General features: G+C 56.8%; 104 protein-coding genes and 1 riboswitch (1 of these 105 running past the window's edge). Of the genes, 76 read left to right on the forward strand and 28 right to left on the reverse strand.

The features are described from left to right. On the forward strand, nt 1-302 hold a 302-nt coding region (locus tag AAC01S_RS19515), incomplete at its 5' end, for a hypothetical protein (protein WP_169793991.1). Nucleotides 303-348: 46 nt separating this feature from the next. Here AAC01S_RS19515 and AAC01S_RS01845 read toward each other — a convergent pair. After that, the gene (locus AAC01S_RS01845) at nt 349-840 is read right to left on the reverse strand and encodes a hypothetical protein (protein ID WP_067617905.1); all 492 of its coding nucleotides are present in this window, start codon (nt 838-840) and stop codon (nt 349-351) included. 167 nt (nt 841-1,007) lie between these two features. Between AAC01S_RS01845 and AAC01S_RS01850 the strand changes: the two genes are divergently transcribed. The 5 genes from AAC01S_RS01850 (at nt 1,008) to AAC01S_RS01865 (ending at nt 6,990) form a co-directional block, all read left to right on the forward strand. After that, complete coding sequence (locus AAC01S_RS01850; RefSeq protein WP_245630036.1) at nt 1,008-1,868, forward strand: PIG-L deacetylase family protein; 861 nt, start codon at nt 1,008-1,010, stop codon at nt 1,866-1,868. Between the two features lie 33 nt (nt 1,869-1,901). Then, nucleotides 1,902-3,230: an MFS transporter gene (locus AAC01S_RS01855; protein WP_245630021.1), complete on the forward strand. Its 1,329-nt coding sequence runs from the start codon at nt 1,902-1,904 to the stop codon at nt 3,228-3,230. Nucleotides 3,231-3,250: 20 nt separating this feature from the next. Then, on the forward strand, nt 3,251-3,397 hold the full coding sequence (locus AAC01S_RS19140) for a hypothetical protein (protein WP_157071004.1): 147 nt from the start codon (nt 3,251-3,253) through the stop codon (nt 3,395-3,397). A 527-nt stretch (nt 3,398-3,924) separates the two neighbouring features. Next, nucleotides 3,925-5,214 carry a M20/M25/M40 family metallo-hydrolase gene (locus tag AAC01S_RS01860; protein WP_083511428.1) on the forward strand — a complete coding sequence of 430 codons (1,290 nt, stop codon included), beginning with the start codon at nt 3,925-3,927 and terminating at the stop codon, nt 5,212-5,214. A 48-nt stretch (nt 5,215-5,262) separates the two neighbouring features. Further along, nucleotides 5,263-6,990, forward strand: coding sequence for a M3 family oligoendopeptidase (locus AAC01S_RS01865; RefSeq protein ID WP_083511429.1), 1,728 nt, complete (start codon nt 5,263-5,265; stop codon nt 6,988-6,990). Nucleotides 6,991-7,079: 89 nt separating this feature from the next. Here AAC01S_RS01865 and AAC01S_RS01870 read toward each other — a convergent pair whose 3' ends face one another. From AAC01S_RS01870 to AAC01S_RS01895, 7 genes are all read right to left on the reverse strand, one after another. Beyond that, complete coding sequence (locus tag AAC01S_RS01870) at nt 7,080-7,598, reverse strand: transcription repressor NadR (RefSeq protein ID WP_067617912.1); 519 nt, start codon at nt 7,596-7,598, stop codon at nt 7,080-7,082. A 5-nt stretch (nt 7,599-7,603) separates the two neighbouring features. Next, the gene (locus AAC01S_RS01875; RefSeq protein WP_067617915.1) at nt 7,604-8,233 is read right to left on the reverse strand and encodes a cyclodeaminase/cyclohydrolase family protein; all 630 of its coding nucleotides are present in this window, start codon (nt 8,231-8,233) and stop codon (nt 7,604-7,606) included. Nucleotides 8,234-8,267: 34 nt separating this feature from the next. Beyond that, the gene (locus AAC01S_RS20025) at nt 8,268-8,807 is read right to left on the reverse strand and encodes an aminoglycoside phosphotransferase family protein (RefSeq protein ID WP_083511430.1); all 540 of its coding nucleotides are present in this window, start codon (nt 8,805-8,807) and stop codon (nt 8,268-8,270) included. After that, complete coding sequence (locus tag AAC01S_RS20030) at nt 8,704-9,192, reverse strand: aminoglycoside phosphotransferase family protein (RefSeq protein WP_067617921.1); 489 nt, start codon at nt 9,190-9,192, stop codon at nt 8,704-8,706. The genes AAC01S_RS20025 and AAC01S_RS20030 overlap by 104 nt, the downstream gene beginning before the upstream one ends. 501 nt (nt 9,193-9,693) lie before the next feature. Then, nucleotides 9,694-9,846, reverse strand: a complete 153-nt coding sequence (locus AAC01S_RS19145; RefSeq protein ID WP_157071005.1) for a hypothetical protein — start codon at nt 9,844-9,846, stop codon at nt 9,694-9,696. Between the two features lie 47 nt (nt 9,847-9,893). After that, nucleotides 9,894-9,983, reverse strand: a riboswitch (cyclic di-GMP riboswitch). Between the two features lie 86 nt (nt 9,984-10,069). Next, entirely contained in the window at nt 10,070-11,380 is a 1,311-nt protein-coding gene (locus AAC01S_RS01890; protein WP_067617924.1) for an ABC transporter substrate-binding protein, read from the reverse strand. A gap of 20 nt (nt 11,381-11,400) precedes the next feature. After that, a complete protein-coding gene (locus AAC01S_RS01895; RefSeq protein ID WP_067617927.1) occupies nt 11,401-12,534 on the reverse strand; it encodes a HAMP domain-containing protein in 1,134 nt (377 codons plus the stop codon). Nucleotides 12,535-12,724: 190 nt separating this feature from the next. Here AAC01S_RS01895 and AAC01S_RS01900 point away from each other — a divergent pair, with 190 nt between their 5' ends. Both AAC01S_RS01900 and AAC01S_RS01905 read left to right on the forward strand, forming a co-directional pair. Then, nucleotides 12,725-13,942: an ROK family protein gene (locus AAC01S_RS01900; protein WP_067617928.1), complete on the forward strand. Its 1,218-nt coding sequence runs from the start codon at nt 12,725-12,727 to the stop codon at nt 13,940-13,942. Between the two features lie 74 nt (nt 13,943-14,016). Further along, entirely contained in the window at nt 14,017-14,517 is a 501-nt protein-coding gene (locus tag AAC01S_RS01905; RefSeq protein WP_067617931.1) for a LabA-like NYN domain-containing protein, read from the forward strand. Here the strand turns inward: AAC01S_RS01905 and AAC01S_RS01910 are convergent. Together AAC01S_RS01910 and AAC01S_RS01915 are read right to left on the reverse strand one after the other, a co-directional pair. After that, on the reverse strand, nt 14,474-15,664 hold the full coding sequence (locus AAC01S_RS01910) for an MFS transporter (RefSeq protein ID WP_245630022.1): 1,191 nt from the start codon (nt 15,662-15,664) through the stop codon (nt 14,474-14,476). The genes AAC01S_RS01905 and AAC01S_RS01910 overlap by 44 nt on opposite strands. Before the next feature lie 75 nt (nt 15,665-15,739). Then, nucleotides 15,740-17,137 (reverse strand): sugar transferase, encoded by a 1,398-nt coding sequence (locus tag AAC01S_RS01915; protein ID WP_067617937.1) that lies wholly within the window; start codon nt 17,135-17,137, stop codon nt 15,740-15,742. Between the two features lie 1,075 nt (nt 17,138-18,212). On the opposite strand from AAC01S_RS01915, the gene AAC01S_RS01920 reads away from it, so the two are divergent. The 3 genes from AAC01S_RS01920 (at nt 18,213) to AAC01S_RS01930 (ending at nt 22,933) form a co-directional block, all read left to right on the forward strand. Further along, nucleotides 18,213-20,447 carry a stalk domain-containing protein gene (locus tag AAC01S_RS01920; RefSeq protein ID WP_067617940.1) on the forward strand — a complete coding sequence of 745 codons (2,235 nt, stop codon included), beginning with the start codon at nt 18,213-18,215 and terminating at the stop codon, nt 20,445-20,447. 166 nt (nt 20,448-20,613) lie between these two features. Beyond that, complete coding sequence (locus tag AAC01S_RS01925; RefSeq protein WP_067617943.1) at nt 20,614-22,206, forward strand: hypothetical protein; 1,593 nt, start codon at nt 20,614-20,616, stop codon at nt 22,204-22,206. A gap of 61 nt (nt 22,207-22,267) precedes the next feature. After that, nucleotides 22,268-22,933 (forward strand): hypothetical protein, encoded by a 666-nt coding sequence (locus AAC01S_RS01930; protein ID WP_067617946.1) that lies wholly within the window; start codon nt 22,268-22,270, stop codon nt 22,931-22,933. A 122-nt stretch (nt 22,934-23,055) separates the two neighbouring features. Here AAC01S_RS01930 and AAC01S_RS01935 read toward each other — a convergent pair whose 3' ends face one another. From AAC01S_RS01935 to AAC01S_RS01950, 4 genes are all read right to left on the reverse strand, one after another. Continuing rightward, nucleotides 23,056-23,859, reverse strand: coding sequence for a tyrosine-protein phosphatase (locus AAC01S_RS01935; protein ID WP_067617949.1), 804 nt, complete (start codon nt 23,857-23,859; stop codon nt 23,056-23,058). Nucleotides 23,860-24,034: 175 nt separating this feature from the next. After that, the gene (locus AAC01S_RS01940; RefSeq protein WP_067617952.1) at nt 24,035-24,718 is read right to left on the reverse strand and encodes a YveK family protein; all 684 of its coding nucleotides are present in this window, start codon (nt 24,716-24,718) and stop codon (nt 24,035-24,037) included. 67 nt (nt 24,719-24,785) lie between these two features. Then, nucleotides 24,786-25,478 (reverse strand): CpsD/CapB family tyrosine-protein kinase, encoded by a 693-nt coding sequence (locus AAC01S_RS01945; protein ID WP_067618232.1) that lies wholly within the window; start codon nt 25,476-25,478, stop codon nt 24,786-24,788. Between the two features lie 628 nt (nt 25,479-26,106). Next, nucleotides 26,107-26,988 carry a ThuA domain-containing protein gene (locus AAC01S_RS01950; RefSeq protein WP_169793992.1) on the reverse strand — a complete coding sequence of 294 codons (882 nt, stop codon included), beginning with the start codon at nt 26,986-26,988 and terminating at the stop codon, nt 26,107-26,109. A 189-nt stretch (nt 26,989-27,177) separates the two neighbouring features. Between AAC01S_RS01950 and AAC01S_RS01955 the strand changes: the two genes are divergently transcribed. The 14 genes from AAC01S_RS01955 to AAC01S_RS02020 all read left to right on the forward strand — a co-directional run bounded on the left by AAC01S_RS01955 (nt 27,178) and on the right by AAC01S_RS02020 (nt 41,509). Beyond that, nucleotides 27,178-28,359: a glycerate kinase gene (locus AAC01S_RS01955; protein WP_245630023.1), complete on the forward strand. Its 1,182-nt coding sequence runs from the start codon at nt 27,178-27,180 to the stop codon at nt 28,357-28,359. Nucleotides 28,360-28,502: 143 nt separating this feature from the next. After that, nucleotides 28,503-29,276, forward strand: coding sequence for a glucose 1-dehydrogenase (locus AAC01S_RS01960; RefSeq protein ID WP_083511433.1), 774 nt, complete (start codon nt 28,503-28,505; stop codon nt 29,274-29,276). 24 nt (nt 29,277-29,300) lie between these two features. Then, the gene (locus AAC01S_RS01965) at nt 29,301-30,530 is read left to right on the forward strand and encodes a hypothetical protein (RefSeq protein ID WP_067617965.1); all 1,230 of its coding nucleotides are present in this window, start codon (nt 29,301-29,303) and stop codon (nt 30,528-30,530) included. Nucleotides 30,531-30,583: 53 nt separating this feature from the next. After that, nucleotides 30,584-31,564, forward strand: coding sequence for a sugar kinase (locus AAC01S_RS01970; RefSeq protein WP_067617968.1), 981 nt, complete (start codon nt 30,584-30,586; stop codon nt 31,562-31,564). Further along, entirely contained in the window at nt 31,561-32,205 is a 645-nt protein-coding gene (locus tag AAC01S_RS01975) for a bifunctional 4-hydroxy-2-oxoglutarate aldolase/2-dehydro-3-deoxy-phosphogluconate aldolase (protein WP_067617975.1), read from the forward strand. Before AAC01S_RS01970 ends, AAC01S_RS01975 begins: the two co-directional genes overlap by 4 nt. Nucleotides 32,206-32,234: 29 nt before the next feature. After that, nucleotides 32,235-33,335 (forward strand): mannonate dehydratase, encoded by a 1,101-nt coding sequence (locus tag AAC01S_RS01980; protein WP_067617978.1) that lies wholly within the window; start codon nt 32,235-32,237, stop codon nt 33,333-33,335. 40 nt (nt 33,336-33,375) lie between these two features. Further along, nucleotides 33,376-34,440, forward strand: coding sequence for an NAD(P)-dependent alcohol dehydrogenase (locus AAC01S_RS01985; RefSeq protein ID WP_157071006.1), 1,065 nt, complete (start codon nt 33,376-33,378; stop codon nt 34,438-34,440). A 1-nt stretch (nt 34,441) separates the two neighbouring features. Continuing rightward, nucleotides 34,442-35,143, forward strand: a complete 702-nt coding sequence (locus AAC01S_RS18580) for a phosphotransferase (protein WP_245630024.1) — start codon at nt 34,442-34,444, stop codon at nt 35,141-35,143. 107 nt (nt 35,144-35,250) lie between these two features. Then, complete coding sequence (locus AAC01S_RS01995; protein WP_067617985.1) at nt 35,251-35,757, forward strand: hypothetical protein; 507 nt, start codon at nt 35,251-35,253, stop codon at nt 35,755-35,757. Between the two features lie 86 nt (nt 35,758-35,843). Then, nucleotides 35,844-37,427 carry a spore germination protein gene (locus AAC01S_RS02000; RefSeq protein ID WP_245630025.1) on the forward strand — a complete coding sequence of 528 codons (1,584 nt, stop codon included), beginning with the start codon at nt 35,844-35,846 and terminating at the stop codon, nt 37,425-37,427. Next, entirely contained in the window at nt 37,424-38,641 is a 1,218-nt protein-coding gene (locus AAC01S_RS02005; RefSeq protein ID WP_067617988.1) for a Ger(x)C family spore germination protein, read from the forward strand. The genes AAC01S_RS02000 and AAC01S_RS02005 overlap by 4 nt, the downstream gene beginning before the upstream one ends. After that, nucleotides 38,638-38,862 carry a hypothetical protein gene (locus AAC01S_RS02010; RefSeq protein WP_067617992.1) on the forward strand — a complete coding sequence of 75 codons (225 nt, stop codon included), beginning with the start codon at nt 38,638-38,640 and terminating at the stop codon, nt 38,860-38,862. The genes AAC01S_RS02005 and AAC01S_RS02010 overlap by 4 nt, the downstream gene beginning before the upstream one ends. Before the next feature lie 14 nt (nt 38,863-38,876). Beyond that, nucleotides 38,877-39,989, forward strand: coding sequence for a GerAB/ArcD/ProY family transporter (locus AAC01S_RS02015; RefSeq protein WP_067617995.1), 1,113 nt, complete (start codon nt 38,877-38,879; stop codon nt 39,987-39,989). Between the two features lie 80 nt (nt 39,990-40,069). Next, nucleotides 40,070-41,509 carry an FMN-binding glutamate synthase family protein gene (locus AAC01S_RS02020; protein WP_245630026.1) on the forward strand — a complete coding sequence of 480 codons (1,440 nt, stop codon included), beginning with the start codon at nt 40,070-40,072 and terminating at the stop codon, nt 41,507-41,509. A 70-nt stretch (nt 41,510-41,579) separates the two neighbouring features. Here the strand turns inward: AAC01S_RS02020 and AAC01S_RS02025 are convergent, their stop codons facing one another. Next, the gene (locus AAC01S_RS02025) at nt 41,580-42,767 is read right to left on the reverse strand and encodes an MFS transporter (RefSeq protein ID WP_067617998.1); all 1,188 of its coding nucleotides are present in this window, start codon (nt 42,765-42,767) and stop codon (nt 41,580-41,582) included. A 161-nt stretch (nt 42,768-42,928) separates the two neighbouring features. Here AAC01S_RS02025 and AAC01S_RS02030 point away from each other — a divergent pair, with 161 nt between their 5' ends. From AAC01S_RS02030 to AAC01S_RS02040, 3 genes are all read left to right on the forward strand, one after another. Then, the gene (locus tag AAC01S_RS02030; RefSeq protein ID WP_067618001.1) at nt 42,929-43,285 is read left to right on the forward strand and encodes a hypothetical protein; all 357 of its coding nucleotides are present in this window, start codon (nt 42,929-42,931) and stop codon (nt 43,283-43,285) included. Between the two features lie 148 nt (nt 43,286-43,433). After that, on the forward strand, nt 43,434-44,234 hold the full coding sequence (locus tag AAC01S_RS02035) for a 3'(2'),5'-bisphosphate nucleotidase CysQ (protein ID WP_245630027.1): 801 nt from the start codon (nt 43,434-43,436) through the stop codon (nt 44,232-44,234). Then, nucleotides 44,192-45,406, forward strand: a complete 1,215-nt coding sequence (locus AAC01S_RS02040) for an MFS transporter (protein ID WP_157071007.1) — start codon at nt 44,192-44,194, stop codon at nt 45,404-45,406. Before AAC01S_RS02035 ends, AAC01S_RS02040 begins: the two co-directional genes overlap by 43 nt. Here the strand turns inward: AAC01S_RS02040 and AAC01S_RS02045 are convergent. The 3 genes from AAC01S_RS02045 to msrB are packed head-to-tail and all read right to left on the reverse strand — an operon-like array spanning nt 45,356 to nt 47,621. Next, a complete protein-coding gene (locus AAC01S_RS02045) occupies nt 45,356-46,366 on the reverse strand; it encodes an LLM class flavin-dependent oxidoreductase (RefSeq protein WP_067618008.1) in 1,011 nt (336 codons plus the stop codon). The two genes, AAC01S_RS02040 and AAC01S_RS02045, sit on opposite strands and share 51 nt — an antisense overlap. An 8-nt stretch (nt 46,367-46,374) precedes the next feature. Next, nucleotides 46,375-47,160 carry a YdcF family protein gene (locus tag AAC01S_RS02050; RefSeq protein ID WP_067618010.1) on the reverse strand — a complete coding sequence of 262 codons (786 nt, stop codon included), beginning with the start codon at nt 47,158-47,160 and terminating at the stop codon, nt 46,375-46,377. A gap of 26 nt (nt 47,161-47,186) precedes the next feature. Continuing rightward, nucleotides 47,187-47,621: a peptide-methionine (R)-S-oxide reductase MsrB gene (gene msrB / locus AAC01S_RS02055; protein WP_067618012.1), complete on the reverse strand. Its 435-nt coding sequence runs from the start codon at nt 47,619-47,621 to the stop codon at nt 47,187-47,189. Nucleotides 47,622-47,993: 372 nt separating this feature from the next. On the opposite strand from msrB, the gene AAC01S_RS02060 reads away from it, so the two are divergent. Then, on the forward strand, nt 47,994-49,157 hold the full coding sequence (locus tag AAC01S_RS02060) for an ATP-binding protein (protein WP_067618015.1): 1,164 nt from the start codon (nt 47,994-47,996) through the stop codon (nt 49,155-49,157). Between the two features lie 23 nt (nt 49,158-49,180). Here AAC01S_RS02060 and AAC01S_RS02065 read toward each other — a convergent pair whose 3' ends face one another. From AAC01S_RS02065 to AAC01S_RS02075, 3 genes are all read right to left on the reverse strand, one after another. Continuing rightward, on the reverse strand, nt 49,181-49,363 hold the full coding sequence (locus AAC01S_RS02065) for a small, acid-soluble spore protein, H family (protein WP_245630037.1): 183 nt from the start codon (nt 49,361-49,363) through the stop codon (nt 49,181-49,183). 153 nt (nt 49,364-49,516) lie between these two features. Then, the gene (locus AAC01S_RS02070) at nt 49,517-50,602 is read right to left on the reverse strand and encodes a 5'-3' exonuclease (RefSeq protein ID WP_083511434.1); all 1,086 of its coding nucleotides are present in this window, start codon (nt 50,600-50,602) and stop codon (nt 49,517-49,519) included. An 83-nt stretch (nt 50,603-50,685) separates the two neighbouring features. After that, complete coding sequence (locus AAC01S_RS02075; RefSeq protein ID WP_067618019.1) at nt 50,686-51,177, reverse strand: DUF1641 domain-containing protein; 492 nt, start codon at nt 51,175-51,177, stop codon at nt 50,686-50,688. A 266-nt stretch (nt 51,178-51,443) separates the two neighbouring features. Between AAC01S_RS02075 and AAC01S_RS02080 the strand changes: the two genes are divergently transcribed. From AAC01S_RS02080 to gap, 6 genes are all read left to right on the forward strand, one after another. Beyond that, nucleotides 51,444-52,265: a helix-turn-helix transcriptional regulator gene (locus AAC01S_RS02080; protein ID WP_245630028.1), complete on the forward strand. Its 822-nt coding sequence runs from the start codon at nt 51,444-51,446 to the stop codon at nt 52,263-52,265. Nucleotides 52,266-53,134: 869 nt separating this feature from the next. Next, nucleotides 53,135-54,910, forward strand: coding sequence for an ABC transporter ATP-binding protein (locus AAC01S_RS02085; protein WP_067618022.1), 1,776 nt, complete (start codon nt 53,135-53,137; stop codon nt 54,908-54,910). Beyond that, nucleotides 54,910-56,733, forward strand: a complete 1,824-nt coding sequence (locus tag AAC01S_RS02090) for an ABC transporter ATP-binding protein (RefSeq protein ID WP_067618025.1) — start codon at nt 54,910-54,912, stop codon at nt 56,731-56,733. The genes AAC01S_RS02085 and AAC01S_RS02090 overlap by 1 nt, the downstream gene beginning before the upstream one ends. Before the next feature lie 207 nt (nt 56,734-56,940). Beyond that, nucleotides 56,941-57,918: a type I pantothenate kinase gene (gene coaA / locus AAC01S_RS02095; RefSeq protein WP_157071008.1), complete on the forward strand. Its 978-nt coding sequence runs from the start codon at nt 56,941-56,943 to the stop codon at nt 57,916-57,918. A gap of 804 nt (nt 57,919-58,722) precedes the next feature. Beyond that, on the forward strand, nt 58,723-59,757 hold the full coding sequence (locus AAC01S_RS02100; protein ID WP_067618029.1) for a sugar-binding transcriptional regulator: 1,035 nt from the start codon (nt 58,723-58,725) through the stop codon (nt 59,755-59,757). Between the two features lie 13 nt (nt 59,758-59,770). After that, the gene (gene gap, locus AAC01S_RS02105) at nt 59,771-60,772 is read left to right on the forward strand and encodes a type I glyceraldehyde-3-phosphate dehydrogenase (RefSeq protein WP_067618032.1); all 1,002 of its coding nucleotides are present in this window, start codon (nt 59,771-59,773) and stop codon (nt 60,770-60,772) included. Between the two features lie 136 nt (nt 60,773-60,908). Here the strand turns inward: gap and AAC01S_RS02110 are convergent, their stop codons facing one another. Further along, complete coding sequence (locus AAC01S_RS02110; protein ID WP_067618037.1) at nt 60,909-62,378, reverse strand: gluzincin family metallopeptidase; 1,470 nt, start codon at nt 62,376-62,378, stop codon at nt 60,909-60,911. A 111-nt stretch (nt 62,379-62,489) separates the two neighbouring features. Next, on the reverse strand, nt 62,490-63,767 hold the full coding sequence (locus AAC01S_RS02115; protein WP_067618039.1) for an adenylosuccinate synthase: 1,278 nt from the start codon (nt 63,765-63,767) through the stop codon (nt 62,490-62,492). 176 nt (nt 63,768-63,943) lie between these two features. Between AAC01S_RS02115 and AAC01S_RS02120 the strand changes: the two genes are divergently transcribed. Together AAC01S_RS02120 and AAC01S_RS02125 are read left to right on the forward strand one after the other, a co-directional pair. Continuing rightward, nucleotides 63,944-64,864: a LysR substrate-binding domain-containing protein gene (locus AAC01S_RS02120; protein WP_245630029.1), complete on the forward strand. Its 921-nt coding sequence runs from the start codon at nt 63,944-63,946 to the stop codon at nt 64,862-64,864. 105 nt (nt 64,865-64,969) lie between these two features. Next, nucleotides 64,970-65,833, forward strand: a complete 864-nt coding sequence (locus tag AAC01S_RS02125) for a lipoate--protein ligase family protein (protein WP_245630030.1) — start codon at nt 64,970-64,972, stop codon at nt 65,831-65,833. Here the strand turns inward: AAC01S_RS02125 and AAC01S_RS02130 are convergent. Then, the gene (locus AAC01S_RS02130; RefSeq protein ID WP_083511435.1) at nt 65,766-67,172 is read right to left on the reverse strand and encodes a sensor histidine kinase; all 1,407 of its coding nucleotides are present in this window, start codon (nt 67,170-67,172) and stop codon (nt 65,766-65,768) included. The two genes, AAC01S_RS02125 and AAC01S_RS02130, sit on opposite strands and share 68 nt — an antisense overlap. 26 nt (nt 67,173-67,198) lie before the next feature. Continuing rightward, nucleotides 67,199-67,894: a response regulator transcription factor gene (locus tag AAC01S_RS02135; protein WP_067618044.1), complete on the reverse strand. Its 696-nt coding sequence runs from the start codon at nt 67,892-67,894 to the stop codon at nt 67,199-67,201. Nucleotides 67,895-68,414: 520 nt separating this feature from the next. Between AAC01S_RS02135 and AAC01S_RS02140 the strand changes: the two genes are divergently transcribed. The 5 genes from AAC01S_RS02140 (at nt 68,415) to opp4C (ending at nt 74,099) form a co-directional block, all read left to right on the forward strand. Continuing rightward, nucleotides 68,415-69,395 carry an ABC transporter ATP-binding protein gene (locus AAC01S_RS02140; protein ID WP_067618046.1) on the forward strand — a complete coding sequence of 327 codons (981 nt, stop codon included), beginning with the start codon at nt 68,415-68,417 and terminating at the stop codon, nt 69,393-69,395. A 2-nt stretch (nt 69,396-69,397) separates the two neighbouring features. Beyond that, nucleotides 69,398-70,366: an ABC transporter ATP-binding protein gene (locus AAC01S_RS02145; protein ID WP_067618048.1), complete on the forward strand. Its 969-nt coding sequence runs from the start codon at nt 69,398-69,400 to the stop codon at nt 70,364-70,366. A gap of 60 nt (nt 70,367-70,426) precedes the next feature. Then, a complete protein-coding gene (locus AAC01S_RS02150) occupies nt 70,427-72,148 on the forward strand; it encodes an ABC transporter substrate-binding protein (protein WP_067618051.1) in 1,722 nt (573 codons plus the stop codon). Nucleotides 72,149-72,216: 68 nt separating this feature from the next. Continuing rightward, nucleotides 72,217-73,176 carry an ABC transporter permease gene (locus AAC01S_RS02155; RefSeq protein ID WP_067618053.1) on the forward strand — a complete coding sequence of 320 codons (960 nt, stop codon included), beginning with the start codon at nt 72,217-72,219 and terminating at the stop codon, nt 73,174-73,176. A gap of 17 nt (nt 73,177-73,193) precedes the next feature. Then, nucleotides 73,194-74,099 carry an oligopeptide ABC transporter permease gene (gene opp4C / locus AAC01S_RS02160; RefSeq protein WP_067618056.1) on the forward strand — a complete coding sequence of 302 codons (906 nt, stop codon included), beginning with the start codon at nt 73,194-73,196 and terminating at the stop codon, nt 74,097-74,099. Between the two features lie 51 nt (nt 74,100-74,150). On the opposite strand, the gene AAC01S_RS02165 is transcribed toward opp4C, so the two are convergent. Further along, entirely contained in the window at nt 74,151-74,660 is a 510-nt protein-coding gene (locus AAC01S_RS02165) for a DUF8453 domain-containing protein (protein ID WP_067618058.1), read from the reverse strand. 127 nt (nt 74,661-74,787) lie between these two features. Between AAC01S_RS02165 and AAC01S_RS02170 the strand changes: the two genes are divergently transcribed. The 6 genes from AAC01S_RS02170 to AAC01S_RS02195 all read left to right on the forward strand — a co-directional run bounded on the left by AAC01S_RS02170 (nt 74,788) and on the right by AAC01S_RS02195 (nt 83,441). Further along, complete coding sequence (locus AAC01S_RS02170; RefSeq protein ID WP_067618060.1) at nt 74,788-76,368, forward strand: Na+/H+ antiporter NhaC family protein; 1,581 nt, start codon at nt 74,788-74,790, stop codon at nt 76,366-76,368. A 100-nt stretch (nt 76,369-76,468) separates the two neighbouring features. Continuing rightward, a complete protein-coding gene (locus AAC01S_RS02175) occupies nt 76,469-78,214 on the forward strand; it encodes an ABC transporter ATP-binding protein (protein ID WP_067618069.1) in 1,746 nt (581 codons plus the stop codon). Further along, on the forward strand, nt 78,211-79,998 hold the full coding sequence (locus tag AAC01S_RS02180) for an ABC transporter ATP-binding protein (RefSeq protein WP_067618074.1): 1,788 nt from the start codon (nt 78,211-78,213) through the stop codon (nt 79,996-79,998). The genes AAC01S_RS02175 and AAC01S_RS02180 overlap by 4 nt, the downstream gene beginning before the upstream one ends. Nucleotides 79,999-80,105: 107 nt before the next feature. Beyond that, nucleotides 80,106-80,975 (forward strand): hypothetical protein, encoded by an 870-nt coding sequence (locus AAC01S_RS02185; protein WP_067618076.1) that lies wholly within the window; start codon nt 80,106-80,108, stop codon nt 80,973-80,975. A 13-nt stretch (nt 80,976-80,988) separates the two neighbouring features. Then, the gene (locus tag AAC01S_RS02190) at nt 80,989-82,461 is read left to right on the forward strand and encodes a hypothetical protein (RefSeq protein WP_067618078.1); all 1,473 of its coding nucleotides are present in this window, start codon (nt 80,989-80,991) and stop codon (nt 82,459-82,461) included. 83 nt (nt 82,462-82,544) lie between these two features. Then, a complete protein-coding gene (locus AAC01S_RS02195) occupies nt 82,545-83,441 on the forward strand; it encodes a LysM peptidoglycan-binding domain-containing protein (protein WP_067618084.1) in 897 nt (298 codons plus the stop codon). Between the two features lie 30 nt (nt 83,442-83,471). On the opposite strand, the gene AAC01S_RS02200 is transcribed toward AAC01S_RS02195, so the two are convergent. Beyond that, nucleotides 83,472-84,104 carry an undecaprenyl-diphosphatase gene (locus AAC01S_RS02200; protein WP_067618086.1) on the reverse strand — a complete coding sequence of 211 codons (633 nt, stop codon included), beginning with the start codon at nt 84,102-84,104 and terminating at the stop codon, nt 83,472-83,474. 213 nt (nt 84,105-84,317) lie between these two features. On the opposite strand from AAC01S_RS02200, the gene AAC01S_RS02205 reads away from it, so the two are divergent. From AAC01S_RS02205 to AAC01S_RS02220, 4 genes are all read left to right on the forward strand, one after another. Then, nucleotides 84,318-84,917 (forward strand): DedA family protein, encoded by a 600-nt coding sequence (locus tag AAC01S_RS02205; protein ID WP_157071009.1) that lies wholly within the window; start codon nt 84,318-84,320, stop codon nt 84,915-84,917. Nucleotides 84,918-84,989: 72 nt separating this feature from the next. Continuing rightward, nucleotides 84,990-85,526, forward strand: a complete 537-nt coding sequence (locus AAC01S_RS02210; protein WP_067618088.1) for an RNA polymerase sigma factor — start codon at nt 84,990-84,992, stop codon at nt 85,524-85,526. Then, on the forward strand, nt 85,523-86,026 hold the full coding sequence (locus AAC01S_RS02215; protein ID WP_067618090.1) for an anti-sigma factor family protein: 504 nt from the start codon (nt 85,523-85,525) through the stop codon (nt 86,024-86,026). The genes AAC01S_RS02210 and AAC01S_RS02215 overlap by 4 nt, the downstream gene beginning before the upstream one ends. Next, nucleotides 86,023-86,883, forward strand: coding sequence for a hypothetical protein (locus AAC01S_RS02220; RefSeq protein ID WP_067618093.1), 861 nt, complete (start codon nt 86,023-86,025; stop codon nt 86,881-86,883). Before AAC01S_RS02215 ends, AAC01S_RS02220 begins: the two co-directional genes overlap by 4 nt. 288 nt (nt 86,884-87,171) lie before the next feature. Here AAC01S_RS02220 and AAC01S_RS02225 read toward each other — a convergent pair whose 3' ends face one another. Beyond that, nucleotides 87,172-87,726, reverse strand: a complete 555-nt coding sequence (locus AAC01S_RS02225) for a hypothetical protein (RefSeq protein WP_067618096.1) — start codon at nt 87,724-87,726, stop codon at nt 87,172-87,174. Nucleotides 87,727-87,801: 75 nt separating this feature from the next. Here AAC01S_RS02225 and AAC01S_RS02230 point away from each other — a divergent pair, with 75 nt between their 5' ends. From AAC01S_RS02230 to ilvC, 24 genes are all read left to right on the forward strand, one after another. Next, nucleotides 87,802-88,008: a heavy-metal-associated domain-containing protein gene (locus AAC01S_RS02230; protein WP_067618100.1), complete on the forward strand. Its 207-nt coding sequence runs from the start codon at nt 87,802-87,804 to the stop codon at nt 88,006-88,008. Nucleotides 88,009-88,320: 312 nt separating this feature from the next. Then, the gene (locus AAC01S_RS02235; protein WP_067618102.1) at nt 88,321-88,611 is read left to right on the forward strand and encodes a metal-sensitive transcriptional regulator; all 291 of its coding nucleotides are present in this window, start codon (nt 88,321-88,323) and stop codon (nt 88,609-88,611) included. A 13-nt stretch (nt 88,612-88,624) separates the two neighbouring features. After that, the gene (locus AAC01S_RS02240; protein WP_083511437.1) at nt 88,625-90,805 is read left to right on the forward strand and encodes a heavy metal translocating P-type ATPase; all 2,181 of its coding nucleotides are present in this window, start codon (nt 88,625-88,627) and stop codon (nt 90,803-90,805) included. A 211-nt stretch (nt 90,806-91,016) separates the two neighbouring features. Then, nucleotides 91,017-92,303, forward strand: coding sequence for a recombinase family protein (locus tag AAC01S_RS02245; protein ID WP_067618104.1), 1,287 nt, complete (start codon nt 91,017-91,019; stop codon nt 92,301-92,303). Nucleotides 92,304-92,446: 143 nt separating this feature from the next. Then, on the forward strand, nt 92,447-93,670 hold the full coding sequence (locus AAC01S_RS02250) for a recombinase family protein (RefSeq protein WP_083511438.1): 1,224 nt from the start codon (nt 92,447-92,449) through the stop codon (nt 93,668-93,670). A gap of 403 nt (nt 93,671-94,073) precedes the next feature. Next, entirely contained in the window at nt 94,074-95,528 is a 1,455-nt protein-coding gene (locus AAC01S_RS02255; RefSeq protein WP_067618108.1) for an MFS transporter, read from the forward strand. A gap of 104 nt (nt 95,529-95,632) precedes the next feature. Continuing rightward, the gene (locus tag AAC01S_RS02260; protein ID WP_245630031.1) at nt 95,633-96,583 is read left to right on the forward strand and encodes a cation diffusion facilitator family transporter; all 951 of its coding nucleotides are present in this window, start codon (nt 95,633-95,635) and stop codon (nt 96,581-96,583) included. 395 nt (nt 96,584-96,978) lie between these two features. Continuing rightward, the gene (locus AAC01S_RS02265) at nt 96,979-97,389 is read left to right on the forward strand and encodes a glycosyl hydrolase family 18 protein (protein ID WP_245630032.1); all 411 of its coding nucleotides are present in this window, start codon (nt 96,979-96,981) and stop codon (nt 97,387-97,389) included. A gap of 133 nt (nt 97,390-97,522) precedes the next feature. Continuing rightward, on the forward strand, nt 97,523-97,978 hold the full coding sequence (locus AAC01S_RS02270) for an Rrf2 family transcriptional regulator (RefSeq protein WP_067618112.1): 456 nt from the start codon (nt 97,523-97,525) through the stop codon (nt 97,976-97,978). A gap of 613 nt (nt 97,979-98,591) precedes the next feature. Next, nucleotides 98,592-99,698 (forward strand): XRE family transcriptional regulator, encoded by a 1,107-nt coding sequence (locus AAC01S_RS02275; RefSeq protein ID WP_067618115.1) that lies wholly within the window; start codon nt 98,592-98,594, stop codon nt 99,696-99,698. A 42-nt stretch (nt 99,699-99,740) separates the two neighbouring features. Next, entirely contained in the window at nt 99,741-100,781 is a 1,041-nt protein-coding gene (locus AAC01S_RS02280; RefSeq protein ID WP_067618125.1) for an extracellular solute-binding protein, read from the forward strand. Between the two features lie 3 nt (nt 100,782-100,784). After that, nucleotides 100,785-101,567 (forward strand): ABC transporter permease, encoded by a 783-nt coding sequence (locus AAC01S_RS02285; protein WP_067618128.1) that lies wholly within the window; start codon nt 100,785-100,787, stop codon nt 101,565-101,567. After that, nucleotides 101,548-102,573, forward strand: a complete 1,026-nt coding sequence (locus tag AAC01S_RS02290; RefSeq protein WP_067618140.1) for an ATP-binding cassette domain-containing protein — start codon at nt 101,548-101,550, stop codon at nt 102,571-102,573. Before AAC01S_RS02285 ends, AAC01S_RS02290 begins: the two co-directional genes overlap by 20 nt. Nucleotides 102,574-102,691: 118 nt before the next feature. Next, on the forward strand, nt 102,692-103,714 hold the full coding sequence (locus AAC01S_RS02295; RefSeq protein WP_067618143.1) for a LacI family DNA-binding transcriptional regulator: 1,023 nt from the start codon (nt 102,692-102,694) through the stop codon (nt 103,712-103,714). A 21-nt stretch (nt 103,715-103,735) separates the two neighbouring features. After that, on the forward strand, nt 103,736-105,097 hold the full coding sequence (locus AAC01S_RS02300) for an ABC transporter substrate-binding protein (protein WP_067618147.1): 1,362 nt from the start codon (nt 103,736-103,738) through the stop codon (nt 105,095-105,097). 132 nt (nt 105,098-105,229) lie between these two features. After that, complete coding sequence (locus AAC01S_RS02305) at nt 105,230-106,180, forward strand: carbohydrate ABC transporter permease (RefSeq protein ID WP_067618150.1); 951 nt, start codon at nt 105,230-105,232, stop codon at nt 106,178-106,180. Continuing rightward, a complete protein-coding gene (locus AAC01S_RS02310) occupies nt 106,177-107,007 on the forward strand; it encodes a carbohydrate ABC transporter permease (protein ID WP_067618152.1) in 831 nt (276 codons plus the stop codon). Before AAC01S_RS02305 ends, AAC01S_RS02310 begins: the two co-directional genes overlap by 4 nt. Before the next feature lie 46 nt (nt 107,008-107,053). Then, nucleotides 107,054-108,019: a carbohydrate kinase family protein gene (locus tag AAC01S_RS02315; RefSeq protein ID WP_067618154.1), complete on the forward strand. Its 966-nt coding sequence runs from the start codon at nt 107,054-107,056 to the stop codon at nt 108,017-108,019. A 434-nt stretch (nt 108,020-108,453) separates the two neighbouring features. After that, nucleotides 108,454-109,746 carry a homoserine dehydrogenase gene (locus AAC01S_RS02320; RefSeq protein WP_067618157.1) on the forward strand — a complete coding sequence of 431 codons (1,293 nt, stop codon included), beginning with the start codon at nt 108,454-108,456 and terminating at the stop codon, nt 109,744-109,746. Between the two features lie 418 nt (nt 109,747-110,164). After that, on the forward strand, nt 110,165-111,058 hold the full coding sequence (gene ilvE / locus AAC01S_RS02325) for a branched-chain-amino-acid transaminase (RefSeq protein WP_067618160.1): 894 nt from the start codon (nt 110,165-110,167) through the stop codon (nt 111,056-111,058). A 107-nt stretch (nt 111,059-111,165) separates the two neighbouring features. Then, nucleotides 111,166-112,833: a dihydroxy-acid dehydratase gene (gene ilvD, locus AAC01S_RS02330; protein WP_067618163.1), complete on the forward strand. Its 1,668-nt coding sequence runs from the start codon at nt 111,166-111,168 to the stop codon at nt 112,831-112,833. Nucleotides 112,834-112,917: 84 nt separating this feature from the next. Further along, the gene (ilvB, locus tag AAC01S_RS02335; protein ID WP_067618252.1) at nt 112,918-114,633 is read left to right on the forward strand and encodes a biosynthetic-type acetolactate synthase large subunit; all 1,716 of its coding nucleotides are present in this window, start codon (nt 112,918-112,920) and stop codon (nt 114,631-114,633) included. Then, complete coding sequence (gene ilvN / locus AAC01S_RS02340; protein ID WP_067618166.1) at nt 114,630-115,160, forward strand: acetolactate synthase small subunit; 531 nt, start codon at nt 114,630-114,632, stop codon at nt 115,158-115,160. The genes ilvB and ilvN overlap by 4 nt, the downstream gene beginning before the upstream one ends. A 133-nt stretch (nt 115,161-115,293) precedes the next feature. Then, on the forward strand, nt 115,294-115,343 hold the beginning of the coding sequence (ilvC, locus tag AAC01S_RS02345; protein WP_067618168.1) for a ketol-acid reductoisomerase. It continues 952 nt past the right edge of the window; the window shows 50 of its 1,002 coding nt (coding positions 1-50); it begins with the start codon at nt 115,294-115,296; its stop codon lies beyond the right edge, outside the window.

The following is a 115,343-nucleotide window of genomic DNA, read 5'->3' on the forward strand; positions in this document are numbered from 1 at the left end:
TGCCGACGACCGGCCGACTCGGGTGTCGTAAGGGACAAAAGTACCGCTATGGGGACGAAGTGGCGTCGTCGGTCGGCCGGCTCGGGTGTCGTAAGGGACAAAAGTACCGCTATGGGAACGAAGTGGTGACGACGACCGGCCGACTCGGGTGCCGTAAGGGACAAAAGTACTGCTATGGGGACGGTGTGGCGTCGTCGATCGGCCGGTTTGGGTGTTGTAAGGGACAAAAGTACCGCTATGGGGACGGTGTGGCGTCGTCGGTCGGCCGGCTCGGGTGCCGTAAGGGACAAAAGTACCGCTAAGGCGCCAAGCTCGCACCCAGCGCACCCGGTACCCAGCGCAGCTGGGTTATTCTCGTGGCAACAGTCGAACTCGCACCACAATGGTCACAATTCGCACCAGGACCATGACGGCCGTCAAGAAGATGAATGCTGGACCGATGATGTTCGGTATGCTGATCTGGTGCTTTATCGCAAAATGCATTGTCTGCAACTCATGGTGAGTCATCCATTCAATTGGAATGATGCGGATGAGGAACGCGATCGCGAATACAATCACACTTCCTATCCCCGTTTTCAGGTACACCGCACCGTCGTCTTTGGATATTTTTGTGAGTGCTGACAAAATGCCTCCTAAGACGGCCCCGATCACGATGAAGAGAACTAACACGACGATATTGTTTCCGTTGGTCGGAATGTCTTTGATATATTCGTGTGCGAAATACGCCAGGACGACGATTGGGATGATAAAGCGAGATATACCAAACTTTCTCTTGCCGTATGACATCCCTGCGAGCACGACAAAAAGAACAATCATCTCAATCCAGGTTGCTGTGGTCAAAACTGACGCCTCCTTTAGTGTGGAACAACTACACGTCTCATCATAAAGGTGTGCGGTGGATTGAGAATCTCCCTTTGGATGCATGTTCGCGGCGGAGCCTCTCTATCTTTCGATATACGCCGAATCGGCGATTCGCTTCGTGTTATCATAGGCGGTAGAAGGAGTTGGTGCAGTCGATGGACATCGCGGCGATACTTGGGGTTCAGGATGTGCGGGATGTCAAGTCGGTCGTCTGTGTACAGCCGCATCCGGACGACAATGAAGTGGGCGCGGGCGGCACGTTGGCTCTGCTTGCTGCGGCGGGCTGCAGGATCGTGTTCGTGACGGTGACGGATGGTCGATACGGATCGGCAAATCCGGCGGTGAATCCGCTCGAGTTGGCGGCGATTCGCAGGCGTGAGCGAGACGAGGCGGGGCGGCTTCTGAGCGTGTCGAAGCAGATCGATCTCGGCTTTGCAGACGGCGGCGATTATTCTGAATTCGATGTCATGAAAGCGCTTGTAAAGGTGCTGCGAAGCGAGCAGCCAGAACTCGTGATGACCGTGGATCCGTGGATGCCGTACGAGGCGCATCCGGATCACGTGAAGACGGGGCGGGCTGTCGCTGCGGCTGTTCTCAACGCGGGCAATATCTCGTTTCCGGAAGCGGGATCGCCATGTCGCATTCCGCAAGTCGCGTTTTATGCGTCGAGCTACCCGAACGTGTTCATCGATGTGACTTCACATTGGCAGACGAAGATGGCGGCGATTCTCGCGCACAAGAGTCAGTTCGACAACGAGGAGTGGCCGCTGCTGCAGCAGTTTTTCGCCTACCAGGCGGCACAGGCGTACGCGGCGGGCGGGATCGGCCAATCCAACGCGGACGGGGCCGCGGCTGGAACCGGTGTCGAGATCGAAGCGGCGAAGCCTGATTCCGCGCAACCCGAGCCGACGCATTCCGATCCGGCGCCGCCTCAGAGGTTCGCCGAAGCGTTCAAGGTTCTGGCGGCGCGGCAACTGCATTTCTTTCCAATGGCACTCTATAGTTGATGCGAATAGTTGATACGAATGGAGGATGGGCGGATGGAATCGGGCGGCGGGATGTCGGAGGCATCGACTGGCGAGGGCATGCGCGTTCCGACGGGGAAGCGCATGGCGTATGCGGCGAATCAAATTGGCGTCAATCTGCTGTGGCAGGCGTTCAATACGGTGGCGGTCTACTTTTACGTGACCGAGTTGAAGGTGCCAGGGGTGGCGATTTCGGCGGGAATGATTGTGTATGGCATCGTGAACGCGTTCTTCAACTTGCTTGCGGGACATGTCAGCGATCGCACCCGGACCCGCTGGGGCCGCCGCATCCCATACATTGCTGTGTGTTCGCTGCCGTTCGGCCTCTCGTTCTACTTCCTGTTTGCGCCGCCCGCGATCGGCCACACCGGCCTGCTTGTCTACTTTTTCGTCCTGACTTTTCTCTTCGATCTCTTCTTTACCTTCACAGCCCTCAATACGGGCGCGCTGTTTCCGGAGATGTACCCGCGGGATCGCGATCGGGCGTACGTATCCGCCCTGCAGCAGGTCGGGGGCATCGTCGGCATGATTATCGGTGTCGCGCTGGCCAAGTCGCTCGGTCAGACCTTGGGCTGGCACGCGATGGGACTGATTTTTGGGCTCATCGCGGTTGTCAGCCTGTACGTCTCCCTTTACGGCAGTTTCGAGAACCCGTCGCATGGCGAACCGCCGTTTCGCCTCCGCGAGGCTGTGAAGGCCACGTTCACAAACCGCGCTTTCCTGCTCTACGTCGCAGGCAGTTTCCTCGTCCAGTTCACCACGACCCTGTCCACCAGTGTTGCAGCCTACTACACGCAGTATGTCGTACCCGTCGGCGCGATGGAAAATTCCCTCTTTCTCGGCGGCATCTTCATTGTCGCCATGCCGCTGTCGTTCGTGTGGGCGCGACTCGCCATCTGCTTCACGCCCTCCCGCATGATTCTCGTGGCCATCGTACTCTACGTGATTGTCACACTGGCTTTTCTTTTCGATCACTCCGCCCTTCCGCTCCTCATCACCGGCTTCGCGCTCGGCGTGCCAGTTGCTGGTTTCATGGTGCTGCTGAATGTCTTGCTGGCCGAAGTGATCGACAGGGACGCAACTCGCACGCGCCGCCGGCGCGAAGGGATGTACCTTGGCATGAACGGTTTCATCGTCCGCCTCGGCCTGTCGCTGCAATACGCCCTGATGGCGATTTTCTTTCAGCTGAGCGGCTACGACGCCAAGCGTGCCATCCAACCAGACACAGCCATCGTTGGCTTCCGGCTGCTGATGGGCGGTGTGCCGGTTGTCTTCCTGGCTATCGCGTTTGTGTTGTTCGCGGGCTACTTGAGAAAAACTCGCGCTGGCGCGGCACGAGTGTAGGGTGGCAGGGAGTCGGACGGATGGTGGATGGTGGATGGTGGATGGGCGAAATAAGGGGCCGAGGGCGGCTTAAATCTGTCGATCCGGCGGATTGGAAGCAAATAAGCAGCCGGGAACTGTTTATGGTGCTCCGTTCGCATCCGATTGGGCCGATTTTGAACGAATAAGCCGCCGAGGGCGGCTTATTTCGCTTGATTTAGAAAATTCGACATGAATAAGCGGCTATGGGCCGCTTATTCGGTCCGCCTCGCCCTTCGCCTCGCCCCTTCGCTCGGCATCACCGTGTTCCGTGCGTTGCTTCGCTATGCTTAACGTGAACCGGGCGAAATAGGCGGCCGAGGGCGGCTTAAATCTGTCGATCCGGCGGATTGGAAGCAAATAAGCAGCCGGGAACCGCTTATGGTGCTCCGTTCGCATCCGATTGGGCCGATTTTGAACGAATAAGCCGCCGAGGGCGGCTTATTTCGCTTGATTTAGAAAATTCGACACGAATAAGCGTCTGAGGGCGGCTTATTCGGCGGTCCGGTCCAGCCCGGTCCGGCCCGGCCCGGGCGAGACCACTGCCACCCCGCTGCTCGCCCGCCCCGCGGCGCCCATCCTCCCATTGTCGTTTCTCGCAGGCTTCCGTATCATTGTGCCAGAGACTCACCGTAGATTCGGTCTGCGAGAGATGTACATGTAGGAGGAAAAGTTGATGTCGAAAGGTTTACATAATCAAGGCTCCTATCCGTCCCATCCGTCCTACCATCCCGCATCCACCGCATTCACCGCATTCACCGCCGCGGCGTTCGAGAAGATGCTGCGGGACGAGCGGGTGAGGCGGGCGATGGCGGTGATCGAAGCGGACGACGAACGTACCTTGCGGGAGCAGATTGAGCTGACGCAGATTCCGGCGCCTCCGTTTCAGGAGAAGGTGCGTGGGGAGGCCTATCGGGATCGGCTGCTGGCGCTGGGGCTGAAGGATGTGCACGTGGATGCGGAGGGCAACGTCCATGGCGTTCGGAAGGGAGTGGGCGGCGGTCCGACTGTGTTCGTGTGCGCGCACTTGGACACGGTGTTTCCGGAGGGGACCGATACGGTTGTGCGCGATCGCGACGGCAAGTACTTCGCGCCGGGCATCGCCGACGATGGGCGCGGCTTGGCCGCGGTGCTGGCGATCCTGCGCGGATTCGAGGCTGCTGGGATTGCGACGCGCGGCGATGTGATGTTCGGCGCGACGGTTGGCGAAGAGGGGCTGGGCGATCTCCGCGGCGTCAAAGCGCTCTTTCGCAATGGTCCGAAAATCGACGCGTTCATCTCGATTGAGCCTGGCGATGCCGGCGCCATCACGTATTTGGCGACGGGCAGCCGACGCTATCGGGTCACGTTTCGGGGACCGGGCGGGCACAGCTATGGCGACTTTGGCAAGCCGAGCGCCATCCATGCGATGGGCCGGGCAATCGCGGCGATCGGCGACATCGAGGTGCCCGACGAGCCGAAGACGACGTTCACCGTCGGTGAAGTGCGCGGCGGGACGTCGGTGAATACGATTGCGGCCGAGGCGGAGATGATGGTGGATATGAGATCGACTTCCGAAGCGGCGCTCGACGCCTTGGAAGCGAAGGTGCTGAAGTTGATCGACGAAGCCGTGGAACGTGAAAATCGACGCTGGGGCAGCGACGCCATTCGGGTCGAGAAGGTGTTGATGGGCAATCGGCCGTCGGGATCGCAGCCGGAGGACGCTGCGATTGTCCGGGTTGCTGCGGCTGCGGCGATCGCGATGGGGAAAGAGCCGGTGCTGCTCGGGCCGAGTTCCACCGACGCCAATGTGCCGATTCACCTGGGCGTTCCAGCTCTGACGCTGCATGGCGGCGGCGACTTTGGCGGGATTCATACGCTGGACGAGTACTTCGAGCCGAAGAACGCGTTTGCAGGCGTGCAGCACGTTTTTCTTACCGTTCTGGGCCTCGTCGGGGTCGAGGGCGTGATCGAGCCGGCACTGTGAGGCTCACGCGGTGAGGATGGGGCATGAACGGCAAACGGACATGGTATCATGAAAATAAGCCAACAGGTTGAGGAAAGGGATGGGACTGTGTTCAATGCGCTCGAAAGCAATGTCGGGATCGACTTAAAAGATACAGCGGGCCTTGAGGCGGAACTGCGGGCCTTGCGGGATCGGGAGATTTCGTCGGTAGGGGAACTCGAGACGTGGCTTGACGACGAGCAAACGCTTGCCGAGGATATCATGGAGGTGACGAGCCGTCACGCCATCGCATTTCACCAGGACACGCGCAACGAAGAGGCGCGAGAGCTGTACATGCACGATCAAACGGTGGTCCAACCCATCCTTCTACAATATCAGGGCGAATTGGACAAGAAGTTTTGCGATTGTCCGTTCACGCCGCGGTTGGATGATGGGAAATACGGCCTGATGCGCCGAGTGCGTCAAACGAAAGTGAAGTTGTTTCGCCAGGAGAACATTCCGCTCATCGTGCGCGAGCAGGAGATTGTCGCTCGGTATCAGGAGCTGATGGGCGGATTGACGGTGGCGTGGAACGGCGAGAAAAAGCCGCATCCGTACGTTCAGGCGCAGTTGGACAGCCCGGATCGGGCGACGCGGGAAAAAGCGTGGCAGGCACTGGCGGCTGTAAGGCGTGAGATCAAGCCGCAGGTTGACGAGATGATGAACGAACTCGTGCGCGTTCGCCACCAAATCGCGACCAACGCTGGATTCGAGAATTACCGCGATTACGTGTTCGCCGCGAAGAACCGCGAGTTCACGTTGGAGCAAATTCTCGCTTACCACGACGCAATTGAAAAGCATGCGGTGCCGGCGGCGGATCGACTGGCGCAGGTCTTCCAAGCGAAACTTGGTGTCGCGACGTATCGTCCGTGGGACGCGACCAACTGCTTGCTGCCCGGCGCGCCGTTCGAAAACGTGACGGAGTTGATGGACGGCGTCGCCAAGATGCTCGGCGAAACCGATCCGGCATTTCGGGCGACGTTCGATCATATGCGCAGCAACGGCCTGCTCGATCTCGACGTCCGCGAAGGCAAAGCGCCGGGTGGTTTTTGCATGCCCTTGCCGCGATCGAAAGAGGTCTTCGTGTTCGCGAATTTCAGTCCGTCGTTCTTCGCCGTGATTGCGCTGATTCACGAGATGGGGCACGCGGTCAACTTCTACCACCAGTTTGAGAGCGGGCAGCGATTCAGCGAATACACGATGCGCATGGAAGTCGCCGAGTTGTACTCGCACGGCATGGAACTGCTCAACCTCGACAAGCTGCGGACGTTCTACACGTCCGACGAAGCGTTTGACAACGCGAAGGCGGCGGAGTTGAACCGGGCGTTCCGCATGCTCATTGGCCCAATGAGCGGCGATGTGTTCCAGCACTGGCTGTACACGCACCCGAATCACACGGTCGAGGAGCGCGACGCCAAGTTCCTCGAGATGTGCCGTCGCTTCACGCACCATGCAACCGATATCACAGGCCTCGAAGCCGATCTCGCCAACTCCTGGATCGAGTCGCACCACATCGTGGGCCTGCCGTTCTACAATATCGAGTATTCGCTGTCCGAGCTGGGCGCCATCCAACTGCTTGAGCTGTACCGGGACGATCCGGCGAACGCCACGCGTCTTTTCCGCCAGGGTGCCGCGAGTGACTCGAACATGTCGATTGCGGACATCTACCGCGCCACCGGCGTCGACTTCGACTTCACCGAACCAGCCATCCGGAAGCACGCGGCGTTCGTCGAGCAATTGGTAAGCGAACTGGCGTAACGCGCCAAACGGGTGAACGCGGGGACTCGCCTGCAGGGGACTCGCCACGATCCCACCTGCAAAGGCCGCGAATCAGCGGCCGGGCGGACTCACAACACCTGAATCCCGGCCCCCTGAAGTTTGGCGATGGCTTCCTGGAGCATGTCGTCGGCGGCGTATTCCACTTGGTGGTAATGAAGGCCGCCGGTCAAGGTCGACAGCAAAGGGGCGCCTTCTCCTTCGATTTTCCGCATGAAGTGAGCTACGTCCCGCCTTGAGCTCAGGTACAGATTCCCAATCAATTCGCCGTACACGCTGTGTTCAACACGGACGTCGAGCACGCGCACGCCGCAGTCGACGAAGGTATTCAGTTCCGTTTCGGTATCTTCTGGCCGATGGCAGACGGCCAGCAATGTGCGCTTCAGGTGAGTTGCCGAGTTGCCGAGCAGCAGATAGCCTTTTGGCGTCGACAGGATCTCGATGCCGGCGGCGCGCAGAACGGCGATATCGTGTACGATGACTTGCCGCGTCACGCCGAGCTTCTCGGCGAGTGCTTGGCCGGATACGGGCGTCGTACGCTTCTTAAGCGTGTCGATGACGGCCTGCTGCCGCTGGGTCAGTTCCGCCATGGCCGTCACAACTCCATTCTTGCCCGTAGGGCGTTCATCATCTCGGCCTTCGTTGAAGCGAGCGATTGCGCCAAGCTGTCGATTCGCTCCCGAACTTGGACGCGGATCGACTCGTCCGTCAGCGATGCGAGATTGCCGGCGGCGGTGAGTAGCGCGCTCTGACCGGCGGTCTCGAGGAGGAGGACGGCGAGGCCGAGATCGGACAGGATAAACGGCGTCGCCAAGGGCAACGAGCCGCGGCTGGCCTTCAATGCGTCGAGGCAGGCCTGGGCCAGTTCGATCGGGACTTCTGTCGCGGATGCCATGGCTGCCTGCAAGGCGGCGGTGCGGGCAGCCTTTTCCGCCGCAGTTTGCTTGGGCAGCCGCAAGGCGTTCATGTATGTGTCGAACGCGACCGAGTCAGCGTTCAGGATGCGCTCGAACGACGTGATCGCCTCGTTCATGCGGGCGACGAGATCGTCCAAAGTCTGGACCGTGTCATCCGGCGCCCGCCGCTTTGACACGTTCGCCACCATGGCACTCATTGCCGCACCCAGGGCCGCCGCCAGCGCCGCGACGCTGCCGCCGCCTGGCGTTGGCGCGCTCGAAGCCGCGTCGGCGAGAAATTGGCGAATCGATTGATCAAACACGCTCATCTCGGAACCCACCTTGCCTGTCGATGAATTTCACTCACCGCAATCTGCTGTCGCGCAGCATGCGGGCGAACCGTTCACTGATGGCGATCCCGTCCCCAGCACCCCCATCCCCGCCGCCGCCGTTCAGCGCCCAGCACGCTTCGAGCGCGCCGCGAACGACGCCCCACCACCCAATCCTGGCAGGGTCAAGATGGAGGCGCTTCGCCATTTCGCCAACGCGCCTCGCCAAAACGACATCCGCGTCTCCATCGCGCTCGGTGTCGTTGAGGAGGAACTGGATGGTGTCGAAATGCGGATCGCCGAGGATGCCTTTCGGATCGATCACGACCCAATCGTCCAACCCTTGCCTCAATATGTTCTCATGGTGCAAGTCGCCGTGCAACAGGGTTTGACAGGTGGTCGTACGGAGGAGATGGGCCAGTTTCGCTTCGGCCATCTCGATCCAATCCGACCGCAGCGGACCTTGGACGTCAGCGCCACCATATCGCTCCGCGCCATGGTGAATCCTGGGGCGACGTGACGCGTCCCCGATGCAATCGCGAAAAGACCTGGCAAAACGCCGTGATCGCTGCATCGTCCGACTGCTCGTCGAGCAGCGATGTTCCTGGATCCGCGCGTTGGAGGAGAAGCGCACCTTCTTCCGGCGCAACGTCGATGACGCAAACCGCGCCCCGATCCGCCCACGTCCGCAGCACACGCGCTTCTCGCGCAAGCTCGTCCCCGCGCGGGCCGACTTTGACGATGGCCGGGAGTCCGCCGCCCGTGATGGCTTCCAACAGCAGATTCCACGATAGGTTCGGCAGCGGTCTCAGCAACCGGACATCCAATCGCTTCGCGATGGTCTCCAGCCTATCTGGCAGATGTGTCAACCATTCGGCACCAAGTGGCCCATACAATTGTGGCACCCGGTCCTGAAAGATCGGTGGGATGAGCGAGGCGAAAGGTCTCTTGTCGGCCATGGCGGGACTCCTCCTGCGATTGACTCGCGCATGTATAAGGATGCGTGACGGTTGGCGCGGGCCCGCCGGGCAGGGTGGCGGGTGGGCCCGCGGCGCCGGAAAGTGTGCGGCGAAGGCGTGCGAAGGCGTGCGAAGGCGTGCGAAGGCGATAAGGAAAATAAGCGTCCCTCAGACGCTTATTTCCGAGAAAGGGCCAGATGGAAAGTAAATAAGCGTCTCGGAGACGCTTATTTGCCTCCGTTGCCTCCAAAACGGCGTGGACTCGGCCACTTAAGCGTCTGTGAGCCGCTTATTCGCGCCAAATCATACGATTCGACACACTTAAGCGTCCCTCGACCGCTTATTCTCGCCCAGCCCTCCGCCTCCCAGCCCGCCGCCTCCCGGCCCGCCGCCTCCCCAGACCCCTCCGCACATATATAAAAGACATCGCCCGAAGTGAAGGCGATGCCTGTTAACAGATCATGTCTCATATTTCGTCGTATCTCTCGTCACGCGAAACCTTTAATGCGAAACTTCACCCGGAACTTCATCCGTGACGGATGCTGCGTCGCGGTGGTACATAACCGCTCGATCGCCGTTGCCTGCCGCGACCATGAGCGCCGTTCCGAACATACCGAATAAAAATCCACACAACACACCAACAGATATCCACATACCTATCACACACCCTCGATCTTTGTCACAAAATCGCGTGAGGGCACTACGGCAACTGGCAAGCATATCAGATCGTGTCTGACTTAGCCCCGATAGTTTTGCGTCATCGCCTTTCGACGACTTTGCCTTTTTCGCAACTTTGTGTGACTCGTAGTAGATTATAGCGGACATACGACAGATTTCAATGTTTTTCTACCGACAGAAGTCGACGGAAAACGTCGTGTTACGACAGTGGGTTTTCGTCTTCTGCCGATTTCAGCGCGTGAACGAACTGGTTGACGTCCTTCGTGTTGATGAGCATGGTCACGGCTTGCGTAACGGCCATTTCGAAGGCAGGGTTGACTGCCTCGCCATTGGCGACGCTTGGCACGAGCACGTCGTGCCGGAAATCGGACATCGCTTGTTTGCTGTAGCTGTCGAATAGGTTCATGTTGGCATCGGTGCGGGCAGGGATGGAACCTTTCCAAAGATTAAATTCATCCTGTCCTTGCTTCGATGCCACCAACTTGAGAAAATCCTTCGCGCCAGTCGGATTTTTTGCGCCTTTTGGCAGGCCAAACGAGTCGATCACGTACTCGAAATCACCCTGTGTCCCTGGGAAGACGGTCCAGCCAAATTGCTTTCCTTCCACGAGTCCCCTCGAAAGGAAGTAGGCCTTCGCCCAATCCCCCATCAAGTTGAACGCGGCTTGTCCGTTGGCGACCATTTGATCGGCCTGATCCCAAGACAGACTGGAATGGTTTGCGTTGGTGTAGTTCAGGATTTGCAGGAACGTGTTGGCAGCCGCCTTCACTTGTGGGCTGGAAAACGGGATCTGGCCCTTCCACAGTTGAGTGTATTTGTGCGGCCCCAGTACGGACAGCATGACATTCTCCCAGAGCATGACGGAACCAAGCTGATCTTTGTCGCCGTACGCGATGGGCGTGACGCCGTTCGACTTGAGGACGGCGAGTTCGGCCAAAAACTGCATCATCGTCTTTGGCGGCGACAGATGATTCTTGGCCAGCACCGCAGGGTTGTACCACAACACGTTGCCGCGACCGACGTCGGCTGGGACGGCATAGACATGCCCGTCCTTCGACAGTCCCGAGATGATCTGCTTCGGGATCACAGAGTACAGGTTCAACTGCTTATACAAGGCGTCGAGCGGCTGCATTTTGCCAGCGTTGACCCAGAACATCAGCTCCTGGCCAGCGTGAACCTGAAATGTCTCAGGCGGGTTGCCAGCCTGCATTCGGCTGGCGAGCACCGCCTTTGCGTTCGATCCGCCGCCGCCCTTGACTGCTTCATTGTCGATTTTCTCGGACGGATACAGCTTGCGGAACGTCTTGATGAGCGCGTTCAGACCACTCGCTTCGCCGCCGGCCGTCCACCAACTGAAGATCTGCACTTCGTTGTTCGCGGCCTTCGCGGTCGTCTTGGCGCGATGCGTCGCGGCCCAGGTGATGCCTGCCTCTGGCCCGTTGGCGACGACAATCGTCGCAAGCCCGACGATCACGACGGATCCGCCAGCCCAAAACCACCGTTTCTTCATCTCGGGATCCTCCCCTCCGTTTACGTCGTTTCGAATGTGGCAATCTGCTCGCGAAGTTCGCTTGCCATTTGACTGAGTCGCGCCGCTGTCCTGTTCACTTCCTGGATCGCGCCGAGTTGGCCGTTGGCCGTCGATGTGATCGCCTGCAGGTGATCCGCCATCTCACGCGTGCGTTCGATCACGGCGTCGACGGTCGTCAGCCATGTGCCTACGTCTTCCATCAAGGCCACTTGCGAACGTCGCGTACTGCGAACGACCTTGTCGCCGCCCGTCGTCCAATCGATTTGCGACTTGAGGCTGAGCAGCTGCGCTTCTTGTTCAGTGATCGATTTTGCCACGTGATTGATGACGTCTGAGACGTGCAGCGCGCCGGTGGCGGTGTAATCTCCGTGTTTGACGAGTTGCTCGAAATCCTTGCTCAATTCGTGCGCCGTTTCGGCCATTCGCCGCATCAACTGTCGCAAGGTCGTCGCCATTAAATCAAAGCTTCGCGACAGATGGCCAATTTCGTCGCGTCGACGTTTGAATTGCGAAAGGTCCACATGAAGATTGCCGGTCGCGACATCGTTTACCGCTGCAACAATCGCGAGAACGGGCTTGGATAAAAACTCTCTGGTAAACAGCCATGCCGACAGGATCGCGAGAATGATTGCCGAAATTCCGATAAGCAGCACTTGTATCAGCAAATTGCGGTTCGATCGCAGATCGTCCGCGATCGAAAACTTCACGTTCGCGTCGTAGATTCCACCGGCATACCCGGTAATGGGCACAGTAATCTGCATCACGTTGCCCTGGAGGTTCGTGATGGGTCGCTTGCTGCCGAGCGCGACAACGCTGGACGGGCTTGCCTGCGTGCCGATCCGCTGCGGATTGGTCGACGCGATATCGTACAGCGAATCATTCAACTTATAGATGTCGAACGAGATGATGTTCGGATCCTGCTTTTTCAAATGGAGCAGCACGTTTTCAAATTGATAGTCTGGTACATTACTGAGAAGTGCAGAGTCAATGGTTTGAATAATTGAAACCGCTTTCTCTCCGGACAGGGCGATGATGGTGCGTCGGCTTTCGGAATACACGATGGCGAGTGTGGTCGACAGTACGACAAGCATGACCACGCCAAACAGGATCACGAGTTTTCGAAAAAGTGACAACCGGGCTCCTCCTTGTGAGGCACTTCAGTACTTTTGAGTCACTTTAGTTACGGGAACGGACAGCGTATACTAAGAACACATAACCTGATTCGGTAACAATCGACTATGATCTTCCTATTATGCATGCTATGGCATTCGAGTCCTGTTTGCAATAGATTCGATAGGCGGCTTTAAGGAGTGACCGGCGTCCATGCAATCGAATATCGACGCATCGGCTATGCGCCGGATGAATCGGGCTACGGTGCTGAAACTCGTACGCGATATGAGAACCACGTCGAGAATTGACATCTCGCAAATGACGGGGCTGAACAAAGCGACCGTGTCCAACATTGTCGACGAGTTGATTGCAGAGCAATTGGTTGTCGAGATTGGCTATGGTTCTTCCAGCGGCGGTCGCAAGCCCATTTTGTTGCGATTTAACGGCAATGCGGCGTACGCCATTGGGCTCGACGTCCAGCTGTCGCACGTGACCACGGTGGTGTGCAATATCCGCGGCGAGTCGGTGTATCGGCGAGTCAGTCAGATTCCACGGGGCGAGACTGCCGACGATGCCCGAGGCCACATTGTGGAGGTGATCGTCGACGAGATCCGGCAGGCCATGGATGCCGCGCCCGACAGTCCTTACGGGATTGTCGGCGCGTGTGTGGCATTCCCAGGCATGGTCAATTTTCAGTCGGGGATCGTCTACTATCTGCCGAATACATTTCTTGGAGAATGGGACATTCGCTCGGAACTGGCTGGACAAATTCCCATTCCCCTGTATTTTGAGAACGACGCCAATTGCGGCGTGTGGAACGAGTTCGTGGGTCAGGGCACCAGATTGAAGAACATCGTGTATATCAATGCCGGCATTGGCGTCGGGGCCGGCATGGTCATCGACGGCAAGTTGTATCGCGGCCGCGATGGCATCGCGGGGGAATTTGGACATATGACCATCCATCCCATGGGCGCCAGTTGTATGTGCGGCGGCTATGGATGCTGGGAGGAATACGCATCGGAGCGGAGTCTGCTGCGGTATCTGCGCGAGTCAGGCGAAGCGGATCCGAAGCTGTCGCCAGACACCTCGGTCATGGAACAGGCGTTGACGCAAGCGCAGCGGGACAACCGCGCCTATATTCGCGCCTTGCACGCGTTGGGGCAGAATCTGGGATTTGGCATTGCGAACATTCTGAACGCGTTGAATCCGGACGAGATCGTGCTCGGCGGCAGCATCGTCGGGGCGGCGACATTTCTCTTGCCCGAGATCGATCGCGTGCTGAAACACCGCGCGTTACTGATGAACAAACGGGTTCCGGTGCGGATGGGGAGCGTGAACGCAGTAGCCGTTGGCGCGTCTTCGCTCGTCGTCCACGAGGTGTTGTTTGCGTCTGCCGGAGAATCATTTTCAATTCCTGCGTCTGATCTCTAGCGTTCAAGCACGCGCACGGTTATGATGATTTCAAGTCCAATGACAGCATCGAAGAGAGGAACGAATAGACAACCATGAGAGTCACCTTATTTGTCGACGGCGCAAACTACTATTACATGCAAAGGGACAAACTGAAATGGAATATTGACGCACAGAAGTTGCGAGATTGGGCGGCGTCCAAAGGGGAATTGGTCGACGCCTTTTATTACATTGGTAAAAGTGCGCCGTCCGATCTCCGTGAGCAGAAGTACTTGGACATGTTGACCTACAGCGGTTACTCACTGGTGACGAAAGAAATCAAAGAAATTTTGCAAGACGATGGTTCCATTACCCGTAAGGCAAACCTCGATATTGAGATCGTCCTCGATATGTTTAACACCATCGACAATTACGACATGGCTATCCTGGTCAGCGGCGACGGCGACTTTGAACGCCCACTGCAGTTGCTGCGGGCGCGCGGAAAGAAATTCCTCGTCCTTTCGACGGCAGGCTTCGTCGCGTCGGAAATACGCGCCGTGGCCGGCATGCACTTCATCGACGTGTCGACGCTTCGCGACGAACTGGAGCGACTGTAGAGCGCTTTGGCGCCAGCCAGAATGTCGCGACGAAGGCCGCGAAGCTGACGCAGGCAATGACATAAAATCCTGTGCTAAGGTGAAACGCGTTGCCGAGCCAGCCGACAATGGCTGGCCCGCCAAACATGCCGAGCGAGTAGATGGCCTGGTAAAAGCCCATGGCCGTCGCGCGGCGGGCGGGATCGATATGTTTGATGGCGAGCCCCATGAGCACAGGCATACACAGACCTTGCCCGAGCCCGTTCGCGGCTTGGGTGAGGTACAGCCAGCCGAGCGAAGGCAGCAGCGGAATCGCGAGCGTGAACACGGCCGCGATGGCAAATCCGAGAGCCACGACGTTTCGTTCGCCGAGGCGGCGCGAGAGAATGCCGCCGCTGTACAGGGACGCGAAGGCGTTTGGCAGCGTCGACGCCAAGGTCAGCAGGCTCAAATCGGCCTTGTTGGCGCCGAGCGCAGTGGCTGCCTGAGGCGTGAATCCGAACATCGTGGAAAAGGTGATGACCTGTGCGAGAACCGCAAGCGCGGACACGCCGATCACGATGCGATCCCGGCCCACCGCCACCAGTTCGCGCGGTTGGATTTTTGCGCTGCCCGGATCCGGCGCGCGATCGCGGATGCCAAACGAGCAGATGAGACTGACACAGCCGCCTCCGACGGCCAGCCAGAACGCCGAGTGCCACCCGAACCGCTGCGCCACCAACCCGCCGAGCGTGGTAGCGAGCAACTGGCCGATGGATGTGAAGAAGCTGATGACGCCCATCGCTTTCGGGGCGTGATCGGCATCGTGATAGCTCGCGTAGAGGACGGTGAACACCACCCAGCTTCCTGCCGCGACGCCCGCCAGCAGACGGAACACGAGCGCTGCCCAGACGGAACTGGTGAGGGCGAAACCGAGCGAGCTCACAATTCCAACCACGATCCCGGCGATGATGAACGGCTTGCGCGTGCCCAACCGATCCGACCATACGCCTAGCGGTATCCGTACGAGCATTTGAGAGAATCCGTAGGAGCCGATAATCACGCCCGACATGGTCAGAGACCCGCCGAGCGCGAGTACATAGGGGGACAACAGAGGGACGTACGTGTACGTGGAAAACCAGTAGAACATTGTCACGATATAGAAGAGGCCAATTCGATTCGCTGTCAACGAGTCCACATCCTAACTCTTCCGACTCACTCTTCCGAAGGAATCCGCGGAGCAGTCGGCGCCAACGCCGAGCTGTCAGCTCGCGCCGCGCCTGCGCAGGACCGCCGGAATGGTCTTCGCGATAATCTTCAGATCACCTATATAACTCCAGTTGTCGATGTATGCGAGATCGAGATCGACCCACTCCTGGAAATTGATTTCGTTGCGCCCGCTGATCTGCCAAAGACACGTCAGCCCAGGTTTGACGCTCAAGCGGCGCCGATGTTGGGGATCATATTGATTGACCTCGGACGGGAGCGGCGGGCGCGGCCCGACCAGGCTCATCTCGCCCCGCAGCACGTTGAAAAACTGCGGGAGCTCGTCCAGGCTCGTCTTGCGCAAAAACCTGCCTATGCGGGTGATCCGCGGATCATTTTTGATCTTGAACACAGGCCCGTCCATTTCGTTCAGATGGAGCAGCTTGTGGCGAATCGCTTCGGCGTCCGTGCGCATCGAGCGGAACTTGTACATCGTGAACGTCTTGCCGTTCAGACCGGAACGGGCTTGTTTGAAAAAGACAGGTCCGCGATCATCCAGCTTGATGAGCACGGCGATCACGAGCATGACTGGCGACAGGATCACAAGCGCGATCCATGACACAAGAAGGTCCGTGGCCCGCTTGAGGAGCAGTTGCTCAGACGTGTGCGGTGTCTGCGCGATCACCAGAAACGGTACACCGCCAGCCCCGTCCACCAGCGTACTGTTGGCGATACGCGACGAAATGCTGTCCAGCATCAACTCCACCTGCACACCCTGGAGCTCGCACTCCCTGATGACCAACTCAAACGCAGGGTGCGAGACGACCAGTCCCAAAACCACCGCGTCGACTCGATGTTCTTTCAGGACGTTGCGCAATTCCTCAATTCTACCCAAGTAATCGGCATCCAGACCGTTTGGTTGATCATCCAAGTAGCCGATCACGCGAAGTCCCAACTCAGGATGCCCAATGGTTCTGTTCAAGTAGTCATGCGTCGACGGCGTGCTGCCGATGATCAATCGCGTGCGCGTGTTTCTTCCGTTTGCCCTCGCCAGTTCCAAGGCGACCCGCAACAGAAGGCGAACACACAACATCAGAACCGTGATGTCGATGATGCTGATTGCCAGGAACATTCGACTCAATTCGAGCCGCAGCGCGTACGACACAAACGCGAACCCAAGCGCCCCGACAAGATTGATTCGAATCACGGCTGAAACCTCGCGTACAAACGGGTTCAACCGCCTGACTGGATACTCGCCGACGAATACGATGGAGAGGACCCAGCAGATCATCATCGCGAGGAACGTCTCGTAATAGGTTCGGCCGTGACTTCTGAAGATAGCGTGATGAAGCAGTGGAGAGATGATGAAGTACGTGCATTGGAAAGAAAGTAATATGACACAAAAGTCCAGTACTCGTCCGAGCAAGCGACTCGATGCACTTACCCGTTGGCCCATATCGAGTCCTCCCGTCTTAACCCCTGACACAGCTTCGCATCTCTATGCTTTCTAGTTCTGGTTGCTGGTTGGCGGTGCGCAGTTTATCTCTACAGACAAATTATATAGATTCGACAGGATTTTTCCAGACCGACAAATTTCTCATGTGCAACGAATTTTTCTACTAGCGAAATAGATGAGAGACGACCTGGTCAACTGCGGGTGCGGCGAGCTGGGTGCGGAACGGAGGGGGAACGGAGGGGGAACGGAGGGGGAACGGAGGGGGAACGGAGGGGGAACGGAGGGGGAACGGAGGGGGAACGGCAGAAGGTTCTGAAAGTATTCGTGGTATGTGTGAACCGCGAAACGCGACCGTAGCAGAGACGACCGGGGCGGGGGTGAGCGGGGTGAGCGGGGTGAGCGGGGTGAGCGGGGTGAGCGGGGTGCGAATAAGCGGCTGAAGGACGCTTAAATGTGTCGAATCAGCGGATTTGCGCCAAATAGGCGGCCGTCAGGCGCTTAAGTGAAGGAACCTGCTTCGTGTTGGGGGTAGTGGAGGCAAATAAGCGTCCTGGCGACGCTTATTTGCTTTCCATCCGGTCATTTCTCCGAAATAAGCGTCTGAGAGACGCTTATTTGACCGTTCACCTTTGTTCTCCCTCCGCAGACTGCCGTCCACCTTCGCCGGCAGCAGTCCGCCCACGGCGTCGGGCGACCGTAACGGAACTTTTGTCCCTTACGTCGCACTCGTCTGCCGCATTCCGCCGCGATCGCGCCACTGTAACGGATCTTATTCCCTTATGCCGCGCAAGCCCGCCGCCCGCCGCCCCTATCGCCCAGCAACGCTCTATCAATCTGCAAAACGCTCGATCCTTAGACCGTCACCCGCGAAATCCTGTCGAATCACGCGAAAGAGTGCAAAATCTTGTTACAATATACTTCCTATGGATGCAATATTCGCGTAGAATAGGTAGCAGTTGTATATTAGGGTTCACGTGGCTATATCCGCGTGTCGAAACAGGACTTTTCATCACTACGACCCACGGAGATACATAGGAGTATCGAAGTAGGATTCGTATGGAGCGGAGGGAATTGAGTGAATAGAAAGTTGATAGGAACCATCGCCGCCCTTGTTAGTTTGAGCACGGTGGCCCCCGTAGCCTTTGCTGCGACATCGACGAGCAACAGCCAGTTTTTGTCGAGCATATCGCTTGATGGAAAAGTCATTGTGAAGCCATACGGGATCGTACAAAAGGAAGGGTCCGTCAATACGACGTACATGCCCATCTACTATTTGGATGAAGCTTTGAAGCAAGTTGGCTTCACGGCGACATGGGATGGCGGCTCGAAAACATGGGCATTGACCAGCAGCCAGAAAAACTACGATTTTTCGACGCTGTCGGTCGGCACAGGCAACACGACGATCTTGGTCAACGGGACGGTCATCAAGAAGATCAACACCATCGTGCAGAAGGATCCCGCAGGTGGTCCCAAAGCGAAGCCGACGACATATGTTCCAGTCTATTACTTGCAACAGGTTCTCGACACGCTCGGTGTCCAGGTCTCATGGAACGGCAATACGCATGTGCTCGCTGCGACGTCGCCTAAGGTTGTGACGACAGGTTCGCTTGGGCCTGCGTCAGGTTCGGCACAAACGCTCAAGCAGGACGTCTGGGTCAAGGGTAACGGCGTGACCCTGCAGAACCTCAATGTGAGCGGAGATGTGTTCCTTGATCCCGGCGCCAACGGCACTGTCACTTTGTCGAACGTCACCGTCAGCGGGCGAATCGTCGTTTTGTCCGGTGCTGATCACTCCGTTCACTTGACCAACACGACCGCGTCGTCAGTGGACGTGCATACGAGCACACCGGTGGACGTCGACATTGTGGACAGTTCAATTGGTTCCATCCAGTTGACGAGCACAAACGATGCCAACACCGTTACGCTGAACGTCACAGGTGGGACGGTCGGCCCGGTCAATGACGATTCGACTGCGCCGGTGGTACTCGCAGGCGATGGTTACACCGTGGTGAACGTCGACGGTACGAATACGGTGGAAGTGACGGGCACCGTGAAATCGATCACGGTGAACTCGAAGACCAAGGTCAACATCGTTGTCGATCAAGGTGCTTCGGTCGGCACGTTGACGATTTCAGCGAATGCTGCAGCGGATGCGATTTCCATCACGAACAACGGCACCATTTCCACCTTGGCAAACCAAGCGGCGGTGGCGGTGCAAGTGGCGGGATCGGGTAGCGTGACAACGATCACTGGCGAAGCGACTGGCACTGGCCTCAGCGGCAGTGGCGGTGGTGCAGCTGGCGGTGGAGCAGTTGGCGGCGGTGGGAGCACTGGTGGTAGTACCGGCGGTGGTGGCAGCACTGGCGGCAACTCCGGCAGCAATCCTGGCGGCGGTAGCAACCCTGGTGGTGGCAGCAGTTCCGTCACGCTTTCTTCCGACGAAGTTGCCACGCTGGAACATCTGAATGCTGAGCTCGCATCTATCCACTCCCAGCTTGAGGACAACGAGACGATCCCGAACGGTTTACAGGCTGTGGAGAGTTTTGAAGCGACGTTACATGGGCTGAGCAAGGATCAAATTGCGCAAATTCTGTACGGTTCAACCTATGCCGGGGTGTCTTCGAATGAACAAAAATTGATCGATGCCGGAGCCGACATCCTACCGCTTCTCACGTTTACGAACATTTCATCGAGTGCAAGCGCGGATGCAAGCAGCGGCAGTCTGTCGGGTTCCACGGATCCGTTGTATGAAATCTATGAACAGCTCAACGGTCTCGATAGCAACATTACGGTGGACAATCTTTATGCGTTCTACAATGAGTTCAAGTCTGCTCTTCCGCAGGCCGCACTCGACGCGCTCGATTCTGGAACTCCTGTCTCAGGCTCCGCCATCCTGGAAGATGCGCTCACCACGGCCGCAACGAATGACACCACGTTCCAAGGCTTACTCGGTGAGTATGGTCTGAGCGTCTCGGACATTTCGGGAATCTATCAGAGACTGAGCGCACTCAGTGGGTTCAAGGCCGCAGAAGACGCATTGGTGAATGCGGTAGGAAACACGATGTTCGACCCGATCACGTCCATCTCGACGGGTGGTACACTCCAACTGCAACTGTCGAGCAGCGCCCCTGGTCTTCTGAGCGGATTGACGATTCCAGCGTCCCATGTGACGTGGACGTTCAACGAGACCCCGGTCTCCGTTGATTCATCGGGCACGGTCACCACGCAACTCACGACTGGACAAACGGGCATTCTCACTGCGACGGTACACGGGCTTGTTGTGTACAGCGCACATGTTACTGTTTCCTAATCATGGATTCCTCGTGTTACCAGAGACCTCCGACAGTTGAGCGGGGGTCTCTCTTTCTGTGGGTTTCGGTGAATCCAGCAATTGGGCAGGGGTTGACGATGGAGTGTCGAATCCTAAAGAGGGCTCAGCATGGATTGATGACGTGTGGACGCCCTGGGAGGTTAACATGAACATATCCAAATATGTCAGATCAGTTCCGATAGCGATTCTCACGTTGTCCACCGTTGGCGGCATCGCGTTTTCCTCGCAGGTTGCCATGGCAGGAACTACTTCGATATCCGATTTGGAGCAAACCATCACGACAGATCAACAACTGATTCAAAGTTCAACAGGACAATCGTTGGCCTCAGGCGTTCTGTCGATTATCCAATCTCCAACATTCAACTGGAATGAAGTTTTGTTCGGGACGGATGCGCCAAGCGCTTGGCAGCAGCAGGTGGCAGTTGCCTTGAAACCTGACCTTGAATCTTTGGTCAGCTTTTCTTCTGTCAATGCTTCGGATTTGGTTACCTCGATTGTGACAACCATGACGACACTTAACCCCAGCGTTCAGGAGTCGGACGTGGTTGGCTTCCTGTCTTCGATCGTGAACAATGCGGTGACCATTTTCGGCCAACTGCAGGGTGAAACAGCGATTCAGGCCGCTGAGACGCTGCATGCCGATTTTGTCGCGTATATGGCGCCTTACGCGAATATCCAAGCCATCTTCTCCGCCTCAGGACCGTCTGCTTCCTCCGGATCGGCAGGTGTCGGCGGTGCTGTTGGGGGCGCAAGTGGAGGAGGAGATTCCGGGGCCGCTACGACACCAACTGTTCCCGTTGGGTCGGGCAACGCATTCTCGACTCTCCTGCAAACGCTGAACGTTACTTCCGCGGCGCAGACGTTTCAAGTGCCGGTGTCCGGTGCCAACGTCACCATTAACGTGCCAGCAGGCGCGTTTTCGCAGCCGGAGACGATCAGCGTCGTATCCGGGACCGCCTCGGACCTGTCAAGTCTCCTCGCGGCGAACGCCAGCTACGCGACACTCGCGCCGCTTGCGACGTTCGGCGTTTCGTTCTCTGGCGCCGCACCGACCGTGCCCATCACCATCACCGTGACCAGCAGCCATATTCCAGCAGGCGCGCAGGTGTTGAAAGTCAATGCCGATGGTTCGCTCACGCCAGTGCAAGCGACGGTCGCTGCGGGACAGGTGACGTTGTCCATCACGTCCGATCCCGATTTCGTGATCGCAGCCCCGAACACGACGGACTCAGGAAGTGGAACAACATCGTCTGCGGGCACAAGCTCGGGGGCGGGATCGAATAGTATGACAGGCATTCCGAAAGGGCCAACGCCTTCGTGGAAAGGTTACTTGACCGTGGAAATCGACGTCAATGGCGTGCCAAAGTACGAAGTTCCTGGCCTGGTCCACGGCGGCACCACATACGTTCCCATTTGGTACGCGATGAAGGCGCTCAACGCCATCGGCTTCACGAACACGTGGAGCGGGAGCGGTTGGGGCATTCAAGCTCCGGCACAGGTGAACCCGGATTACAGCAACCTGAAGATCGGGACGGGCGTGCCGATCTCGCTTGATGGCAAAGTCGTCGAAAAAGTGCCAACGATGACTGCAATCGACCCAACGTCTAAGAAAAAGACGACGTATATGCCGATTTGGTATGTGATGCAGGCACTCGATAGGGCGAAGGTCACGAGCAATTGGAAAAGTCCAGTCTGGACGTTGAATTTCGTGGCAGGCATGACCAACCAACCGCAGTAATGGACACGGCACGCGGCGGATGGATCGCGGAGCAAGCAAGGACGCGTGAAGGGAGATCGCTATGAAGAAATGGATGTGGGTTGTCTCTGCCGTCGTGATCGTCGCGGCGGCAGGAGGCTGGTATGGACAGCATCGTCTCAAAGAGATTGCCGCCGATCAAGTCGTCTCGCTGTTGAGCCAACCACAGACCAAGCAAGAGATCAACGACGCGATTTCACACATGCTCAAGCAGGGCAAATCTGGATCCGGTTCGACCTTTGGCTCGGCTGGATCGGGTTCGCAAGCGAACGCCGTCAGCGCCGCACTGGCCACAGTCGGTCAATCGATCGCGAACGCAAATACCACATCTGCCACACGAGGTGCATCATCAAGCGGCGCAAGCGGGGCGAATTCTGGTTCAGCGCAGAGCGAATTGCAGGGAACTCAAGGCGGGGGAGATTCGTCGAAACCGGGAGCCTCCACGGGATCGGCTGCGGGTAACCCCGGAGCGAACGGAGAATCGGGCTCGGGTGCGAATGATTCCGATGTGCCGAAGTTCACGAGTGAACAGCAGGTTATCCAATATGCGATGAGTCACTTCACGACACAGCAGCTGCTTTACTTTGCGCAAGCGTACGCGAACCGCGGCAAGTTGACCACAGCTCAAAAGGACGCCATCAAGCAGCAAATCTTGTCGCAATTTACACCGCAGGAGATTCAGGCGATGGAACGGGCCTTGGGAGGCTGACGTGCCGCGATCGGATCCCAATCAGATCGCCGTCATCCATCCGGCGGTCGGCCGGCCACCATCTTGCGAGGGCCTGCCAGCGACCGTTCGGCACACCACGCCTCCTGTCCCGTTACTTCCGCTTACGATCTCGCGAACAAGCCGCGAAGCCCCGACCGGCCTGTTCGCGTTTTGACTTCGACGGGTTGACACTCGCCATTGTCCCATATCGCATTGGCGTTGGCGATGAGAGTTTCCGTCACGTCGTCGCCGAATTTGGCTGCGATGCGATCATACGCGTCCATCAGACCAGGCGGGCGCGTGGTCGTGTTGTGGGCGTCGGAGGCAATCACGTCCAGTTTTCCCTGTTCGAGCAGGTTCCAGGCGAGTTTGAACGATCGGTGGTTGGATACACCTTCCTCGGAAACAAAGCACTGCGCTGTCCCCTGCATGAGGACGCCGGAATCCCGCAATGTGTCAATCAAGCTCGGATCGCGTTGTATGGCGATGTTGCGTTCCGGGTGCGCCACGATGGGAATCAGGTGGCGAATGGACAATTCATATAAGAACGACAGTGCCAAGTCCGTGATCTCGGCTGTGGCAAATTCGACGAGAACGTATCTCGTGTTACCAAGCGTGGGAATATGCCCGTCGCGGATATCGTCTGCGAGCGAGGGAGCAAGTCGAACTTCGGCTCCGCGTTCGAGTGTGACGGATGTGTTCTGGTGAGATGGATGCTGCGATCGATGGGTTGAAAGGTGATCGAACGCTTGGTCCATGTCCGCGATTTCTACCGCAAAGTGCGGACTGCGGAAGTGGGATGTACAGAACACCCTATCCGTGTGTGTCTGCTGCATGCTGTTGAGGAGGGCGACGGAGGAATCCATATCCTTTGGGCCGTCGTCAAGGCCGGGTAACACGTGAGCGTGTATGTCCGTTATCAACATCGTGCTCTATCTCCTAGGCTCGAGAGGTCATCCGGCCATTCTATCTATTTTGCCCGGTCGGAAGCCTCTGCATGTAATCTCCATACGCTATTTTAGCATAGGCCAATGAGAACGGGCCTGCCGAATTTCACCATGGACAGGCCCGTATATTTGCATATGAGATGGTGGCAGCAGCTTACTTCATCGACTCGTAATCCGGAACAACGCCAAGTACCGGAACATTCAAGTAACGTGCCACGTCGTCTTCCGTGCGAAGACGATTGTCGAGATATTCCCGCATGAACGCAATGCCGACACTGACGAGAATCCCGAGGATCAAGGCAATGGCAAGATTCAGCTTCTTGTTTGGCTTCACTGGCTTCGCAACGGACGGCTGGACCGCTTTGTCGACGATTTGCACGTTCTGCACATTCATCAACGTCTCAGCTCGTTTTTGAAAATCCGATGCCAATTGATTGGCCACGGCAACCGCCTGAGACTCACTCGGTGCAATGACTTTGACATCAATCACCTGACTCTGCGTTGGTGAAGATACAGAGACCATGCCATCGAGCACACTCTGTGAATACGGCAAATGCAACTGTTGAATGACTTCGTCTTCGAGCGAAGCGCTTTTGATGATGGCGCTGTACGTGTTGACCAGGGCCTGGTTCGCCTGAATGTCGCTCAGCAGATTGAGTTGCGTGTCGCCCGTGATCTGCTGATTGACCAAGAGCGTCGTGTCCGCCTCATACTGCGGTTTTATCACCATGAACGACAAAATGCCGCTGACGATGACCGCGATAATCGGGATAGAGATCACAAGAATCCAATTGCGACGGATGATCTGCCAATATTGCCTCAGTTCGATTTCTTCCATGGTTTGTTACACCTTTCCGGAGGTTGCCCGATCTTCTCCGACACCGGACGTCTTTGATGCGATCGCTTTATACAGATACACTCGTATCAGACGAGTAATAGTAGTAGTACGACTCGTTCTTCTTTCGCTTTGCGCGATTCAGAACAACGCCGAGAACCCGAGCGTCAACCTGCTGCAACGATTGGATCGCACGTCGGACAAGATTCCGATTGGTGCGTTGCGAATCCACGACGAACAAGACGCCATCGACTACCCTAGTCAGGTTCAACGTGTCAGAAACCGACAAGGTCGGCGGTGTGTCAAGTACAATGAAGTCATACACTTTACGCAGTGATTCAATCAGTTCAGCCATCGCCTTACTTGAAAGCATTTCGGCTGGATTCGGTGGAATGGGGCCACTCGTAAGCAAGAATAAATTCTCTGTTTCTGTTTGCACGATGCACGATTCAATCGCACGTTCTCGAATCAAAACCGTGCTCAACCCAAACAGGTTGCTGACCTGAAAGCGTTGATGCACTTGCGGTTTTCGCATATCGGCGTCGATCAACAACACTTTTTTCCCGGCAGCCGCTGACACGACTGCAAGATTGGATGCCGTCGACGTCTTGCCCTCGCCTGGGGCCGTACTCGTCACCAGAATCACGCTTGTTTCATCTACGACACTGGCAAACTGAATGTTAGTACGAATTGTGCGATACGACTCGGTAATGGGCGACCGAGGATTCGTTTGCGAAATCGGCTTCTGCATCCGCTCGCGCATTGCCAACGTCAGGCACTTCCCTTCAATTATGACAACTGTCATTTAATGACTTGACCGATTTCGACATCAAACGGCAATTTCCTTCATGTTCACGGATGTGTAACAAATTTCTAAATATGTTTTGCAGAGTGATAGAGCATTGCTGGGCAAAAGTCTTAGAAGCATGAAAGAGGGGAGTTATTCCAACGTTGCGGCGGGCGAGTGCGACGGTGTGCGGGCGGGATCGCGTCGTCGGGCGGCGGGCGAGTGCGACGTAAGGGACAAAAGTTCCGTTATGGCGACCTGATCTCGCCGGAGGGTGGCAGGCCCGCGCAGCCGGTGAAGGTGTGCGTTCAAATAAGCGTCGCTCAGACGCTTATTTCGATGACATGGCTGGGTGGAAGGCAAATAGGCGGCTCCAGGCCGCTTATTTGCCTCTATGGCCCTCGGAATGGCGCGGTTTGCACCACTTAAGCCTCTGTGGGACGCTTATTCGGGGGCAAATCGGACGATTCGACACATTTAAGCGTCTGTGAGACGCTTATTCGCCCCGGGTCTGCCGGGGTCTGCCGGGGTCTGCCGGGGTCTGCCGGGGTCTGCCGGGGTCTGCCGGGGTCTGCCGGGGTCTGCCCCAGTCGCCCCATGCAAATCACAGTTCCTTCATACACCACTGCAAAGCCCTGAGAAGAAGGGCCTGAACGCCGGGATGAGTCATGCCTTCGAGTGTGTGTGCAGGTGTGATGCAGGCGACGCGGCCTTCTCCATATGCGTGAGCCCAGCCAGCGTAGGATTCACCGTCGCCGGACTGCGATGTCACCAGGATTTCTGTTTCGCCGGTCTGGACGACGACGAAGTAGTGTTCGTCGACGAATTCAAATGGTTCAAGACCAGCAACAATCGGGTGGCTGCCTGTCGGCGTGTACGTGACCGGGGACATGGCTGGGTGGTGATCGAAATAGCCTCTCAGCATCTCGGTATACGCGCCGGGCACTGGGTACAGAGACATGCCGGCGTGCCATGCCAGCCAGGCGCCGCCTTGACGAACATACGTCGTGATGGCTTCCTCTTCGGTGGGCCCCATCCAAAGATGTTTGTCTTCTTCGTTCGGTGTCACGCGGTTCTCCTTGAACAGAATAGCACCGACGGGATTTTCCGAGAGATGTTGAACCAACTCTTTCGGCTCGACGATGCGAAGCTCATAACCCTTTTCGGCGAGCGGTGCAAACCAAATCTGCAGAGCCTGCTCAATGGGTTCCGTCGGGTGGTAGTAGTCGCCAATTGAAGCGTAGACTGTCTTGGATTGTGTCATTCGAATTCCTCCTCGGTGATGATGGAACATGGCGATCGCGTTCGCGCCGCTCGCATTCCAGGTGTCCGCCTTCAACGTGACCGCTTTCATGTCGCCCGCCTTCACGCAGGCGGCCGCTTCGTCGACTGACACGGCCGTAGTTTCCGGGTTGTCTGGGAAGTATCCGGTCCATGTCGGTGCGATTTTTGATAGATTGTACCCATATAACTCTGTGGTCCCCACCGCGGCGCACCCGCGCGCACCCGTGGCGCACCGCATGGCGCACCCGTGGCCGCGCCTGTGGTCCACAGATGACGATGCTGCCAGCTTCCGACCACATGTTGAAAATGAATTTCTTTCGCCCGCGAGATGAGGGTCTGTTCAAAAGATAGCACGAATCGGGCAATTGTACGAGTGATGTTGAAATGGGGGATGGCGGTGAACGTTCTCGTCGCACCAGATTCATTTAAGGGCTCATTGACGGCTCGATCGGCGGCGGAGGCGATGGCGTCCGGCATTCGGCGGGCGGATCCGGACTGCACGGTTCGGGTGGTGCCCATCGCCGATGGCGGTGAAGGAACGGCGGAGGCGATGATCGCGGCGCAAGGCGGCCGCCGGGTCGAAGTCGAGGTGCGCGATCCGCTGGGACGGATCGTCACGGCGGCATACGGCGTTCTGCCGGATGGCACGGTCGTGATGGATGTCGCCTCGACGTCGGGACTTGGGCTGGTCGCCTCGACGGAATTGGACGTGTGGAACGCCAGCACGCACGGAGTCGGCGACATGCTGCGCCACGCGCTCGACGCGGGGTTTCGGCAGTTTGTCGTGGGGCTGGGTGGGAGCGCGACAAACGATTGCGGCATGGGCATGCTGCAGGCACTTGGCGCCAGATTGTGGGACGCCGCGGGACAGGAAATCACACGGGCGACGCCGGACACTTGCCGGGCGGTGCGGAGACTGGATCTGTCTTTGCTGCATCCGGCCATTCGGGAAGCTTCCATCCGCGTGGCCTGCGACGTGGCCAATCCGCTGTGCGGGCCAGAGGGCGCGACCGCGGTCTATGGACCGCAAAAAGGGGTTCGGCCGGAGTGGATTCCGGAGTTGGATGCGGTACTGTTCAAGCTTGGCAGCGCACTGACGGACGCCAGTGGCGTGGACGTTCTCGGGCAGCTGCCTGGCGCTGGTGCCGCAGGGGGCCTTGGCGCGGCGTTCGTCGCGGGCCTTGGCGCGAAACTCGTCGGCGGAATTGAGCTGGTGTTGTCCATGCTCGATTTCGATAGCCGTCTTCGATCCGCCGATCTCGTGTTCACCGGCGAGGGCCGCACGGATGCCCAGACCGCGTTCGGCAAGGCGGTGCTTGGCGTTGCGACTGCGGCGGCGAGGGCTGGCGTGCCGGTCATCTGCCTGTCTGGGGCTGTGACCGACGACGCTCGGGTGCTCTATCAGCGCGGGGTCACGGCGCTCTTTTCCGTGGCGCAACAGCCTGCATCCTTGGCCGAGGCGCAGGCGAATGCTGCCGACTGGGCGGCGAGATCTGCGGAATCCGCGATGCGGCTCTTCTTGGCGGGGCGCCAGTCGGCGCTGAAGTCGAGGGAACCGCAGCAATTGCGGTAATGCCAGGAATCGCGGAAATCGTCGAAAAACAATTTGTGCGGGCCGGCAAATTGATAGACCTACATGAGACGACTTTGACTATACTAGATATGGTAGCCCGATACAGGGTAACGGGGCGTGAAATCGCTTTCCGAGTTAAGGGGATGTCTCAGGTGGACTTGTTTGATTTGCATGGTCGTACGGCGCTGATCATCGGCGGAACCGGGGTCCTCGGGCAATCCATCGCGCAAGGACTTGCCGCGCATGGCGCCGCTGTTGCCATCGCTGGACGCAGTGAGGAGAAGGGGAGCGAGATCGTCCGCGAGTTGGACGCAGCGGGAGCGGGGAAGGCGGCGGCGTTTGCGGTCGACATCGTCGATCGCGCCTCCATTGAGCGGCTCGTCGCGGATGTCTGCGGGTGGAGCGGGCGGATCGACATCTTGGTCAATTGCGCCGGTATCAACAGCAAAACCCCGTTCTTCGAGATCTCTGAGGACGAGTGGGATCACGTGCTGTCCACCAACGCCAAGGGCGTATTCCTAGCGTCGCAATGCGTGGGCAGGCACATGCTGGAGGCAGGCGGCGGCAGTATCATCAACATCTCATCCGTCTCGTCTGGGCCGCCCTTGTCCGGCGTCTTCGCGTACTCCGCGTCAAAGGCGGCGGTGAACAGCATGACCCAGTATCTCGCGCGCGAACTGGCGCCGACCGTCCGCGTCAACGCCATCATTCCGGGCTTTTTCCCAGCAGAGCAAAACCGCAAAATCCTGACGCCCGAGCGCATTGCCAACATCGAGCGGCATACGCCCATGCGACGTTTGGGCGAACCGCACGAACTCCAGGGTGTCGCCGTGTGGCTGGCGTCGGACAGAGCTTCCGGGTTTGTGACAGGCGCCTTGATCCCAGTCGACGGCGGCTTTACCGCCATGACCATTTGATCAATTCGAATTGAGGTGGTTAGGATGACAGACGTTCGGCGTCTCGTTCACGAAGCAGTTCAATCGGTTCGGATCACCGACATGCATACGCACCTGTTTCCACCTTCGTTTTCAGCACTGCAGAAAAGCGGTGCGGACAATGTGATGACCTACCACTATTTGATCGCCGAGGCCCTGCGCGTCGGAGATCTCTCCTATGAGCAATTTTGGGCCATGGATACGGCTGCGCAGGCGGACTGGATTTGGACACAGTTGTTCGAGAAAGTGACGCCAGTCAGCGAAGCGGCGCTTGGCGTCGTTCAGATTGCCCGGGCTTTCGATCTCGATCCTCGAACGGACAAACTCGCGGCGCTCCGCGAAGCGCTGGACGCGGCGCCGACGGAAACCTATGTCAATCGGATTTTGGACATGGCCGGGGTCGAGTCGGTGGTCATGACGAACGATCCGTTCGACGAGATCGAACGCCGGTATTGGGAGAAGCAGTTGCCGCGTGGTCCGCGTTTCCACGCCGCTCTTCGCCTGGACGTCTTGCTCAACGATTGGGCCGGGGTTGTGCCGCGCCTGAAAAGCCAGGGCTATGACGTCGGCGAAGAGATGACGGAGGTTCATCTCGCGGAAGTTCGGCGATTCCTGAAGGACTGGGTCGGTATCATGGAGCCGCTCTACTTCGCCTTCTCTGCCCCCGACACGTTCGCCTTCCCAGAACAGACGCCGCGCGGGAAGCTGATTGCTGAGGCGATTTTGCCCGTATGCCGGGAACTGAAGCTGCCGCTGGCGCTGATGATTGGCGTGCGCAGACAGGTCAACCCGGCATTGCAATCCGCCGGAGATTCGACAGGCAAGGCGTCCATCGTTCCCATTGAGAATCTGGCCCGCCAATTCCCCGACAACAAATTCTTCGTCACCTTCCTGTCCCGCGAAGATCAGCACGAGCTTGCCGTGACGGCCCGCAAGTTTGGCAACGTGATGCCGTTTGGCTGCTGGTGGTTCCTCAATACCGAGACGCTCGTCGCGGAAATTACCCGAATGCGCCTGGAACTGATTGGACCCACATTTGTCGCGCAGCACTCCGATGCGCGCGTGCTCGAGCACGTGATTTACAAATGGCAGAGGGCGCGGCACGTGATCGGGAATGTCTTGGCTGACAAATATCAATCGCTGGCCGATACGGGATGGACGGTCCGGGAAGACGACATCGCCCGCGACGTCGACGCGTTGTTCAATCGAAACTTCTGGACGTTCGTGCATCGGTAACTCGCCGGTGGATGGCGGGCGTGAAACAAGATCATCAAACGAGGTGAGCGGCATTGACTGAAGCGCTTGGGCGCGTATTGACGTTTGGCGAACCATTGATTGTCTGCGTGCCCGACCAGGAGGGCAAGCTTTCGACGGTTCGATCCTTTCACACCGACTGCGCCGGTGCTGAGTTCAACACGGCTGTCGGATTGGCGCGGCTGCAGACACCGGTCGCGTACGCGGCGTTGGTGGGGGCGGATCCATTTGGCGATTTGATCCGCCGTGAACTCCGCGCGGAAGGTGTGGACGATTCCCTGCTCGCATCGACCGCTGCCGCGCCGACAGGGATGTATTTCAAACAATGGTCCGGTTTGGGCCGGGACACGCACGTGTTTTACTACCGCGCGACCTCGGCCATCGCGACGCAACCGTGGGACATCGAGCCGATCCTTGCGCGGATGCGGGACGGTTCGCTGACTTGGGTTCACGCGACCGGGATCACGTGGATGATCGGCGAATCCGCTCGATCCCGCTGCCTCGACATCTTCAAGGCGGCGCAGGAAAACGGACTTTCGATCTCGTTTGACGCCAACCTTCGCCTGAAGTTGGGCGGGATCGACGCGTGGAAGCAGGTGATGGACGAGACCTTGCCGTTCGTCACCTGGTTCCTCCTGGGCGACACGGAGGCGCAGCAACTGTACGGCACGGACGAACCGAAGGAAGTCGAGGCCATGGTCCGCAAGGCCGGGTTTCGCGGGCGTGGCGTTCTCATCAAACGCGGCGCGGACGGCGCGACCCTGGCGATGGACGGAGGATCGACACACATCCCTGCGTGGCCGGTGCCACGCGTCGTCGATACGGTTGGGGCGGGCGACGGTTTCAACGCAGGCTGGATTGCCGGCATGGTGCGCAGCTGGGAGATGAAGAAGTGCATGGCGCTCGGTTCGCTCGTCGGCGCCTACGCCGTCACGAACCCGGGCGATTACAACGGTTATCCGACTTGGGATGAGGCCGTGCAGTCGCTTGAAGGACAGGAGGGAATCACGCGATGAAGATGGGACAAGTCGCACAGTTTTTGGAGGACGCACGCGTCGTGGTCGTCGTTCGCAGACTGCCGGAGGAGGTGTTTGCGGACGTCATTCGGGCGTTGATCGACGGCGGCATCCAGGCTTTGGAAATCACGATGGACGCCAAAGGCGCAGCCGGTTTGATTCGACAGGTGCGCGACGCGTATGGGGATCGGGCGACCATCGGCGCCGGCACCGTGCTGACCGAAGGGCAACTGAAGGAAGCCGTGGAAGCTGGTGCGGAGTTTTTGGTTGGACCGCATTTCGATCCCGCCCTGCTCTCGCTCGCCAACGAACGCGGTCTGCCGCTGATTCCCGGCGTGTTGACGCCGTCCGAGATTCAAAGCGCGCGTCTCGCGGGCGCGGAGGCTTTGAAGATATTCCCGGCAGGCACGATGGGCCCGGGTTACATCAAGGATTTGCTGGGGCCGTTCCACGATCTCCAAGCCATGGTGACCGGAGGCATCACGGAGGACAACGCGCCGGAATTCATCCGCGCGGGGGCGAAGGCCGTCGGCATGGGGAGCAGCCTGTTCCCCAAGGACGAGATCGCGAACCGGGATTATGCGGCCATATCGCGCCGCGTGGATCGCGTGCTGGCGTCCCTCGCGTCCTTGGGTGATTGACCTCGACAATGCAGTGAGGAGGAATGGCCATGCAGCTATCGTTCCGCTGGTATGGTCCGGCCGATCCGGTGACATTGCGCCACATCCGCCAGATCCCTGGCATGGAGGGCATCGTGACGTCGCTGTACGAGACGCCGGTCGGACAGGCGTGGGACAAGGACGAGATCGATGGACTTCGGGCACAGGTGGAAGACGCGGGTATGAACATTGCCGTGATCGAAAGCGTGCCGGTCCACGAGGACATCAAAATGGGGCTTCCTGCGCGGGACGCCTATATCGAGAATTACATCACCACGCTGCGGCGGTTGGCGCAGGCGGGGATCCGAACGGTCTGCTACAATTTCATGCCCTTGTTCGATTGGTTGCGGACGTCGCTGGCCTACGAACTGCCGGACGGCTCCAACACGTTGGCGTACGTGGACGAGGAAGTCGACGAAGACGCTTTGCTCTCCGGCAAGCTTCGATTGCCGGCGTGGGATATGGAAGCGGATGGAGAGCGCATGACACGTCTGCTCGCGGCGTATCGCGAGATGGGCGCTGAGGATTTGTGGCAGCATCTCGCATATTTCGTGCGAGCCGTCATGCCGATGGCGGAGGAACTGGGCATCCGCATGGCGATTCATCCGGACGATCCGCCTTGGCCAGTCCTCGGCATCCCTCGCATTATCGTCGACGGCGCCGCTTTGCGCCGCCTGGTCCAGTTGTACGACAGTCCCTCCAACGGCGTGTGTTTTTGCGCCGGATCGCTCGGCTCCTCGGCGACCAACGATTTGCCGGCGATCCTGCACGAGTTGTTGGAGGCGGACAGGGTCAACTTCGTACATCTGCGTAACGTCAAGCGCATCGGGCCGAAATCGTTTTACGAGTCGGGCCACCTGAGCAAGGATGGCTCTGTGAATATGTACGAGTTGATGCGCTTGCTCGCAGACTTTGAATACGATGGCCCGATTCGGCCGGATCACGGCCGGATGATTTGGGACGAGACGGGCAACGCGGGGTACGGTTTATTCGATCGCGCCCTTGGCGCCGCGTACCTGAACGGCCTCTGGGAAGCCGCGAGCCAATCAGGCCAGTCGCGCCAGTCGCCTCAGGCGAACGCCGCATCTCGGGTAGAGACCGCATCCAAGTGACTCTGGACCTGCAGAAAACGTAGAGAAAGGGATGGAACCTATGCCAAACTTCGAAATCCCATCCACCATGAAAGCCGCCTACCTCGTTCGCCCGATGGACGTGGAGATTCGCGAGATTCCGGTTCCGGAGATCGCGGACGACGAGGTGCTCATTCGCATGGAAGCCGTCGGCGTTTGCGGCTCTGACGTCCACTACTACGAACACGGCAAAATTGGGCGTTATGTCGTCGAACAGCCGTTGATTCTCGGTCACGAATGCGCCGGCACGATTGTCCGCGCAGGCAAAGCTGTGACGAATGTCAGCGTCGGGGATCGAGTCGCCGTGGAACCCGGCGTGACTTGCGGCCGTTGTCCCGCGTGCAAGGCCGGGCGCTACAACCTATGCCCGGACGTTCAGTTTCTCGCCACGCCGCCCGTCCACGGCGCATTCGCCGAATATATCGCGCACCGCAGCGATTTCGTCTATCGCATCCCTGACGACATGTCGTTCGAGAAGGCGTCGCTGGTCGAGCCTTTCTCCGTCGGCGTTCACGCACTTCGCCGCGCCCGCTTCCAGGCCGGGGAAAGCGTTGTGATCATGGGCATGGGGCCGGTCGGGCTTACCGCCGTGATCGCCGCGAAGCAAGCCGGCGCCTCCGCGATTGTCGTCGGCGACGTCGAACAAAACCGGCTGGACGTCGCCATGGCGCTGGGAGCCACCAAGGCTGTGAACGTCCGGACGGAAAGCCTGCCGGACGCCATCGCCAGTGTCGCCGACGGTGTCGGTCTCGACGTCGGCATCGAAACGGCGGGCAACCCGGCAGCGCTGAAGAGCCTCTTCACCGCAGTCCGACGCGGCGGGCGCATCGCGATTGTCGGCCTGCCGCCGATTGAAACGAACGATCTCAACATCCCCATGATCGTCGACAACGAGATCGAGATGATTGGCGTCTTCCGCTACGCGAACACCTATCCGGCCGGCATCGCGCTGTTGAATTCCGTCGACGTCGATGTGCTGCTCACCGACACATACGGCTTGGAGGATGCTGGAGCGGCCCTAGAGCGCGCCCGCACGAACAAGGCCGGCAGCATCAAAGTGATGGTCTACCCACAGCGCGGCAAGTGAGATGAACGGCCGTACGCGACGCAGCGGCTGGGCTGGGCAGGCGCGGACTGGCAGCGGATCGACATGGCCGCTGCCGATCACGCGGCTTGCCCGTGGCTCGACCGGCGGGTCAGTTACATGCAATGATCTCGGCGGTGAGCAAAACCGTGATCGACGTACGCTCGCTCGTGCAAAGCGTGCAGGGCTCGTCGACGAATTGGATATCGACGAGGAACTTGTGCGTCGTCTGATTACCGATCAGTTTCCCCATTGGGCGGAACTACCCCTGCGGCGAGTCGAGCCAGCAGGCACGGTCAACGCCATTTATCGACTTGGCGACGAATATTCAGTTCGGCTCGCACGGCGGGAAGGACCCACGACACCAGGAAGTCGCGAGTTCACATGGTTGCCAAAACTTGCACCGCTGGTTCCACTTGAAGTCCCAGTGCCCATCGCTCAGGGGCATCCGAACCACGAATATCCCTGGTTTTGGGAGATACATACGTGGCTTGACGGCAAGACAGTGCCAATTGAGGAGATCGACGTGATTCAGGCAGCGCTCGATCGCATGGAAGTTGCACTCACCATTGGCTCGCGATGCGTTCCGCGAGGCTCTTCCAACGGACGACGAAACGTGGGCAAGGGCCCGAGGATGGGTCGTACTCCAAGCGGTCGCAATTCTCGCTTATTATACGCAGCAAACCAATCCGATTCTGTACAATGAGGCAAAATCATGGCTCGATTTGGTGCTGAGCGAAGAATTATTTTGAAGTACGAACACAACCGGGGCCCATATGGAAGACGGCGGTTCAAAGAGAAGGGAAAGATGCTATGTCTGCGAAGCAAAAACACTCCTTAGCCATGAAGCGTGCCATTGGTTTGTGCATTCAAGGCGACGTGACAGGGGCTTACGAATATCTTCTGCGCCAAGCCGACATCGGCAGTGAGGAAAGGGAATTCGCTCGACAACTGAGGATACGATTTCTGGAAAATAACCCTGATTTTCAAATCAACTCAGCGGATACCTGGGTTCAAAATGTGGTTGCGATCTACTATCGATATTTCACGTGTGTCCTCACCAAGCGAATGTCATTAGATCAAGGTGAAGATATGTTGTTGGCGGAATTGAGCAATGTGGTTGCCGCTCAAAACATCGAGGAAGCCGAAGAAAAACTGAAACAGGAGTTCCACGCACGAGGATACTATTTCCTGGGCGGAAAGACGCTTCCTTTTTGGGGGCCTTACATTTGGAAGGCACAGGATTCACGGATGGCGATGTCAAACCACTCGCGAGATTCGGGAAGAAACAACCCCCGTAGACGTCCAACAAGACAGTAACATCGTCTCCTTCGGCCGCCTTGGTATTGTATATGGAAAAATGAGCATCGTAAAGAAGGAGACAGCGCGACGAAGGGGAGGATTTCGTGTTTGCACGTTTTCGACGATCCGACCAGGCAAGTTCTCCTTCTGGAAGGAAACCGCGGACAGCATCCGATCTGAACATCTCAGAAAGTGACGAACCCATCCCGGATCGTCCGGAGTCGATGCATCGGTGGTTAGACACCGAGTGGGCTCGTTGCATCGATTTTCAAATGAGGGACATCGAGGTGTGCGGTACGCGTATCACGCTGTTTTGGCTGCGCGGAATCGTCGACTTGTTGCGCTTGGAGACGGGGATAATGCAGCCTTTGGAGAGTGTGTCGAAGCGGCGTCTCCAACTGCGTGACCTGGCGTCCGTGTTGCACACGGTGATCGTTCGTGAGATTTCGACGCTAGGCGAGTTCAACGCTGCTGTCACGGATGGGCAGGTTGTCCTCCGTATGTGGGGAACCTCGCACGCTCTTGTACTCGAAGTGAGTGATCCACCAGGACGTCCCATAGACAAACCGGAGAATGAACCGACTCTCGAAGGTCCACAAGAGGCGTTCGTCGAGCACATACAATTGAATCTTGCGCTCATCCGTAAACGGATCCGCAGTCCGCGGCTAAAGGTGGAGTCGATGCGAGTTGGAACGTACTCCCATTCCACCGTTTGTGTGGTATATGTTGAGGGCGTTGCAAAGCCTACACTGGTAGCGGAAGCGAAGCGGCGGATTCAGAAGATCTCCATCGACAGCTTAAACGATATTAATAAATTGCGAGAATTGATTGGTGACGCGCCATTTACATTATTTCCGGTAACGGACGAAACGGAGCGTCCGGATCGCGTGACCAGCAATTTGTTGCAAGGCCGGATCGCGATCATGGTTGATGGAGCACCGAATTGTTTGCTGGTTCCGGCCCAGTTCATCCATTTTTTAGTCGCCGCTGACGATTACTATGTTCACTATACTTTGACGATCTTTCTCCGTATGTTGAGACATCTGGCCTACTGGTCGTCACTGTTTCTGCCTGCGCTCTACGTGGCACTGTCGTCCTACAATCAGGACTTACTTCCGACCCCCTTGCTGATCACCGTGGCGGCTCAACATCGAGGTATTCCATTTCCATCGATTCTCGAAGCTTTGGTGATGTTGACCATCTTCGAGGTTCTGCGCGAGGCGGGAACCCGTTTGCCGAGGGCTGTGGGTCAGTCGGTCAGTATCGTGGGTACGCTGGTGGTCGGGGATTCGGCTGTGCGGGCCGGGTTGGTATCGCCCGGGATGGTGATTGTAATCGCCAGCACCGGTGTTGCTTCGTTTGCCTTACCCGCCTATGGATTCGTGAATTCGAGCCGCCTCATCCAGTTTGCGTTTGTGCTCGCGGCGGGGCTCGGAGGGTTGGTTGGCGTTTTGCTCCTGGCCCTCATCCTGATCACACACCTCGTGTCGCTGAGATCGTTCGGCGTTCCTTACATGGCGCCGGGAGCTCCGTTTGAGTGGGCCGATATGAAGGACATGTTCATTCGAGCCCCGTGGTTTGCGATGAGACGTCGTCCCAAACACCTGGAACCGATTGACAGTGTGAACAATCGAACGCCTGTTCCGGGTAAATCGAAAGCGTCCAGTTGGGATTTGAGCGAATCATGAAAGCGTTTCGAATTCGTTGGTGGCAACGAACGCGAGCATTGATGGTTGTCGGCGTGGGATCGGTTCTCTTGACAGGATGTTACGACATTCAGGAAGTCGACAATATGAATCTTGTGTTGGCCATCGGCGTTGACGAAGACAGAGCGCGTGGAGTGAACGTTACGGCGGAAATTGTAAACCCTGCCAGCGTACCTTCCTCAGGGGGTGGTGAATCGAGCACGAGCGGCGAGAGGCGTGCCACGCTCATTCGGCAGGCAACCGGTGTGTCCATTGAGGATGCTATTGGCAACTTGGAGCGCGAAGTACCACATTCGGTCTATCTTGCCCAAAATATGTTAGTGGTGTTTGGTCAATCCTATGCGAAACACGGCGTCGAACGAGCGTTTGACTATTTAGAACGTGATCGTGCGTTTCGAAGAAATCAGTTGTTTCTCGCGACACCCGAACGCGCCAGCGACGTTCTGTCGGCGTCGGCGGAGCCGGAGGCACTGAACGCGTTGGGCATCCGCGAACTGGTCGAGCAAACCTCGAGACAATTGCCTATTGTCCAATCCGAGCAGCAACAGGTGATGAAGGAATATTTGTCGCCTTCGCAAGCACCGGTCATGGCCTCCATTGCGCTGAATGATTCCCAGCATCCTGTGGTACAAGGCATAGCCGTCTTTCGAGCCGGTCACCTGGTGGACACGTTGTCCATTCGAGAGATGCAAGGGCTAGGATGGATGCTTGGCCGTACGCGCCAAGTGGCCATTCGTCTTCCCTGCCGCGACAAAGAGAACGGAACAGGGACCACCATTCGTCTTCTTGATTCCGACACGCGGTTCGATTCGGAACCCGTTCCGGGCGGTTTGCGCGTGCGTCTCACCGTCCATGCGCGAGCGGAAATCGGACAACTCTGTCCATATGAACAACTGGACGAACAGAAACTCGCACAGTTGAATCAGATGGCTTCCGCGTACATTGGGCAAAGCATGCAATTGGTGCTGAACAAGCTCCAGCGGGACGATGTGGATGCGTGCCAATTCGGAAGACGCGTGTTTATGCAACACCCCGCGTATTGGCGGCGTATCAGCGCGTCGTGGCCGACCATCTTTCCTAAGGTACAGATGGACTGTCAAGTGAAGGTCCAGACAATCCGTACCAACCTCGCATTCAGCGCACCCGAATCGACTGTATCCAGAAGCAGCGCGGTTCCCTCGGGGGTGGGGCGTTGACTTGGTTGGCACTTGTGGCTTCCGCTTCGGTCGTCGCCATCGATTGGCGGTCGTTGCGAAGCGCGAAACGTCGAGAGATTGTACTTTATATAGTCTTAATCTGCATGACGCTGACGATGGCAGTGTGCCTGGACATACACCTGTTTCATCGCATTGATTTACTGTCGCCGGTGAACGCGTTGTTTCGCCCGCTAACCGAGTGGCTGTATCGAGTTCTGTAGAGAGTGGGTGTCACATGTCGAAAGCTCAAATATCTCGTTCCCAGTTTGTCATGACGCTCACGTGGAGCATTCTTGGCACCGGTATCGTTTCTATTCCGACCGCTGTGGCCCAATTCACGGTGCGGGACGCCTGGCTCAGCACATCGTGTTTTCTCGTGGGAGGATTCATTGCGGTCGTCGTCACTTTGTTCTTCATCCGACGGTTTCCGAAACGAACGCTGACCGCCGCGCTTGTCGATACGTGGGGGGCGTGGATAGGGCGTATCTTCGGGATCTGGATTCTTCTATGTTTGTACGTGATCAACTGCACGGTGCTTCGGGAAACGGAAGTATTTGTCGGTATCACAATTCTTCCGAAAACATCGGAGTCAACGATTGGCGCGGCGGTCATGATTGCCGTCGCGTACGCGGTATATGCTGGCGTGGAGGTGATTATGCGCGATGGAGAGTTCATCATGCCGCTCGTGATGTTGATAGCGCCCATCCTGTTCTTTCTATCGCTTCAGCATACGGATGTCCACGAACTGATGCCGGTACTGGCGGACGGCTGGACGCCGGTTTTGCGCGGCGGGGTTGTTGCGGCGCTGGCCTACGCACTGGAATTGTTGATAGGACTTCAGTTCGTGTTATTTTTGCGAAATGGGCGCAAGGCGGCGCAGGATGTAGGAACGGCGGCGGGGCTCGTTACGGTCGTGTTGACGCTCGTGACCGTCGTCACGGTTGGCGTGGTTGGGCCCTCAACCCATTACATCACTTACCCTGTTTTGGAGGCAGTTCGGAGTATTCGAGTCGGACGCTTTATCGAACGACTCGACACTTTGTACGTCATCGTGGTTATCTCGATGGTGTTCATTAAATTGGCAGTGTTTCACTACGCATGGTGCGTTGGTATGAAAGACGTGTTTCGGTTGTCTTCCCATCGCGTCACTGCGCTCACTGGCGCGCTTCTCGTGTGGGGTGGGGGTACCGCGATGTTTTCGAGTTCGGACGAGGTGCAACGCTTCGTCTCCCACACTGTGCCGCTGTACTTCGTGGTCACGTTTGTAGGTATTCCTTTGCTGACGGTGGCCGTGATGGCGGTGAAAGTCGGCGTGCAGCAAAGACGCGTTGCGTCGGCCAGGCGGTAAGGAGAGGATGCGACAGATCTATCGTCATTGTGCTGGGCACAGTACCGTCCGTCATCTTCCCAAAGGGAGTTGAATCACGCATGAACGGGTGGATTATGTCATTTCGCTCTACGGCATGGTCGTCTTCAGCTGACGCGTGGATCTGGATGTTCATGCTGTCCTTCGTGGCGTGGGCGCTTGTGGTACTTCTGACGGTGCTAACCTCTCCGTTTTGGCTGAGGTTGATCATCAAGAAAGCAACAGGTCGCGCGACTGCGCTATTGTTCACCGAGCCATACACGAAAAATGTGCTGGAAGGGGTCACCGCTCTGCGCAAGGTAGGATTGCAGTGGACGGTCGAAAACGAACTGCGGGCGCATACGGGCACACCACTTGAGAAGCCCATCGGAACATCAAGGACATTTCCGCACTTTGACGGTCTGCTGTTCTCGTCCGCCCAATTGCATCGCCGACCTCTGGATCACTCGGTATCCATCGAGATGGAGACTGTCATTGGTCGCAGGGCGAAACGTCCATTGGTGATTTCAATGCCAGTGATGGTGACAGGCATGGGATATGGAGTGGCCCTGAGTAAATCATTTGAGCGTGCCATCGCAAAAGGGACAAGCATGGTCGGAACTGCGTTCAATACCGGACAGGGACCCGTATTGCAGGAATTTAGGGATTTGGCACGGCACCTTGTGGTTCAATATCACGGTGCGCCTTGGAAACCTTCCGCGCCTGTGTTGCGTCAGGCCGATATGGTCGAAATTCGATTTGGGCAAGGAGCCAACGCGGGGGCGGGAACGGTGGTTTCCGCCAATGGATTGAATGAGCGCGTGAAACGCGATCTGAAGATGTCCTCGTCAGATTCATACACATATATTCCTGCTGGGCAGCCGGAGGTCCGACGCATGCACGATTTGCAGAACCTAATACACAGACTGCGCTTGGACTCGGATGGAGCTCCGATTGCCGTCAAACTGGCGGCAGGTCACGATATTGAACAGGATATCAAAATTGCTGTCCAAGCGGGTGCTGATGTGCTCGTGATCGACGGGGCGCAGGGTGGAACACATTCGTCGCCGGCGATTCTCGTGGACGATTTTGGTCTACCAACGCTTGCGGCGCTATGCCGTGCTGTTCGCTTTCTCGAACACAGTGGTTATCGAAGTAAGGTGGACTTGATTATTTCAGGGGGAATACGGACACCCGGCGACATGCTCAAAGCATTGGCCTTGGGAGCGAATGCGGTATATATTGGAACCGCCGCCCTGTTTGCCGTTGTTCATACGCAAATCGTAAAAGTGATACCAATGGAACCGCCGACACAGCTTGCATGGGCTAACGCCGAGTTGTTGAGCAAGTTTGAAGAGGACGAGGGCGCGCAAAGTTTAGCTCGCTTTCTCAATGGCTGTATGGAAGAAATGAAGAACGGAGTTCGCGCGCTGGGGAAACAATCAGTCCATGATGTAAACCGCGAAGATCTGGTGTCCTATGACGTCGATGTGGCTCGCATCACTCAATTGCCATTGGTGTAATCAGGAACCCGCAGCCTGTCTGGACGGCCGGCAAGGGACTTGTCGTCTTGGGTGTCCAGTGCGATCCCGCTCACGAATTTGATTCGGGAACCGCACCGGCCTCTACCGGATGACTGGAGTCGAGCTGAGGGGATCGGTGCCTTGCGAAAATGATGTACCCTAACAAGGCAATACCGCCAATCCCGGCATTCACGAAATACATCGCTTTTGGGCCGTACCCTTCCAGCAACCAGCCGCCGACTACCGATCCAACGATGCTGCTTAAACTGCTTGCCACAGCTCCATACAGCGTCTGAGCGGTTGCGCTGCGGCCTTTTGGACTGAGGTTGGCGACAATTTGCACGCCGGCGCTCCAATAAAACGCATATCCGACTCCATCCAACACTTGAATGGCGATGACGAGTGCTGGCGGCGGCGCGAACCCCATCAAGACATATTTCGCGACGTAAAACGCGCTGGCGATCACGATGACCACGCGCGCCCCGAACTTTTTGATGATCGGACCGGAAACATAAAATAAAGGTACTTCGACCAACGCCGCGACGGTGAAGTTTAGACCCACCCAGCCAAGTGGGTAGTGTAACGCTTTGAAGTAGAGCGGCAGATATGTAAAGTTGACGGTGATTGCCGTTGCGAGTACGAAGCAAAGTCCAATAAACACCATCAGCCGCGTGTTTTTTGCGACGTTCCAAACGCCTCGAACCAGCATTTCGGTCGAATGCGTCGAGGCTGGTGTTCGAGGAAGAAATCGAGCGACGAAGACAAGAATCAGTGAAAGTCCAGCGTAAAAGACAAACGAATAGCTAATTCCGATCACGTGGTACACGTAACCTGCGACCATCGTTGTGATGGCAAAGCTGAGTGCCCCCCATAGTCGGACTTGACCATAGGAAAATCCGTACTCGTTACCTGATTGAATCGCCATCGCGTCGGCGATCGGGCCGGTTGACTGCACCACGGCGTAGAAGAAGGCGACGACGAGAAGCAAAGCGTAAGGATGGAAAAGAGCATACAAAGCGTATATCGCGGGCGAGATGATCGCCGACAGGATGAGCAGACGCCGGGTATCCGTCGCTCGATCGTTGACGTATCCCAAGAGCGGCTGTGCGAACATGCCAGCGACAGCTCCAACCGCCATCAACACGCCTATTTGTTCGCTGGAGAGACCCCTCCCGCTTAGGTACAGGCTTAAAAACGGCTGGGTTGAGGCCATCGCCACGAAGAACAAGAAGTAGTAACCGCTGAATACGCTCTTCATTCCAGATCTCTCCCTATTAAGGACATGATATAGTTTACGTCAAGTGAGTTCGCTGAGGCAGCAATATGAAACAACGGCGCTGAAGAAATCTTTGAGAGTGCAATCCGGACGGAACAGTATCATGTTGAAATGAGGATAGGTAGACGAAGGGACTGTATGTCATGGCGGAGCTGATTCGCGAAGAAAACACTATTGTCTTGCGAATGTCCACATTAGAGAAACTAGAGGGAGTTCACGGCGATATACGAGTAGCTGTTTCCACCGTTCAGTCTGTGACAGTGCTTGACGATGTCATTCATGCCGTTCACGGCGTAAAGATGCCCGGCAGCCGTATTCCTGGCGTATTCGCCATGGGAACGTTTGTATCTAATAACGAGGGAACCAGTTTTGCGATGGTTCACCATCAGCATAAACGAGGCTTGAAGATCACTTTGAAGGGGGCACCATACGACGCGCTTATCGTAGGTGTGGATGACCCTGAGAAGGTTGTCAGGAGTTTAGGACTCACGGTTGAATGAGCTTGAATGCCTCCATGTATCTAACCAACTTCGGGCGATGTATGGGACGTTGGCACTGCGTCAGCTTCATGTATAATCGGGATATGTGCCTTGGCGGGAGAGTGTCCGCATTGCTTGGCTTGATCACGGAGAGAGAGGTCTGCAGACATTGACATCCATTAATCGCGAGTTTTTGCAGTCGGTAGCCGAATTGGTGAAAGGGGCCGGCGAGATCGTTCAAGATATCGCGCGTGAAGGGTTTGACACGAAGTTCAAGGAAGGCACGGATCCGGTGACGACGGCCGATCTCGCCGCAGACAAGTTTCTGCGCGAGAAGTTGCTGGCTTTGCTGCCTGGATCGGGTTGGTTGTCGGAGGAGACGCGCGACAATCCGGCACGGCTGAATCAGGAATACGTGTGGATTGTCGATCCCATCGACGGAACGCGCGAATTTGTCGAGCAGGTGCCTCAGTACGCGGTGTCCGTCGCTTTGGCGAGATCGGGTGAGGTTGTTCTCGGCGTGGTTTGCAATCCTGCCAAGGGCGAGCTGTTCACCGGGTTGGTTGGCGAAGGCGCGTGGCTCAACGACGAGCCGATTCAAGCGGTGCATCCTGCCGGTGAAAAATTGATTGTGCTTGGCAGCCGATCCGAAATCAAGCGCGGTGAATTCGAGCCGTTTGTCGACAAGATGATCGTGGAAGCCGTCGGCTCCATCGCCTACAAGTTGGCTTTGATCGCCGCTGGCCGCGCGAATACGACGTTCAGCCTCGGACCCAAAAACGAGTGGGACATTGCGGCCGGCGTGGCGTTGATTGAGGCTGCAGGCGGAAAAGTGACGGAGAAAACGGGGGAACGGTTCGTGTTTAACCAGCCGGACACGTTGGTGAGCGGCATCATCGCGGCGACCGCGGCGGATTATCCGACGGTTTGGTCGTTGATTCAAGAAGCCAACGGCCAATCTGCACCATGAGCGTCCTGTACGACCTTCGGCGATTTTTCCTGATTCCGGGCGCCTGGAAGCTGCTTGCCGCGATGCTGGTGTACGGCTGCGGCACCGGAATCCTTGTGCCCATGAACGCCATCTACTTAAAAAATGGCGTGCATTTGAGCAAATTGGAGATCTCGCTGGTTGTATCGACAGCCATCATCGTCAATCTGTCGATCACGCTCGCCAGCGGTCTCTTGAGCGATCGCCTGCGCCGTCGCAAGCCGTTCCCGGTCGTCGCGTCGGCGCTCTGCGTGATTGGCCTGTTCGGGTACGATCACGCTAGCACATTCGCGACCGCGCTGGTTTTCTATATTCTCGCAACCACGCCTTCCGGCGCGATCGTCGGGCAATTATACGCGATGGCGCGCAGCCATTTCGTCGAGGAAGCGCCTGACATCGTCGACATGGCTTTGGTGTGGCTGCGCACCTTGATGAGTTTCGGCTTTTTCGTCGGTTTGCTGCTCGGGAGCGCATTGTACACGGCGATCTCGTTTCACGGCGTCATCCTTGGCAACCTGTTTTCCTATGCCGTTCTCTTTCTACTCTTCCTCAGCTATCGCGAACGCCAAGGCACGCCGCCTACGAAGCGGCAGGCTGGCACCAGCGTCAACTGGTTCGTGCTGATGGCCGTACTCATTATCCTTTGCAGCGACAACATTCGCAGTCTCTATTTTCCGTTGATGGTCGACAACCTGTACAAGAATCCCGTCCTCGTCTCGCATCTGTGGACTGTGCAAGTCGTGTTCGAGTTTGTCTGGATGACGCTCGGCGGCATTGCCGCGCAGCGGTTCGGCGATACGCGCGTCGTGATCGTCGCCATCGTATGCTCCATTTGCGTCTACCTGACGTACGCCTTGCACCCGATTCTGCCGTTGCTGTTCGGCGCGCAGCCCATCTACTCGTTCTTTGTCTCGGTTGAAAACACGGTCGCCATGGGCATGATTCAGCGGATGTTCCTGCATCGCAGCGGTTTCGGCAGTTCGCTGTACTTCGTGCTGAGCCAGGCCGCGTCGTTTATTGGCTACATGATACCCAATGTCATCCCCGGCCTGTCCCCGCACATCTTTTTCATTCCGAGCGTGCTGAGCTGCGGCGCGTTGCTGCTATTGGCCTTTCAAGCCCATCGCGTCCGCCAGCAGCTCGAACGTGCGTAACCGGTCTTCGAAATCCGGCGTCCGGGTCGACACAATGACCTCGTCGACGCCGTATCGCCTCGCGAACGCCTCCAACTGTTGGCGGACGGAGACGGGATCGCCGACAATCATTCGCTCCCGGTTCTCGCGAACGACCATCCGCTCCCTGGCGGTATACGGATAATCGCGAGCCATTTCGTACGTCGGCGTGCCTTCCATGCGTTGTCCGTTCGCCAGCATCAGGAGCGAGAGGTCCATCGTCATGGCCAGCCGTTCCGCGGCTTCCGCCGTGTCCGCGCAAAAGACAAAGACCGCGACGGACGCTTCCGGTTCAGCGTACAGGCGGGAAGGCTGAAACCTGTCGCGATACATTTGTACGGCCTCGACGCCGCCTTCCGCGTTGATGAAGTGCGCAAACGTGAACGCGGTGCCGTGCTCCGCCGCGATGGCCGCCGATCCATAGCTCGACCCGAGCAGCCACAATTCCGGCACACCTTCGGGGATTGGGCGGGCTCTCAGGCCGTAGAGCGGGTGATTGTCCGGCAGCGAGTCGGTGATGTACGCAATCAGGTCGGCCACCTGTTGGCTGTAGTCCGCCTTCGGCACTCGGCCGCCTTGCAGCGCGATGGTCGATCTCGGCATGCCGCCAGGCGCCCGCCCAACGCCGAGATCGATCCGGCCTGGGTACAACGCCTCCAGCATCCGAAAGTTTTCGGCGACTTTGTAGCTGCTGTAGTGCGGCAGCATGACGCCACCGGAGCCGAGCCGAATCCGCTTGGTTTTGGCGCCGATGTGGGCGAGCAGGACCTCGGGTGTGGATCCGGCGAGGCCGGGCGCGTCGTGGTGTTCGGAAACCCAAAAGCGATGGTACCCGAGGTCGTCGGCCAATTGGGCGGTCCGAACGGTCTGGGCCAGGGCTTCACTTGCGGTCGATCCCGTCGCGATAGGCGATTGATCGAGGATGCTTACACGCATGAACAATCCTCCATTCATCCTCTGATGCCGATGTCTGTCGCTGCAAGACCGATGTACTCTCGCAACGCGGTATACGTATTTTGCAGCCCTTGCATTGATGGCAGCCAAACAAACGAGTACCGCTGTCCGCCGCGATTTGCCAAATACGCGGTGGGATAGGGTGTTACCTGAATGCCTGCGCGCCGGAAGTCCATCACAGCCCGCGGCATATGATATGCGGACGTCACGAGAATGGGCCGCGCGAAATGGTGGCTGCGCAGGATGACCGCTGAATCGGCAGCATTCTCTTCCGTATTGCGGCTGTTCGGTTCGACATACACCATTCGAGCCGGAATGCCGAGCGCTTCCAACTCTCGCAGGCCAATTTGAGCAAACGAGTAGGAAACGCCGCGAGACACGGTTTCCGGTCCACCGGAGAGTAGAATCGGAACGTGCAGCCGCCGATAGAGCGCCGCCGCCGTCACAATGCGACTGGACGAATCCCCATATAGATTGCCACGGCCATCGACGTCGGGCGTGCCAATGGTGAAGCCGGCGCCAAGTACGACAATCACGTCTCCTTTCGGAGCGGCTGGCTGTGGGTATGCGTCTTCGAGCGGCCGTAGCAAGGCGTTGCCGACCATGGTTGTGCACGCGAAATACATCAACGCAATGGCGATCCAACGCGCCGATACTCGTCTCTTGCGTCCCTTCGTCTTCTTGTTCTTGCGCCTGGACACCAGCGCAAAGCCGATGGCCACCGTCACAAACAGGCCAGGAGGCACAATCAAGCTTTCAATGATTTTGATGAGGTAGAACATCCCTGTGCCCCCTGCTGGTTGTCCGATTATTCCTCAAACAGGACGAGATATTCCGCATATCCTTCCCGAGCCATATCCTCTTTCGGGACAAAGCGAAGCGCGGCCGAATTGATGCAGTACCTGAGTCCGCCTGCTTCCTGCGGACCGTCCGGAAATACGTGGCCAAGATGCGAGTCGGCCTGCTCGCTTCTGACTTCCGTGCGGACCATGCCGTGACTGTAATCCGGTTTTTCGATCACGCGGTCAAGCGAGATGGGTTTCGTGAAACTGGGCCACCCGCATCCCGAATCGTACTTGTCGCGCGAACTGAACAGCGGTTGCCCCGATACGACATCCACATAGATGCCTTCTTGGTGATTGTCCCAATATTCGTTGCGAAATGGCGGTTCGGTAGCGTTGTTTTGCGTAACCTCGTACTGGAGGGGAGTCAGTTTGTTCTTCAGATCTTCCTTGGAGGACATGCGTCTCTTCCTTTCTCGTATCTCACTTGTCGTGCCAGCGGTGACCGATGCGACGGGGCAGACCGATTCTTCCGCTTAAGATACACATCTAATGTAGCAAGAGTTGTTCTTGCGATGCAAAGCCCCAACATATCATGGATCATCGATCGAACCCTATGAATGAACCACTGTTCGAAAATATTTTGCGATTATGGTAAATGTCTGACAGTTTATGCGTTACTTCGACATGCTGGATACAGAATAATGGACGTGGGTGATCCTATGAAGACAATGCATATGCTGGACGACGTCGATATTCAACAGAGGTTGACAGAGTTTCGTCAAAATCGCGATCGATCGATTGCGAGAACATAGCGTCGGTGAGGATTATTTATGGAGAAGCGCAAGTACGATGAGTTGCCGTTGGATCGGTGGATGCAATATGAGTCGATATTTCAGAACCACCCGTTAAGCATGATTGGTATCGATATGACCGGCCGCATCTCGGATGTCAACGACGCGTTCGTGCGGTTGATCGGCTTTTCTGCCAACGAATTGTTGGGGCAACACGTTCAATGCGTCATGAATCCAGAGGACGTCGTCTCATTTGTCCGCAAACATGTGCATCGCGTCGGCGACACGACATTGCACGACCGTACCGCGATTCGTCTCCGCACCAAACACCATCGTTTGGTACCTTGTCAATTTGTCCAAGTCCCCATGGGAATGGACAGGCCATGCCTCGACGTATATTTCATCGTGAAGCCGATCACCAATGAAGATGGGCTTGAAGTCGTTGTTGACGCGCTTCAAAGCGCGATCGAGGAGCATGCGTGGGAACGCAGCGATTGGTCGATGGTATGTGACAACGCCGAGGATTATTTGTATAGATCCCAATACTTGTCGATTGCCGGCCAACTCGCCGCTGGTGTGGCTCACGAAATCAGAAATCCACTGACAGCGGTCAAAGGGTTTTTGAAACTATTGCCCACGCTGTCGGATCGAAATCAAGCGATCGATATTATGATGGACGAAATTGGACGAATCGAGCAGATTGTCAATGAACTGCTGGTATTGTCCAAATCACAACAGCATGGATTTGCGGATGAAGATATTGGTTACCGTTTTTTTGAGGTGATCCAGTTGCTTCGCGCGCAAGCGATTTTGGAGAATGTGGAAATCGAATTGAACATTGAAGACGACCTTCCGCCTGTCGCGTGTGAGGCCAATCGGATGAAGCAGGTGTTTATCAATTTGCTGAAAAACAGCATGGAAGCCATGCCGGGCGGGGGCAAGGTCGACGTCCGGATCGCCAAGCACGGAGTGGACAAGGTGTCCATTCAAGTCCGCGATCACGGTGTTGGCATGACCAAGGAACAACTTCGCCAACTGGGAGAGCCGTTTTACACGACGAAAGACGGCGGAACCGGCTTAGGCTGGATGATCAGCCGGCGGATCGTTCAAGAGCACGCAGGGCGCTTGAGTGTCGAGAGCGAGCCGGGAAAGGGGACGACTGTCGTGATCGAACTCCCAATCGCGCAGTCGGTTTCCCCCTGACGCCGATGTGGTGATGGGACACTTCAGTGCGTCTGTTGTCTCGCCTCTTTGAGTTCCGAAACGGGCACGTTGGTCACGGCGCCGTTGTCGTAGCGTACTTCGGCGTACGGACTTGTGTCGAACAGACGATTGATGTAGATTGGCGTCCCTTCGTATTCAACGGGGATAAACGATTCTGACTCGAAGATTTCCTTGGCGCGCGACATCTCCACGAGAGACACTCCCTTCCTGAAATCATGTCTAGGGTGTCTTCTCAGGGGGACCGTTATGCACCGCGGATGCCAAGCGATACAGCTTCCGAGCCGGCTCAGCCGGATCAGGAACGTCCGGCTAGCGGCCGGCTCCGGCCCGGGTCGGGCTTATCCGGCGATGTCGTCCACGGCCACCGCGTCATCACCCGCAGCGAGCGCTGTGAGTTTTGGCAGGAGGCTGGCGAATTCAAGTTCGCTGAACTTCTCTGCGGCGCCATTCATGTCCAGTTCGAGGCGGAGGTCTCGCTCCATGATCGAAGAGAGCGCTTCGATATCGGTGTGAATGGTCGCCAAGGCTTTACTGAGAAACGCTGCCGCCTTGCCGCACAACTCATCCTCGGACGTCTTCAACAGCGGTGAGAGCGGCGATCGCGAAATACCAAGCGACTTCAACAACGACTTGAATTCGGCTTCTTCGGAAGCGGACATGTCTTCAATAAAGTGATACAGATTTTCGATGGTGCCGAACTCCTGCAGCAGCGGGATCGCCGCCTTTTCGCCGACGCCTTTGACACCGGGAATGTTGTCGCTGCTGTCGCCTTCCAAGGCTTTCTTGTCGATCATCTGCAGAGGCTTCAATCCATACTCTTCTTCAAAGGTCACAGGTGTGTATTCAAATGCGCCGTCTGGGACCAGCAACTGTTTCGACTTGAGACCGCGGGTCTCATACATGTCCTGCGCCTTGCTCGTCAACAGCCACACGCGCGTCCTGTCTGTGACCAACTGAAGGGCGTCCTGATCCTTGGTAAGAATGTATACGGGCATGTCCTGTTCAAATTTTCGCGACAGCGTTCCAATGATGTCGTCCGCCTCGTAATCGTCGAACCAGAACTGCGGAATTTTCATCCCGGACAGCAGCGATTGCATGGTGCTGTATTGTTGCCCCAGCGTCGGCAAGGCTTCTTCGCGATGTCCTTTGTAGTCAGGGTACAGACGTCTTCGAAACGTGTCCCGCGAAACATCCCACGCCACGGCAAAGTGCGTCGGCTTCTGGACGCTGAGCAGATTCATCAAGATCCGTGTCATCGGCAACACGCCATTGGTATAAATTCCGGAGGACGTCTGCAGCGATTTCCTGCGAAGCAAGGCGTCGCGCTCTCCTGCCGACTTCAACGTGTAGAATTCCCTCGGTACATTTCCGAAAAACGAGGTTGTTAGGATGGATGATCCATCGACGATCACGAGTTTCGCCACGCATTCGGCCCCCTGCCTATAAAATGCAAATTGCCACCCGAAACGGTGGCAATTTGGTACAGCCTTCGCAAAATTCCTCCGGATCAACCGTGATGCGCGGATGTCGATCCCTCTCCAAGTTCGTCGAGGAACGCCGTTGCCAGACGAAGTGCCTTCTGGATGTTTGGATCTTTGAGAAGTTTCAGGAGACTGAATACGCTGTACGTCGTCGTATCGTGCTCCGCACGTTCTTTCGCAGCTTGATAAGCTTTGAGTCCCTTTTGCGCGGTGGTGAACACCGGATGCGTGTACTTCTGCAGCATTTTTGCCGCTCCGTCGAGCGTATCGCCGTCGGTTACCACGTCTTCCGCAGCCTGATAGACTCGTCCGAGCAGATATACGATTTTGGACAGACGGGGAAGTTGCTCAATGAGGGTGGTCAAACTTGCCAAGGTCTCCTCATCTTTGGTGAGGGCGGTCATGACCTGAGCCAGTTGCGGAAGTTTTTCCAAAATCGTGTTTAGGGATACCTGAACTTGAGGGTCGAGCAGAACGTCCGAAACGTCTACTCCTTCTTTGTGCGTCGCGTCAGTCACGGTCTTGTTCCTCCTTGCTCTCCACTGCACCTATGGAACCGCGTGCGTTCATCCTAATGTAAATCGTGAATTTCCATCCCTCAGTATAGTGGACATGGACGGCGTTTGTCACGCTTTGAGTATATATTAGCAAGAAACGACAACCAGAAGATTCCCCAGCAAGGTGAAATCTACCTTATGATGGACGCGGCTTGCCCGTTGTCATTCGGTTCGTAAAACTCTAAGATAAGGCGGTACAGAGTCTCCGCAATGGAGTGGTGGTTCCTTTGACCAGAAATCCGTGCATGCAGACTGGGACACATATCCGAAGTGTGGGCTTTGCCGAGCACGGTGAACCGTACGTCCACAACGCCCGAGGCGGACTTGATTGCTACCTATTTAGATTGCAGACGGACGGTCGCGCGCACGTCCTCATCAATAAGGACATGATGGTGGTTGAATCGGGCGATCTCGTGATGTTCGCCCCAGGTCATGCGTATGAACTTCGAATTGAACCAGAGTCGGCCCAGAAGTCCCAACCGGACGTATTGTCGACCGATCTGTTCTTACTTTGCGAAGGTCCATGGTTAGACCATTGGTGGAATTCGCGTCCGCGCAAAACGCATTTGCGATTGGCCCTTCACGAGAATTGCGTCTATTTGTGGAGACTATTGATTGAAGAATTTCGCCGCCCAGGCAAAACCGATGAGGAACTGTGCGACTATCTGTTGCGTGCATTGTGCCTGACCATCGACAAGAACGGCTACGATCCAACTTCCGCATCGCCGATCCCGCTGGCCGCCGAGCGCATTCGCTCTTATATCGAACGCCACGCCGCGGACGAATTCACCCTGCGCGACGTCGCAGACGCCATCGGGCTGTCGATATCGAGAACAGTGCACATCTTCAAAGAAACGTACGGCCAAACCATCGTTCAATACCTCCAGGATGTTCGGCTGCAAATGGCTTGCGACCGCATGCGGTTCAGCAATTTAAACCTGGAACAAATTGCGGACATGTGTGGCTTTCGGTCATACTCCTACTTCTACCGCGTATTTCGATCCAAATACGGCATCTCCCCCCGAGCCTTTCGCCAACGAGCCCAGTAAGCCCCCTGCACGGGGACTTACTGGCTGCTCCTCGCCGACAGTTCGCCGACAGTTCGTCGCGATCGCACCGGAGTGAGCGACTCCGGGCCTGGGAATGAGCCGGAGAGAGCCGAGTGGCTCCGGCCGATTCCGGCGGCAACCTCCGGCAACCTCCGGCCGAAATAAGCCTCCCAGAGCCGCTTAAGTGTGTCGAATTCTCCGAGCTGCAAGGAATAAGCGGCCTTGAGCCGCTTAAATGGAGCAACCGACGCCCGCCCCGACGGATTCGACCGAAATAAGCGTCCCAGGGCCGCTTAAGTTTATCGATCTCGCCGCTTTCCGAAGAATAGGCGGCTGTGGGCCGCTTATTCGGCGTGACCCCACTCCGCCCCTCGCCACATCGGCCCCTCGCACCACCACCGCCCCGGCCGACTCCGCAACCTCCGGCAACCTCCGGCCGAAATAAGCGTCCCAGAGCCGCTTAAGTGTGTCGAATTCTCCGAGCTGCAAGGAATAAGCGGCCTTGAGCCGCTTAAATGGAGCAACCGGCGCCCGCCCCGACGGATTCGACCGAAATAAGCGTCCCAGGGCCGCTTGAGTTTATCGATCTCGCCGCTTTCCGAAGAATAGGCGGCTGCGGGCCGCTTATTCGGCGTGACCCCGCTTCGCCCCTCGCCTCATCCGGCCCCTCGCACCGCCACCGCCACCGCCACACCCCTCGCCTATTCATAATCTTCGCGCTTCACGGTATTGCTCGACTGTTTTTGCGGGACAGCAAAATGAGTCAATAGATGACCAAATCGTGTATATCCAGTCGGTTAGGATTGTGGTTAAATGACTTTCGTGTCACTTGTTACAGGGTGTGGGAAAATGGGAGAGGAGAGAACTTCGTGGAAGGCGTGTACCGACGACTTCGTCGCTTTTATCGCCCATATCTGCCCTTATTGTACGTGAGTTTATCGTTGATGTTGTTGACGACGGCGCTTCAGCTTGCGTACCCGTACTTATTGAAAATGATTGTGAACCGAGTTGTGATTGGGCATCAATTCGGTGAACTGTTGCCGTTGTCGGCGGCCATCCTCGTGGCGGCGCTGATCAAAGGCGTGTTTAACTTTACGCAGGCTTACCTTGCACAGGTTTTTGGCAGCAGGACCAGCTTTGATTTGCGGAATGCACTCTATAAGAAATTGAATCATCAGCCATTTTCCTATTACGACCGCATTCACACTGGAGACCTGATGTCGCGCATGACCGCCGATTTGGACGCGGTTCGGATGTTTTTCGCGTTCGGTATCAACAACCTTATGAGTATCGTCCTCATCGTGTTCATGGGCATCGGATTGATGCTTTCGATGAACTGGGTACTGGCTTTGGTGCTCACCGCGCTGATGCCCATCCTCGCCGTGACGGCGCTTCGCTTCAACTCGCGCCTGCACCCGGTCTTTCAGAACGTCCGGCGTGCGCTTGGGAGGTTGAACTCCGGAGTTCAGGAAAACTTGATGGGGATGCGGACGGTGAAATCGTTTGCGAAGGAACCGTTCGAGATCGACAAATTCAATGAGCGGAACAACGCCTACTACGATGCCAACATGGACGCGACAAAATTGTGGCGCACATTTTTTCCATTCATCGAGTTTGTCGGTAACATTGGCGTCGTCCTCATTTTGATGGTGGGCGGCTGGCTGGTGATGTCCCAGCGAATGAATCTGGGCGACCTTATCGCGTTCCTGTCGGTCGTGTGGTACATGATTTGGCCGATGTCACAGTTGGGCTTCTACCTGAACAACTGGACGCAGGCGACTGCGGCCAGCGAACGATTGCTTGAAATTCTTGAATATCCGGACGATTTTGATGCGGAGACGGAGCACGTCTCGAAGGAGATGCAGGGACGCGTCGAGTTTCGCAACGTCTCTGTCAAATTTGGCGACAAGAATGTTCTCTCGAACATCGATTTCGTTGCGGAACCTGGGCAAACCATCGCGCTTCTCGGACTCACCGGTGCTGGCAAGTCTACGTTGACGTCGCTCATCGCGCGATTCCGGGATGCGTCGGAAGGGCAGGTGCTCATTGACGGGATCGACGTCAAGGAGTGGGATCGGCACCGCCTGCGGTCGCAGATTGGCGTCGTGTTCCAGGAACCGTTCTTGTTCTCCACGACGATCTTCGCCAACATCGCGTACGGCAGACCGAACGCGAGTGTGGAGGAAGTCGAGCGAGCTGCGAGAGTCGCGGATGCGGCGGAGTTCATCGACGCCTTGCCCGAAGGGTACATGACGCTGGTTGGCGAGCGCGGACTCGGGCTGTCAGGCGGACAAAAGCAACGTGTCGCCCTGGCGCGTGCCATCTTGTTGAATCCGAGCATTTTGATTTTGGACGATGCGACCAGCGCTGTCGACATGGAGACCGAATACGAGATCCAGCAGGCGTTGCAGCAGGTTATGGAAGGAAGAACGACATTTATCATCGCGCACCGGATATCGTCGCTCAAACGCGCTGACCAGATCTTGGTCTTGGACGACGGCAAGATCGTGCAGCGCGGCACGCATGATGAACTCGCGAACCAGGAAGGACTTTATCAGGAGATTTTCAGAATGCAGTTCCAAGATTTCGCTTCCATGAGCGAGGTTCCAGTAGCGATGCAGACCGGAACGGAGGGCAATTGCTGATGAGTGTGCATGAGACGTCCACCAAGCCTTCCGACGAGATGCTTCGGGCGCCGTTTATCTATCGCGACGACGAGGCGCTCGAAAAGAGCTTTCAATTCACACTGATGAAGCGGCTCGCTTCCTATATGCTGCCGTATCCGGGGTTGATCGTGGCGGCGTTCTGCGCGACGCTCGGCAATTTGGCCGTCACGCTGATCGCGCCGTATCTCGTCGGCCGCACCATCGACACGGCGATTTCCAATCACCACGTGAGTTCGCTGATGACGTATGGCGCAATTTTGGCGGGATTGTACGTGTTGAACTTTGCGGCGTCGTCATTTCGAATTTATTTGACGAACCAATTGGGGCAGCGCGTCATCCAAGGGTTGCGCAAAGAGTTGTTCGAGCACGTTCAGGGACTTTCGAGCGACTTCTTCGACAGCAGACCGGCCGGATCGATTCTCGTTCGTATTCTGAACGACGTGAACTCGCTGCAAGACTTGTTTACAAACGGTGTCATCAACTCCATCACGAATCTGTTCACATTGATTGGCGTCATCGCAATTATGTTCTCGCTGAATTGGCAATTGTCGATCATCACGCTCATTGTGGTGCCTTTCATGTTCATCCTGTCGCTGCGGCTGACCATCCAAATCCGGCGATCATGGCAACAGGTTCGCTTGCGCCTCAGCCGGATCAATGCGCACTTGGCCGAAGGCATTCAAGGCATGCGCGTCACCGAGTCGTACGTGCGCCAGGAAGAAAACCAGGAATTTTTCGAGTCGATGAATCGGGATTACATGAAGACGTTCCTGATGGCGCAGCGTTGGAGTATCCCGTTTGGTCCGCTCGTCGATATCACGGGTGCCCTTGGAAGCGCACTCCTCTTCTGGTACGGCGTGCACCTGCTGCACAACGGCGTTGTCACCGTGGGTCTCTTGGTCGCGTTCGCGAACTATCTTGGCAACTTCTGGACGCCGATTGGACAGCTTGGCCAGGTCTACAATCAGATTCTCGTCGCGATGGCATCCTCGGAAAGAATTTTTCAATACCTCGACACGCGCCCGAATATCGTGGACAGGGACGGAGCCTTGCCGATCCCGCCCATCAAAGGTCACGTCGAGTTTCGCAATGTGGGCTTTTCCTACGAGCTCGGCCGCCGTGCGCTGACAGACGTGTCTTTTGAGGCGTTACCGGGACAGACCATCGCGCTCGTCGGGCACACCGGCGCTGGCAAGAGTACCGTGATGAATCTGCTGGGCAGGTTTTACGATCCGACCGAGGGCCAAATCCTGATCGACGGCAAGGACATCACTTCGGTCTCACTCGACAGTTTGCGCAGCCAAATCGGTATGGTGCTCCAGGAGACGTTCATTTTCTCTGGAACCATCATGGAAAACATCCGGTACGGAAATCCGGCCGCCAGCGACGACGACGTCAAGGCCGCGGCGCGCGCCGTGTTCGCCAGCGAGTTCATCGAGCGCCTGCCGGACGGCTACCACACCGAGGTGCTGGAACGCGGCAGTCGGCTCTCGCAGGGGCAGCGTCAATTGATTTCGTTCGCGCGGGCGATATTGGCCGATCCGCGCATTCTCATTCTCGACGAAGCGACGGCAAGCATCGACACGTATACGGAGCACCTGATTCAGAAGGGGCTCGAAGTGCTGCTCGCGGGCCGCACCGCCTTCGTCGTGGCGCACCGATTGTCGACCATCCGCGACGCAGACCAAATTCTCGTCTTTGATGGCGGGAAAATCGTCGAGCGCGGCGATCACGCCCATCTCATGTCCGTCGGCGGCTATTACTACGATCTCGTCGCGGCCCAATATCGCTTTCTCGCCTAAGCCGATGTGACGTACGGATGTGTTTTGCTCGATGGATCGCAGCTTTAGTTGCGGACCGAAAAGTTGTATACTGTGCGGAGCCCGGCAGTTCTGGCCGGGCTCCTGCTTTGAGGCTTGAGCTCGCGGTGTCGCCGTTCCAGCTGTTGGATGGAGCGTTCGACGGATCGGCAGCAAGGAGCGCTTCAAGCTTGCTGATGGAGGCGAATGATGGACAGCAACCACGTTTCAAACGCAGTTTCTAACGGACGCAAGTTTTCACCATACATTAAATTTACGCGAGACGAATGGCGCAACTTGCGCGCGTCCACTCCGCTTTTGTTGGAAGAATCCGACTTGGCCGCATTGCACGGGCTCAACGAGCGGGTTTCGCTCACGGAAGTCGAAGAGATTTACCTGCCGCTCTCCCGACTCCTGAATCTGTACGTCGGCGCCACACAGAAGCTGTATCAAGCGACGCATGACTTTCTCGGACATACAGGCAGCAAGGTGCCTTATATCATTGGGATCGCAGGAAGCGTGGCTGTAGGCAAGAGCACCACTGCCCGCATCATTCAGGCGCTGCTCGCGCGGTGGCCGGATCATCCCAAGGTCGACCTAGTCACGACGGACGGCTTCCTCTATCCGAATGCGGAACTCGAACGCCGAGGAATTATGCACCGGAAAGGTTTCCCGGAAAGCTACGATTTGCGCAGGCTCATTCATTTTTTGGCCGACGTGAAATCCGGCATGCCTGAAGTGACCGCGCCGGTATATTCGCATTTGACGTACGATATCGTGCCGTCGCAAGTCATTTCGATCCGGCAGCCCGACATCGTCATCCTCGAAGGTCTGAACGTGCTGCAGACCAAATCCAGCGGCAAACACGGCAAGTCGCTCAATATCAACGTCTCGGACTTCTTCGACTTTTCGATCTACGTCGACGCTCCGGAACGCACGATTCGCGAATGGTACATCTCGCGTTTCTTTACTTTGCGCGAGACCGCCTTCAGGGACGAGAAATCCTATTTTCACCGTTACGCCACGCTCTCCGACGAAGAGGCCGAGGCGACGGCGAGCCGGATTTGGGAAGAGATCAACGCCAAGAATCTGCGAGAAAATATTCTGCCAACCAAACAGCGCGCCGATCTCATCCTAGAAAAAGGCGACGAGCACCGCGTCACCGGCGTCCAACTGCGGAAAATCTAGCGGCCGATCGGGCAGGTTGTGGCCGGGTGGGCAAAGCGGGGTATCGGGGTAGCGGGGTAGCGGGGTAGCGGGGTAGCGGGGTAGCGGGTAGCGGGTAGCGGGTAGCGGGTAGCGGGTAGCGGGTAGCGGGTAGCGGGTAGCGGGTAGCGGGTAGCGGGGTAGCGCAAATAGGCGTCTCTCAGCCGCTTATTTCAGCGAAGTGACAGGATAGAAGGCAAATAAGCGGCCCTCAGCGCCTTATTTGCCTCCGGCGCCTCCAGAATGGGGCGATGTCCGCCACTTAAGCGTCTGTGAGCGGCTTATTCGTGGCAAATCACACGATTCGACACACTTAAGCGTCTCTGGGCCGCTTATTTGCCCCCGACCCCCGACCCCCGCCCGCCCCCCGTCCCTCGTCCCTCGTCCCTCGGCCTCCCGCTTGCCCCCGCCCCGATCGCGGCATCGCGGTCATCGAGCCCTCTCGCTGTATGCACCCAAATTCATCGATGCAGTCTTGCACTTACTGTGCGATGAGGATACACTGTAGTCGTCGGGACGAAATATGATGCACAGGGACGAATAGGGTCCCGCAAGTTAGCTCGATATCAGCTCGATATCAGCTCGATAGTCGGCTGAAATGATCATCGTCGGGTTTGGCTCTGCCGGATCGGCGGTTCGCCGGATCAGCTTAATCGAACTGGCGGTTACTCTTATTCCATACGTTTATTCCATACGTTTCGGACAGGTGGACTGTTAAGACTGGATTGGCTCAGAACGTTGGCTCCATTTCCTTCAGAATGCGCCGTAGCCAAAAGGGGAAACGTCATGAATACGACGGATTGGGTCGCGGTACGAAGAATCGTTCCTGAGTTGATGGACGTGTTTCAGAACCGTTTGCGGATTCTGCAACGCGTGGCTGCGCTTGGTCCTGTGGGACGGAGAGCGCTCGCGCAGGCCATCGGACAGTCCGAACGGACGCTTCGATCAGAGTTGGATGTGCTGAGAAGTCAAGGTTTGTTACATAGTTCGTCGAGTGGCGTATCACTATCGGACGAAGGACACACGTTACTAGGGATGTTGGAACCAGTGGCTGCGGTCGTGGCAGGGCGTTCCGATGTCGCATGGGCGCTTTCGCAAGCTCTCGGTATTCCGAAGGTCGTCGTGGTTGAAGGCGACAGCGATGTGGATGAGTGGGTGAAGGAGCGAATCGGTGCGACGGCGGCGGAACTGTTGCTGCAGTCTCTGCAGGATGGCGACATTGTCGCCGTCACCGGCGGTACGACGGTGGCCGCGTTGGCAAACGCGATGCCGGCGAAGTCGTCCGTTCGGGACATACAGGTGGTTCCGGCACGCGGCAGTGTCGGTGAAACTGTCGCTTACCAGGCGAATACGGTGGCGGCGACGTTGGCGGATCGTCTCGGCGGCAAGTCCATCATGCTGCACATACCAGACAGCCTGTCCCCGCAGGCGTTCGAGCAACTGCTAGGAGATCCATATATTCAGCAGCGGTTGCCGCTTATTCGATCCGCCTCCGTCGTCGTTCACGGCATTGGCGACGCCTTCGCGATGGCGAGGCGCCGGCAAGCGTCCGAGGAGGAACTCCGCGTCCTTCGTGAACGAGAGGCGATGGCTGAAGCCTTTGGTTACTACTTTAATCGCGATGGAGAAGTCGCCTATTCGATGAAGACCATCGGTCTGAGATTATCCGACATCGAGCACGTCCGCGTGGTACTCGCCGTAGCGGGGGGGTCGGACAAAGCAACCGCCATCGCCGCGGCAGCAAAGGCTTATCGCATCGACATGTTGGTGACGGATGAGGGTGCAGCACATCGTCTGCTTCAAACCGATTCTCACAAGTGAGGAGAGAATGAACATGGCAGTGAAAGTAGGCATTAACGGATTTGGCCGCATTGGCCGTAACGTATTTCGCGCGGCGCTGAACAACAAGGACATCGACGTTGTCGCTGTCAACGATTTGACGGACGCGCAAACTCTGGCGGCTCTGTTGAAGTACGATTCCGTACATGGCGTGCTGCAAGAGGACGTTCATGCTGAGGGCAATGATCTCGTCGTTGGCGGCAAGTCCGTCAAAGTTTTCGCGGAACGCGATCCAGGCGCTATCAAATGGGCTGAGGTTGGCGTGGACATCGTGATCGAGTCCACCGGTATCTTTACCGATAAGAGCAAGGCAGAAGTGCACATCACCAAGGGTGGCGCGAAGAAGGTCATCATCTCGGCTCCGGCGAAGGGCGAAGATGTGACCATCGTGATGGGCGTCAACCACGAGGTGTACGATCCGTCGCAGCACCATGTCATCTCCAACGCTTCGTGCACGACCAACTGTTTGGCGCCGGTGGCGAAGGTGATCGACGACACGTTCGGTATCGTCAAGGGCTTGATGACGACGGTTCACTCATACACCAATGATCAACGCATTCTCGATCTTCCGCACTCCGACATGCGCCGTGCCCGTGCCGCCGCGTTGAACATCATTCCGACGTCCACTGGCGCCGCGAAGGCTGTCGGCTTGGTGCTGCCGCACCTGAAGGGCCGCTTGAATGGTATGGCGATGCGCGTTCCGACGCCAAACGTTTCGATTGTCGACTTGACAGCGCAAACGAAGAAGAACGCGACGGTGGAAGAGGTCAACGGTGCTCTGAAGGCAGCCGCAGAAGGTCCGTTGAAGGGCATCTTGGCTTACAACGAATTGCCGCTTGTCTCGCACGACTACAACGGCGACGCACACTCCTCCACGGTGGACGGCCTGTCGACGATGATCATCGACGACATGGTGAAGGTCGTCGCTTGGTACGACAACGAGTGGGGCTATTCGAATCGCGTGGTCGATCTCGCCGCCTACATCGCTTCCAAGTAAGACGAAGGAATGCTGCCGTCGAGATCGGGCAGCGGTTGATTCACCTCATAAGATGCGCAATGGCTCCGGCGATGAGTTGACTCGCCGGGGCCATTTTTACATGGGATCGCTCTACTGGCGGTCGCTTCGCTGGGGGTCACTCCGCGTTCAACATCGAAATGATTGGATTGGACGTATCCAGCTCGGTGACGTTGGTGATGGTGAAGCCGAGTGCCGATGGTTGCGTGACATCAGTCACTTGTCCGTTGGTGAAGTCGATCCAACCGCTTTGAAACGCGTAGAGACCATTTTCGAAATCGAACCGGAATCCGAAATCGTGCACCTGTTTCTTGCCGACAGTCAGCTTCGTCGTGGGGACGACCGAGATGTAGGCGGAGGTTGGATCAGGCGAGTCTGTAGGCTTCTCTGCTGCCGCGCCAGCAAGTGAACTGACGAGGGAGCCGTTCTTGTTCCATTTAATTTGATGTGTTCCTGACTGCAGAGCGACCGCTTGGTAGTGAGACTGATCGGGGCCGAGGAACTGGATGCTTCCACTCACATGACTGGCTACGTTGATGGTGACCAGCGCGCCGCTGTTCGGCTCTTTAGCGGCGACCTCCAGTTGCTTGGTGAACTGCGTGTTGAATGCCGCGACCGATTCGCCGAACGTCGATTGGAAGGCTTGGTCCGCGTTTTCGTGCGTCAGGGCGTTGGCGAGCCTGGCGATGGACGATATCCCGAATTGGTGAATGAGATTGCACATGGCAAGCCAATCCTGCAACTCGTAATCGTACGTTTCCGTTCCCGCGAGAATGGCGCTCTCGTCTCCAGTCAGGGGAACCAGTTGGTTGCTTTGAACGACCTGCAGGATGTCCTCTGCGTATTCTCGTTCGTCGCCCTCAAACTGAACGAGCGGCTCCAACGATTTTTGTGCGTTAAAGCCCATGTAGACAGCCATGCCTTCATTCATCCAACTCGGGATCGACGAGATATTCTGATTGATGGTCGCGTGCGTCAACTCGTGGGTCAAGGTGTTGGCGAGATCAGCGTCCGACGGGTTTTGATTTAACGGAATGATAATCGTATTGCCCAAAGTGAATCCGTTGGAATCCTCCGATAAACTTTGCGCGTCGCCTTTGGAGACGCCGATGCTCTTGAGCAGCTTGGCATACGAGCTCGACGATCGCACCAGATAGATGGTGGCCGGCGTCGACATGCGCAAGCCGAGAAACGAGCTCACTCGGCCGACAGAGCCGACTTCCTTGAGAATCGACGTGACGTGATTGACGTCGGCCGTTGTCACATCGGACCCGTAGGCCTTGACTTTGACGAGACTCAAGTTGCTAGGATAGGGAGAGTAGGCGTAATGCGCCTGCGCGGCGGTGTCAACCTTGGCCCGCTGCGGTTGCGCCGAATGGTCGAGGGATGCAATCGCGTCAGCCGATCCCGCTGGTCTGCCAGCGGGCAAAGGGAGAGGGGCGATGTCGCCACTGGTGTGAACGCGCGAGACAGCGGCTGACTGACTGTGTTTGAAAACGTTTGCCCCAAATGTCGAAAACGACGACAAACCGCTCAATACGACAGCCGAGGACACGATAGCAATAGCAGTATGGGCAGCTTTCCTCATGCTGGACAATCCTCTCGGGCTAAATGAACGCAACACAGCGTCTATCTATCATTTAGCCCGAATTTGCCTTTGAATTCAAGACTTTCCTGGGGGCGAATCGGGACGAATTGTTTACGCTTGCGTTTCCATATCGCCGCGCAGGATGGTCTGCGCCCGATCCGGTCCCACGCTCACATATCGAACCGGAACGCCAACCCATGCTTCCACTTGGCGTACGAAGGCCTGCGCGTTCGCAGGGAGATCGGCAAATGTTCTGCAGTCGGAAATATCCTCCTGCCAGCCGGGCAACGTCTCATAGACTGGTTGAACGAGTTCCATGTCGTAGGCGGGCAAGGGCCATTCGTACTGAGTTCCGTCTTTCTCATAGCGGACGGCGACTTGGATCTGGTCCAGTCCAGACAGGACGTCGAGCTTCATCAACGCGAGTTCTGTATATCCGTTGATCCAAGCGCCGTAGCGCAGCGTCGGAATGTCCAGCCAGCCGCATGCCCGCGGTCGGCCCGTCGTGGCTCCATATTCGTGGCCTTTGTCCTGCAGGTACGTTCCGTAGGAATCGTTCAACTGTGTCGGGAACGGGCCCTCTCCAACCGCGGTCGTGTACGCCTTGGTGATGCCCGTGATACGCCGGATCGCCGTCGGCGGCACGCCCGCGCCAGCTCCGATGCCGCCGGCAATTGGATTGGATGAAGTCACGAACGGATAGACGCCCCAGTCCAGGTCTCGCATGATGCCCAACTGTCCTTCGAACAACACGTCTTTCTCGGCCTGATGCGCTTCGTACAGCAACGGAGTCGTATCGGCGATATACGGCAGCAGTTTGTCCCTGGCTGCGAGCAGAGAGGTCCAAATTTCGTCAAACGTCCCGTACGACGCGAGGCCTGGAATGCGGTTGATCTTGGCCTGGAACGCGGTTTCGAGGCGGGTGCGAAGACGATGGAGATCGCGCAGTTCACCGACCTGCAGTCCGAATCGCCCCACCTTGTCCTGGTACGCGGGGCCAATGCCTTGAAGCGTGGTGCCGACTTTCTTCGATCTCTGTTCTTCTTCCCACTTATCCTGCCATATGTGGTACGGCAGAACCATATGCGCCCGTTCCGAGATCACGAGGCGTCGCGTGTCGATGCCAGCGGCTTCGAGTGTCGTCAACTCGTCGACCAACTGCTGCGGGTGCAGCACCACGCCTGCGCCAAGCACGGAGATGGTGTGATTGTGAAAGATGCCGGACGGAACCAGGTGCAACGCGAACTTGCCGTACTGGTTGACAATGGTATGACCAGCGTTGCCGCCGCCCTGGTAGCGAACAACCAGATCGGCTTTCTCCGCCAAATAATCGACCATTTTGCCTTTGCCTTCGTCGCCGTATTGGGCGCCTACCACCGCGTGGAACAATGCGTTTCCTCCTCAGGTCCCGACTGTCCGTGCGACCGTCGCAGCTCCTTCGTGCTGCGGCTTGTCGCGGACCGGACATCGCGTCATGTACAACGATAGTGTACGCTTCGTCGATATATGTGTAAAATGAATAATAAGTATGATTTTGATACGGAATTCGTATGGGAGGCGGGCGAGTGGAACAGCTCTACGAGACGTTTTTGCGGGTTGTGGAATGTCAATCGTTGTCCCGAGCGGCATCGCAACTCCACACGACGCAGCCGACCGTGACTAGGCAAATTCAACAGCTCGAACGGCTGCTTGGGGTCTTCCTGTTTGAACGATCCTCTAGGCGGCTCATTCCTACGGAGGCAGGCCGACGCGTGTACGAGTACGCAACCGAAGTGGCTCAGCTCGAACATCGATTGCTGGAAGACCTCGGCATGCTGGTCGATCCCGAACGCGGCATCATCCGCATCGGTTCCGGACTGTCTCCTGCCTTGTATCGTCTGCCATCCATTCTTGCCGCATATGCCTCGCATCATCCAAGCGTACAGTTTCAGGTGGTCACCGGCTCATCCAAAGAAACGCTCCATCAACTGAACGCGCGTACGGTCGATATCGCCATCGTCACAACTCCGCCGAATGACTCCAGTTCGTTCCATGCCACCGCACTGTGGCAAGATCAGCTGGTGGTCGTCGCACCGCCTCGCCACGCTTTGGCGGGGCGGGATTGCGCAGCTGCGGATTTGGTGAAACATCCGATGGTCGTCATGCATCGCGATTCGGGATTGCGCCGCCTTCTTCACGATAGGTTTGCCCAAATTGGTCTCTCGGAGGTCATTCAACCCGTGGTTGAAACGGACAGCCTGGAAGCGATGAGCCGTTTCGTCCAAGCCGGGCTTGGCGTCGCCGTGATCCCGTGGTCGGCCGTGCAGGACGATGTTCGAAACGAACGTGTCCGCGTGATCCGGCTGGCGGACATGGAATTGGGATCGCGAACCATCACCGTCGTCACGCGACGACATGGCATTTTATCTGCCGCCGCCTCCAGGTTTGTCGACGAACTTCCGGAAATCGTCGCCGCGATGGGCCCCGACACGTCTTGGCCCGGGTGAAGGCGGCGCCTTGGAGGCGCATTGTTGTTTCGTTCGCGCTCCCGTATCATGTTGCGAAGAACCGGAGTCAGTGGAACCCCGAGCGAGATGGAGAGGGACAAATAGATGTGGTCAGACGAAGCACGGATGCTATCCGACGAAGTGTGGCAACGGATGCCGCGAGATATTGAGATTGATGTGGAAGAAAACAAGGAGTCCGCCGAAGCAAATATTGAACTGGACGACTGGATCGCGAAGGCCGTGGGGCGCGGAGAGCGCAGGCCGACCATTCGAGTGTGGCGACATGCGGACGTACAGGGGCTGGTCGTGAGTCGGCGAGACGTCGCTGGCGATGCTGGGCAGCGTGCGATGCAAGTGATGCGGGATCGTGGATGGTCCGTCTTCGTCCGACCGACGGGCGGGACAGCCGTTCCCCATGGCAGAGGCGTGTTGAATTTGTCGCTTCTGCTGCCGCGAACGCGAGAAAAGGCGACCACGGACGACTATTATCGGCTGCTCTGCGGCAGTCTCATCGCATGGCTGAGTTCCCTCGGCCTCAAGGCTGCGACCGGCGAGATGCCGGGAAGCTACTGTGATGGCAACTACAACGTGATCGTCGATGGCAAAAAGCTGGTCGGAACGGCCCAAGCGTGGCGCGGCGGGTTGGCTGGAACCGCGTCGCGCCACCCAGGGTACGTGCTTGCGCACGCGTGCGTGATGATCGATGTGGATCTCGCCGCCGCACTGTCGGCCATCAACACGTTTTACGTCGAAGTGGGCAATCCGTATCGAGTCGATCCGGCTACGTCGACGACGCTCGTCGAGCGATTGCGCGCTCACGGCATCGCGGAGGCGTTCACAGCGGAGCAGGCGCAAAGGTCGCTCGCCGACTTCCTTCATCGTTACTACGAGAGTTTGGGCATCACGGTTCACCGTCAGTCTCATCCGGAACTGACGGCTCGTGATGGCGAGCCGGATCGTCAGGAGTAACCGGATCGTCAGGGGTGCCCGGACTGTCGAGAGCCGGTACTGTGACGCTGCCATCGGAGGCGTCCCGCAGACGATTCTTCGCCGGCTGAGCAAAGGCCTTGCTGTTGATTGGCAGATCGACGCGAACTGTGGTCCCGTGGCCGATGCCTTCGCTCCAAATGCCGATTCGGCCGCCGTGCGCTTCGGCCACCCAGCGGGCAATCGACAAGCCCAGGCCAGTGCCTTTGCTCGATTGCTCGCGCGAGCGCGACGGATCGACCGTGAAAAATCGATCAAACACGCGGTTCAGATTCTCCTTGGCAATGCCAAGCCCGTTGTCTTTCACCGAGAGAATCACATGGTTGCGCGACTGATGGACGGAGATCGTGACTTCACCGCCTTCATTGGAGAACTTGACCGCATTGTCAATCAAGATGACGAGCAACTGGTGGAGTCTGTCGCGATCTCCGACAATCCGCACTGGCTGAGGCACGTCGACCTGAAGTCGAACGCCTTTCATCTCCGCGATCGTCTCATACAGCTCCTGGACGCGCAGCACGAGTTCGCGAAGATCGATGGGCTGCCAGTGCAGCGGCATGCGCTCGGAATCCGATCTCGCCAGTGTCAGCAGGTCTTGCACCAGCTTCGAGAGCCTGCGGGCTTCGCTGTGCGCGTTGTTGAGCCACTCGAGGTTGGCTTCGACGCTTTCGTCCGTATGCTCCATCACAATCCCAAGGTTGGATTGGATGACGGCGAGCGGCGTGCGCAGTTCGTGCGATGCGTCGGCGACGAATTCGAGCTGCCGAGTCCAGGCTCGCCGGATCGGCTGCAGCATCCGGTCCGACAGGATAAAGCCCACCAAGGCGGCTCCGAACACGCCAAATGCGCCCACCGTGACGATCACGACCCGCATCATCTGCAGGATGTGCACCGTCTGCGAATCGTCCATCACGGTAGCCACATACGGCTGTCCTTTGTGCGGCTGCTTCACGAGGGGAACGAACAAAATCCGGTAATGTTCGCCGCTTGCCGTGAAGTCCAAATAGGTTCCAGACGTGTCGATGTTCTGCAGTCTGTGTTCAATCTGACTCGCCAATTCGCTGTCTGGAATCGAGTCAAAGACGCCGCCGTAGGAGATGATGTAGCTGACTTGAGGAGAACCAGTCGTCCCGAAACTTGGAATGCCCGTCTCCAAAGCGGATGCCACCACGTTTAAGTACGCTTTGCGAAGCTGCGCGTCGACTCCGTGCATCACGTAGCTTCGGAGAACGGCAAACACGGCGAACGACGTGATGCTGTAGAGAATGACAAGCAGCACAACAGACAACAATGTGAGACGAATGCTCAGCCCTCTAAACAAAAAGAGACTTCCTCTCCATATGGCGCTTATCTGGAATCATGGGAACCTGCGTCGGGATCGAACAAATAACCGACGCCGCGCACGGTGGAGATGTACGACGGTTTGTCGGGCTCGTCAATTTTCTTCCGCAGAAAATGCACGTAGTTTTCGACCGCGTTTCCAATCACATCCGCATCAGGTCCCCAAACCCGATCAAGGATGATTTCCTTCGACAGCACTTTGCTCTGGTTTCTGAGGAATAGTTCCAACAATTGAAATTCCTTCGCGGTCAACGACAACACCTCGCCGCGCCGAGTGACGGTTCGCGTGGTAAAGTCGAGGCGGAACGGTCCAACCTCCATTGCGTCGGTACCGCTGAATTGCCCAGTGCGCCGCGAAAGTGCGCGTACCCGCGCCAGTAATTCCTTATTGTCGAACGGCTTCACCAAATAATCATCGGCACCCGCATCCAACCCGTTGACCCGATCTTCAACCGTATCCTTGGCTGTCAACAAAAGGACAGGCGTTTGCACATCGTGCTCGCGCATGCCACGCAAGATATCGACTCCACTCATGCCTGGGAGCATAATATCGAGTATGACCAAGTCGTAACTGTCCGTCAGCGCAAAGTCATATCCTTCTTCACCGTCGTGCGAGGCATCGACAACGTATTGATTTTCCTTTAGTAATTGCCGAAGTGCTGCCGCAAGGCGGCGTTCGTCTTCGACGAGCAATATACGCATAAGGGCTTGACCTCCAGAATTCGGGTTGGTATGCTCATGTCTTATCGTTATTGTCCATTTTACTATTGAAAGCGGCTTGAAAGAAGGCGGCTTACGCCGTTTTCGACATCAAGACGGCATCAGGACATTGAGAGGGGGAATCTCAGGAGCGAGCGTGGTGGATATGAAGGTCTCTGACAGACTGCATATTCATCCGTATCCGTGGATATGACAATCAGCTATTTCTTCACATCGCAGGTTGAAATCTGCAAATCATGTCATCTATTTTGACGCGTTAGAAATAAACTATAATTCAGAACATTTCCGGAAATAATTGCTCAATCCAGTCATTTCGCGGATTATTAAGAAAAACTCGCTACATCAGCCCATTTTGTGGTGTGTTTACAACGAATATAGCGGTGTTTATAATCTACCGTATATCGCAGGTACCGAAGCTTTTCTTACTCGTTTTAGTATATTGATATATCTTTCAAATACCGGGAAACATCCACTTCCCGACAGGTGTAAGGGGGGAGGATGAATGGCCGAACCATTGTTAGCCATTCGAGACCTACGGACTTATTTCATTAGTAAGAATACAGAAGTGCGTGCCGTGGACGGGATCGACATCGACGTGCAAAAGGGACAAATTCTTTGCGTCGTCGGTGAATCAGGTTCCGGGAAGAGCATGACTTCTTTGTCGATTATGCGATTGGTGCCGAAACCACGCGGAAAAATCGTATCTGGCGAAATCGTTCTCGATGGACAGGACCTGTTGAAGCTCACCGAGCAGCAGATGACGGGTGTTCGCGGCAACGACATTTCGATGATCTTCCAAGAGCCGATGACCGCGTTGAACCCAGTGTTGAGCATTGGTGATCAAATTACTGAAGTCATCCTCCGTCACCGCAAGATCACGAAGAAAGAAGCGCTTCACCGCGCCGTCGAAATGTTGAAATTTGTCGGCGTGCCGCGCGCGGAACAGATTGTGCGTGAATATCCCCACCAACTGTCAGGCGGTCTCCGCCAGCGCGTCATGATCGCGATGGCGATGGTTTGTGAACCGAAATTGCTGTTGGCGGACGAACCGACCACGGCGCTCGACGTGACCATTCAGGCGCAGGTGCTCGAATTGATGCGCAAGATGCGCGACGAGTTTGGCACATCCATCATTCTGATCACGCACGACCTCGGCGTCGTCGCCGAGATGGCCGATCACGTCGTCGTCATGTACGCGGGCCAGGTGGTCGAATCGGTTAACGCCGACGAGTTGTTCGAACAACCGCTTCATCCGTACACGAAAGCCCTGTTGCAATCGATTCCGTCGATTGACGCGGATCACGAAGTGTTGTACTCCATTCCCGGAACGGTGCCGGACGCTGCCTCTTTCCCTGCGGGATGCCGGTTCGCGGAACGCTGTCCGCTGGCGCAGCCGAGTTGCTTTGAGAAGGCTCAGGCCCTGCGCGAAGTGCGGCCAGGCCATTTGGTCCGTTGCGATCTCGTCGAAGAGGGAGGGGTGTAACGATGGCAGACACATTGCTCGAAGTTCGCAACTTAAAGAAGTACTTCCCAATCCGCGCAGGCGTCTTAAAGCGTACGGTTGGCCACGTCAAAGCGGTCAACGACGTCTCGTTCGACCTGAAGCCTGGCGAAACCCTCGGTATCGTTGGCGAGTCTGGTTGCGGCAAATCGACAACCGGACGGATGATCATGCGCGTCCTCGATCCGACGGAAGGAAGCATTGTTTTCGACGGAGAGGATATCACTAAACTAAGTGGTTCGAAGCTTCGCGCTATTCGTCGGAAGTTTCAAATGGTTTTCCAAGATCCATATGCGTCGTTGAATCCGCGTATGTCAATCGAAGATATCATCGGTGAGCCGCTTATCGTCAACAATTTGGCGAACCGCAAACAAGCCACGGAGCGAGTTGCCCAGTTGCTTGAGACAGTCGGTTTAAGGGCCGACGACCGAGCGCGCTACCCACATGAATTTTCCGGCGGCCAGCGTCAGCGTATCGGGATTGCCCGGGCGTTGGCGGTGAATCCGAAACTGATCGTGGCGGACGAAGCCGTTTCCGCACTCGACGTATCCATCCAATCGCAGATTCTGAACCTGATGGTCAACCTGCGAAAGGAATTCAACCTTTCATATATATTCATTTCGCACAACCTCGCCGTCGTTCGTCACATCAGCGATCGCGTCGGCGTGATGTATCTGGGCAATTTGGTCGAGTTGGCGCCGAAGGGTGAGTTTTACTCCAATCCGCTTCACCCGTACAGCGTGTCGCTGTTGTCTGCCGCGCTGGAACCGACTCGTAAGCAGAAGCGTCAGCGTATTATTCTGAAAGGCGATGTTCCCAGCCCGGCAAACCCGCCAAAGGGATGTCCTTTCCATACGCGTTGCCCGCGCGTCATGGATGAATGTCGAATTCACCGTCCAGTCATGAAGGATGTCGGCAACGGCCATCTCGTTGCTTGCCATCTTCACGCGTAAAGCCGCGTGTCTGGCGATGAAGATATAACACTTGTTTATCAACACATAGGGGGTTAAACGATGGCGAAGGTGAAAAAGACAGCAATGGCCACGCTTGCTGTGGCTGCTTCCGTCGCTGTGGTGATCGCGGGTTGTTCCACGAACACGACGAACAGCGCTAAGCCGGCCAACACCGCGAACACGAACACGGGGGCGGCTTCAACAAGTACGTCGCAGACGCTGGTGATTGCGCAGACGACGAAGTACGACGATCAGTTCATTCCAGACATGGACGCGAGCCTGTACACGGCGAACATCGTGGGCTATGCGTACGACCCGTTGCTTACCGTCGATAAGAATTTGAACTTCGTTCCAGACATTATTCAGAGCTATTCCTACTCGAAGGACAAGAAGACCGTCACCATGCACATCAACCCGAAGGCGAAGTGGTCGGACGGCCAGCCAGTTACATCGGACGACGTGCTCTTCACGATGAACTACTTGGGCTCGAAGACGTACGCGACCACTCTGCAAGGCCAGTATGGCTATCTGGTGTCGCCCCTCGTCGGCTCCAGCGAATTGGCTTCCGGCAAGGCGACGGACTTCTCGAAGGTTGGCGGCTTCACCAAGGTGAACAACACGACGTTCGAATTGCATTTCCAAACAGTCGATGCGGCGGCTCTGTATTCAGATATTGCCTCAATCCAGCCGATTCCGGAGCACGTCTTCTCGAAGATTCCGATGAAAGATTGGGTCACTGCGTCTGAAGACAAGATGCCGACGGTCACGGACGGCCCATACGAGTTCGTCCAGGTCAACGGCCAGGATTCCGTTGAAATGAAGGCGAATCCGAATTATTTCCGCGGAAAACCGAAGATCCAAAACGTCGTGTTCAAGACCGTTTCAGAATCCGCATTGCCTGGCCTGTTGGCTGATGGATCCGTGAATTTCGCAATGGAAGGCCTGCAGTTGGCCGATGTCGACAAGTTGAAGAAGATCCCGAACATCAAGGTAGTTACGCCGCCGGAAAACGGTTTTGACTACCTCGGTTTGAAGCTTTACAAGCCGGAGTTCAAGAACGTGAAGGTTCGTCAGGCGTTCGAATACGCGCTCAACCGCAAAGAGATGATTCAGGGCATTGAAAAAGGCTACGCTACGCCGATTGAGGGTCCATTGCCCCCGGTCAGTTGGGCATACACCTCGAAGGGTATGAACCCGTACAACTACAACGTGGCCAAGGCCAACCAGTTGTTGGATCAAGCTGGTTGGAAGAAGGGCGCAGACGGCATGCGCATCGACCCGTCCACAGGCAAGGAAGCCAACCTGACGCTGTCTTATTCCAGCGGCAGCACGGTTGACGCGCAGATTGCGGTTGCCGTGCAGCAGGCGTTCAAGGCGATTGGCGTCAAGGTTACCATCAACCCGCCGATGGACTTCAACACTTTGGCGACCAAGGTTGAGAACGACGACAAGAGCATCGAGATGTGGTTGATGGCATGGAGCCTTGGAACGGATCCGGATCCGCGCGGTCTCTGGGATTCCACCGACGCGATGAACTTCCCGCGTTGGAAGGATCCGAAGAACGACAAGTTGATTGCCGCTACGTTCGACGCTGCGTCGTTCAACAAGGCAAACCGCAAGGCGGCGTTCGCGAAGTGGGCTCAATATGTGAACCAGCAATTGCCGTACATCTTCCTGTGGGCTCCGGATACTCCTTACGCGTGGAGCAGCAATCTGCAGATTCCTGCGAAGGATATGTCGACGCTCGGACCTATCAATCCGCAGGATTGGTCGTACAGCTAATTCAGATATTGTGACTGAAACGGCAGACCGCGCGCATCTGCGCGCGGTTCGCCAGAGAGGGGTTAGGGATGCTTACTTACATCATACGGCGCTTGCTGGGCATGATTCCAATGCTGATCGCCATCAGTATCTTCACGTTCTTGATGATGCACCTAGCGCCTGGCAACGCGATTGACGCCATGATCAATCCGCGAATCAAAGACCTGGCCCAGGTTCAGAAGACATTGGAAGCGCAGAATGGCTTGAATCTACCACTTCCAGTCCAATATCTTCACTGGTTATGGAACGTCCTTCATGGCAATTTTGGCTTTAGTTTTTCGCAGCACCAGCCTGTCAGTTCATTGCTCGGACCCGCGATTGAGAATACGTTGATCCTTGCGATTCTTGCGGAGATTTTGATTCTCATCATAGGTATTCCCATTGGTATCATGCAGGCTCGTCGCCCTTATAGCAGATTGGATTATTCGACATCCATTGTCTCGTTTGTGTTCTTCTCGGTTCCGTACTTTATTTTCGCGATTTTCCTGATGTATGTGTTTGCAATTCACTGGCCGATTTTCCCGGCTCAAAACGCGGTAGGTACAGGTCCGAATTCGGGTAGCCTGATAGACCATATATATCACGCTCTGTTGCCGGCTATCTCCATTGCGCTCACGAGCAACACGGTGTACAGCCGCTATACGCGCGGTTCGATGCTCGACGTTTCACGGCAGGATTACGTGCGTACCGCCCGAGCGAAAGGTTTGCAGGAGGGACAGGTATTTCGGAAGCACGTGTTCCGCAACGCGATGGTCCCGATTGTCACGCAGTTTGGTTTCGATATCGGTGGGTTGATTGGCGGTGCCGTCATCCTGGAAGGATTGTTCACGTACCAAGGTATGGGGTTGCTGACCATCAACGCGGTGTCCCAACGCGATTACCCTGTCATTATGGCGACAACGTTGCTGATTGCCATCGGGGTGTTGATTGGCAACTTGGTCGCAGACATTATGTACGCCATAGTTGACCCGAGAGTTCAGTACAACTAAGAAAGGAGGTCTGCATGATGTCCGTAAATACACAGGCAGTGACCAATCGGTCCACGGCGGGCGCTCGTTTGAGCAAGAGCCCAACGCGCCTGGCTGTCGAGCGTTTCATGAAGAACAAGATGGCGATTGCCAGCGTTGTGGTATTGTTGATTATTGTCGTTCTGTGTTTCGGCGCACCGCTTTTTACGCACTGGAGCCCGACGATACAGGATCTGGCCAACACGGATTCACCGCCGTCGGCGCTTCACTGGCTGGGCACGGACGACAATGGCACGGACTATTGGGCCCGCGATTTGTACGGCGGCCGAGTGGACTTGATGATTGGCTTTTTCGATATGGTAATTGTCATGTTGATCTCCATCATCTTGGGTGGCCTCGCGGGTTACTACGGCGGATGGGTCGACTCGGTGATCATGCGGGTGGTTGACTTTATGTTCAATTTTCCGTTCCTGCTTCTCGTAATCGTGTTGCAGTCGATTTTGAACAACACATCCGTCCCGTTGCTGATTTTGATTATCGGCTTCACCGCTTGGCCGGCGCCGACCCGAATGATTCGCGGACTATTCATGACGCTTCGGGAGGCGGAGTATGTCACGGCAGCGCGCATCTCAGGCGCTGGCGCGTGGCGGATCATCCTGCGTCACATGCTCCCTGCCTCGCTGGGACCCATCGTCGTCAACAGCACTCTGTTGATGGCTGGCATGGTCGGAGCAGAGGCTGCCCTGACGTTGATTGGCTTCGGCGTGAAACCGCCGACGGCAAGCTGGGGCGCTGTCCTCAACTCGAGCATGGACTACTTCACGCTGTCGACGGAGCCATATGCGTGGGTGCCGCCAGCCTTGTTTATCACGCTGACGATTCTCTGTATCAACTTCATCGGCGACGGTTTGCGCGACGCGTTTGACCCATCGTTCGAGAAATAAGTTTTCGACAATCACAACACGGCGCGTTCCCGCTTTGGGAGCGCGCCTTTTCTATGTGTCGATCGCGACGAGCGGCGTGATCGTTGATGAGAAGAAGTGGTCGAGGACGACTTCGGTCGTGTACGGCCTATGCCGGATGCTTGTGTAGTGAATGCGGAGAACGGTGTTCCTCTGAACGCGCTCGCTTGCTTCTTCCTTTGACGTGTGAAACACACCAGCAATCTGCGCCAACGTCACGACTTTGTGTTCATTGGTGCCCACGTGGAGCGCGGTCACCTGTTGACCTCCAATCAGTGGCGGGCATTGCTGCCTCTGCTCCCGCGCGGAATCGGCAACCTCCATGCGAACATCCAGTGCTGGTCCGTTGCCGTAGTTTTTGACGGTAATCACCAACTGACCTCGTTCGTCCCACGAAATGTCGTCCACCGACAGGATCGGCAGAAAGGTCTCTTGTGCGGTTCGATGCATTTGATACCACGACGTAAACGCAATCGCCAAGGTCCCCAGTGAAGAGACGATGGTTGCGGTTTCGACGAGATCGAGGGATGTTTGGGACCACATGGTCATCCTCCTCTTCATCGTTATCGTCCACTTCTTGCCGCAGATTTATGAAGACCCCAGGTGAGAGAATGGAATATTCCAAGATGTGTACGCTAAGGGCGAACGTCTGTGGAAGGGGTATTCACGCATGTATGGTACCGTGGTCTCGCTGATTCCATTTATGATTGTCATCCCGATAGCATTATGGACCAAGCAAGTGATCCTTGGCCTCGGTGCAGGCCTCGTCTGTGGTTCATACATTCTCCACCCTTCGTTGCTCGGCGGGTTGACATCGCTGCTGCACTACATCGCTGCCGAGGCGGCTTCATCCGGGAACCTGAATCTGCTGCTGTTCCTATTCCTATTTGGCTCCTTTGTCGGCCTCATCCGCGTGTCTGGCGGCGTTGCCGGATTCTCGCAGTGGATGGAACGAAGGATCCATTCCGCCCGTGGAGCGTTCAGTCTGACGTGGGTGTCCAGTGTCGCCACGTTCATGGCGCCGGACTTTCGCATCATCACCATCGCGCCTGTCGTGCGCAACATCTTCAGCCGCCTTGGCGTTGCGCCGGAGCGGGTGGCGTTTGCCATCGACGTCACATCGACTCCGCTGTGCGCTGTGGTGCCGCTTGGCACCGCCTTCGTCGGATACATGGTCGGTCTGATGCACACCGCATCCGATCACGCTGGTCAAGTCAACGCACCCGCAGCGGCCTCGCCGTACCGCCTGTTTCTCGCCGCCATTCCGTTCAACTTTTTCGCGTGGGCCATGCTCATTGTCGGGTTTGTCCTGACTTTTGCGCGGCACGCCAAGGCCGCGACGGCAGCCAGCGGCCAGGCCAAGCCAACGGTGATTCGCCATGCGCGCGAGATCGAACATCAACCGTTTCGCCTGGCCCGGCACATCCGTGCTGCAGCCGCGATGGAGACCGGGACCATCGGCGTTGCGCCGCTGCCCCCTGGAGCGCGCCGCGAATGGAGTCGATCCGCTGACGGCAATGAGCAGCAAGCGCCGGACGTGATCGAATGGCTGTCCAACCAAAGCAAACCGCGAGCGCTGCACCTCGTGCTGCCCATTGCCCTGCTGCTCGCGTTGACGATGGGTCTGACGTACTGGTCAGGGTATCAGAACGGCGGCAGGACCGTGTTCCAGGCGCTCACTCAGGCGAACGCTTCGGCGGCGATGCTGCAGGCGGTCATCGTGACGGTTTTGTTCATGTTTGTGTTCTACTCCATTCGGCGCATCCCCATCAGCCGGACGATGGCTGGCTTTCTGCACGGGGGCAACGAGATGATGTCGGTCAACGTCCTCCTGGTGTTGATTTGGGGCGTTTCCGCGGTTTCGGCCGATCTCGGTTTCTCACAGTTCTGCCAGCGCGAAATTGCGCAGTATGTGCCGCACTCGCTGATCGTTCCGGCGTTGTTTGTCTTCGGGTGCGCGATCTCGTACGTGATCGGCTCTTCCTTCGGTACGTGGGCCATGCTGATGCCACTCGCCTTTTCACTTGCAGGCACTGGCACGGCGAATCTGGCGGTCATGGCGGGCGCCGTGTTTGCCAGTGGGACGTTTGGCGGCTTCGCGTCGCCCCTGAGCGACAACACCATCGCGATGTCGACGGTGATGAAACTGCCGGTGATGAAATATGCCGCGTACAAGACGAAAAGCGCCATCTTGACCGCAGGGGCGTGTGCGGTTCTCTACTGGGTCGCTGTGGCTTGCTTCAGATTGTGACACTGGGGTATGTTAGAATAGTGCGTCCGCCGAGGCGGAGACATGGGTTGACGAAAAGCAACCGTGACGGATTCCACATGCGCATGAGGAGGAATGCCCATTGAGCCCGCAGTCATTGTTGCGACAGTACCTTTTGGAACACAAATGGGGCTATCTTCTCTCGACTCTCGCAATCATCGCTTCCGAATTCATCAATGTTCAATTCCCCAACATTCTCGGCCGATTCACGGACGCCTTGTCGGCCCATCGGTTGACCTATCACAGTGTCGCCGTCTACGCCTTGTTGCTGCTCGCGGTCGGCGTGGTGTATGTATTCTTTTACGCCATCGGCCAATCGCAGAACGGGCGGGCCGCCCGCCGGTTCGAATACTTGCTGCGGCTGCGGCTGTTCGAACACTGGGAGTTGCTGTCCGCCGAGTATTTCCGGAGGCGAAGCATCGGAGATCTGCTCAACCATGCCATGAACGACGTTCAACAGGTCAGAGAGGCCCTGTCTGGCGGTTTCAACATTTTGACGAACGCCATCTTTCTCATGCTCGCGACGCTGATCATGACGTTTGCCACAGTAAGTTGGAAACTGACCTTGCTCAGCATGATCCCGCTCGTCTTCATCCCGTTTTTCATCGTCTGGATGGGTCCGCAGGTGAGGAACTCATCGCGGAAGGTCCAGGAGGCCTTGTCCAGCATGTCGGAACTGGCCGAGGAGAGCTTCACTTCGATTCGGCTGATCAAGGCGACTGCGAACGAAGACGTGGAGAGCGCCCGTTTCGAGCGGCGCGTAGATCAAATCGTCGGAGAACAGATCTCCTTGTTCCGCAAATCCGCGACATTTCAGAGTGTGATTCCAACCGCCAGCTCGTTGTCGTTCGCCATCGCCTTGCTGTATGGCGGGTGGATGGCGTTGACGAAGCAAATTCCACTGGGATCGTTCGTCGCGTTTACATTCTATCTTGGACAACTCGCCATCCCGCTGCAGCAGATTGGCATGGTCATCAACAACTTTCAACGTGCTTCCGCATCGCTCATCCGTTTGCAAGTGTTGCTCGACGAGAAGCCGGGGATTTCGGATCCGTCAGAGCCCGTGACAGTCGACGCCATTCACGGAGACATCCGGGTCGATCTCGACTCGTTCCAGTATGCCGATGGCACGGTGGCGGCCTTGCACGATGTTCATTTCCACTTGCGGCCCGGACAAACACTCGGGATCGTCGGCCGCACGGGCAGCGGCAAGACGACCTTGGTGAACCTTCTGCCAAGAATTTTCGATCCTCCGCCAGACTCTGTCTTTCTCGACGGCCACGATATCAGGTCGCTCCCGTTGAAGACGCTGCGCGAGAGCATTGCCTACGTGCCGCAGGACGGATTCCTGTTCTCGGCGACCGTTCGCGAGAATATCGCCTTCGGCGATGCGGACGCTTCGGAAGATGCGATTGAACGCGTGGCCAAGGCGGCTTCCATCTACGACGACATTATGGAGTTCCCAGACGGTTTCGACACCCTGATTGGGGAACGCGGCGTCGCTTTGTCCGGCGGCCAGCGCCAACGAACCGCCATTGCGCGGGCGTTTTTGAAACAGGCCCCCATCCTCGTGATGGACGACAGTTTGTCCGCGGTGGACATGGAGACGGAAAAGCGAATTCTGCAGGGGCTCGAGGACGTCCGGAAATCGCGTACGACGATTATCATCGCGCATCGCCTGTCGGCTGTTCGACACGCCGATTGGATTCTCGTGATGGACGACGGAACCGTCGTCGAGCAGGGTACACATCAGGATCTGCTGAATCAAAACGGCCTGTATGCCACGATTTACGCCATGCAGGAAAAAGGGGAGGCGAGCGCTTCGTGAGCACGAAGGAGAGCCCGGTCCGACCCAAGCCAGGCGTGTCCTCATTGGGTCGGCTGCTGCCGTTTGCGAGGCCTTATGTTTGGCAATTTATCGCAGTGATTGCACTGGTCATCGTGTTCAACACGTCGAGCGTCATGCAGCCCTATCTGGTCAAAGTCGCGATTGACAACGACATCTCCACCAACCATCCCAATATGCACGGGCTCGTCGTGATCGCGGCAATTTACGTCGGAGTGGTGGTGATTGGCGTTGCGGCGAACTATATGCAAATTATGGTCCTGCAACGCGCCGGCCAGAGCGTCATCCGCTCCATCCGGCTTGCGTTGTTTCGCCACATCGAACGGCAAGCGATGCGATTCTTTGACTCCAGGCCCATCGGCACCCTTGTCGCCAACGTCTCGAACGACACCGAGACGGTGAGTCAGTTCTTCACAAACTTTTTCCTGAGTTTGATACGCGATGGACTGTCGATTGTCATGATTGTATTCGCCATGTTCCGTTTGGACCCTAGGATTGCCTGCTACGCGATGATTTTGGTGCCCATCATCGCAGGTGTGTCCGCCGCCTTTCGCGGCCAGTTGCGAAGGCGCTATCAACGCACGAGAACGCTTTTGTCCAGCATGATCGCGTTTCTCGCGGAAAATCTTGCCGGCATGCGCCTCACGCAAATTTTTCACCAGGAAAAGCGTCAGCGTGCGGCGTTTGAACGATTGGACGCGCAGTACCGCGACGCCAACATCACGGAATATTTCACATCCATGTGGTTCAACAGGACGCTCGAACTGTTGGGCAATGTCGCGGTGAGCGCCGTGGTGTTCATCGGCGGCAACGCCGTGCTCCACGACGCCATCAAGTTTGGCACACTGTACGCGTTCATCCGCTACATTCAACAGTTCTTTCAACCCATTAACGCGATGACGCAACAGTGGAACACGTTGCAATCGGCGGTGGTGGCGGCGGATCGAATCGGCCAAATATTGCAGCACGAACCTGAAATTCAGGATAAGGCGGAGACAGCCAGGGTCGATCTCGACGCCATCCAGGGACGCGTCGAATTCGAACATGTCACATTTGGCTATAAACCGGACCAACCCGTCTTGCGTGATATCTCCTTCACGGTCGAGCCTGGTCAGTTTATCGGTGTCGTCGGCGCCACCGGCGCAGGAAAGAGTTCCGTCATGGGGCTGCTCACGCGCTTTTACGAGCCGCAGGAAGGGATTATCACGCTGGACAGGATACCCATTTGGGATTATTCACAGCGCGATTTGCACGCGCTGATTGGGATTGTGCAGCAGGATGTCAGTTTGTTCACGGGAACCGTCCGCGACAATATCCGGTTGTTTCGCGAAGAGATTCCTGACGAGGTCGTTCGCGAGGCTGCTCGGGTCGTCGGTGCGGACGGCGTGATTGAACGCCTCATTCATGGGTTTGACACGCAATTGTACGGGAAAGGATCGAATCTGTCGGCGGGGGAGAGACAGCTGATATCGTTCGCGAGGATCGTGGCCCTGAACCCGAAGGTGTTGATCCTGGACGAAGCCACGGCGAGTCTCGACAGCCATACGGAGGCCTTGGTTCAAAAGGGTTTGCAGGCGGTTACGGAGAATCGAACGACACTCGTGATTGCGCACCGCCTCTCGACGATCCGGCACGCGGATCAGATTCTCGTCTTTGATAAAGGGCGACTGGTCGAACGAGGCACTCACGCGGAGTTGGTAGCCCAAGGTGGATTGTACGCAAAGTTGGACGCCGAGAGCGGGATCGAGTCGCGGGTGATTTCCTGAATCCGTCCTTAGAGCAAAGGAGCGCCGCGGTGTGCTATGATGGGATGCGTGGCTCATTATGCATCGGTCTAACCTGGCCACTTTCCACGGTGCAGGAGGCGTTTCTATTGCAATTACCGAGGCCTTTATCGATTCGAGAAGTGTTTCAAGCCGGGCTCGTCGTGTTTCGCCACCGTTTCCGGACGCTCATTGGCGCGTCCTTGCTTGTGCTCGCACCGTATCTGCTGGCGAGCGCATATATCCGCATTCGCTTTCTGACATTTTCGGACAACGATGTGGAATCCACGCTCAAGCAGCTGGAACATGCGACGACCTTGTCGCAATACCTTCGCGCGATGCCTCCGGGCAGCGCGGCGTGGATCGCGCTGCTCGTTCTTTTGTACATATTCCTGGTGATTCCGCTTTTCTTTGGTATCGTCGTCCACGTGACCTCGCAACACGTCACGAAACGCAGTGACGTGACGTTGGCGGAAGCGGGCAACGTCTCGTTTCGCCGCCTGCTGCCGAGCGTCGTAACGATGGTCTTGGCATGCTTGCTCTTCGTTTTGGCAATGCTCCTATACTGGTTTGTCCTTGGTTTGATGGTGTCGCTGCTGTCGGCCGTCTTAGCGCCACTCGCCGATGTCGTCGGCGTCATCGGCAGCCTGGCGTTTCTCGTCGGCTTGCTCTGGTTTGCTGTACGAGCCGTCTATCTGCCCGCTATCGTGACGGAAGAAGGCTTGTCGTTCGTTCGTGCGGTCATCCGTTGTTGGCGGATGACGGCGGGCCAAACTGCACGCTTGGTGGGATTTTCAATCTTTTTGACGTTCTTCTTAAGTATTGCCCAAACGCTGTTGACCGTGATTGGCGACATCCTGTTCGCGACGGAGGGAGGGCAGTTGCTTGTAACGGTATTGGTTGGCCTTTTGATCACGCCGTTCGCGTATGTCTGTCTATCCGTCATGTATCTCGATTTGCGAACGAGGCGCACGGATTGAGGTGAAGTGTTCATTGCAGAAAATTGAACGAGTGTTCCGCGTCGAAGTGTTGATTCTTCTTGTCTGGTGCCTCTATTTCGCCGTACGCGCACTGGCGCCGCTCAGCGATCCCGATACGCCATGGCATCTTGCCACTGGAGAATATATCCTTGTCCATCACCAAATTCCCACGACGGATCCGTTTTCGTGGTCGATGCGCGGACAACCCTGGGTCACGCAGGAGTGGTTGTTCGAAGTCGTCTTGGCGTGGCTGGCCAACCACTTTGGCTTTTCCGGCATATGGGGTCTTACGGTCATCTTGCAAACGGTCACGGTCCTGGTCGTTTACCGCCTGTGCTCGTCGCTCTCCAGCGGACAGCGGGTCTTTTCTGCCCTCGCGGCAGTGATTGCGATCGCGGCCGGCATGGCTTTTTGGGTCGTCAGGCCGCAAATGGTTTCGTACATGATGTTCGCCATCTTCCTGCTCATTCTGCGCCGCGTTCGCGAAGGGCGCGTGTACTATCTCTTGTTCGTACCGCCGCTTGTCCTCATCTGGGCGAACGCGCACGCTTCCGTCTCGATTGGCATCCTGATGCTGTTGTTCGAAGTCGCGGTGTCTTTCGTGCCAACGATTGGGCGCTTGCAGGCCGTTCCACTGCCGAACCGGACGCGCGTCTGCCTGGTGCTCACGGCTGTTGTCTCGGTTGCCTTGGGCTTGCTCAATCCGAATCACGTCCACGAGTTTACATACGCCCTGCTCTCAAACAACAGTTTGATGACCAATTCCATCAACGAATGGCACTCTCCCAACTTCCATTCAGACTACTACAAATACGGCGTCATACCGTTTCTCGCAGGCGTTCTCCTAATCACCATTCTGCGTTATCGCCCCGTGCCCATCCAATACGTGCTGTATTTCGGCGGTTGTTTCGCGATCACGCTCGTGTACCAGCGCTTCATGCCGTATCTGGCCATTGCTGGGGCGCCACTTCTCGCCAGCATGACCTTCGACTGGCTTCGTGTCTTGCTGCGCCCATCACGACCGTTTCGCTACGTCTGCGCCATCCTCATGCTGGGGGCCGTCGTCGATTTCGCCACGAAGGTTCCACAAGTGCAAGGTTCCGTGGAATCGCATATGAACGCGGGCGCGTATCCGGTGAACGCGGTAAATTACTTGATTGAACATCAAGTTCCTGGGCCGCTGCTCAACGCGTACGATTTCGGAGGCTATTTGATTTACCGAGGTGTGCCGACGTTCGTGGATGGACGAACCGACATCTTCCTTCAAAGCAGCGTCTTCCAGGATTACATGGATCTGCAAAACTTGGCTTGGGACGCACCGTATCTGTTGACCAAGTACAACTTTCAGTCGGCCATCCTGCCACCGGGGTACGCCCTCAGCGTGTATCTGTTGAACAATCCGGACTGGACGGTCGTATACCAAGGAACGCAGGCGGACGTCTTCGTGAAGAAACACACCGCGTCCACCTCGTCCGCGCCCTTGTGAATGTTGCGGGATTCCGCATTCGCAATAGGCTTCTCCCTAGCATAGGCTACAACGACCTATCTCACAGGGAGGCTTTAGAGACCATGCGAATTCATCGCGTTCGCCAAGGTGAGTCGCTATCGCAGATAGCGGCCACGTATGGCGTGTCAGTTCGGGATTTGATCAGGTATAACGAGTTGCCCTCGCGCAGCGAGATCGTGCCTGGCCTCGCGTTGCTTGTGCCGAAGGGCGATCCGTTGGCGGTTCAGGCGTACACCATTCAGACCGGGGACACCGTTGAATCCATCTCCCAAAAATTCGGCATTTCTCCTGCAGTATTCAGCAATTGGACGGGTTACTCGACCACCGCGGCCACGCTTCCGGTGGGCTCACGCGTATACCTGCCCGTTCGCCGCACGAGTCTGAAGACCATTGAGGTAAACGGCTATCTCCTGCCATCGGGCACGGACAGCGACAGGGAAATTTTGCAGGACGTATCGCAAATGACCTATTTCTGTTCATTCAGCTATCAGGTGAGAGCCGATGGGAGTCTCGTGGCCCCGAGAGACGACATCGCCCTGGCTGCGGCGAAGCAGGCGCGGATCCAACCACTGATGACGATGACCAACTTTGACGGCAACAACTTCAACACCACCCTCGCGCATACGATTTTGGCCAACGATTCGCTTCGGCGCCGCGTGATCGACAACGTGCTCTCGACGTGTACCGCGAAAGGATTTGGCGGCGTCAACGTCGACTTCGAACACATGCAGCCTTCGGATCGCCCGCTGTACAACGCGTTTATCGCCCAACTGCGCGACGCGCTGCACGCGCGGAATTTGACCGTTTCCATCGCGATGGGCCCGAAAACAGGAGACAATCCGAATCAGTCGTGGATGGGCGCGTTCGATTACAGGACGTTGGGAGAAGAAGTGGACTTCCTGATGCTGATGACTTACGAGTGGGGGTGGGTCGGAGGACCTCCTCCAACCCGCGTTTGACTACAACTTGCGTGGACTGCTCGCGGACGTTCACATCACGCGTAGACGTGAATGCCGCGCACCTTGTTGGATTGGACCGAATCGGAACAGTTTCGCGGCAAGCGTCGTCAAGGGAAGAACCAGCTTCGAGAATTTCCATGTTATTTTCGAAGCGATCACGCCAATCACCATGCCCGCAATCACATCGGTTGGGTAGTGGACGCCAACGTACACTCTTGCAAACATGACGATCACAGCGACGACTGTAAATGTCCAGCTTATCCACTTTACGTTGTATCCCCATGAACCCGCCGCAAAACCGAAGCTGCCCGCTGTGTGATCACTCGGGAACGACCCATCGTGGCTGTGCGGAATCAACTGTGTGAACGTACCTTTCTGGAACACTGTGAACGGTCTGGGACGAAACCAGATGTGTCCGATGACGACGTTGATCATGAGTGCGACGATACCGGACAGCCCTGCCATGACGAGTGCGTGTCGATGTTCAAGGTCTCGCTTTGGCAGTGCAAACCATGCCATCACAAACAGGACGGCATAGATTTCAAGGGCGTCTTTGGCGAAAAAGATCATGACGTGGTCAAACAGCGAATGATGTCCAGCCATACCGTTGATGAGATGATACACCGTCGTGTCAAAAGGATTGAGGAAAGCTCCGCGAATCATGCATATATCCCCGCTTTCTGTCTGATAACACCCTTATAGACAGTCGATGGTGTGAAAAAGTTCATCTGAAATTTTGTAATGGAGAAATGCAATCCTACGAAAACGAACGTAAAGCTTGCGGTTGGGTGAACTTTTTGACTGGACCCATCGTCCATATAGACAGCAACGAGTACTAGCCACGACTATCCGCGCGTTTCACGAGGAGGAGCTCCATTGCACGTAAATATACACATGATGCTGCAGCATTACGGGTACTTCGGCGTGTTTTTTATTTTGATGATCGAGATGATTGGTATACCATTCCCAGCCGAAACGACACTCACGATATCCGGCTTCGAGTGGGCGAGTGGGGCGTTTCGATTGGTTCCACTCTTGTTCAGTGCGGCCCTCGGGAACATGGTGGGTTCCACGATCGCGTTTTTCATCGGACGAACACTGGGCCGCCCCGTCGTTGTCCAGTTTGGAAAATACGTTGGAATTACGGAGGCGCGTTTGGACAAGGCGAACCTGTTGTTCCATAAGTACCAGAGTTGGATCGTCGTGATCGGAAAGTTTATCGCCGGCGTACGCGTGTTGATTCCGTATCTCGCCGGAATCAACAGAATGAACTTTGCCTTGTTTTCCATCTGGAACGCTGTCAGCGCCTTTGTCTGGGCAGGGGTGTTTATCGTTCTGGGCCGCTACATCGGTGTCGAATGGTCAAAGTACCATCAAACGCTGCACCAGTACTTGGTGCCGGGCATTTTTGTGCTTGTCATTGCGATGGGTGTCGCGATCGCGCTGAAAGCAAGAGGCAAAAAGGGGGCTCATTAGTTCGCCCCCTGGGCATCCGCTTTCCCGCGATTTCATTTCAGGTTACCTTCATCACTTCGGGAGGTTGATTGGTTGGACCAGAACGACATCAACCTAATCCGAGCTGCGCGTAAAGGGGACACCAATGCCTTCGCGCATATCGTTGGCAATTACAAGGACTACGTGTATCGAACGGCACTGCACATCGTGCGGGATTGCCACGATGCCGAAGATGTCACACAAGAGGTGTTCATGAAGGCATATAAGGCCCTGCGGAAACTCAAGGATGAGCGGACATTTCCAGCGTGGCTGGCTCAAATCGCGACACGGACTTCGCTGGATTGGCTTAAATCCAAGCGCCGCCACCCAACCACGGATTGGGAGTCGGAGGAGGAAATTCGCGGCGACACGGGCGTGATGGCCGTTACGACCATCGAGGTGGACCAAGCCTTGGCAAGTTTAAGCGAGGAGCACCGTGTGGTGACCCTGTTGCGAGCCGTGTACGGATTCGAGTACGAAGAAATTGCGAACATTCTCGATATCCCCATTGGAACGGTCCGATCCCGACTGCATCACGCGAGACTGCAGCTGCGGCAATATCTGAAAGAAGAAAGGGGAGATGAGCGATGAATTGTCACGAGGTCCGTCCGATGTTCACGGCCTATATCGACGGAGCACTCTCACCAGGGGAGTACGACACGGTTGCCCGTCACGTCGCCGGATGTCCGTCGTGCCAGGCGCTGTTGGCAGAATTGGAGGAGACAACGTTCGTCTTGGTCGATTTGGTGGAATCAACGACCGCCCCTATGGATATCGAACAACGCGTCATGGCGGAAATCCAAGCATTGAATCAGACGCGCCAAGCCAATCGGCTCTCCCTTGTGCCAGCGATTGCGGGGATATTGGGTTTCGCGATCATCGCCGCCATCCTCCTCTCTCCAGCGGGGATGATCATTCGAGTCACGTTCCGGTTGCTGTATCGGGCATCCGGCGGGATCGCAACAGTACCTGTGCTGCTCGGTCACTGGTGGGTCATCGTCTTCGCGATCTCAGCCTTGATGCTCATCTGGTTTTCCGTTGCCGCGGTATTGCGATTACTCCGTTCCGTCCAAAGTGAGGTCCTGCTATGAAACGCTGGTGGGTATGGATCGGGATCGTCGTCGTGGTCCTCTTGATTATTGTGGTTCCGTTCGTTCACATGAGAAATGTTCTTGCGGTCAGGCAGACAGATACGCTCATCAGCCAGTCGACGACGACCATCCCAAAAGGGCAGAGCATTGCAGACGTCGTGGTACTCGGTCACAACGTGAACGTATCAGGCAACGTCTATGAGCTCCTCTTCGTAGTGAACGGAGACATTCATCTGGGGCCGACTGCCCGCGCCGATATGGTCATCGATTTAGGCGGAACCGTTCGGGAAGCTCCCGGCGCCCACGTCAATCAGTTGTTCCACATTTCTCTCACCACACCGTTTTGGAACGGGGCCCTCGTCGGCGTTCTACTCGCAGCCATGGTTTGGGGAGGATTCTTATTCCTAAGCATTGTCATGGTCATGCTCTCGGTGATTGTGACATGGGTCCTGCGCAATCGTCTGCATGTGCCATTGAACACCATGGATCGCTCAATACGCAAAACAGGTGTGATCGGTTTACTAACCAGCATCGGGGCGATAGCAGTCATTGCGCTGCTGTCGATCACGATCATCGGCATCCCGCTGGCCGGCGTCTTCGCGCTCGTTTACGCCGTCGTCGGTGTCATCGGCCTCGGACTGGTCTCACTATGGTTAGGGAAATTTGCGTTTCGAAATTCCTCCACCGAGCGTCCAGCGTGGCTCATGACGTTGCTTGGCTCAAGCCTATTGGCCGCGTTCTGTAACATCCCGTTTGTTGGGCTCGTGTTGTTCGCGCTGTTCTGGTGCGTCGGCGTCGGCGTCACGACGGTGTGGGGCTGGAACGCTTGGCGAACACGGAAGTCGCGGAGAGGGTAAGGAGACGCGGAACGGAGCGCGGGGGCGCGGAGGCGCAGGGGCGCAGGGGCGCAGGGGCGCGGAGGCGCGGAGGCGCGGGGGCGAATAAGCGCTCGCTGGCGGCTTATTTGTGTCGAATCGGAGGATTTGAGCCGAATAAGCGGCTGAGAGAGGCTTAATTGCCTGAAATCCTGCCATTTCGGCGGCCTCGGAGGCGAATAAGCCTTCTGTGGCCGCCTATTTTGCCTTCGATCCGGTCACTCCATCAAAATAAGCGACTGAGAGACGCTTATACGTGTACTACCTTCATCACCACTCCGCGATCTCGCCTTGCGCCTTCGCGATCACGCCGCCATAGCGGAACTTTTGCCCCTTATGCGGCTGCGGCGCCATCCGCGCCGTCACGCCCGTGCCGCCATAGCGGAACTTTTGTCCCTTATGCGGCCGCGGCGCCATCCGCGCCTTCGCGATCGCGCCGCCGTAGCGGAACTTTTGTCCCTTATGCGGCCGCGGCGCCATCCGTGCCTTCGCGATCGCGCCGCCGTAGCGGAACTTTTGCCCCTTATGCGGCCGCGGCGCCATCCGCGCCGTCACGCCCGTGCCGCCATAGCGGAACTTTTGTCCCTTATGCGGCTGCGGCGCCATCCGCGCCTTCGCGATCGTGCCGCCATAGCGGAACTTTTGTCCCTTATGCGGCCGCGGCGCCATCCGCGCCTTCGCGATCGCGCCGCCGTAGCGGAACTTTTGTCCCTTATCCGGCTGGCCGCCGCCTCGCGCCGTCACGCCCGTGCCGCCATAGCGGAACTTTTGTCCCTTATCCGGCTGGCCGCCGCCTCGCGCCAGCCCGCTCCCGCCGCTGTACAAACTCTCGTGACCGCATTGCGTTGACTTGTATACCATACGGGGGTATAGTAATTACATGAAAGGGGTGCATGGAAGATGGCAACGATCACGATTCCGGTCAAGGGTATGACCTGCAGCGGCTGTGTCAATTCGGTCACCAAGGCACTCAAGGGTGTCGATGGTGTGGAGACGGTCGAAGTTAGTCTGGAAGCAAATCAGGCGACTGTGACCTATGACGAAGCCAAGGCGTCCGAAGACACGCTTAAGGAAGCCATCGAGGACGCGGGGTACGACGTGGCCTAACGTTCTGGCCTAACGATCTCGGCGTAAAGATCTTGCCTTACCATTTTGCCTAACGATTGGGCCGCGGCGAAGCAATTCGCCTCGGCCTCAGTGTTCACGGAAGGTGGGTTGGCTTGGGCGTATCGTGGGTATCGTTTTTCAATACGTCTCGATCATCCCTCATCACTCACCAGAATTTGCGTGAAGCGGGCGAGACGCGTTGAAAGCCGATACGTCGTTCCTGGATGGCAACCGACTGGTCCGGATTGGTTTTAGGCACGTTTCGGTTCGTTGTACAGGGCGGTGTCAAACATCGAATGCGAGGTGCAGGGCATGAGTGAACACAATCACAGTTATGGCAACCATAAATCCGAGTTGTTGGCGCGATTGAAGCGGATTGAGGGGCAGGTTCGAGGGATTCAGAAGATGATCGAAGAGGATCGGTACTGTGTGGACATCATCACGCAACTGGCGGCTGTGAAAAGCGCAACCAATCAGGTGGCGCTCAACCTGCTCGATTCGCATGCCCATCACTGCGTGAAGGAAGCGCTCGCGACGGGCAATGACGCCGATCAAAAGATCGACGAACTCATGGACGTGGTTCGAAAAGTGTCAAAAGGGTAAGGGGATGTGTTAGATGGCAATCGAGGAACCAAACGTTCGCGAAGCCACCTTTGCCATCGAGGGTATGACTTGTGCGGCGTGCGCAGCGCGCATTGAGAAGGTGGTCGGGCGCGTCAAAGGGGTCAAGTCCGTTCAGGTGAATCTCGTGTCTGAGAAGGGCAAGGTCGCGTACCTGCCGGGGGTGACGTCGGAACAGGACATCATCCAAGCGGTGGAGAAGGCAGGGTACTCGGCGCACGTATTCACGGAGGACATGGAGAAACACGAACGCGAGAAGAAGGCGCGAGCGCATCGGCGAGAGCTGTACACGTTTACGTTCTCCGTTGTGTTGACGCTCCCGCTGGTCATTCAGATGTTCGCGATGCTCGCTGGCGCCGGGGCTTTGATGCCAAGTTGGGTCAGTCTGATTCTCGCGACGCCGGTTCAATTTTTCGTGGGCTGGCGCTTCTACAAAGGCGCGTATCATTCGTTGCGCGGCGGCGCGGCAAATATGGATGTCCTGGTCGCGCTTGGCACGTCTGTGGCATACGTGTACAGCGTCGCCTTGGTCGCCCTGGGGCGCACCGATACGTATTTTGATTCCTCGGCCACGGTCGTCACGCTGATTTACATGGGCAAATTGTTGGAATCTCGGGCGAAACGGCGCTCCAGTTCAGCCATTGAGCAACTCGCGAAGTTGGGCGCCAGAGTTGCCCATGTGATTCGGGACGGCGAAGAATTCGACGTTCCGGTTGAGGAGCTTCAAGTTGGTGATCTCGTCCGTGTTCGACCGGGTGAAAAAGTGCCCGCGGACGGGGTCATCGCGGACGGGGCAACGTCCATCGACGAATCGTTTTTAACGGGTGAGTCGATGCCCGTCGCGAAACAGGCAGGTTCCCCAGTCGTTGGCGCGTCCGTCAATCAGACGAACGCCTTCACGATGATGGTGACCAAGGTCGGCGCGGACACGGCGCTCGCGCAAGTGATCCGGCTTGTCGATGCGGCACAGGGATCGAAGGCGCCTGTTCAACGCCTCGCGGACACGATCTCGGGAATTTTTGTCCCCATCGTACTGGGTATCGCGTTTGTCACGTTTTTCGCGTGGGGCATCTTCGGCGGCTGGACGCATGCGCTCGTCGCCGCGGTGGCCGTCCTCGTCATCGCCTGCCCATGTTCCCTGGGGCTGGCGACCCCGACGGCCATCATGGTCGGCACGGGACTTGGCGCGGAACACGGCATTCTCATCAAGGGCGGCGAACATCTGGAACTTGCACACAAGGTCAACACGGTCGTATTGGACAAGACGGGGACGATCACGGCGGGGAAGCCGTCCGTGATCGACGTCTGGAGTGCCGAAGCGGCGAGCGAAGCCGATCTGGTCCGGCTTGCGGCTGCGCTGGAAGCGCAAAGCGAGCATCCACTTGGCAGGGCGATTGTGGAGTATGCCCGGGAGCGCGGGGGTGTGTGGCCGGAAGCGTCTGAGGTTCGCGCTGTTCCCGGAAAAGGGATCGAAGCGAACATCGATGGTCATGTCGTTCGCGTTGGCAATCGCCGCTGGATCGCCGAGGAGTTGTACATCCAAGTGCCTGATGAACGTCTCGCCGCGTACGAAAGTGAGGCGAAGACGGCCGTGATCGTCGCCAGCGATGACCAAATCATGGGGGTGATCGCCATCGCGGATGCCGTGAAACCCGACGCGAAGCAAGCCGTCGAGCGACTGCGGGCGATGGGCATCGACGTCTGGATGGTGACTGGGGATAACGAACGGACGGCGGAGGCGGTGGCCTCGCAGGTCGGGATCGATCACGTCATGGCCTCGGTCCTGCCGCAGGATAAGGTGGGGAAGGTGGCCGAGCTCAAGCGTCGGGGCAGCGTGGTGGCGATGGTCGGAGACGGCATCAACGACGCGCCGGCGCTTGCCGAGGCCGATATCGGGATCGCCATGGGGACAGGCACGGATATCGCGATGGAGGCGGCGGACATTGCCCTGATGCGGTCCAATTTGATGGGCGTGGTGAACGCCATCGAGTTGTCCAAGGCGACGATGCGAAAGATTCGGCAGAACCTGTTCTGGGCGTTCTTCTACAACGTCATCGGGATTCCACTCGCGGCGGCGGGGATTTTGAATCCGATGATCGCGGGTGCGGCGATGGCCTTGAGCTCGGTCAGCGTCGTGTCAAACAGCCTGCTGCTCAAAGGCCGGCGCTTCGATTGATCCGCCTGTGATGGTCTTGCCGGCGGTCGATCGCGCCCTCAGGCAAGTGGACAAACGGCTCCATCATATCCATCCCATGAGGTGATGGGTATGCCAGGTGAAAAGGTCACTGTCGACTCGGTGTCGTATGGCCGTGTCAGCCAAGAGACCATCCGCGAAGAAGTGATGGAACTGTTCTTGCTGTATCGAAACATGCGCAGGAGGTAGAAGCATGCCTACCTGCGCCATTTACGCTCGCGTGTCGGATGAATCCCAGGTCAAAGGCGATTCCATCGAACATCAAATTGCATTCTGCCGGGAAGTGGCGCGAATTCGCAGCCTGGATAGCGACGATCCGTGGACGATCCCAGCGGAGTGCGTGTATGTCGATGAAGGTATCACAGGTACGAGCCTGATTAAACGCCAGCAGGTGCAGCGACTGATCCGTGACGCAAGGGATCGGCGATTTGAAGTGGTCCTGTTCAAAGGGATCTCACGGTTTGCGCGTGATACGGTCGATGCCCTTGTCATGCTGCGTACCTTGCTGTCGTGCCATGTACGCGTGATATCCATGGAAGAAAACTTCGACAGCCTGCGAGACAACGCCGAGTTTGTGTTTACCATTCACAGCGCCTTGGCCCAGGCCGAGTCGGAGAAGACCGCGATTCGCGTGCGGATGGGGGCGAGCCAAAAGGCGCGATCCGGCCAGTGGAATGGGCAGCCCCCGGATGGGTACGTGCTCGACCCGCTGACGAAGCGCCTCGACATCGATTGGTCGTTCGCGCCGGTGATTCGGGAGATATTTACATTGTACGTGAACGGATACGGCGCGAGACGGATTGCCGACCTGTTGAACGAAAACGGCCAGTTCACGAAGCGCGGATACAGGTGGACGCAGAGAAGTGTCTCGCGGATTGTGCAGAATCCCGTGTATGTCGGCGACGTCGTCTATGGGCGGCGAGAGCGGCGCTATACGGTGTCTGAACATGACGATTTGTTTTCACGCAAGCGTATCATGCGGTTCACAAACGATGTAAGCAAGGTCGTCGTGTGTGAGAATGCCCACCCAGCGATTATCGATCGCGAAACGTTCGCGAGGGCCTTGGCGGCGAAGACCGCGAGACGGGCGTCGGGTGGCCGTGCGGGCAAACATCACCTGCTCACCAAGGGATTGATGAAGTGTTCCTGTGGGGGCAGCATGACCATCCGCTACAACGGATCGGGCACGGCGTATTACCGTTGTCTTCGTCAGATGGACAAGGGGAAGACCGTATGTGATCAGCCCTATATTCGTGCGGACGAGATCGAAGCCGCAGTTCTGGATCGAGTCCGGATGGACGTCGAAGCCGTCGTTCGATGGGATGAAACGCCGGACTTCCAGCGGACGATGCGGCGACTGTTAAGCATGCAAACGGATGATCCACACATCACGAAGCAGTTGCTCGCCAAGCTCGTGCGCTGCGTGTCGATTCATCGCCACAAGGTAACCATACAGTACCGCTTTCGTGAACATCCGTGAGTATGGGTGAACATGCGTGAACGTGAATTTGCTCGCGTGTCGTCAAATGTCGACCTGAGGACCTCCTCCGGCCATCGCTGCAACGACAAGTTCCGGCAGTCGGACAATCTGCACAGGCATAAGCATCATCGAGGTGATAGCCGATGCCTAGGTGTGCCATCTATGCTCGCGTGTCGGACGACGTACAGGTCAAGGGAGAGTCGATTGAGCACCAAATCTCCTTCTGTCAGGAGATCGCGCGCCGCCGCACAGTCGAGACGGGTGAAACCTGGACCGTCGCCGACAGTCTGACGTACGTCGACGAGGGCATCACAGGCACCAGCCTGGTGAAGCGCGCCGAAGTGCAGCGATTGATTCGCGATGCGAGAGCGGATCGGTTCGATGTCGTACTGTTTAAGGGCATATCGCGATTTGCGCGCGATACGGTCGACGCCTTGATCATGCTTCGCACGCTCCTGGCCTGTGGTGTGCGGGTCATTTCGATTGAGGAGAATTTTGACAGTCAACGCGATCAAGCGGAGTTCGTGTTCACCATCCACAGCGCGCTCGCTCAGGCGGAGTCCGAAAAGACCGCCATTCGAGTGCGCATGGGCGCTTTGCAGAAAGCCCGGCAGGGCAAGTGGAACGGCCCCCCTCCGGAGGGGTATCGGCTGAACCCGCTCACGAAGCGGCTCGATATCGATCCGGATGCAGCCCCGGTCATACGCGATATTTTCGATCTATACCTTCGCGGCTATGGATTTCGCAAAATCGCTCGGATCTTGAACGATCGCGGCCAATCGACGAAACAGGGCCATCCCTGGACGCAGCGGCGGATCGGGCGCATCCTGTCCAATCCTGCCTACGTCGGCGATGTCGCGTACGGACGCCGCGAACGAAAAATTGCGGTGCCGGATGACGGCGAGCTGCTCTCGCGACGGAAAACGACGGTCTGGGTGAAAAATCGCGACGCCGCGATTGTCTGCCGCGACGCGCATCCTGCCATCGTCGATCGCGACACATTCGAGCGGGTCGCCGCACGCCTGGTCCAAAGACGCGAACGTTCGCCAAATGGGAGCAAGGCGCAGTTGTTGAGCGGTTTGCTGGCGTGTTCCTGCGGATCGAGCATGGTAACGCACTACAATGCCCATGGAACGCGGTACTATCGATGCGCAGGGCGAGCCAAACACGGTCGAGCGTTTTGCAATCAGCCATTCGTTCGCGCGGACGACGTGGAATCGTTCGTCGTCCGCGAGGCCTCGGCACACGCCCACGTTCAAGACCCGGCGAACATCGCAGGCGGTGACATGCGCTCGTGGCTGCAGCATGTGATTCAACGGGTCACGGTCGATCACGGCGAATTTCAAATGACCTATCGCCCATCGTGATGACGCCTTCAGGAAAGGGTTTCTGTTGAACCTCTGGATATACCGCTTTATACTGCGAGAAGCGAAACGTTGAACGCAACAGTTGCGAAGCCCACTAGGGGAAGCCCACAAAGGTGGGCTTTATGTTGCGCGATTGCTCTCGTGGGCAGCTTGGCATTCAACGGGTCTACGCGAATACACACAGCTTGGTAAACGCGTCAGGCCCAAGGATTGAATCAGGAGAGCGCAGATCTCATCAGACGCTCAGGCCATGCGCTCTCCGCGTAATTTCGGCTGGGCCGGCGCGGAGTGGGCCCTTCCTTTGCCCAATTGTAAAGGTTTCGATCTTGGCAGACTGTTCTCGCTGTGCTGTAATAAGCGTAGAGTAACTTGTTATGACATCATAAGGAGTTGTGGGCGGAGCATGCGAGAGCCCGAGGGGGAGTTTGCCGTGATCGACAAAGTGCCGCTGCAATCGGTGTGTCATCGCGAGAAGTACCATTGGTTCGTGGTTGGAACGGTCTGCGTCGGAGCGTTCATGGCTGCGCTCGATTCCAGCATCGTCAACATCTCTTTGCCCGTGCTGAAGCACGCTTTCGGCACGCGAATGAGCACCATCGAGTGGGTGAGCCTGACCTATCTTTTGACGTTGGCGGCCACGATTGTGCCCTTCAGTCGACTCGCGGACATGTACGGCCGGCGCTGGATGTATACCATTGGTTTTTTCGTTTTTATCGTTGGTTCTCTCTCCTGTGGCCTCGCGGCCTCTTTGCCAGTGTTGTTCGGATCTCGAATTGTTCAAGCGCTGGGAGCGGCTATGCTGCAATCCAACAGTGTGTCGATCATCACGGCGGCGACACCTGCCAAAGATCGCGGCAAGGCCATCGGAATCCAGGCGATGGCGCAAGGTGTCGGATTGAGTCTGGGACCCGTGATTGGCGGCACGTTCCTCACGTTCTTGGGCTGGCGCTGGATTTTCTACGTGAACGTCCCAGTCGGCATCATGGGTACGCTTCTCGGCATCATGCTGTTGCCAGCGGACGAACGCCACCCGCGCTCGGGGAAATTTGACGTCTGGGGTACGATGGTCCTTGCGCCGACGCTTGTGGCGATTGTGTACGTTTTGAACTCGGGCTCACAGGCCGACTGGGGCTCCCTTGTCATGCTGGTGTGTTACGGCGTGATCGCGGCCGGGTTGACTGGATTTTGGTGGATTGAACGGAGGGTCCCGACGCCGATCGTGGATCTGAGCCTGTTTCGCAACCGAACGTTTGTTGTCGGGAACGCGTCCGTTGCCTTGTCCTTCGCCGTGATGTACGCGGTGATGTTTCTGGCGCCCTTTTATATGGACGATGTGCATCATCTGAACGCATTGACATCGGGCATCGTGTTGATGGTGATCCCCGTGGGCATGGCGATCTTCACGCCTTTGTCGGGTTTCCTGGCCGATCGCGTCGGCCCCAGGCTCCCATCCGTCCTGGGGATGTCTGTGGTCTGTGTCGGCGCATTGGCCATCTCCGTCTTCACAGTGTGGTACGCGGGTGTTTTGTTTGCCGCCGGGTTCTTTGTGATTGGCTGCGGCATGGGCGTCTTCACACCGGCGAACAACAGCCAGGTGATGGGAACGCTGCCCTCCAGTCGCCTCGGCGTCGGCGGCGGCATCCTGAACTTGGCGAGAACGCTCGGCATGGGCTTCGGTGTCGCGATGGGCGGCTTGTCGTATCAGGCGTTTTTGCGCATGTATGGCGCGATCGACGAGAACCGGCCTCGCATGGATCAAATGATCCCCGCTTTCCGCGATTCCTTTCTGCTCGTCGGCGTCTTGGCGCTTGTCGTGGTTCTCCTGCTGGTTCTGGGTGCGCGGAGATCGCGCTCCTAGAGTGATTTCAGCCGCCTTTCGGGTGCGGTTATCACGTCCGTATGACGTTTTTCGAACTTCACGCTATAATGGAATGAAAGTCTCTGGAGAGGAGAGCGCCGTACTTGAGCACGCACCATCATTCCCATGGACATGATCACGATCACGGCGACGTGTTTCACACGCATGCTCCTCTTGGAAAAATGCGGATGGCGTTCTTCCTGACGATGCTGATTCTTGTAGTAGAAGTTTTGGGCGGCGTATTTTCCGGGAGTCTCGCGCTGTTATCCGACGCTGGGCATGTGCTGACGGACATTGCCGCCTTAGGCTTGTCGTGGTACGCGATGAAACAAGCCGAGAGGCCGTCGAACCAGAGAATGACGTACGGCTATTATCGCGCCGGCATTTTGGCGGCGTTTATCAATGGGATCACACTGATTCTCATCACCTTGTGGATATTGTGGGAAGCGTATCAGAGATTTCAACGTCCCGAACAAGTGGCCCCGACGTGGATGTTGATCAGCGCGGGTATTGGTCTCGCGACGAATCTGTATCTGGGATTGGGTATGAGTCACCATCACGACATCAACGTTCGCAGCGCCGTGCTGCATATGATGGGGGACGCGGCGGCGTCGGCGGGCGTGATGGTCGGCGGCGTCATCATCGCCTTCACACACTGGTATCCGATCGATCCGATTTTGAGTGTGCTGATTGGATTGCTCATCGCCTTCGGCGCATGGCGCATCGTTCAGCAGACCGTGGTCATTCTGATGGAGGGCACGCCGCGTGACGTCGATTTGGATCGGGTGGTTGGAGCCATTCGCTCCGTGCCTGGTGTGAACAATGTCCACGACGTTCACGCGTGGACCATCACGAGCGGACGAAACGCCCTCTCTTGCCATATCGCCCTGAATGGATCGCAAACTGTCACCGACAGTCAATCGGTCATCCGCGAGATCGAACACCGCCTCGCGCATCTTGGCATTGGCCATGTGACGGTTCAAATGGAGGATCAGAACCATCCCCACGAGGACCACGTGTTTTGCACAAATCCCGATGGAACGCATCGCCATTGAGAGGATGGAAGTTGGGGAGTGTGGAAGTGCGCGAGCGGAAGTGAACAAAAGCGGTCCGAGGTGATTCCACGCTCGAACCGCTTTTCGCCATTCCCATCGTTTCCTGATTTAGACTTTCATCGATTGAATTGCTTGTTCAATACGTTCTGTTTTCTTCCTCAAAAAGCGATTGAGTGCGATCATTCCGGCTGCGAACGCGATAACCACGGCAACTGTTTCAACCATCTACTTGCACCTTCCTGAGAGTATTCGTGAAGATTGCCTACTGCATCTTCATCTCTGTAATCAGTCTACCCAAATTTGCTTGAAAAAAACTTCAAAGGTACCTTTGTGCGCAAAATCATACGTTCCAAAATGTGGATAACTCGTGTTGCACGATGGGCGGAGGACCTCCGATGGCCATCGCACCCGTCAACCAAGTGCGTGCCGTGTTGGAATACGCGACCAGCGTGATCGATTCCCGCAAAATTTTGTTTGGCATGTCGCTGTATGGGTACGACTGGCCGCTTCCGTTTGAGCAAGGGAAGACCAAGGCGAGCGGCCTCTCCAACAACGCGGCTCAGAACCTGGCGATCGCGGAGCAGGCGTCCATTTTCTGGGATCCAGAGTCGGCATCGCCTTACTTTGACTACGAGGCTGCCGGCGTTGCGCACCGCGTGTGGTTTGACGACGCGCAGAGCGCCGCCATTAAACTGTCCCTGTTGGATGAGTACAATCTTCGAGGTGTGTCAGTTTGGGTGCTGGGCAATGAGTTTCCGCAGTTGTGGTATATTCTCGAAGATTCGTACCGTATCACCAAACTGTAATGTGCAAGCTCCCTCACAGGCTGCCTTGGATATTCCGTCATCCAGGGCAGCCTGTGGTAGAATCGACAGGTACCCAATCGCGGCCCCTGTCGCGGAGGGGGAATCTGTTGTTGATGGATGGGGAGTACAGGACGTGCAATTGACGCGATTTACGGACTACTCTCTCAGGATCCTGATGTACGCGGCCGCATTGGATGAGGGAGAGTTGGCAAATATCGACGATATCGCCGAAACCTTTCATATATCCGCAAATCATTTGACGAAGAGTGTGCACCGACTCGGAAAACTGGGTTACATTCGAACCGTTCGCGGACGCCGCGGAGGATTCAGATTGGCGAAACAGCCGAGTGAGATTCGGATTGGGGAAGTCGTTCGCCAGACCGAAGAGAATTGGAATTTGCTCGAATGCTTTGACGCTGGCGACGCCTACTGCATTTTGAATCCAATGTGCAATTTGAAGCGTGTACTTGGTGAAGCCTTGAAGGCCTATCTTGCGGTACTCGACGCCTATACGCTGGAAGACATCGCGGGCAATCGTTCGTTGATGCGCCGTCTGTTGCGCGTTGGCGACCCTCGCCTTTCGACATAATCAGTCAAAAGGATCTTGTGGGTGAGTTCTTTTTTGCACCTTCGACAGGTTTCGGCAGGATTTGCATCACACCTGTGATATCGTAGCCCTACAGCATGATGTTTTGGGGGGCTTCTATTGCAGAACCAGTTCTGGACTCTTCGTGAGGATCGGGTCTGGTGCCTTGAGTGCCATGAACTACGCGATGTGAAAGACACCCTTTATGTGATGAACACCTGTTTTCGCTTGGTGCCTGAGGGTATGTATCGCTTTGGCTTGTGTTCCAGACATGGCGAAGAGACTCATCAATCGGACACGCCGAAACACGATACCTGATCCATAGATGTTCGTCGTGAAGTATCACACATATGCCGTGATAGATCTTCCTCTTGACTGATCTCCACACGCATCGCAACCACGAATGTACCGTGTGATTTTTTCGCGGGTGTGAGTGGTTCATTCAATACGGTTTTCCCCATGTTGTCGACTTGCCGCCCGCAGATCGAGTTGAGGGTGATGGTGAGGCAAGGCGCGTAATGCTTTTGTGGCACCTATATATTGTCTTGTACGAAATGACAAGTTTGATTGACAGAATGGTAAGCATTCTGTACTTTCACCGTATGGGGGTGATCGAGTGCTGAATAATCGCGTTCGTATGCTCCGGCAACGGGCTCAGATGCCGCAATCGGAACTGGCGGAAAGGATTGGCGTGTCTCGGCAAACGATTCGAGCGATTGAATCTGGCAGCGCGGTACCGAGCACCGTCATCGCGTTGCGGTTGGCGAAAGTTCTCGGCGCATCCGTCGAGGAAATCTTTCAGGAGTCGCCGGATGTGGCGCGGGCGGATGTCGTGATCGAGGGCAATCGGCTGGAAGTGGGAGATCGCGTCGTCGTGGCGCAGATCGACGGGCGTACGGTCGTCCATCCCGCGGAACTTTCGCCAGGTCAAGCCATCCCCATCGCCCCGCACGTCCATGTGGTTGGCAGCGAAGGCGATGGCACGAAGCCCGAGATGATTGGTTTTGGCCAACGGGATGCGGCACCTTGGACCATCATCGCTGGCTGCGATCCGGCCTTGTCGCTGCTCGCCAGCCACGCGTCCTCATCCAGGGGCGAAAGTCAGGTGTTTTGGCGCAATGCCAACAATGGCACGGCGAAGCGAATGTTGGAGCGTGGCACGACACATGTCGCCGCGCTGCATGGACCAGGCGAAGGGAGCCAGCATGTTTCGATGCCTGCCGAACTCCTGACGTCGTGCACCAAAGTTCACCTCGCGGCTTGGCAACTGGGGTGGGTTGTTCGGCGCGGCAATCCGCTCGGGTTTCGGGACGCGTCGCATTTGCAAAGCGGCAAGTTGCGGATTGTCAATCGTCCGATTGGTGCCGGAGCGCGCGCGTTGCTCGACGACGAGTTGAGCAGGGCGGGTGTCAGACCTCAACAGGTATCGCAGTATGAATGGACGGTCGGTGGTCATCTCGAAGTAGCCATGGCTGTCGACGCCGGGGCGGCCGACGTCGGGATCGCCGTCGCTGGTGTCGCGCAGGCGATGCATCTCGACTTCATTCCGATTCGAGATGAACGATGCGATCTCTGGATTCCACACCGGCACATGTCCGAACCTGGCGTTCAACAGTTGTTGGAGTCGTTGGCGTCCGATGTGTTTCGTTGGGATTTGGCCCGATTCGGCTCGTACGACGTCGCTCACACAGGTGAGATGGTCGACGTTCACGCGTTCCATTGAGTCGGCTCATGAAGTTCACTTGAATGAGGAGGAAATACATACATGACAAACAACAAGAAACGCGCTCGTGTCGTGAAGCAGGCCATCGCAGCTTCTTGCGCGTTGGTTGCTGGACTATCACTGACTGCCGTCGCCTACGCGCGCCACGCCAATAGCGGGGTTCCGGGCACAGCCGGTGCTGCGGACGCAAGCGGGATCGCCAACGTCGCCTATGCGGGTTCACTGCAATTGACCAACGATTCGTATATTGCGCCGGCCTTCGAAAAAGCGACCGGATTTTCCTATCAAGGATACGGCGAAGGTGCGAACGCGGTCGCCAACTTGATCAAATCGAATCAGATTACGCCCAACGTCTTCGAGAGCATCGGCACGACCCCGCTGCAAATGGTCGGCCGTGACAAAATCAACTGGGGCATCGGGTTCGCAAGTTCTCCGCTCGTCATCGCCTACTCGAAGAAATCCCCGTACGCGAAGCAGTTGGAGCAAATCGCAAGCGGAAAGGAACCGCTGACCTCGCTGTTCAAGTTGATGGAGAATCCCGATTTCCACTTGGGCCGAACCGATCCAAACGCAGATCCGCAAGGACAGTATTTCGTAATGATGATGCACCTGGCGGAAAAAGAACTGCACCTGCCCTCGGGGACAGCCAACAAGATTCTCGGTTCCGTCGAAAATTCTTCTCAAATTTTCTCGGAAACAGACATTCTCACCCGTCTGCAGGCCGGTCAGTTGGATGCGACGAGCGCGTACTTACCGGAAGCTGTGCAGAAACATTTGCCTTATATCAAATTGCCAAATACCATCAATATGGGTGCATCGGCCGACGCGAAACTGTACGCGACACAGCATCTCACACTGTCTGACGGTACGCGTGTGACAGGGGCGCCGATCGAGATCTACCTGTCTATGGTCAAAGGCACACCGAATCAAGACGCAGGTTTGGCGTTCGCGAAATTCACCTTGTCCAAGCAAGGACTTGCGATCTTCCGAAAGATGGGCTACACGTTGACACCGTTTACCATCTGGGGGCAGACGTCCGCGATTCCCCAAGCCATTCGCGCCGAATTGAAAGGCCAATCCTGATCCATGCATCGATTTACCACTTTGTGTGTGATTCTCGCGGCTCTGTGCAGCGCCTGTTTTCTGCTGGTGCCGGTCGTCGCCCTGCTGCTCCACGTCTCCTGGGGAACGCTCTGGCAGGTGTGGGGCAGCGACGGCCGCGAGCCATTTGTTCTTTCCTTGGAGACGACCAGTATCGCGATGGCGATGGTCATTGTCTTCGGGACACCGCTGGGCTGGCTGTTGGCTCGGGATCGACGCGTCGTGTGGCGCGTGACGGAATATCTCATGTTGATTCCTCTCCTGATGCCGCCGTTGGTGATTGGTCTGTTGCTCATCTACGCCTACGGCCCCTACGGGCCGATTGGAGCGATGTTGTACCATTTTCACATGTCGGCGATGAACACGCGGCTGGCGGTCGTGATCGCTCAGGTCTACGAGGCAGTTCCGTACTATGTGTTCGCGGCGCAGGAAGCGTTTCGCGGTGTTGATCCGGCCTATGAGCGAACTTCCTATTCACTTGGGGTATCACCCGGGAAAACGTTTCTTCGCATCACACTGCCATTGTCTTTGCCGGGTTTGCTGATGGGTCTCACGATGGCCTTCGCGAGAGCCATTGGCGCGTACGGCGCCGTGATGGTCGTCGCTTACAATCCACACACGCTGCCCGTCAGCATCTGGGTGGCCTTGGAGGAACAAGGATTACCCGTCGCGCTACCGTTGGCCTTGTTGCTCATCGTCACGGCGCTGCCGCTGCCGTTGGCCACAGCTTTCTGGAGGAGAATGCGCCATGCTGCGATTCAGTCTTGAATTGCCCCGTCGGCATTTCACGGTGTCTGTCGATCTCACCGTTGCAAAATACGCCATCCACGGCCTGTTTGGCGCATCCGCGACAGGCAAGTCCAGCGTGCTCTCGGCCATCGCAGGGTTTGAGACGGGGTATCGCCGCATGTTTCTCGCAATGGACGATGACGTCCTGGTCGACACCGAAGCCGCACCGAACATCGTTCGACCCGCGTGGCAGCGCGGAATTGCCTATCTGACGCAAGCGACGAAGCTGTTTCCACACATGTCGGTTATGCAGAACGTGCTCTATGGAGCGGCTCCGGACAGCGACGAGAAGTGGATCGACAGCGTGCTGGAGGCGCTCGATTTGCGCGGCTATTTGTCCAGTCGTCCGCAGCAGCTCTCGGGAGGCCTGGCGCAGCGCGTGGCATTGGCTCGGGCACTCGTCTCGCGCCCGCGCGTGCTGTTGTTGGACGAGCCGTTCTCCGCGCTCGACTGGATGTCCAGGCAGACGCTTCAGGAACTGGTCCACGCGGTGCATCGCCAGTTTGGCATGACGACGATCTTTGTCACCCACCAATTGACCGAAGCCCAGCGCCTCGCCGATACCATGTCGTTGATCGACGAGGGGCGCATCCTGCAGACCGGCTCTCCGCGTGAATTGTTGGAGTCGCCGGGATCGTGGCGGGCGGCCCAACTGATGGGCTATTCCGGTCGCATTCGCGACGGCGCTGGACGTTGTTACGCGATTCATGCGGATCGCACATGGTTGTCCCATCGCCCAGACCTGGGCATTTCGTTCGATAGTATCGTTCAGGACATCATGTGGTACGAAGGTCGACAGCGGGCGTCCGTGACACCTTGCAGGCCATGGGAGAGCGAGGGGCCTCTTTACGTCACACTTCCGCCCGATCAGAGCGTCCAGCCTGGAGACTGCGTGACGATTACGGCCATCGCTCCGCCCCGCCTGGACAGCGCTCCCGATGCCGTCCGACAGCCTTCTCCAATCCACCGAATCCCGCCCCGCTAATCTTGTCATTTTATCCGAAATGTAAGCGTTGACATTTCCATTTAGTTTAGAATAATATGGACTTGATCAGTTTATGAAATCGTTTTATGAAACTGTTACATGAAGGGGGTGTGAAAGCTTGCGAGTAACCATTCGCGACGTCGCCAACGCTGCGGGTGTCTCGGCTGCGACGGTGTCGCGCGTGCTCAATCGTCCGGATTTGGTCGATTCGGAAACGTTGGATCGCGTTCGCAGTGTCATGGAGATGATGGAATATCACCCCAACGCGATCGCCCGCGGATTATCTGTCCGGCGCAGTGAGACAATAGGTTTGATCGTACCGGGTATTACCGACCTGTTCTTCAACGAGCTGTACAAAGGCATCGACCAAGAGAGTCAACGCCACGGTCTCAAAGTTTTGTTATACGATTCGGAGCATTCGCGGGAACGGGCTCTTGAAGGATTTTCGTTTCTTGGCGGGTATCAGGTTGCCGGTATCATTTTCACGAGCAAACTGGTCACCGAGGATTACGATCCGATTCTTCAGCGGCTCGACATTCCCGTTGCGCTCACGTTGACGCAGCGAACATCGAAGACGCCTTTACCTGCGTTCCGGGTGGACGACGTCCGCGCGACGTTCGAGCTCGTTGCCTATTTGGTCTCTAGGGGGCACCGACAGATTGGAATGATTGCTGGCAAGCAAAGTGACGACTCGACCGGTCAGCTTCGATTACGCGGATACGAACAGGGACTGCAGCACTTTGGTATTCCGTTTGATCCTCGCCTCGTCGAATACGGGCAGTACCGATTCGACGATGGATATGCCGCAATGCAGCGCCTGCTCGACAAACAGCCGGACATTACCTTGACGGCTGTCTGCGCTGCTGCCGATGAAATGGCATTGGGCGCCATCCGCTGTCTCAACGATCACGGTTTGCGCGTCCCAGAGGACATGTCGGTCGTTGGTTTCGACGACTTACCGATTGCACGTATGGTAACCCCTCGTTTGACGACAGTCGCTCAACCGTTCGCCGACATTGGCGCCGAAGCTGTTCGTTGGCTGGTTGAAGCGATTGCTGACAACACGACTTCAGCGGAAGTTGGCGACTACTTTCTTCCGCATCGGATCGTCGAACGAGAATCTGTTCGAACGATTATGTGAGGATGAAGAGGAGGATAACCAATGAAACATCGTAAAAAGGCCATCAGTTTGATCGTCATGGGGACATCTGCAGTCGCGCTGGTTGTTGGGTGTTCAGCCAATACAACTCAGTCGACTGGGCAGGGAAACGCTTCTAGCGGCACAGCATCTGTAAAAGTCAATTCAACGGGCTCCAGTCATGTCGTCAACTACAAGAACGCGTCTGGCACCATCGTTTGGGCCGAATCGTTCACGACGGGCAATCTCGCGAACGAGCTCGTGAAAGCGTTTGAAAAGAAATATCCCAAAATCAAAGTCAAATTGCAGGTGCAGCCGTCTGACACGGACACCAACCGGGCTACCTTGACGACAGCCATCAGCGGTGGTTCGTCCACGCCTGACGTGTATATGGGGGACGTCATTTGGCCGGCGCAGTTCGCGAATTCCCAGCTTGCGGCGCCTCTGAGCGATTATCTGCCGAAGTCGTTTTGGAATCGTTTCTCCAATGGGCTTGTGAGCGGCGCCACCTATAACGGCAAGGTCTACGCCGCCCCGCTCTTTGCAGATACAGCCTTTCTGTATTATCGAAAGGATTTGCTCGCGAAATACCATCTGCCTGTACCGAAGACCTGGGAGCAAGTGAAGTCTGAAGCGGCACAAATTCAAAAGGCAGGCGGCGCCCGTTATGGATTTGTCTGGCAAGGGGCAGATTACGAAGGACTGACCTGCGACTTCGACGAATATCTCGCCGATGCTGGCGGTCAAGTGTTGAAGAACGGCAAAGCCGATTTGACGTCGCCCGCAGCCAATAAGGCCCTGAGCTTCATGCGAAGCCTCATCACATCCGGCGTCACGCCAAAGACCGTTGACACATTTCAGGAGAGCCAGTCTGAAAACGTATTCACGCAGGGCAACGCCGTATTCCTGAGGAACTGGTCCTATGCTTGGAGCGATTCGCAGACGCCGTCCACGTCGAAAGTTGTGGGCAAAGTCGGCGTCACAGCGTTGCCAACGTTCGCTGGGCACGGCAGCAGCGGCTACAGTACGGTCGGCGGTTGGGATTTGTACGTCAATCCGCATACGAAGGATTTGCCTGCCGCACTCCAATTCCTCGATTGGATGACAGGCACGCAAGCCCAGAGCATCTTGGCCGAAAATTCCGAGATGCCGACGAACAAAACCGTCGCGGACAGCAAGTCGCTGGCAAAATATAGCCCTGTATTCGCGCTTTTGCCGAAGGTGAAATTTGTATCGCGTCCATCTCAGACGCCTGAGTATCCAAGTGTTTCGAAGGCGATTTACGACAATGTCAACGAGGCGTTGGCCGGAAGCATCAGCGTCAGCAAGGCGTTGTCGCTGGCGAACCAACAAATCGACAACGCACAATCGTCGGGCGGACTGTAATCGTCAGTCGACGAAATGAATCCTCGTATTGACACATGAAACAGGCGAGGCGTCGTCGGGATCGGCAATCGCTATGACGTGGTTTGTCGGTTCCGGCGTACGTCTTGCTATCGTTTAAGGAGGCGGCGATAGATGGGTACGGGTGCTCCTGAGTCACCAAATGTTCTCGTGCGATCTCGCGGCGCCAGTCATTTACAGCGAACGGACAAACGCGCCGGTCTGTCGCTGTTGACGCCCGCAGGTATTGTCATTCTCGCAGTGACGATTTTTCCAATCGTCTATTCCGTCATCATGAGTTTCAATAACATCCAAATCACTCAGAATGGCTTCCGTTTTCAGTTCAACGGACTGCAAAATTACAAACAGGTCTACTCTGCGCCGCTGTTCTGGCACAGCGTTTGGTTTACCGTGTACTACTCGATTATCACCGTCGCGGTGGAGTTGTTTCTTGGCTTGTTGATTGCCTTGGCGATCCAGAATGTCGAACGACTGAAGAGTGTGTCGATCGTCATCATGCTCATCCCCTGGGCGCTGATCACTGTCATTTCGGCGCAGATGTGGAGCTATATCTACAACGGCGTTTACGGCGTGTTGAACGCAATTCTGCAGCAGCTTCACCTGATTCACGCGCCGGTGAACTGGCTGGGCCAGCCGACGACTGCAGTGATCTCGCTGATGATTGCGGATATTTGGAAGACCACGCCCTTCGTCGTGATCATTCTCGTCAGTGGGCTGCAAATGATTCCTAAGGACTATTACGAAGCTGCCCGTATCGATGGGGCGAATAGCTGGCAGTCGTTTTGGAGCGTGACCTTTCCACAGTTGCGGGGAAGCATCGCACTGGCCGGGCTGTTCCGCATTCTCCAAGCGTTCGGTATTTTCGATCTGCCGTTTGTCCTGACACAAGGCGGTCCCGGTACCGCGACGACGTCCATCGCCATGCTCGGCGAAGAGACGCTGTTTACCAACCTGCATTTCGGTCTGGGTGCCGCGGTCGCGGTCAGCACCGTCATCCTGATCCTGGGCGCCTGCTTGATTTTCTTGTCCGCGTTTCGCGGCATGGTCGGGGAGGAAGCGCAATGATCAAACCATTGTGGCAACGTGTGCTGGGGTACGTGGTGCTCATCCTGTTTCTCTTGATGATCATTCTGCCTTTTTACTGGATGTTCGTGACGTCGTTTGAGCCGAACACGGATATCAGCGCCTATCCGCCTGCGTACTTTCCGCATCACTGGACGGTATCGCACTACGTGGAGGCGTTCGGACAGTTTCACTTTGGACGCTTCATTATCAACAGCGTCGTGGTCGCCTGTACGTCGACGTTTCTGGTGCTGGTTTTTTCATCCATGGCGGGATTTGCGATCGCGCGTCTGCCCATCAAGGGCAAGCGCCCCATGCTGATTTTCCTGTTGATCATCTCTGTGTTTCCGCCAATTGTGGTCATCACGCCACTCTATATGTTGATGCGCGACGTTGGCTGGCTGGATTCGTATCAGGCGCTCATCATTCCGTATACGGCGTTCAACCTGCCGTTTGCCATCTGGATTCTGCGAAATTACTTTCTTCAGGTTCCCGGCGCCCTGTTCGAGGCTGCGAAAATCGACGGGGCCTCGGTGTTCGGCGCCTACTGGCGCGTCTTCCTGCCGTTGACCAAACCTGGGTTGTTCACTGCCGCCGTGTTCACGTTCGTCGCGGATTGGACCGAATTCTTCATGGCCCTGGTGTTTAACCCGTCGAATACGATGCGTACGATCCCGGTCGGCATTGCACTGTTCAGTGGCCAATACACGGTTCCCTACGGGACGATCTTCGCCGGCTCGGTTGTCTCCATTGTCCCGATTGTGCTGCTTGTTGTCATCTTCCGTCGGTGGATCGTATCCGGGTTGACCCAAGGCGCGGTGAAGGGCTAACATGATGACCAACCACCGTGTCGCGCCCCGGCGCCGACCGAGGAGGATGAACGTGGACGTTTTGGCTTTAGGTGAATTGCTGATCGATTTTAGCGTAGTCCCTTCGCCCGAAGGGACTACTTCTTCGTTGCGCGGGTCCGCGGGCGGGGCGCCCGCCAACGTGCTCGCGGCGATCTGCCGCCTTGGCGGGACCGGGCAGCTGATCGCGAAAGTGGGACAGGATCCGTTCGGAGACTTTTTGGAATCCTGCATCGCCGACGCCAAAATTTCAACGGAGTCGATCCTTCGCGACCCGCACCGAACGACCTTGGCGTTCGTGACGTTGGACCAGCAAGGTGAGCGATCGTTCTCATTCGAGCGAAACCCTGGCGCAGACACGCAAATTCGCGAGGACGACCTTCACCAGATCTGGTTCGACCAGGCGAAGGTTTTCCATTTCGGCTCTCTGTCGCTGACCGCCGAACCAGCGCGAACCGCCACCTACGCTGCCATCGAACGGGCGAAAGCAGCAGGGTGCGTGGTCTCGTTCGATCCGAATCTTCGCGAACCGCTGTGGCGCGATCTCGACGAAGCGAAGCGGCAGATGACGAACGGCGCGGCCTTGGCCGATGTCGTGAAAGTGTCGGAAGAAGAGTTGGCGTTCCTGACCGGCGAGCCGGAGATGGAGAACGGGATCGACGCGTTCCAAGAGGTGAATCCGACGGCCCGGCTCATCGTCACACGCGGCCCGCGCGGAGCCGCCTTCAAAAGCGCACACGGGCTGGAGCGCGTGCCGAGCATCGAAGTTCAGGCCATCGACACGACCGCTGCCGGCGACGCCTTTTTCGGCGCGTTTCTATACTATGTGACCCACGCGCAGACGACGGTTCGAGCATGTCTGCTGGACGATGCGACGACGCTGGAAGCGACCCGCTTCGCCGCCATCGCAGGGGCCTTGACCACCACCAAGCGCGGCGCATTCGACGCTTTGCCACGCCTTGAAGAAATATCTGCCCACTTGAGCGTTTTGTAGCTAAGGCCTCGCGGCGGCAGGGTGAGGCGAGCGGGTGAGCGGGTGAGCGGGTGAGCGGGCAAATAGGCGGCCCTGAGCCGCCTATTTCGGCGAAATGGCCGGATCGAAGCCAAATAAGCGTCTCCAGGACGCTTATTTGGCTCCGCAGCCCCCGAAATGGAGTAATTGCAGTCGAATAAGCGGCTCACCGCCGCTTATTCGGCGCGAATCGGATAATTCGACACATTTAAGCGTCCGGCGACCGCTTATTCGCCCGGGGGTCACCTCGGTCGCCCCGGGGGTCACCTCGGTCGGCCCCGGGGGTCACCCCGTCGCCCCCTCCTTCATGTCCGCTGAACAGATAATTCTGTAAAATGTCTACTCAAGTGCTTGACAGCGTTTGTTCGGGGCAGGTATAAAGAAGCGAGCCTCATCGAGAGGGAGGATACGGACTGATGAAATTGTCAATAGGTCTTCTTGGCTGCGGAACGGTTGGCGCGGGTGTCGTGTCGCTGGTTCGCAAACGAGCGGACAAGGTCGAGGCGATGACCGGTTTTCGCCCAATCATCAAATCCATCTTGGTGCGCGATACGGACAAGGATCGCGGCGTCGAGTTTGTGGACGAACGGTTGACCACGGTACCGGCAGACATTCTGGACGATGACGACATTCAAATCGTCGTGGAGACGATTGGCGGGATCGAACCGGCGAAGACGTACATATTGAAGGCGTTGATGAGCGGCAAGCACGTCGTCACGGCGAACAAGGACTTGATTGCCCTGCATGGTCCCGAAATCCTTCGCACCGCTGTGGAACACGAGGTCAGTGTGCTCTATGAAGCCGCCGTCGGTGGGGCGATACCGCTTGTCGGCCCGTTGAAGGAGAACCTGACGGCCAACGAAGTGACGGATCTGAAGGGCATCATCAACGGAACAACCAACTTTATCCTTTCCGAAATGACCTCGAAGCGGATCGACTTCGAAGCAGCCCTGCAGATGGCGCAGGACTTGGGTTATGCCGAAGCCGATCCGTCGAGCGACATCGATGGACTCGACGCTGCCCGCAAACTTGTCATTCTGTCGTCGATCGCGTTCGAAACAGAAGTGCATCTACAAGACGTGCAGGTGGAAGGGATTCGCAAAGTTACCGCTACGGATGTTCGCTACGCGGAAGAGGCTGGCTACGTCATCAAGCTGTTGGCTGTCGGCCGCGATCACGGCGGCGAACTCACCTTGTCGGTTCGACCGACGCTGATTCCCCGCAGCCATCCTTTGGCGCACGTGTCGGACGCGTACAATGCGCTGTACGTTCGCGGCGACGCGGCGGGCGATCTGATGTTTTTCGGCCGCGGAGCCGGCAGAATGCCGACCGCAAGCGCGGTGGTCGGCGATATTATTGCATTGGTTCGAAACTTGAGGCTGGGCTATGTGACCAGTTCACCCAATATCTCCGAATCAGTTCGCAAGCCTGTCGTCGAACGGGAAGACGATTGCTACAAATACTATTTCCGCTTAACCGCGTTGGATCAACCCGGCGTGTTTGCCCACATCGCGCAATTGTACGGCGAATCCGGCGCCAGCATGGAAACGGTCCTTCAAAAGCGGGTCGAATCCGGACGCGCCGAGATTGTCGTCGTCACGCACGAGATTTCGAGCAGCCGAGCCAGGCTGTTGGCCGAAAAACTTGCCGATCTGCCCGAAGTGCATGAAGTGAACATGGTGATGCCCGTTGAATCGATCGCGGAGTGACTTTTGCCTCGACAGTGCAGGTCGTCCAATGGGACAGCGCTGTCGAGGCCTGTACATGTATTGATGTCATGATCTCTCACATTGCGATGGCAGTCCGACGAGAGTCTTCACTGGACGTCAATTCAGAAAATTTTTGCTTCAAACCGACAAATTGGGGTAGTGAAGCTGTTCGTAAGCGCTTTCCAAACTAACGTGTAATCGCTTACAGAAAATCTGCCGGGCATGCGCTGATTGACAGGGTCATATACCCGTACTAAAATGACGTGCAAGCCGTTAGATTCCTGTTACGACGCCAGAATTCGATTATTTATCCGAAATTTCTCCGAATTGGCCTGGCCGTGGCAAGGGAATATTGTTTGAATATTCAAATCCGAGAAAGAAACTCGCTGCTCGATGCGGCGGGAGAGGGGCGTTTGACTTGGCACCGCAGATTTTCCTAGATGGACAGTTTATCGATCGCGACAATGCCAAACTTTCCGTGTATGATCACGGACTTCTCTACGGAGACGGAATCTTCGAAGGGATTCGTGTCTATGACGGCAACGTTTTCAAGTTGTCCGAACATATACGCAGGCTCTACGATTCCGCCAAGTCGATTCTGCTTGACATCCCTTATACGCAGCAGGAAATGTCCGACTTGGTCTGTGAAACGGTTCGCCGGAACGAACTGACGAGCGCTTACATCCGTCTGGTCGTCACCAGAGGCTCTGGCGATCTCGGGCTGAGCCCAACCAATTGCCGCGGCGCGAGCGTGTTTATTATCGCGGAACAATTGGCGCTGTTCCCTGCGGAGTTGTACGAACAAGGTATTAAGGCTGTCACGGCGGCGTCACGGCGGAATCGATCCGACTCGCTGAACCCGAAAATTAAATCGTTGAACTATTTGAACAATATATTAATCAAGATGGAGGCACAGACTGCCGGAGCGAACGAGGCGATTGTGCTGAACCATGAGGGCTATGTCGTGGAAGGCTCCGGGGAGAACATCTTCATCGTCCGCGACGGTGTTTTGACGACACCTGCGGCGTACCTTGGCGCGCTCGAAGGAATTACGCGCGCGGCCGTCATCGAGATCGCGAAATCGCTTGGCTACACCGTCAAGGAAGAACCGTTTACGGCACACGACGTGTACGTGGCTGACGAGGTGTTCTTGACAGGAACCGCCGCCGAGATCGTGCCGGTGATTGAAGTGGATCGACGCGTGATTGGCGATGGCCGTCCAGGCGCCGTCACGCATCAGTTGCACCAGGAATTCCAGAAAATCACGCGCGTTGACGGCACGAAAATCTATTCCGAAAAGATTACTTCGTGAGCCGAATGATTGGTTTGGGCGCGAAGAGCTCTTACCTGGCAGCTCTCGCAGATTGCTCGATGTTTTCAGCAAAATCTACAGATATAGATACGTAGGGAGAGGCAAGCATGCGCAGCGATATGATCAAAAAGGGTGTGGATCGGGCTCCACACCGCAGCTTGTTGTATGCCACGGGCATACGTCCAACCGATCTGCCGAAACCATTTATCGGCGTCTGCAATTCCTATGTGGACATCATCCCCGGCCACGTTCATTTGAAACAATTCGCGGAGGTCGTGAAAGACGCAATCCGCGAAGCGGGTGGTATCCCGTTTGAATTCAACACCATCGGTGTCGACGACGGGATTGCCATGGGGCATATCGGAATGCGCTATTCTCTGGCGAGCCGCGAATTGATAGCGGACTCTGCGGAAACGATGATCAACGCCCACTGGTTTGACGGCGTGTTCTTCATCCCCAATTGCGACAAAATCACCCCTGGCATGTTGATGGCGGCTGTGCGGACGAACGTGCCGTCGGTGTTTGTCTCTGGCGGTCCTATGGAAGCCGGCAAATCCAAGGCGGGCAAAACTTTGTCCTTGACGTCCGTGTTCGAAGGCGTGGGCCAGTATCACAGCGGTCGGATCACGGACGAAGAACTTCTCGATCTCGAACAAAATGCGTGTCCGACGTGCGGCTCCTGTTCGGGTATGTTCACCGCGAATTCGATGAACTGCATCATGGAGATGCTCGGCATCGCCCTCCCCGGCAACGGCACGCTCGTCGCCACCTCGTCTGAACGCCACGAATTGATCTACGAAGCGGCTCGGCAGCTCGTTCGCATGATTCAAGAAGACATTAAACCTCGCGACATCATCACGCGGGAAGCCATCGATGACGCGTTCGCGCTCGACATGGCGATGGGCGGATCGACCAACACGGTGCTGCACCTGATGGCCATCGCACACGAAGCCGGGATCGAGTACGATTTGGCGGATATCAACGAGATCGCGAAACGTGTGCCGTACTTGTCCAAAATCAGCCCCGCTTCGGAATACAGCATGCAGGATGTGCATCGGGCAGGCGGCGTGTCTGCTATTATTCGTGAATTGTGCGAACATACTGACGCAGTTCATCGGGATCGGCTGACGATATCCGGCAAAACGCTGTACGAGAGCGTCAAGGACGCGGAAATTTTGGACGACAAGGTGATCCGCCGGGCGGAGAATCCGTACAGCAAAGAAGGCGGACTCTCCATTTTCTATGGAAATTTGGCTCCTGATGGCGCCGTGTTGAAAGTTGGCGCGGTTGATCCAGACATCAAGCGGTTCGTCGGCAAAGCGATTGTCTTCAACTCACAGGATGAAGCGCAGGCAGGGATCAACGACGGAACGGTTCAAGCGGGCCACGTTGTCGTGATTCGCTACGAGGGTCCAAAGGGCGGCCCGGGTATGCCGGAAATGTTGGCGCCGACCTCGTCGATCATCGGGCGCGGCCTCGGCCGTGACGTCGCCCTGATCACGGATGGCCGTTTCTCGGGTGCGACCCGCGGGATTTGCGTCGGCCACATTTCGCCGGAAGCTGGCGTCGGCGGGCCGATCGCGCTGGTGGAGGATGGAGACACCATCGAGATCGATCTCGCCGCACGCACGATCCACCTGGCGGTGGACGACGCGACGCTCGAAGCGCGCCGAAAGGCGTACCAGCCGCCGGAGAAGCAGAAGTTAACCGGGTATCTCGCGCGCTACGCCCACCTCGTCACCTCCGCCAATACGGGCGCTGTTCTAAAGATTTGATTCCAGACATCTCAATGCGTCAGATGTCCCTACATTTCGAGAGGAGGAAATGCGATGCCAGGCTTGTCGGAACCAACGCAAGACATGAGCAACAACATTCCGAGTGAAGCAGTGACAGAACCGAAATTATTAAAGGGTGCCGACATGGTCGTCGAAGTTCTGCGGCGCGAACAAGTCGACGTCATCTTTGGTTATCCTGGTGGCGCGGTATTGCCGTTGTACGACGCACTGTACCAGTGCGGAATTCGGCACGTACTCACTCGACACGAACAGGGAGCCATTCACGCAGCGGAAGGGTACGCCCGTGTCACCGGACGTCCAGGTGTGGTGATTGCCACATCGGGTCCCGGCGCGACCAATCTCGTCACCGGACTGGCGGACGCCATGTTGGATTCGATTCCAATCGTGGCCATCACGGGCCAGGTTGCGAAGTCGGTCATTGGGACGGACGCCTTTCAGGAGACGTCGATCATCGGCATCAGCACGCCGATTACCAAACACAATTATCAGATTCGCCACGCGTCGGAGATTCCGAAAGTATTCAAGGAAGCGTTCCATATCGCGAATTCGGGGCGCAAGGGGCCCGTTCTCATCGATATTCCGAAAGACGTGGCGGGAGAGGTCGCTCCGTTTACGTACGAAGATCCGCCGCAGTTGCCCGGCTATCAGCCGACGGTCGCTCCACACCACCTGCAGATTCGCAAGGTGATGTCGGGGCTGGCGGAAGCGAAGCGTCCGGTCATTTTGGCTGGCGCGGGCGTCCTGCACGCGCAAGCGAGCGAACAGTTGCTGGCCTTCGCGGAACGCTATCGCATTCCGGTCGTGCACACGCTGCTTGGTCTTGGCGGCTTCCCGGCCAATCACGAACTGTTTCTCGGCATGGGTGGCATGCACGGCAGCGCCGCGGCGAACAAGGCGCTCTACGAGACAGATTTCTTAATCAATCTGGGTGCCCGCTTCGACGATCGCCTGACTGGAAAGTTGGATCACTTCGCGCCAAACGCGACCATCGTCCACGTGGATATCGATCCAGCAGAGATTGGCAAGAACATCCCGACCGATATTCCGGTGGTGGGCGATGTCGGCGAGGCTTTGAATATGATGCTGTCCGTCGCTGTCGACAAGCCAGATTGCAGTGGATGGGTCGAGGAACTGCTGGCGGTCAAAGCGGAGTTTCCGTTCTGGTTCGTCCAGGAAGGCGAACTGATTAAACCGCAGCGGCTGATCGCCGAAATTGCCCGCATCACGGACGGCGAGGCGGTTGTGGTCACGGACGTGGGCCAACATCAAATGTGGGCGGCGCAGTTCTATCCATTCCGGGCCCCGGACAAATGGGTGACGTCGGGGGGACTCGGTACCATGGGATTCGGCTTGCCTGCCGCGATCGGCGCTCACTTCGGCAAACCGGACGCACTGACCGTCGCGATTGTGGGCGACGCTGGGTTTCAAATGACTTTGCAGGAACTCGCGGTGATCGGCGAGATGCAACTGCCCGTCAAGATCGTGATCGTCAACAACGGTGCGCTGGGCATGGTTCGCCAGTGGCAAGAATTGTTCCATGGCGAACGCTACTCGTCATCCTTGTTGGAATGGCAACCGGACTTTCTGCTCTTGGCGAGGGCCTACGGGATTCCGGCGATGAAGATTGTGTCGGATGCCGAATTGAGCGGGCAACTGGAAGCGTTCCTTGCGGCGCCTGGACCGGGACTGCTGGAATGCATCGTCGAACCGCGCGAAAACGTGTATCCGATGGTGGCGCCTGGTACAGGCATTCACCAGATGGTGGGGGTGAAACCATGAGCCCAGTTCTCTCCGTGCTCGTCCATAACAAGCCAGGGGTACTCCATCGCATCACGGCGCTGTTTATGCGAAAAGGTTTCAATATTCAGAGCTTGACCGTCGGCATCACAGAAAGTCCGGACGTTTCGAGAATGACTTTGGTCATGAGCGAGATGGACGAAGCGGCGTTGGAGCAAGTCATGAAGCAGTTGCACAAGCAAATTGACGTGTTGAAAGTGACTGACCTGACGGAGGAACCGATGGTTGCGCGGGAATTGGTGTTGATTCAAGTCAACAGTCCCGTGCAACAGAGGTCCATCATTCACGCCCTGATTGAACCGTTTCGGGCCAACATCATCGATGTCGCAAGAGACACGGTGACGATACAAGTCACCGGCGACACTAACAAGGTCGAGGCGTTGATTGCCCTCTTGCGGCCGTACGGGATCCGCGAACTGGCGCGCACGGGCCTGACGGCCCTGCCGCGGGACAGCGTGCTGGGATCGGACGCTCGACGTGTGTCAGAAGGGCAAGTGCTCCCCATCTGATCGCGGTGGAGTACAAGGGTTGCTCGTCAATACCACTCGATGGCCGTTCAAATGTTGTTGAATCGCCGTTGGATGTCCCATCACAGTGGGTTGCGATAAATAGACAGTCGACATTTTCGAGGAGTGTGTACGAATGACGAAGGTTTACTATGATGCAGACATCTCTATCCAATCTCTTTCCGA

It is taken from the genome of Alicyclobacillus acidiphilus NBRC 100859 (genome assembly GCF_001544355.1).
In the GTDB taxonomy this organism is placed as follows: Bacteria; Bacillota; Bacilli; order Alicyclobacillales; family Alicyclobacillaceae; genus Alicyclobacillus; species Alicyclobacillus acidiphilus.

Coding starts and splice junctions, on each gene's coding strand:
- AAC01S_RS01855 (WP_245630021.1), top strand. CDS start 1,902: ATGGAATCGGGCGGCGGGATGTCGGAGGCATCGACTGGCGAGGGCATG.
- AAC01S_RS19140 (WP_157071004.1), top strand. CDS start 3,251: ATGGTGGATGGTGGATGGTGGATGGGCGAAATAAGGGGCCGAGGGCGG.
- AAC01S_RS01860 (WP_083511428.1), top strand. CDS start 3,925: ATGTCGAAAGGTTTACATAATCAAGGCTCCTATCCGTCCCATCCGTCC.
- AAC01S_RS01865 (WP_083511429.1), top strand. CDS start 5,263: ATGAAAATAAGCCAACAGGTTGAGGAAAGGGATGGGACTGTGTTCAAT.
- AAC01S_RS01870 (WP_067617912.1), bottom strand. CDS start 7,598: ATGGCGGAACTGACCCAGCGGCAGCAGGCCGTCATCGACACGCTTAAG.
- AAC01S_RS01875 (WP_067617915.1), bottom strand. CDS start 8,233: ATGAGCGTGTTTGATCAATCGATTCGCCAATTTCTCGCCGACGCGGCT.
- AAC01S_RS20025 (WP_083511430.1), bottom strand. CDS start 8,807: ATGCAGCGATCACGGCGTTTTGCCAGGTCTTTTCGCGATTGCATCGGG.
- AAC01S_RS20030 (WP_067617921.1), bottom strand. CDS start 9,192: ATGGCCGACAAGAGACCTTTCGCCTCGCTCATCCCACCGATCTTTCAG.
- AAC01S_RS19145 (WP_157071005.1), bottom strand. CDS start 9,846: ATGTGGATATCTGTTGGTGTGTTGTGTGGATTTTTATTCGGTATGTTC.
- AAC01S_RS01890 (WP_067617924.1), bottom strand. CDS start 11,380: ATGAAGAAACGGTGGTTTTGGGCTGGCGGATCCGTCGTGATCGTCGGG.
- AAC01S_RS01900 (WP_067617928.1), top strand. CDS start 12,725: ATGCAATCGAATATCGACGCATCGGCTATGCGCCGGATGAATCGGGCT.
- AAC01S_RS01905 (WP_067617931.1), top strand. CDS start 14,017: ATGAGAGTCACCTTATTTGTCGACGGCGCAAACTACTATTACATGCAA.
- AAC01S_RS01915 (WP_067617937.1), bottom strand. CDS start 17,137: ATGGGCCAACGGGTAAGTGCATCGAGTCGCTTGCTCGGACGAGTACTG.
- AAC01S_RS01925 (WP_067617943.1), top strand. CDS start 20,614: ATGAACATATCCAAATATGTCAGATCAGTTCCGATAGCGATTCTCACG.
- AAC01S_RS01930 (WP_067617946.1), top strand. CDS start 22,268: ATGAAGAAATGGATGTGGGTTGTCTCTGCCGTCGTGATCGTCGCGGCG.
- AAC01S_RS01935 (WP_067617949.1), bottom strand. CDS start 23,859: ATGTTGATAACGGACATACACGCTCACGTGTTACCCGGCCTTGACGAC.
- AAC01S_RS01940 (WP_067617952.1), bottom strand. CDS start 24,718: ATGGAAGAAATCGAACTGAGGCAATATTGGCAGATCATCCGTCGCAAT.
- AAC01S_RS01945 (WP_067618232.1), bottom strand. CDS start 25,478: ATGCGCGAGCGGATGCAGAAGCCGATTTCGCAAACGAATCCTCGGTCG.
- AAC01S_RS01955 (WP_245630023.1), top strand. CDS start 27,178: ATGGCGGTGAACGTTCTCGTCGCACCAGATTCATTTAAGGGCTCATTG.
- AAC01S_RS01960 (WP_083511433.1), top strand. CDS start 28,503: ATGTCTCAGGTGGACTTGTTTGATTTGCATGGTCGTACGGCGCTGATC.
- AAC01S_RS01965 (WP_067617965.1), top strand. CDS start 29,301: ATGACAGACGTTCGGCGTCTCGTTCACGAAGCAGTTCAATCGGTTCGG.
- AAC01S_RS01975 (WP_067617975.1), top strand. CDS start 31,561: ATGAAGATGGGACAAGTCGCACAGTTTTTGGAGGACGCACGCGTCGTG.
- AAC01S_RS01980 (WP_067617978.1), top strand. CDS start 32,235: ATGCAGCTATCGTTCCGCTGGTATGGTCCGGCCGATCCGGTGACATTG.
- AAC01S_RS01985 (WP_157071006.1), top strand. CDS start 33,376: ATGCCAAACTTCGAAATCCCATCCACCATGAAAGCCGCCTACCTCGTT.
- AAC01S_RS18580 (WP_245630024.1), top strand. CDS start 34,442: ATGAACGGCCGTACGCGACGCAGCGGCTGGGCTGGGCAGGCGCGGACT.
- AAC01S_RS01995 (WP_067617985.1), top strand. CDS start 35,251: ATGTCTGCGAAGCAAAAACACTCCTTAGCCATGAAGCGTGCCATTGGT.
- AAC01S_RS02005 (WP_067617988.1), top strand. CDS start 37,424: ATGAAAGCGTTTCGAATTCGTTGGTGGCAACGAACGCGAGCATTGATG.
- AAC01S_RS02015 (WP_067617995.1), top strand. CDS start 38,877: ATGTCGAAAGCTCAAATATCTCGTTCCCAGTTTGTCATGACGCTCACG.
- AAC01S_RS02020 (WP_245630026.1), top strand. CDS start 40,070: ATGAACGGGTGGATTATGTCATTTCGCTCTACGGCATGGTCGTCTTCA.
- AAC01S_RS02025 (WP_067617998.1), bottom strand. CDS start 42,767: ATGAAGAGCGTATTCAGCGGTTACTACTTCTTGTTCTTCGTGGCGATG.
- AAC01S_RS02030 (WP_067618001.1), top strand. CDS start 42,929: ATGGCGGAGCTGATTCGCGAAGAAAACACTATTGTCTTGCGAATGTCC.
- AAC01S_RS02050 (WP_067618010.1), bottom strand. CDS start 47,160: ATGTTCTACCTCATCAAAATCATTGAAAGCTTGATTGTGCCTCCTGGC.
- msrB (WP_067618012.1), bottom strand. CDS start 47,621: ATGTCCTCCAAGGAAGATCTGAAGAACAAACTGACTCCCCTCCAGTAC.
- AAC01S_RS02060 (WP_067618015.1), top strand. CDS start 47,994: ATGGAGAAGCGCAAGTACGATGAGTTGCCGTTGGATCGGTGGATGCAA.
- AAC01S_RS02065 (WP_245630037.1), bottom strand. CDS start 49,363: ATGTCGCGCGCCAAGGAAATCTTCGAGTCAGAATCGTTTATCCCCGTT.
- AAC01S_RS02090 (WP_067618025.1), top strand. CDS start 54,910: ATGAGTGTGCATGAGACGTCCACCAAGCCTTCCGACGAGATGCTTCGG.
- coaA (WP_157071008.1), top strand. CDS start 56,941: ATGGACAGCAACCACGTTTCAAACGCAGTTTCTAACGGACGCAAGTTT.
- AAC01S_RS02100 (WP_067618029.1), top strand. CDS start 58,723: ATGAATACGACGGATTGGGTCGCGGTACGAAGAATCGTTCCTGAGTTG.
- gap (WP_067618032.1), top strand. CDS start 59,771: ATGGCAGTGAAAGTAGGCATTAACGGATTTGGCCGCATTGGCCGTAAC.
- AAC01S_RS02110 (WP_067618037.1), bottom strand. CDS start 62,378: ATGAGGAAAGCTGCCCATACTGCTATTGCTATCGTGTCCTCGGCTGTC.
- AAC01S_RS02125 (WP_245630030.1), top strand. CDS start 64,970: ATGTGGTCAGACGAAGCACGGATGCTATCCGACGAAGTGTGGCAACGG.
- AAC01S_RS02135 (WP_067618044.1), bottom strand. CDS start 67,894: ATGCGTATATTGCTCGTCGAAGACGAACGCCGCCTTGCGGCAGCACTT.
- AAC01S_RS02140 (WP_067618046.1), top strand. CDS start 68,415: ATGGCCGAACCATTGTTAGCCATTCGAGACCTACGGACTTATTTCATT.
- AAC01S_RS02145 (WP_067618048.1), top strand. CDS start 69,398: ATGGCAGACACATTGCTCGAAGTTCGCAACTTAAAGAAGTACTTCCCA.
- AAC01S_RS02150 (WP_067618051.1), top strand. CDS start 70,427: ATGGCGAAGGTGAAAAAGACAGCAATGGCCACGCTTGCTGTGGCTGCT.
- AAC01S_RS02155 (WP_067618053.1), top strand. CDS start 72,217: ATGCTTACTTACATCATACGGCGCTTGCTGGGCATGATTCCAATGCTG.
- opp4C (WP_067618056.1), top strand. CDS start 73,194: ATGTCCGTAAATACACAGGCAGTGACCAATCGGTCCACGGCGGGCGCT.
- AAC01S_RS02165 (WP_067618058.1), bottom strand. CDS start 74,660: ATGTGGTCCCAAACATCCCTCGATCTCGTCGAAACCGCAACCATCGTC.
- AAC01S_RS02170 (WP_067618060.1), top strand. CDS start 74,788: ATGTATGGTACCGTGGTCTCGCTGATTCCATTTATGATTGTCATCCCG.
- AAC01S_RS02195 (WP_067618084.1), top strand. CDS start 82,545: ATGCGAATTCATCGCGTTCGCCAAGGTGAGTCGCTATCGCAGATAGCG.
- AAC01S_RS02200 (WP_067618086.1), bottom strand. CDS start 84,104: ATGATTCGCGGAGCTTTCCTCAATCCTTTTGACACGACGGTGTATCAT.
- AAC01S_RS02215 (WP_067618090.1), top strand. CDS start 85,523: ATGAATTGTCACGAGGTCCGTCCGATGTTCACGGCCTATATCGACGGA.
- AAC01S_RS02220 (WP_067618093.1), top strand. CDS start 86,023: ATGAAACGCTGGTGGGTATGGATCGGGATCGTCGTCGTGGTCCTCTTG.
- AAC01S_RS02230 (WP_067618100.1), top strand. CDS start 87,802: ATGGCAACGATCACGATTCCGGTCAAGGGTATGACCTGCAGCGGCTGT.
- AAC01S_RS02235 (WP_067618102.1), top strand. CDS start 88,321: ATGAGTGAACACAATCACAGTTATGGCAACCATAAATCCGAGTTGTTG.
- AAC01S_RS02240 (WP_083511437.1), top strand. CDS start 88,625: ATGGCAATCGAGGAACCAAACGTTCGCGAAGCCACCTTTGCCATCGAG.
- AAC01S_RS02245 (WP_067618104.1), top strand. CDS start 91,017: ATGCCTACCTGCGCCATTTACGCTCGCGTGTCGGATGAATCCCAGGTC.
- AAC01S_RS02250 (WP_083511438.1), top strand. CDS start 92,447: ATGCCTAGGTGTGCCATCTATGCTCGCGTGTCGGACGACGTACAGGTC.
- AAC01S_RS02255 (WP_067618108.1), top strand. CDS start 94,074: ATGCGAGAGCCCGAGGGGGAGTTTGCCGTGATCGACAAAGTGCCGCTG.
- AAC01S_RS02265 (WP_245630032.1), top strand. CDS start 96,979: ATGGCCATCGCACCCGTCAACCAAGTGCGTGCCGTGTTGGAATACGCG.
- AAC01S_RS02280 (WP_067618125.1), top strand. CDS start 99,741: ATGACAAACAACAAGAAACGCGCTCGTGTCGTGAAGCAGGCCATCGCA.
- AAC01S_RS02285 (WP_067618128.1), top strand. CDS start 100,785: ATGCATCGATTTACCACTTTGTGTGTGATTCTCGCGGCTCTGTGCAGC.
- AAC01S_RS02290 (WP_067618140.1), top strand. CDS start 101,548: ATGCTGCGATTCAGTCTTGAATTGCCCCGTCGGCATTTCACGGTGTCT.
- AAC01S_RS02300 (WP_067618147.1), top strand. CDS start 103,736: ATGAAACATCGTAAAAAGGCCATCAGTTTGATCGTCATGGGGACATCT.
- AAC01S_RS02305 (WP_067618150.1), top strand. CDS start 105,230: ATGGGTACGGGTGCTCCTGAGTCACCAAATGTTCTCGTGCGATCTCGC.
- AAC01S_RS02310 (WP_067618152.1), top strand. CDS start 106,177: ATGATCAAACCATTGTGGCAACGTGTGCTGGGGTACGTGGTGCTCATC.
- AAC01S_RS02315 (WP_067618154.1), top strand. CDS start 107,054: ATGAACGTGGACGTTTTGGCTTTAGGTGAATTGCTGATCGATTTTAGC.
- AAC01S_RS02320 (WP_067618157.1), top strand. CDS start 108,454: ATGAAATTGTCAATAGGTCTTCTTGGCTGCGGAACGGTTGGCGCGGGT.
- ilvD (WP_067618163.1), top strand. CDS start 111,166: ATGCGCAGCGATATGATCAAAAAGGGTGTGGATCGGGCTCCACACCGC.
- ilvB (WP_067618252.1), top strand. CDS start 112,918: ATGAGCAACAACATTCCGAGTGAAGCAGTGACAGAACCGAAATTATTA.
- ilvN (WP_067618166.1), top strand. CDS start 114,630: ATGAGCCCAGTTCTCTCCGTGCTCGTCCATAACAAGCCAGGGGTACTC.